The 109605-nt window shown below is 64.8% G+C and carries 145 protein-coding genes, 1 tRNA gene and 3 pseudogenes (1 of these 149 only partly in view); 16 read left to right on the top strand and 133 right to left on the bottom strand.

The features are described 5' to 3' along the window. The 3 genes in view from H7J86_RS24875 to H7J86_RS24865 are tightly spaced (at most 3 nt apart) and all read right to left on the bottom strand, a layout consistent with a single transcriptional unit that may run on beyond the window. Positions 1–2078 carry the 5' portion of a xanthine dehydrogenase family protein molybdopterin-binding subunit gene (locus tag H7J86_RS24875; RefSeq protein WP_267294207.1) on the bottom strand. Its footprint begins 118 nt before the window's first position, so 2078 of the gene's 2196 nt are visible here — the first part of the coding sequence; it begins with the start codon at positions 2076–2078; the stop codon falls past the left edge of the window. After that, positions 2075–3052, bottom strand: coding sequence for an FAD binding domain-containing protein (locus H7J86_RS24870; RefSeq protein WP_267294205.1), 978 nt, complete (start codon positions 3050–3052; stop codon positions 2075–2077). The genes H7J86_RS24875 and H7J86_RS24870 overlap by 4 nt, the downstream gene beginning before the upstream one ends. Before the next feature lie 3 nt (positions 3053–3055). Beyond that, entirely contained in the window at positions 3056–3679 is a 624-nt protein-coding gene (locus H7J86_RS24865) for a (2Fe-2S)-binding protein (protein WP_267294203.1), read from the bottom strand. 386 nt (positions 3680–4065) lie between these two features. Between H7J86_RS24865 and H7J86_RS24860 the strand changes: the two genes are divergently transcribed. From H7J86_RS24860 to H7J86_RS24850, 3 genes are all read left to right on the top strand, one after another. Further along, the gene (locus H7J86_RS24860; protein ID WP_267294201.1) at positions 4066–6075 is read left to right on the top strand and encodes a GAF domain-containing sensor histidine kinase; all 2010 of its coding nucleotides are present in this window, start codon (positions 4066–4068) and stop codon (positions 6073–6075) included. Next, a complete protein-coding gene (locus tag H7J86_RS24855) occupies positions 6072–6743 on the top strand; it encodes a response regulator (RefSeq protein ID WP_267294199.1) in 672 nt (223 codons plus the stop codon). The genes H7J86_RS24860 and H7J86_RS24855 overlap by 4 nt, the downstream gene beginning before the upstream one ends. Positions 6744–7103: 360 nt before the next feature. Further along, a complete protein-coding gene (locus H7J86_RS24850; RefSeq protein ID WP_267294197.1) occupies positions 7104–8234 on the top strand; it encodes an alpha/beta hydrolase in 1131 nt (376 codons plus the stop codon). Positions 8235–8396: 162 nt separating this feature from the next. Here the strand turns inward: H7J86_RS24850 and H7J86_RS24845 are convergent, their stop codons facing one another. The 6 genes and pseudogenes from H7J86_RS24845 to H7J86_RS24820 all read right to left on the bottom strand — a co-directional run bounded on the left by H7J86_RS24845 (position 8397) and on the right by H7J86_RS24820 (position 14576). Continuing rightward, positions 8397–8753 (bottom strand): cyclophilin-like fold protein, encoded by a 357-nt coding sequence (locus H7J86_RS24845; RefSeq protein ID WP_267294195.1) that lies wholly within the window; start codon positions 8751–8753, stop codon positions 8397–8399. 791 nt (positions 8754–9544) lie between these two features. Next, the gene (locus H7J86_RS24840) at positions 9545–10030 is read right to left on the bottom strand and encodes a (R)-mandelonitrile lyase (protein ID WP_267294193.1); all 486 of its coding nucleotides are present in this window, start codon (positions 10028–10030) and stop codon (positions 9545–9547) included. A gap of 461 nt (positions 10031–10491) precedes the next feature. After that, a complete protein-coding gene (locus H7J86_RS24835) occupies positions 10492–13341 on the bottom strand; it encodes an MMPL/RND family transporter (protein WP_267294191.1) in 2850 nt (949 codons plus the stop codon). Further along, a complete protein-coding gene (locus H7J86_RS24830) occupies positions 13338–13787 on the bottom strand; it encodes an MmpS family transport accessory protein (RefSeq protein ID WP_267294189.1) in 450 nt (149 codons plus the stop codon). Before H7J86_RS24830 ends, H7J86_RS24835 begins: the two co-directional genes overlap by 4 nt. Before the next feature lie 86 nt (positions 13788–13873). After that, a pseudogene (locus H7J86_RS24825) lies at positions 13874–14208 on the bottom strand (DUF5078 domain-containing protein). Positions 14209–14222: 14 nt separating this feature from the next. Continuing rightward, a complete protein-coding gene (locus H7J86_RS24820) occupies positions 14223–14576 on the bottom strand; it encodes a DUF732 domain-containing protein (RefSeq protein ID WP_443677662.1) in 354 nt (117 codons plus the stop codon). A gap of 549 nt (positions 14577–15125) precedes the next feature. On the opposite strand from H7J86_RS24820, the gene H7J86_RS24815 reads away from it, so the two are divergent. The 3 genes and pseudogenes from H7J86_RS24815 (at position 15126) to H7J86_RS24800 (ending at position 18373) form a co-directional block, all read left to right on the top strand. Beyond that, on the top strand, positions 15126–15602 hold the full coding sequence (locus H7J86_RS24815; protein ID WP_267294450.1) for a winged helix-turn-helix transcriptional regulator: 477 nt from the start codon (positions 15126–15128) through the stop codon (positions 15600–15602). 133 nt (positions 15603–15735) lie between these two features. Further along, positions 15736–16432: pseudogene (locus H7J86_RS24810) on the top strand (transposase family protein); the annotation flags it as partial. A gap of 708 nt (positions 16433–17140) precedes the next feature. Further along, a complete protein-coding gene (locus H7J86_RS24800) occupies positions 17141–18373 on the top strand; it encodes an MFS transporter (protein WP_267294185.1) in 1233 nt (410 codons plus the stop codon). A 661-nt stretch (positions 18374–19034) separates the two neighbouring features. Here the strand turns inward: H7J86_RS24800 and H7J86_RS24795 are convergent. The 4 genes from H7J86_RS24795 to H7J86_RS24780 form a co-directional block, all read right to left on the bottom strand. After that, entirely contained in the window at positions 19035–19340 is a 306-nt protein-coding gene (locus H7J86_RS24795) for a hypothetical protein (RefSeq protein WP_267294183.1), read from the bottom strand. An 868-nt stretch (positions 19341–20208) separates the two neighbouring features. Further along, positions 20209–21231: a zinc-dependent alcohol dehydrogenase family protein gene (locus H7J86_RS24790; protein WP_267294181.1), complete on the bottom strand. Its 1023-nt coding sequence runs from the start codon at positions 21229–21231 to the stop codon at positions 20209–20211. A gap of 9 nt (positions 21232–21240) precedes the next feature. Then, positions 21241–21708 (bottom strand): cyclophilin-like fold protein, encoded by a 468-nt coding sequence (locus tag H7J86_RS24785; protein ID WP_267294179.1) that lies wholly within the window; start codon positions 21706–21708, stop codon positions 21241–21243. Then, the gene (locus H7J86_RS24780; protein ID WP_267294177.1) at positions 21708–22601 is read right to left on the bottom strand and encodes a helix-turn-helix transcriptional regulator; all 894 of its coding nucleotides are present in this window, start codon (positions 22599–22601) and stop codon (positions 21708–21710) included. The genes H7J86_RS24785 and H7J86_RS24780 overlap by 1 nt, the downstream gene beginning before the upstream one ends. Before the next feature lie 100 nt (positions 22602–22701). Between H7J86_RS24780 and H7J86_RS24775 the strand changes: the two genes are divergently transcribed. The 3 genes from H7J86_RS24775 to H7J86_RS24765 all read left to right on the top strand — a co-directional run bounded on the left by H7J86_RS24775 (position 22702) and on the right by H7J86_RS24765 (position 24733). After that, positions 22702–22971, top strand: coding sequence for a hypothetical protein (locus H7J86_RS24775; protein ID WP_267294175.1), 270 nt, complete (start codon positions 22702–22704; stop codon positions 22969–22971). A gap of 244 nt (positions 22972–23215) precedes the next feature. Continuing rightward, positions 23216–24211 carry an integrase core domain-containing protein gene (locus H7J86_RS24770; protein WP_267294173.1) on the top strand — a complete coding sequence of 332 codons (996 nt, stop codon included), beginning with the start codon at positions 23216–23218 and terminating at the stop codon, positions 24209–24211. 225 nt (positions 24212–24436) lie between these two features. Continuing rightward, a complete protein-coding gene (locus H7J86_RS24765) occupies positions 24437–24733 on the top strand; it encodes a zinc ribbon domain-containing protein (protein ID WP_267294171.1) in 297 nt (98 codons plus the stop codon). Between the two features lie 3 nt (positions 24734–24736). Here the strand turns inward: H7J86_RS24765 and H7J86_RS24760 are convergent, their stop codons facing one another. The 44 genes from H7J86_RS24760 to H7J86_RS24540 all read right to left on the bottom strand — a co-directional run bounded on the left by H7J86_RS24760 (position 24737) and on the right by H7J86_RS24540 (position 62107). Next, the gene (locus tag H7J86_RS24760) at positions 24737–24973 is read right to left on the bottom strand and encodes a hypothetical protein (RefSeq protein ID WP_267294169.1); all 237 of its coding nucleotides are present in this window, start codon (positions 24971–24973) and stop codon (positions 24737–24739) included. Further along, complete coding sequence (locus tag H7J86_RS24755; RefSeq protein ID WP_267294168.1) at positions 24973–25161, bottom strand: hypothetical protein; 189 nt, start codon at positions 25159–25161, stop codon at positions 24973–24975. Before H7J86_RS24755 ends, H7J86_RS24760 begins: the two co-directional genes overlap by 1 nt. 97 nt (positions 25162–25258) lie before the next feature. Further along, positions 25259–25702: a putative phage holin gene (locus tag H7J86_RS24750; RefSeq protein ID WP_267294167.1), complete on the bottom strand. Its 444-nt coding sequence runs from the start codon at positions 25700–25702 to the stop codon at positions 25259–25261. Beyond that, complete coding sequence (locus H7J86_RS24745) at positions 25695–25940, bottom strand: DUF7620 family protein (RefSeq protein WP_267294165.1); 246 nt, start codon at positions 25938–25940, stop codon at positions 25695–25697. Before H7J86_RS24745 ends, H7J86_RS24750 begins: the two co-directional genes overlap by 8 nt. Next, the gene (locus H7J86_RS24740; RefSeq protein WP_267294163.1) at positions 25937–26185 is read right to left on the bottom strand and encodes a hypothetical protein; all 249 of its coding nucleotides are present in this window, start codon (positions 26183–26185) and stop codon (positions 25937–25939) included. The genes H7J86_RS24745 and H7J86_RS24740 overlap by 4 nt, the downstream gene beginning before the upstream one ends. A 59-nt stretch (positions 26186–26244) precedes the next feature. Further along, on the bottom strand, positions 26245–26622 hold the full coding sequence (locus H7J86_RS24735; protein WP_267294161.1) for a phage holin: 378 nt from the start codon (positions 26620–26622) through the stop codon (positions 26245–26247). Between the two features lie 35 nt (positions 26623–26657). Then, entirely contained in the window at positions 26658–27965 is a 1308-nt protein-coding gene (locus H7J86_RS24730) for a peptidoglycan-binding protein (protein WP_267294159.1), read from the bottom strand. Beyond that, positions 27965–28192, bottom strand: coding sequence for a hypothetical protein (locus H7J86_RS24725; protein ID WP_267294157.1), 228 nt, complete (start codon positions 28190–28192; stop codon positions 27965–27967). The genes H7J86_RS24730 and H7J86_RS24725 overlap by 1 nt, the downstream gene beginning before the upstream one ends. Then, positions 28192–29460, bottom strand: coding sequence for a peptidoglycan recognition protein family protein (locus H7J86_RS33640; RefSeq protein ID WP_372517328.1), 1269 nt, complete (start codon positions 29458–29460; stop codon positions 28192–28194). The genes H7J86_RS24725 and H7J86_RS33640 overlap by 1 nt, the downstream gene beginning before the upstream one ends. A gap of 218 nt (positions 29461–29678) precedes the next feature. Beyond that, complete coding sequence (locus H7J86_RS24710) at positions 29679–31295, bottom strand: hypothetical protein (RefSeq protein WP_267294155.1); 1617 nt, start codon at positions 31293–31295, stop codon at positions 29679–29681. After that, positions 31292–32593: a hypothetical protein gene (locus H7J86_RS24705; protein WP_267294154.1), complete on the bottom strand. Its 1302-nt coding sequence runs from the start codon at positions 32591–32593 to the stop codon at positions 31292–31294. The genes H7J86_RS24710 and H7J86_RS24705 overlap by 4 nt, the downstream gene beginning before the upstream one ends. Positions 32594–32605: 12 nt before the next feature. Next, entirely contained in the window at positions 32606–33280 is a 675-nt protein-coding gene (locus H7J86_RS24700) for a hypothetical protein (RefSeq protein ID WP_267294152.1), read from the bottom strand. Then, entirely contained in the window at positions 33277–34497 is a 1221-nt protein-coding gene (locus H7J86_RS24695; RefSeq protein ID WP_267294150.1) for a hypothetical protein, read from the bottom strand. Before H7J86_RS24695 ends, H7J86_RS24700 begins: the two co-directional genes overlap by 4 nt. Positions 34498–34511: 14 nt before the next feature. Further along, positions 34512–34886, bottom strand: coding sequence for a hypothetical protein (locus tag H7J86_RS24690; RefSeq protein ID WP_267294148.1), 375 nt, complete (start codon positions 34884–34886; stop codon positions 34512–34514). Further along, positions 34883–35320: a hypothetical protein gene (locus tag H7J86_RS24685; RefSeq protein WP_267294146.1), complete on the bottom strand. Its 438-nt coding sequence runs from the start codon at positions 35318–35320 to the stop codon at positions 34883–34885. The genes H7J86_RS24690 and H7J86_RS24685 overlap by 4 nt, the downstream gene beginning before the upstream one ends. Before the next feature lie 9 nt (positions 35321–35329). Next, complete coding sequence (locus tag H7J86_RS24680; protein ID WP_267294144.1) at positions 35330–36211, bottom strand: hypothetical protein; 882 nt, start codon at positions 36209–36211, stop codon at positions 35330–35332. 67 nt (positions 36212–36278) lie between these two features. Further along, entirely contained in the window at positions 36279–38315 is a 2037-nt protein-coding gene (locus H7J86_RS24675; protein ID WP_267294142.1) for a hypothetical protein, read from the bottom strand. Next, positions 38312–39142 carry a type 2 periplasmic-binding domain-containing protein gene (locus H7J86_RS24670; RefSeq protein WP_267294140.1) on the bottom strand — a complete coding sequence of 277 codons (831 nt, stop codon included), beginning with the start codon at positions 39140–39142 and terminating at the stop codon, positions 38312–38314. Before H7J86_RS24670 ends, H7J86_RS24675 begins: the two co-directional genes overlap by 4 nt. A gap of 12 nt (positions 39143–39154) precedes the next feature. After that, positions 39155–40840: a Gp37-like protein gene (locus tag H7J86_RS24665; protein WP_372517333.1), complete on the bottom strand. Its 1686-nt coding sequence runs from the start codon at positions 40838–40840 to the stop codon at positions 39155–39157. A 91-nt stretch (positions 40841–40931) separates the two neighbouring features. Further along, a complete protein-coding gene (locus H7J86_RS24660) occupies positions 40932–43355 on the bottom strand; it encodes a DUF7257 domain-containing protein (protein WP_267294136.1) in 2424 nt (807 codons plus the stop codon). A gap of 7 nt (positions 43356–43362) precedes the next feature. Continuing rightward, complete coding sequence (locus H7J86_RS24655; protein WP_267294134.1) at positions 43363–46833, bottom strand: hypothetical protein; 3471 nt, start codon at positions 46831–46833, stop codon at positions 43363–43365. Next, complete coding sequence (locus H7J86_RS24650) at positions 46833–47294, bottom strand: HNH endonuclease (protein WP_267294132.1); 462 nt, start codon at positions 47292–47294, stop codon at positions 46833–46835. Before H7J86_RS24650 ends, H7J86_RS24655 begins: the two co-directional genes overlap by 1 nt. Positions 47295–47435: 141 nt before the next feature. After that, complete coding sequence (locus tag H7J86_RS24645) at positions 47436–47768, bottom strand: hypothetical protein (protein WP_267294130.1); 333 nt, start codon at positions 47766–47768, stop codon at positions 47436–47438. Positions 47769–47817: 49 nt separating this feature from the next. Then, positions 47818–48354, bottom strand: a complete 537-nt coding sequence (locus H7J86_RS24640) for a hypothetical protein (RefSeq protein ID WP_267294128.1) — start codon at positions 48352–48354, stop codon at positions 47818–47820. An 88-nt stretch (positions 48355–48442) separates the two neighbouring features. Then, on the bottom strand, positions 48443–49501 hold the full coding sequence (locus H7J86_RS24635; RefSeq protein WP_267294127.1) for a hypothetical protein: 1059 nt from the start codon (positions 49499–49501) through the stop codon (positions 48443–48445). A gap of 103 nt (positions 49502–49604) precedes the next feature. After that, positions 49605–50054 (bottom strand): hypothetical protein, encoded by a 450-nt coding sequence (locus H7J86_RS24630; RefSeq protein ID WP_267294125.1) that lies wholly within the window; start codon positions 50052–50054, stop codon positions 49605–49607. Then, positions 50051–50356, bottom strand: a complete 306-nt coding sequence (locus tag H7J86_RS24625; protein WP_267294123.1) for an HK97 gp10 family phage protein — start codon at positions 50354–50356, stop codon at positions 50051–50053. The genes H7J86_RS24630 and H7J86_RS24625 overlap by 4 nt, the downstream gene beginning before the upstream one ends. Positions 50357–50411: 55 nt before the next feature. Then, entirely contained in the window at positions 50412–50705 is a 294-nt protein-coding gene (locus H7J86_RS24620) for a hypothetical protein (RefSeq protein WP_267294121.1), read from the bottom strand. Beyond that, positions 50706–51062 (bottom strand): hypothetical protein, encoded by a 357-nt coding sequence (locus tag H7J86_RS24615; protein ID WP_267294119.1) that lies wholly within the window; start codon positions 51060–51062, stop codon positions 50706–50708. It abuts the gene before it with no gap. Then, positions 51059–51310 carry an MFS transporter gene (locus H7J86_RS24610; RefSeq protein WP_267294117.1) on the bottom strand — a complete coding sequence of 84 codons (252 nt, stop codon included), beginning with the start codon at positions 51308–51310 and terminating at the stop codon, positions 51059–51061. Before H7J86_RS24610 ends, H7J86_RS24615 begins: the two co-directional genes overlap by 4 nt. 11 nt (positions 51311–51321) lie before the next feature. Continuing rightward, on the bottom strand, positions 51322–51714 hold the full coding sequence (locus H7J86_RS24605; protein ID WP_267294115.1) for a hypothetical protein: 393 nt from the start codon (positions 51712–51714) through the stop codon (positions 51322–51324). Positions 51715–51730: 16 nt separating this feature from the next. Then, a complete protein-coding gene (locus H7J86_RS24600) occupies positions 51731–52282 on the bottom strand; it encodes a hypothetical protein (RefSeq protein ID WP_267294113.1) in 552 nt (183 codons plus the stop codon). A gap of 22 nt (positions 52283–52304) precedes the next feature. After that, complete coding sequence (locus H7J86_RS24595; RefSeq protein ID WP_267294111.1) at positions 52305–52718, bottom strand: hypothetical protein; 414 nt, start codon at positions 52716–52718, stop codon at positions 52305–52307. Beyond that, complete coding sequence (locus tag H7J86_RS24590) at positions 52718–53113, bottom strand: hypothetical protein (protein ID WP_267294109.1); 396 nt, start codon at positions 53111–53113, stop codon at positions 52718–52720. The genes H7J86_RS24595 and H7J86_RS24590 overlap by 1 nt, the downstream gene beginning before the upstream one ends. Before the next feature lie 2 nt (positions 53114–53115). Beyond that, positions 53116–53835: an HNH endonuclease gene (locus H7J86_RS24585; RefSeq protein WP_267294107.1), complete on the bottom strand. Its 720-nt coding sequence runs from the start codon at positions 53833–53835 to the stop codon at positions 53116–53118. A 113-nt stretch (positions 53836–53948) separates the two neighbouring features. Then, positions 53949–55424 (bottom strand): phage major capsid protein, encoded by a 1476-nt coding sequence (locus H7J86_RS24580; protein WP_267294105.1) that lies wholly within the window; start codon positions 55422–55424, stop codon positions 53949–53951. A gap of 14 nt (positions 55425–55438) precedes the next feature. Next, positions 55439–56479: an HK97 family phage prohead protease gene (locus H7J86_RS24575; RefSeq protein ID WP_267294103.1), complete on the bottom strand. Its 1041-nt coding sequence runs from the start codon at positions 56477–56479 to the stop codon at positions 55439–55441. Next, positions 56476–58002, bottom strand: coding sequence for a phage portal protein (locus H7J86_RS24570; protein WP_267294100.1), 1527 nt, complete (start codon positions 58000–58002; stop codon positions 56476–56478). Before H7J86_RS24570 ends, H7J86_RS24575 begins: the two co-directional genes overlap by 4 nt. Continuing rightward, positions 57999–58202: a hypothetical protein gene (locus H7J86_RS24565; RefSeq protein WP_267294098.1), complete on the bottom strand. Its 204-nt coding sequence runs from the start codon at positions 58200–58202 to the stop codon at positions 57999–58001. The genes H7J86_RS24570 and H7J86_RS24565 overlap by 4 nt, the downstream gene beginning before the upstream one ends. Then, the gene (locus H7J86_RS24560; protein WP_267294096.1) at positions 58199–59848 is read right to left on the bottom strand and encodes a terminase large subunit domain-containing protein; all 1650 of its coding nucleotides are present in this window, start codon (positions 59846–59848) and stop codon (positions 58199–58201) included. The genes H7J86_RS24565 and H7J86_RS24560 overlap by 4 nt, the downstream gene beginning before the upstream one ends. 2 nt (positions 59849–59850) lie before the next feature. Continuing rightward, positions 59851–60309, bottom strand: a complete 459-nt coding sequence (locus H7J86_RS24555; RefSeq protein WP_267294094.1) for a hypothetical protein — start codon at positions 60307–60309, stop codon at positions 59851–59853. A gap of 362 nt (positions 60310–60671) precedes the next feature. Then, the gene (locus H7J86_RS24550) at positions 60672–61400 is read right to left on the bottom strand and encodes an ATP-binding protein (RefSeq protein ID WP_267294092.1); all 729 of its coding nucleotides are present in this window, start codon (positions 61398–61400) and stop codon (positions 60672–60674) included. A gap of 6 nt (positions 61401–61406) precedes the next feature. After that, positions 61407–61781 carry a hypothetical protein gene (locus tag H7J86_RS24545; protein WP_267294089.1) on the bottom strand — a complete coding sequence of 125 codons (375 nt, stop codon included), beginning with the start codon at positions 61779–61781 and terminating at the stop codon, positions 61407–61409. A gap of 56 nt (positions 61782–61837) precedes the next feature. Beyond that, positions 61838–62107: an Acb2/Tad1 domain-containing protein gene (locus H7J86_RS24540; protein ID WP_267294087.1), complete on the bottom strand. Its 270-nt coding sequence runs from the start codon at positions 62105–62107 to the stop codon at positions 61838–61840. A 437-nt stretch (positions 62108–62544) separates the two neighbouring features. Here H7J86_RS24540 and H7J86_RS24535 point away from each other — a divergent pair, with 437 nt between their 5' ends. Together H7J86_RS24535 and H7J86_RS33440 are read left to right on the top strand one after the other, a co-directional pair. After that, positions 62545–62793 carry a toxin HicA gene (locus H7J86_RS24535; RefSeq protein WP_267294085.1) on the top strand — a complete coding sequence of 83 codons (249 nt, stop codon included), beginning with the start codon at positions 62545–62547 and terminating at the stop codon, positions 62791–62793. Further along, the gene (locus H7J86_RS33440; protein WP_308204866.1) at positions 62793–63362 is read left to right on the top strand and encodes a type II toxin-antitoxin system HicB family antitoxin; all 570 of its coding nucleotides are present in this window, start codon (positions 62793–62795) and stop codon (positions 63360–63362) included. Before H7J86_RS24535 ends, H7J86_RS33440 begins: the two co-directional genes overlap by 1 nt. A 506-nt stretch (positions 63363–63868) precedes the next feature. Here H7J86_RS33440 and H7J86_RS24525 read toward each other — a convergent pair. The 69 genes from H7J86_RS24525 to H7J86_RS24185 all read right to left on the bottom strand — a co-directional run bounded on the left by H7J86_RS24525 (position 63869) and on the right by H7J86_RS24185 (position 100095). Continuing rightward, entirely contained in the window at positions 63869–64135 is a 267-nt protein-coding gene (locus H7J86_RS24525) for a hypothetical protein (protein WP_267294083.1), read from the bottom strand. A gap of 244 nt (positions 64136–64379) precedes the next feature. Beyond that, on the bottom strand, positions 64380–64556 hold the full coding sequence (locus H7J86_RS24520; protein ID WP_267294081.1) for a hypothetical protein: 177 nt from the start codon (positions 64554–64556) through the stop codon (positions 64380–64382). A gap of 5 nt (positions 64557–64561) precedes the next feature. Then, positions 64562–64768 (bottom strand): hypothetical protein, encoded by a 207-nt coding sequence (locus tag H7J86_RS24515; protein ID WP_267294079.1) that lies wholly within the window; start codon positions 64766–64768, stop codon positions 64562–64564. A gap of 2 nt (positions 64769–64770) precedes the next feature. Next, entirely contained in the window at positions 64771–65046 is a 276-nt protein-coding gene (locus H7J86_RS24510; protein WP_267294077.1) for a hypothetical protein, read from the bottom strand. A 56-nt stretch (positions 65047–65102) separates the two neighbouring features. Next, a complete protein-coding gene (locus H7J86_RS24505) occupies positions 65103–65435 on the bottom strand; it encodes an ABC transporter permease (RefSeq protein ID WP_267294075.1) in 333 nt (110 codons plus the stop codon). Positions 65436–65488: 53 nt separating this feature from the next. Further along, positions 65489–65704, bottom strand: coding sequence for a hypothetical protein (locus tag H7J86_RS24500; protein WP_267294073.1), 216 nt, complete (start codon positions 65702–65704; stop codon positions 65489–65491). Further along, positions 65704–65919, bottom strand: coding sequence for a hypothetical protein (locus tag H7J86_RS24495; protein WP_267294071.1), 216 nt, complete (start codon positions 65917–65919; stop codon positions 65704–65706). The genes H7J86_RS24500 and H7J86_RS24495 overlap by 1 nt, the downstream gene beginning before the upstream one ends. A 2-nt stretch (positions 65920–65921) precedes the next feature. Then, complete coding sequence (locus H7J86_RS24490; RefSeq protein WP_267294070.1) at positions 65922–67601, bottom strand: TROVE domain-containing protein; 1680 nt, start codon at positions 67599–67601, stop codon at positions 65922–65924. Between the two features lie 1002 nt (positions 67602–68603). After that, positions 68604–68792, bottom strand: a complete 189-nt coding sequence (locus tag H7J86_RS24485; RefSeq protein WP_267294068.1) for a hypothetical protein — start codon at positions 68790–68792, stop codon at positions 68604–68606. After that, complete coding sequence (locus tag H7J86_RS24480) at positions 68789–69037, bottom strand: hypothetical protein (protein WP_267294066.1); 249 nt, start codon at positions 69035–69037, stop codon at positions 68789–68791. The genes H7J86_RS24485 and H7J86_RS24480 overlap by 4 nt, the downstream gene beginning before the upstream one ends. After that, positions 69037–69396 carry a hypothetical protein gene (locus H7J86_RS24475; RefSeq protein WP_267294064.1) on the bottom strand — a complete coding sequence of 120 codons (360 nt, stop codon included), beginning with the start codon at positions 69394–69396 and terminating at the stop codon, positions 69037–69039. The genes H7J86_RS24480 and H7J86_RS24475 overlap by 1 nt, the downstream gene beginning before the upstream one ends. A 10-nt stretch (positions 69397–69406) precedes the next feature. Then, complete coding sequence (locus H7J86_RS33435; RefSeq protein ID WP_267294062.1) at positions 69407–69802, bottom strand: helix-turn-helix transcriptional regulator; 396 nt, start codon at positions 69800–69802, stop codon at positions 69407–69409. A 4-nt stretch (positions 69803–69806) separates the two neighbouring features. Next, positions 69807–70025, bottom strand: coding sequence for a hypothetical protein (locus H7J86_RS24465; RefSeq protein WP_267294060.1), 219 nt, complete (start codon positions 70023–70025; stop codon positions 69807–69809). A 3-nt stretch (positions 70026–70028) separates the two neighbouring features. Beyond that, complete coding sequence (locus H7J86_RS24460; RefSeq protein WP_267294058.1) at positions 70029–70580, bottom strand: hypothetical protein; 552 nt, start codon at positions 70578–70580, stop codon at positions 70029–70031. Then, positions 70577–71842 (bottom strand): hypothetical protein, encoded by a 1266-nt coding sequence (locus H7J86_RS24455; RefSeq protein ID WP_267294056.1) that lies wholly within the window; start codon positions 71840–71842, stop codon positions 70577–70579. The genes H7J86_RS24460 and H7J86_RS24455 overlap by 4 nt, the downstream gene beginning before the upstream one ends. Then, positions 71839–72165: a hypothetical protein gene (locus H7J86_RS24450; RefSeq protein WP_267294054.1), complete on the bottom strand. Its 327-nt coding sequence runs from the start codon at positions 72163–72165 to the stop codon at positions 71839–71841. Before H7J86_RS24450 ends, H7J86_RS24455 begins: the two co-directional genes overlap by 4 nt. Beyond that, on the bottom strand, positions 72162–72680 hold the full coding sequence (locus H7J86_RS24445) for a hypothetical protein (RefSeq protein WP_267294052.1): 519 nt from the start codon (positions 72678–72680) through the stop codon (positions 72162–72164). The genes H7J86_RS24450 and H7J86_RS24445 overlap by 4 nt, the downstream gene beginning before the upstream one ends. Continuing rightward, positions 72677–73093, bottom strand: coding sequence for a hypothetical protein (locus H7J86_RS24440; RefSeq protein ID WP_267294050.1), 417 nt, complete (start codon positions 73091–73093; stop codon positions 72677–72679). Before H7J86_RS24440 ends, H7J86_RS24445 begins: the two co-directional genes overlap by 4 nt. After that, the gene (locus H7J86_RS24435) at positions 73090–73554 is read right to left on the bottom strand and encodes a hypothetical protein (protein ID WP_267294048.1); all 465 of its coding nucleotides are present in this window, start codon (positions 73552–73554) and stop codon (positions 73090–73092) included. The genes H7J86_RS24440 and H7J86_RS24435 overlap by 4 nt, the downstream gene beginning before the upstream one ends. A 182-nt stretch (positions 73555–73736) precedes the next feature. Then, positions 73737–74327 carry a Clp protease N-terminal domain-containing protein gene (locus H7J86_RS33745; RefSeq protein WP_504928627.1) on the bottom strand — a complete coding sequence of 197 codons (591 nt, stop codon included), beginning with the start codon at positions 74325–74327 and terminating at the stop codon, positions 73737–73739. Then, complete coding sequence (locus tag H7J86_RS24425; protein ID WP_267294046.1) at positions 74320–74715, bottom strand: hypothetical protein; 396 nt, start codon at positions 74713–74715, stop codon at positions 74320–74322. The genes H7J86_RS33745 and H7J86_RS24425 overlap by 8 nt, the downstream gene beginning before the upstream one ends. Further along, a complete protein-coding gene (locus H7J86_RS24420; RefSeq protein WP_267294044.1) occupies positions 74708–74989 on the bottom strand; it encodes a hypothetical protein in 282 nt (93 codons plus the stop codon). The genes H7J86_RS24425 and H7J86_RS24420 overlap by 8 nt, the downstream gene beginning before the upstream one ends. Further along, a complete protein-coding gene (locus tag H7J86_RS24415) occupies positions 74986–75306 on the bottom strand; it encodes a hypothetical protein (RefSeq protein WP_267294042.1) in 321 nt (106 codons plus the stop codon). The genes H7J86_RS24420 and H7J86_RS24415 overlap by 4 nt, the downstream gene beginning before the upstream one ends. Beyond that, entirely contained in the window at positions 75303–75881 is a 579-nt protein-coding gene (locus H7J86_RS24410) for a hypothetical protein (protein WP_267294040.1), read from the bottom strand. Before H7J86_RS24410 ends, H7J86_RS24415 begins: the two co-directional genes overlap by 4 nt. 59 nt (positions 75882–75940) lie before the next feature. Further along, entirely contained in the window at positions 75941–76147 is a 207-nt protein-coding gene (locus H7J86_RS24405) for a hypothetical protein (protein WP_267294038.1), read from the bottom strand. 76 nt (positions 76148–76223) lie between these two features. Further along, a complete protein-coding gene (locus tag H7J86_RS24400; protein ID WP_267294036.1) occupies positions 76224–76496 on the bottom strand; it encodes a hypothetical protein in 273 nt (90 codons plus the stop codon). Continuing rightward, a complete protein-coding gene (locus H7J86_RS24395; protein WP_267294034.1) occupies positions 76493–76765 on the bottom strand; it encodes a hypothetical protein in 273 nt (90 codons plus the stop codon). The genes H7J86_RS24400 and H7J86_RS24395 overlap by 4 nt, the downstream gene beginning before the upstream one ends. Then, on the bottom strand, positions 76749–77384 hold the full coding sequence (locus tag H7J86_RS24390; protein WP_267294032.1) for a hypothetical protein: 636 nt from the start codon (positions 77382–77384) through the stop codon (positions 76749–76751). Before H7J86_RS24390 ends, H7J86_RS24395 begins: the two co-directional genes overlap by 17 nt. Beyond that, on the bottom strand, positions 77381–77593 hold the full coding sequence (locus tag H7J86_RS24385) for a hypothetical protein (protein WP_267294030.1): 213 nt from the start codon (positions 77591–77593) through the stop codon (positions 77381–77383). The genes H7J86_RS24390 and H7J86_RS24385 overlap by 4 nt, the downstream gene beginning before the upstream one ends. 36 nt (positions 77594–77629) lie before the next feature. Further along, entirely contained in the window at positions 77630–77791 is a 162-nt protein-coding gene (locus H7J86_RS24380; RefSeq protein WP_267294028.1) for a hypothetical protein, read from the bottom strand. 34 nt (positions 77792–77825) lie between these two features. Further along, the gene (locus tag H7J86_RS24375; protein ID WP_267294026.1) at positions 77826–78155 is read right to left on the bottom strand and encodes a hypothetical protein; all 330 of its coding nucleotides are present in this window, start codon (positions 78153–78155) and stop codon (positions 77826–77828) included. Between the two features lie 59 nt (positions 78156–78214). Continuing rightward, positions 78215–78514, bottom strand: a complete 300-nt coding sequence (locus H7J86_RS24370; RefSeq protein ID WP_267294024.1) for a hypothetical protein — start codon at positions 78512–78514, stop codon at positions 78215–78217. A 778-nt stretch (positions 78515–79292) separates the two neighbouring features. Beyond that, on the bottom strand, positions 79293–79787 hold the full coding sequence (locus tag H7J86_RS24365; protein WP_267294022.1) for an ASCH domain-containing protein: 495 nt from the start codon (positions 79785–79787) through the stop codon (positions 79293–79295). Continuing rightward, the gene (locus tag H7J86_RS24360) at positions 79775–80089 is read right to left on the bottom strand and encodes a hypothetical protein (RefSeq protein ID WP_267294021.1); all 315 of its coding nucleotides are present in this window, start codon (positions 80087–80089) and stop codon (positions 79775–79777) included. Before H7J86_RS24360 ends, H7J86_RS24365 begins: the two co-directional genes overlap by 13 nt. Beyond that, positions 80086–80433 carry a hypothetical protein gene (locus H7J86_RS24355; RefSeq protein ID WP_267294019.1) on the bottom strand — a complete coding sequence of 116 codons (348 nt, stop codon included), beginning with the start codon at positions 80431–80433 and terminating at the stop codon, positions 80086–80088. The genes H7J86_RS24360 and H7J86_RS24355 overlap by 4 nt, the downstream gene beginning before the upstream one ends. A gap of 118 nt (positions 80434–80551) precedes the next feature. Further along, positions 80552–80911, bottom strand: coding sequence for a DUF4326 domain-containing protein (locus tag H7J86_RS24350; protein WP_267294017.1), 360 nt, complete (start codon positions 80909–80911; stop codon positions 80552–80554). Continuing rightward, complete coding sequence (locus H7J86_RS24345) at positions 80904–81128, bottom strand: hypothetical protein (protein ID WP_267294015.1); 225 nt, start codon at positions 81126–81128, stop codon at positions 80904–80906. The genes H7J86_RS24350 and H7J86_RS24345 overlap by 8 nt, the downstream gene beginning before the upstream one ends. After that, the gene (locus H7J86_RS24340) at positions 81121–81372 is read right to left on the bottom strand and encodes a hypothetical protein (RefSeq protein WP_267294013.1); all 252 of its coding nucleotides are present in this window, start codon (positions 81370–81372) and stop codon (positions 81121–81123) included. The genes H7J86_RS24345 and H7J86_RS24340 overlap by 8 nt, the downstream gene beginning before the upstream one ends. Positions 81373–81781: 409 nt before the next feature. Next, on the bottom strand, positions 81782–82840 hold the full coding sequence (locus tag H7J86_RS24335; RefSeq protein ID WP_267294011.1) for a phage Gp37/Gp68 family protein: 1059 nt from the start codon (positions 82838–82840) through the stop codon (positions 81782–81784). Continuing rightward, on the bottom strand, positions 82833–83420 hold the full coding sequence (locus tag H7J86_RS24330) for a 3'-5' exoribonuclease domain-containing protein (RefSeq protein WP_267294009.1): 588 nt from the start codon (positions 83418–83420) through the stop codon (positions 82833–82835). Before H7J86_RS24330 ends, H7J86_RS24335 begins: the two co-directional genes overlap by 8 nt. 1 nt (position 83421) lies before the next feature. Further along, complete coding sequence (locus H7J86_RS24325; RefSeq protein ID WP_267294007.1) at positions 83422–84408, bottom strand: hypothetical protein; 987 nt, start codon at positions 84406–84408, stop codon at positions 83422–83424. A gap of 54 nt (positions 84409–84462) precedes the next feature. Then, on the bottom strand, positions 84463–85011 hold the full coding sequence (locus H7J86_RS24320) for a DNA N-6-adenine-methyltransferase (protein WP_267294005.1): 549 nt from the start codon (positions 85009–85011) through the stop codon (positions 84463–84465). Then, the gene (locus H7J86_RS24315; RefSeq protein ID WP_267294003.1) at positions 85008–85859 is read right to left on the bottom strand and encodes a DNA adenine methylase; all 852 of its coding nucleotides are present in this window, start codon (positions 85857–85859) and stop codon (positions 85008–85010) included. Before H7J86_RS24315 ends, H7J86_RS24320 begins: the two co-directional genes overlap by 4 nt. Beyond that, positions 85856–87757, bottom strand: a complete 1902-nt coding sequence (locus tag H7J86_RS24310) for a DNA cytosine methyltransferase (RefSeq protein ID WP_267294001.1) — start codon at positions 87755–87757, stop codon at positions 85856–85858. The genes H7J86_RS24315 and H7J86_RS24310 overlap by 4 nt, the downstream gene beginning before the upstream one ends. Beyond that, positions 87754–88071, bottom strand: a complete 318-nt coding sequence (locus tag H7J86_RS24305; RefSeq protein WP_267293999.1) for a DUF7352 domain-containing protein — start codon at positions 88069–88071, stop codon at positions 87754–87756. The genes H7J86_RS24310 and H7J86_RS24305 overlap by 4 nt, the downstream gene beginning before the upstream one ends. After that, complete coding sequence (locus tag H7J86_RS24300; protein ID WP_267293997.1) at positions 88071–88364, bottom strand: hypothetical protein; 294 nt, start codon at positions 88362–88364, stop codon at positions 88071–88073. Before H7J86_RS24300 ends, H7J86_RS24305 begins: the two co-directional genes overlap by 1 nt. Then, positions 88364–88846 (bottom strand): hypothetical protein, encoded by a 483-nt coding sequence (locus H7J86_RS24295; protein WP_267293995.1) that lies wholly within the window; start codon positions 88844–88846, stop codon positions 88364–88366. Before H7J86_RS24295 ends, H7J86_RS24300 begins: the two co-directional genes overlap by 1 nt. Before the next feature lie 3 nt (positions 88847–88849). Further along, entirely contained in the window at positions 88850–89155 is a 306-nt protein-coding gene (locus tag H7J86_RS24290; RefSeq protein WP_267293993.1) for a hypothetical protein, read from the bottom strand. After that, positions 89152–89502, bottom strand: a complete 351-nt coding sequence (locus tag H7J86_RS24285; protein ID WP_267293991.1) for a DUF7736 domain-containing protein — start codon at positions 89500–89502, stop codon at positions 89152–89154. Before H7J86_RS24285 ends, H7J86_RS24290 begins: the two co-directional genes overlap by 4 nt. Continuing rightward, positions 89499–90392: a DUF2303 family protein gene (locus tag H7J86_RS24280; protein ID WP_267293989.1), complete on the bottom strand. Its 894-nt coding sequence runs from the start codon at positions 90390–90392 to the stop codon at positions 89499–89501. The genes H7J86_RS24285 and H7J86_RS24280 overlap by 4 nt, the downstream gene beginning before the upstream one ends. A 305-nt stretch (positions 90393–90697) precedes the next feature. Continuing rightward, positions 90698–91057, bottom strand: coding sequence for a YfdP family phage-associated protein (locus H7J86_RS24275; RefSeq protein WP_267293987.1), 360 nt, complete (start codon positions 91055–91057; stop codon positions 90698–90700). A gap of 68 nt (positions 91058–91125) precedes the next feature. Beyond that, complete coding sequence (locus H7J86_RS24270; protein ID WP_267293985.1) at positions 91126–91389, bottom strand: hypothetical protein; 264 nt, start codon at positions 91387–91389, stop codon at positions 91126–91128. 35 nt (positions 91390–91424) lie between these two features. After that, positions 91425–91811 (bottom strand): beta-sandwich lipoprotein, encoded by a 387-nt coding sequence (locus H7J86_RS24265; RefSeq protein ID WP_443677663.1) that lies wholly within the window; start codon positions 91809–91811, stop codon positions 91425–91427. A gap of 7 nt (positions 91812–91818) precedes the next feature. Then, the gene (locus tag H7J86_RS24260) at positions 91819–92850 is read right to left on the bottom strand and encodes a hypothetical protein (RefSeq protein WP_267293981.1); all 1032 of its coding nucleotides are present in this window, start codon (positions 92848–92850) and stop codon (positions 91819–91821) included. Further along, on the bottom strand, positions 92847–93728 hold the full coding sequence (locus tag H7J86_RS24255) for a PD-(D/E)XK nuclease-like domain-containing protein (RefSeq protein WP_267293979.1): 882 nt from the start codon (positions 93726–93728) through the stop codon (positions 92847–92849). Before H7J86_RS24255 ends, H7J86_RS24260 begins: the two co-directional genes overlap by 4 nt. Beyond that, the gene (locus H7J86_RS24250; protein ID WP_267293978.1) at positions 93725–94081 is read right to left on the bottom strand and encodes a hypothetical protein; all 357 of its coding nucleotides are present in this window, start codon (positions 94079–94081) and stop codon (positions 93725–93727) included. Before H7J86_RS24250 ends, H7J86_RS24255 begins: the two co-directional genes overlap by 4 nt. A 167-nt stretch (positions 94082–94248) precedes the next feature. Then, positions 94249–94536 carry a hypothetical protein gene (locus H7J86_RS24245; RefSeq protein WP_267293977.1) on the bottom strand — a complete coding sequence of 96 codons (288 nt, stop codon included), beginning with the start codon at positions 94534–94536 and terminating at the stop codon, positions 94249–94251. Then, positions 94533–95261 carry a hypothetical protein gene (locus H7J86_RS24240; RefSeq protein ID WP_267293975.1) on the bottom strand — a complete coding sequence of 243 codons (729 nt, stop codon included), beginning with the start codon at positions 95259–95261 and terminating at the stop codon, positions 94533–94535. Before H7J86_RS24240 ends, H7J86_RS24245 begins: the two co-directional genes overlap by 4 nt. A gap of 56 nt (positions 95262–95317) precedes the next feature. Further along, positions 95318–95479 (bottom strand): hypothetical protein, encoded by a 162-nt coding sequence (locus tag H7J86_RS24235; protein WP_267293973.1) that lies wholly within the window; start codon positions 95477–95479, stop codon positions 95318–95320. Further along, on the bottom strand, positions 95476–96072 hold the full coding sequence (locus tag H7J86_RS24230) for an exonuclease domain-containing protein (RefSeq protein ID WP_267293971.1): 597 nt from the start codon (positions 96070–96072) through the stop codon (positions 95476–95478). Before H7J86_RS24230 ends, H7J86_RS24235 begins: the two co-directional genes overlap by 4 nt. After that, positions 96069–96566: a hypothetical protein gene (locus H7J86_RS24225; protein ID WP_267293969.1), complete on the bottom strand. Its 498-nt coding sequence runs from the start codon at positions 96564–96566 to the stop codon at positions 96069–96071. The genes H7J86_RS24230 and H7J86_RS24225 overlap by 4 nt, the downstream gene beginning before the upstream one ends. A gap of 3 nt (positions 96567–96569) precedes the next feature. Beyond that, a complete protein-coding gene (locus tag H7J86_RS24220) occupies positions 96570–96860 on the bottom strand; it encodes a hypothetical protein (protein WP_267293967.1) in 291 nt (96 codons plus the stop codon). A gap of 165 nt (positions 96861–97025) precedes the next feature. After that, positions 97026–97250 (bottom strand): hypothetical protein, encoded by a 225-nt coding sequence (locus H7J86_RS24215; RefSeq protein ID WP_267293965.1) that lies wholly within the window; start codon positions 97248–97250, stop codon positions 97026–97028. Between the two features lie 122 nt (positions 97251–97372). After that, on the bottom strand, positions 97373–97579 hold the full coding sequence (locus H7J86_RS24210; RefSeq protein WP_267293963.1) for a hypothetical protein: 207 nt from the start codon (positions 97577–97579) through the stop codon (positions 97373–97375). A gap of 69 nt (positions 97580–97648) precedes the next feature. Further along, positions 97649–97918 (bottom strand): hypothetical protein, encoded by a 270-nt coding sequence (locus H7J86_RS24205; RefSeq protein ID WP_267293961.1) that lies wholly within the window; start codon positions 97916–97918, stop codon positions 97649–97651. Continuing rightward, complete coding sequence (locus H7J86_RS24200; protein WP_267293959.1) at positions 97915–98043, bottom strand: hypothetical protein; 129 nt, start codon at positions 98041–98043, stop codon at positions 97915–97917. Before H7J86_RS24200 ends, H7J86_RS24205 begins: the two co-directional genes overlap by 4 nt. Beyond that, complete coding sequence (locus H7J86_RS24195) at positions 98040–98897, bottom strand: phage antirepressor KilAC domain-containing protein (protein WP_267293957.1); 858 nt, start codon at positions 98895–98897, stop codon at positions 98040–98042. The genes H7J86_RS24200 and H7J86_RS24195 overlap by 4 nt, the downstream gene beginning before the upstream one ends. Beyond that, positions 98894–99400, bottom strand: a complete 507-nt coding sequence (locus H7J86_RS24190; RefSeq protein ID WP_267293955.1) for a hypothetical protein — start codon at positions 99398–99400, stop codon at positions 98894–98896. Before H7J86_RS24190 ends, H7J86_RS24195 begins: the two co-directional genes overlap by 4 nt. A gap of 365 nt (positions 99401–99765) precedes the next feature. Further along, positions 99766–100095 (bottom strand): hypothetical protein, encoded by a 330-nt coding sequence (locus tag H7J86_RS24185; protein ID WP_267293953.1) that lies wholly within the window; start codon positions 100093–100095, stop codon positions 99766–99768. 183 nt (positions 100096–100278) lie between these two features. Here H7J86_RS24185 and H7J86_RS24180 point away from each other — a divergent pair, with 183 nt between their 5' ends. Beyond that, a complete protein-coding gene (locus H7J86_RS24180) occupies positions 100279–101091 on the top strand; it encodes a hypothetical protein (protein WP_267293951.1) in 813 nt (270 codons plus the stop codon). Positions 101092–101651: 560 nt separating this feature from the next. Here H7J86_RS24180 and H7J86_RS24175 read toward each other — a convergent pair. The 6 genes from H7J86_RS24175 to H7J86_RS24150 form a co-directional block, all read right to left on the bottom strand. Next, entirely contained in the window at positions 101652–102794 is a 1143-nt protein-coding gene (locus H7J86_RS24175; protein WP_267293949.1) for a tyrosine-type recombinase/integrase, read from the bottom strand. 66 nt (positions 102795–102860) lie between these two features. Next, positions 102861–102936 (bottom strand) — tRNA-Ala (locus H7J86_RS24170). 62 nt (positions 102937–102998) lie between these two features. Then, the gene (sepX, locus tag H7J86_RS24165; RefSeq protein ID WP_267293947.1) at positions 102999–104096 is read right to left on the bottom strand and encodes a divisome protein SepX/GlpR; all 1098 of its coding nucleotides are present in this window, start codon (positions 104094–104096) and stop codon (positions 102999–103001) included. Positions 104097–104304: 208 nt separating this feature from the next. Further along, positions 104305–104958, bottom strand: coding sequence for a GNAT family N-acetyltransferase (locus tag H7J86_RS24160; RefSeq protein ID WP_090362268.1), 654 nt, complete (start codon positions 104956–104958; stop codon positions 104305–104307). 6 nt (positions 104959–104964) lie between these two features. Continuing rightward, on the bottom strand, positions 104965–106218 hold the full coding sequence (gene glp / locus H7J86_RS24155) for a molybdotransferase-like divisome protein Glp (RefSeq protein ID WP_090362265.1): 1254 nt from the start codon (positions 106216–106218) through the stop codon (positions 104965–104967). 39 nt (positions 106219–106257) lie between these two features. Then, positions 106258–107169, bottom strand: a complete 912-nt coding sequence (locus tag H7J86_RS24150; protein ID WP_090362263.1) for a UTP--glucose-1-phosphate uridylyltransferase — start codon at positions 107167–107169, stop codon at positions 106258–106260. Positions 107170–107222: 53 nt separating this feature from the next. On the opposite strand from H7J86_RS24150, the gene H7J86_RS24145 reads away from it, so the two are divergent. The 4 genes and pseudogenes from H7J86_RS24145 (at position 107223) to mscL (ending at position 109485) form a co-directional block, all read left to right on the top strand. Continuing rightward, the gene (locus H7J86_RS24145; RefSeq protein WP_267293945.1) at positions 107223–107813 is read left to right on the top strand and encodes a 5-formyltetrahydrofolate cyclo-ligase; all 591 of its coding nucleotides are present in this window, start codon (positions 107223–107225) and stop codon (positions 107811–107813) included. 73 nt (positions 107814–107886) lie between these two features. Further along, complete coding sequence (locus H7J86_RS24140) at positions 107887–108237, top strand: FmdB family zinc ribbon protein (RefSeq protein WP_187096819.1); 351 nt, start codon at positions 107887–107889, stop codon at positions 108235–108237. Between the two features lie 61 nt (positions 108238–108298). Further along, a complete protein-coding gene (locus H7J86_RS24135; protein ID WP_267293943.1) occupies positions 108299–108958 on the top strand; it encodes an SAF domain-containing protein in 660 nt (219 codons plus the stop codon). A gap of 72 nt (positions 108959–109030) precedes the next feature. Continuing rightward, positions 109031–109485, top strand: a pseudogene (gene mscL, locus H7J86_RS24130) (large-conductance mechanosensitive channel protein MscL). Here mscL and H7J86_RS24125 read toward each other — a convergent pair. Next, the coding region (locus H7J86_RS24125) for an MspA family porin (protein ID WP_201029508.1) at positions 109482–109605 on the bottom strand (124 nt) is incomplete at its 5' end. The pseudogene mscL and the gene H7J86_RS24125 overlap by 4 nt on opposite strands.

Here is a 109605-nt window from a genome sequence, read left to right as displayed (position 1 = left end):
ACGCCGATGGAGCTGGACTCCAAGTCATTTCCGCCGCTGAGATACATGGCGCGCAAATCCCTGATATCGGCGTTCACCGGCACCAGGTAGTCGGCGAGGTTCGCGTTGACAATGCGTCCGTCGCGAGGATCGGTGACAGTGTGTTCCAGCAGAGCGCCGCCGATGCCTCCGGTCATTCCCCCAATTGCCTGGCTGTTGGCGAGTTTGGGGTTAACGATGCGCCCCGCGTCGTACACCCCCAGCATTCGGCGCACGCGCACTGTGCCTAGGCGTGCATCAACGGCCACTTCAGCGAACACCGCTCCGTATGAATACATGGAAAACTGAGTTTGTTCACCCGGGGTGAAGGAACCGATCATCTCTAGGTGCGAGCGGTTGTGGCGGGAGAGCAACTGCTGGTATGTCTCCCCTCGCACGTAGTCGCTGCGCAGTTGCAACCGTCCGTCGCGGACCAGCACGTCGGCGGCTCGGGTACCGTACAACGGTGAGCGAGAGTCATTGATGGCTAGGGCGATTGCCTGTTTGCGAACCATGTCGCATCCTGTCTGAACCGCAGAGCCGACGCAGCCCATGGTCATCGAGCCGCCGTGAGGGGGCGTTGGCGGCATGTTCGAATCGCCGAGTTCGAACACGACTCTGCTCATTGGCAGGCCGAGTGCGTCGGCGGCGATTTGGGACATGGAGGTGTAGGTGCCCGGTCCCATGTCGCTAGTGGCGCACTGCACCAGCGCGGAGCCGTCGGCGTTGATTCGCGCATAGGCCTTAGCGGTCACCCGAGCAGGACCGTAGATCGCCGCGGCCATCCCTGTGCCGATGAGCAAATCGCCATCGGTAGTGGAACGTGGCTGGGGGTTGCGACGCGGCCATCCGAATTCTCGAGCGCCGGTGCTGTAGCACTCACGCAACCTTCGAGTGGAGAAAGGTAATCCGGTCGACTGGTCGTTGCCGGGCTCATTTCGCAACCGCAGCTCGATCGGGTCCATTCCCAATTCGTAGGCGAGCTCGTCCATGGCCGACTCGACAACCATGACTGCGGTTGCCATTCCGGGACCGCGCATCCAGATCGGTGTATTGACGTCTAGCGGCACGGTGGAGTAAGACTGCGCGACGTTGGGCACGCTGTAGAGCATTTGTCCCGGCGCCAGCACCTCCTCGGTGAAAGTCTCGTAACTGGATGTCTCACCACGAATCTCGTGCGTCATCGCGGTGAGTCGTCCGTCGCGGTTACTTCCCAGTGCCACCTGGTAGGTGTACGCGGGCCGGTAACCGGTACCGAAATACAGCTGCCGCCGCGACAGCACTAACTTTACGGGGCGGCCCATCTCACGAGCGGCAAGCGCAGCTACGGTGACATGCGGCCAAGCTCGCAGCCCACTACCGAATGCGCCACCTACGAACGGAGAGAGGACGTGCACCTGCTCTTGTTTGATGCCGAACACCGAAGCGAGTTCCTGCTGAGTACCACCCACCACCCACTGCGTTTTGTCCCACAACGTCAGTCGGTCACCCTCCCAGCGTGCGATCGTGGCGTGCGGCTCCATGGGGTTGTGGTGATTACGGGCGGTGCGATAGGTCATTTCTAGGCGCACCGGGGCGGTACCGAGCGCAGAATCGGCGTCACCTCGGGTGTAGACAGTTGGTGCGTCGGCCTCCGCGGCCGCGAGATCAGTTGACGGTGGCTGTGATTCGTAGGAAATCGCAACAAGACGCGCCCCGTGTTGGGCTGCCTCCAGGCTGTCGGCCACGACAACGGCTACCGGCTGCCCGAAGAACAGCACCCGGTCATCCTGGAAGACCTTCAGCCGGGTACCGGGCGGGTTGTTGGATCCCTCGTTGTCCCTGTAGGCCAACCGGGGCGCGTTGGTATGGCTGAACACTTGCAGCACACCGCGATGTGCGAGGGCCTCAGCGGTGTCGACGGCGGTGATGCGACCGCGCCCCACAGTACTGTCCACCATCACTGCGTATGCAACGCCTTCGACGGCCTGGTCTGCGGCGTAGGTAGCTCCGCCCGTCACTTTGAGCCGTCCGTCAACTCGCGAGTGTGGGGTCCCGACGGCGATCTGTGGTTGTGTCATAAGAGGCCCGCAACAGTGGTGAGCTGCCGTTCAACAGTCCGCCTGAGCAGGTCAACCTTGAAACCATTCCCGCTCAGTGGATTTACGCCGTCAGCGGCCAGCGCGGCCGCAGAACTCCACAATTCGGGGCCGACTCTGCGGCCGGCTACCGCACGTTCCACGGCTGGCAGCCGCCACGGCACGGTACCAACACCGCCGACCGCCACACGGGCGCTTCTCACAATGTCACCCGCGATATCCAGTGCAACCGCCGCCGAGCACAAGGCAAATTCATAGGACTGACGGTCTCGAACCTTCAAGTAACCGGAACGGCGAGTGCCTGGGCTCACGGGAACGTCCACCGCGACGATGAGTTGACCGGTTCCCAGGTTGTGCTCCTGTTCGGGAGTCTTGCCCGGCAGACGATAGAATTCCGCCAACGGGATCGTGTGGTCCCCGCCGCTATCTCGCAGTACGACAGCGGCATCGAGGGCAACCAGTGCCACCGCGAGGTCGGAGGGATGAGTGGCGACGCATTGATCGCTCGTCCCCAGGATGGCCGACATACGGTTGTACCCGTCGATCGCTGCGCAGCCCGATCCGGGCTCGCGGCGATTGCAGGTGGCAGATACGTCTCGAAAGTACGGGCAACGGGGCCTCTGCATCAGGTTTCCGCCGATGGAAGCCATATTGCGCAGCTGGGCCGATGCGCTGAGTTCCAGCGCCTGGCTGATCACCGGAAACTGTCGCCTTACTTCCTGGTGCGCCGCCAGGTCCGACATGCGTACCAGCGAACCCACCCGCAGCCTTGTCGAGTCGATCTCGATATCGCGGTAGGGCAGGCGGTTGATGTCGACCACGGACACAGGGCGCTCGACGGTCTCGCGCATCAAGTCCACCAGCGTCGTGCCGCCTGCAATGTAGCGCGCACCCGACCGACCGGCTTCCAACGCTGCTGATTCGTCTGCTGCTCGACTGAACTCAAAAGGAAACACGTTTCACGCTCCACTCGGTGCGGTGCGGGCCACCGCGGCCACGATGTTGGCGTAGGCACCACACCGGCAGATGTTGCCGCTCATCCACTCTCGAATCTCCTCGGGGGAGGACGTGTGTCCCTCCCGAATGCAGCCGATGCCGGACATGATCTGCCCGGGCGTGCAGAAGCCACATTGGAAGGCGTCTTCGTCGATGAAAGCCTGCTGCAGTGGATGCAGTGTGCCGTCGCGGGCCACGCCCTCGATGGTGGACACGTCCGCACCGTCTACCATCACCGCCAATGTGAGGCAGGACACCACGCGCTGGCCGTCGACTAGCACGGTACAGGCGCCGCACGCCCCCTGATCACAACCCTTCTTCGTGCCTGTCAAGCCAACGCGCTCCCGTAACGTGTCGAGCAGCGACGTACGGTTGTCGACAGTGAGCTCGTGCTCCGCGCCGTTGATGTTCAGCCGTACTGTCGACTCGTCCTTTCCGAGGCGAGTCTCTTGGTCATCACTACAACCTTGTAGCAGTGGGAGCGCGATCACCACGCCGCCGGCGGTGACCGTCGCACCGACAAAGGTCCGGCGCCTGATGTGACCAGGCGACCCGGTGTCCTGCGAGACTGCTTGCTGCTCAGACATTGGGTATCCTCACTACTTTTGAGTGTTGGCATTCGAACGCCGCCGATGGCACGTCGGCGAACTGGGGCGCAGCGACAGCCTCGGTACTGTGGGCAAGGATTGCGGTGCGACCCGTTCACGTCATTGCGGGTGAAGGTCGACCGACCCCGAGGTTGGGTAAGGATGGTCCGCCTCGACAACACTCTCGTACTCGGGATCCAGTCGTCATGGGTGCAGGCACCCATGACGCTCGGGAAGATCTCCCGGGCACGGGTGGGCAAGATTCCCAGCCTGGATCGAGACTGTGTACCCGTGACGCGGGGAACAAAGTGGTTCATGCTGGGAATATGACGTTGGGACGACACGCCACGGGGACCGCCTGTGCAGTCGCAGGGGTTGCAGCTGCCATGGCTGCCGCCGCAGTGGTGCTGCACTGGATGAACCGGGCCGTCGACACCCGGGGACTAAACACGGAGCTGTGGACGGCGACGGTCCTTCAAACGCTTACGTGGGCCGCGGCGGGTGCCTTGATCGTGACCAAAAGGCCGAACAACCCGTTCGGCTGGCTCTTCTGCGGCGCGAGCCTGGCTGCGGCCGTCACCACCCTAGGCAATGAGTACGCGGTCCACGCCCTCTTAGTCCAGAATTCCAGGGTGCCCGGCGGGGAGTGGGTTCTGTGGCTGGCTAACTGGTCCTGGGTGCTCTACCTCGGCATCATCCCGGCAGTGCTTTTGCTCTTCCCCGATGGCAAGCTACTGTCCCGACGCTGGGCCCCGGCGCTCGCTCTGGCCGTGGTCGCCACATCGGCGCTGTTGGTCACCCAGATACTGCGCCCGGGCACCATGGTGGAGTCAGGCAGCCTGGCCACCGTCAACAACCTCGTCGGAATTCAACGCTCACAGGCAGCACTGGATAGCGTCGGACTCGCGGCTAGGACACTGCTGGATGTGGCCATTGCGGTCGGTGTACTCAGCCTGCTGCTACGTTTCCGCCGGGCGCGCGGAGACGAACGCCTCCAGCTCAAGTGGCTCGCATCGGTGGCGGTGTTTCTGCCCGTCACCTTGCTGCTCACCTACGTGGCGCCGGGTGTCCCAAGCACATTGGCATTCAAGCTTCACGTAGCGCTGCTCATCGGCACCATCACCGTGGCCGTCCTTAAGTACCGGTTGTACGACATCGACGTCATCCTCAACCGCTCCCTGGTCTACGCGACGTTGACCGTGCTCGTCCTCGGTATCTACGTCGCAGTGGTCGCCGCGGCGGGAGCGGTACTGCAGGCCCAAGCGGGCCTCGTGCCTTCACTCATCGCGACTGGTGTGGTCGCGGCAGCATTCAGCCCGTTGCGGGATCGCCTGCAATCAGGAGTCAACAGGCTGCTCTACGGCGGGCGTGACGAACCCTACGAGGTACTTTCCCGCCTCGGGCAGCGGCTGGAATCCACGCTCGCTGTCGACGAAGTGCTGCCCGGGCTCGTCGAAACCGTCGCCCAAACGTTCAAGCTCCCCTACGCCGCAGTCGCTGTACCCGGCCCAGGCTCCCCCGGCGATGACGCCGAATTCGGCGCCATGAAGACCGTCGCGTCCTATGGACAAGAGGCACCGGTCGTGCTGCGCCTTCCGTTGCAATACCAGGGCGCCCCGGTCGGCGTGCTTGAGCTCGCTGCCCGCAGCGGCGACGAGGGATTCACGCCGGCCGATCGGCGGCTGCTCACCGACATCGCCCGGCAAGCCGGAGTCGCCACACACGCCGTTGCTCTCACCGCAGCCCTGCAGGCTTCCCGTGAGCGTCTGGTCGCGGCTCGCGAAGAGGAACGGCGCCGGCTCCGCCGCGATCTGCACGACGGTCTCGGGCCGACGTTGACCGCGGTCGCCCTACAAATCGATGCCACTCGAAACATGCTGCGAAGCGACCCGGCTGCAGCGGACGAATTACTGAAAGAACTGCGTGCAGAGGTGAAGTCGTCCATCGATGGCATCCGGCGCTTGGTGTATGACTTGCGGCCCCCCGCCCTGGACGAGCTCGGATTGGTGCGCGCCCTGCGCGAGCAAGCCGCGGGCTTCGTGCGCGCCGGTAACGGCCGCCTCGACGGACTGCACGTCACCGTCGAGGCTCCCGGCGGCCTGCCTTCACTGCCGGCCGCCGTCGAAGTCGCCGCTTACCGTATCGGCGCCGAAGCAGTCACCAACGTGGCCCGGCACGCCAAGGCCAGTCATTGCGAACTCCGCCTCACCGTCAATGGAGCGCTGGAGGTGCAGGTGACCGACGACGGCATCGGAGCGGGCGCCAGCTGGCGGCCGGGAGTGGGGCTCGCCTCGATGCGGGAACGGGCCGCCGAACTAGGCGGCACGCTGTCCGTCGAACCCAGCGCCAGCAACGGAACCCGCGTACTCGCCAAACTTCCATTGCGAACCCGATGAGCGCCGACGACGCTTCCCCGCCGCCACTTCGGGTAGTCATCGCCGACGATCACCCCCTGGTCCGCAGCGGTCTGCGCACCGTACTTTCCTCGGCGGCTGGCATCGAAGTCGTCGCCGAAGCCAGCACCGGTGCCGAGGCAATCACTGCGGCATTGTCACTGACACCCGACGTCATCGTCATGGACCTGCAGATGCCCGACACCGACGGCATCGAAGCCACCCGTCAGATCGTGGCGGCCAACCCCAATGTTGCCGTCCTGGTGCTCACGATGTTCGAGGACGACACCTCGGTGTTCTCGGCCATGCGGGCGGGCGCGCTGGGCTACCTGCTCAAGGGCGCCGAGCAGGAAGAGATCATCCGAGCAATTCAAGCAGCCGCCCACGGCGAAGCCATCTTCGGGCCCGCCATTGCGCACCGCCTCATCGACTTCTTTACGAACCCCCACGTGCCCGCCGCAGCGGCCTTTCCCGACCTCACCGAACGCGAGCGCGAGGTACTCGAACTCATCGCCGCAGGTAAGCCGAACGGGGCGATCAGCAGAGCACTGTTCATCTCCCCCAAGACCGTCGCCAACCACGTCTCGAACATCTTCGCCAAGCTTCACGTGGCCGACCGATCCGAAGCCATCGTGCGGGCTCGCGAGGCAGGGCTCGGCGAACGTAGTTAAGCGAGTGCGCGTCTCACCTCTACCCCACGGCCATTGCGCGCTGCCTCCTCACCGCAGTCATCCATATCCACGCTCAGAGGAATCCTGACGTTCGCAGCTCGATCTGCACGTGAAATAAAGTCCCACAACACTTCCTGTTGTCATGGAGATCAGCCTCCGCGCCACCGGCCAACCAGCATGGGAGAGATTCCCGGTCCATTTGGGAACCTGCACCCATGACGCCGGGAACCGAAACTCGCATGCTAGTGAGCACGGGCTTGTAACGAGCGCCCGCAAGGTCAGCGCCAGTCAACAGCTTCACCCTTTCCTGAACACCCTCAGGTCGAAGACTTCGGATCACGCCAAAAGGAGATCAACACCATGACCATGACCACCACGACGCCCGGACAGAGACGCAGCCGCCTGAAGAAGATGGCTGGCGGCGCCGCCGTTCTCGGCATACTGGCCACTGCAGGCTGTGCTCCCGCGGAACGAAGCAACGCGACTCCTTCTCCCTCATCGACTCAACCGACGACCAGTCTGGCGCCCGGGGACACGTCCCGGGGCGCGGACAACTTCTTCACCAGCGACCAGGTAACCGTGCAGAAGGTGACGTTCAAGAACCAGTACCAGATGAACGTGACCGGAAACTTGTTCGTTCCCAATAATCTGGACCGCAATATGAAGAGCGCGGCAATGGTCGTCGGCCACCCCATGGGCGCAGTCAAGGAGCAGAGCGCAAACCTCTACGCCTCCAAGCTAGCCGAACGGGGTTTCGTCACAATGTCGTTGGATCTGTCGTTCTGGGGTGAGAGCGAAGGACAGCCGCGTAACATGGTGGCGCCCGAGGTCTATGCCGAAGACTTCAGCGCTGCGGTCGATTACCTGAGGACCCAGAAATTCGTCGATACTGAACGCATTGGTGCACTCGGCATCTGCGGCAGCGGGAGCTTCGTCATCAGCGCTGCCAAGATCGACCCCCGAATCAAAGCCGTAGCCACGGTGAGCATGTACGACATGGGTGCTGCGTTCCGCAACGGCCTGCGCCACTCGGTCACCCCCGAACAACGGCAACAGTTGATCGCCCAAGCCGCCCAGCAGCGTGACGTCGAGTTCGCGGGCGGAGAACCGGAATACATCGGCGGCACTCCTTTCGAGCTCACCGACCAATCGACCACGATCGACCGCGAGTTCTACGACTTCTACCGCACCGCCCGCGGCAACAGCCCCGCCACAAGCACCCAGCCCCTGTTGAGCAGCGTGGGCAAGTTCATGAACTTCTATCCCTTCGCCGACATCGAGACAATCTCTCCGCGACCGATGCTGTTCATCACCGGTGACCAGGCGCACTCCCGTGAATTCAGCGAAGCCGCCTACCAACTCGCCGCCGAACCTAAGCGACTGGTCATCATCCCTGGAGCCGGCCACGTCGATCTCTACGACCGGGTTGATCTCATCCCCTTCGACACACTCACCACGTTCTTCCAGGACAATCTTGGCGCCCACCAATGAGTCCGGCTAGACGTCTCGACTGTGCCGCAGCCTGACCTGACGGGAGGCGGCCCTCAGTCGCCTCGCGCGACTGAGGGCCGGCCGACCTTGGCCTGACGACGTAGACCGCAGCGTGCCGACATCCAGGACTCCGCGCTCCAAGTGCCGCCCAACCATGGGTGGTCAGGCGCGCTCCAGCGTCACTTCGAAGCCGTCAGGTTGCTGCCGAATGAGATCGGCACCTTCGCTTGAGAATTGGCCTATCCGGACGATGCCGTTCCAATAGCCCACGTCACCGTAGTACAAGACCAGGTCCCCAGACGGCGCGTAGTAGCCGATGTCTGTGGGCGAGGGGTCGTCACCTTCGGGGACGCCGTCCATGGTCAACGGTAGCGGTAGCTTCGCGATCTTCTCCACCTGATTCAAATCCCGAAACGACAGCGTCAGTGGCAGCTGCCCGGCCAACTCTCGAGCAGTGGCGTTGTCGAAAAGCCGTGCGGAAACCGGTTGTCCATTGATGACGATTCGGATGCTCGGCATGGTGTTCTCCTGGGTAACTGGGTGATTGGCCTCGACGGATTGCGGGGCAACAGGCGACGAGTGCGCCGTAACCGAGGAGGATTCGACTGCTAGAGACGTACTCGCACATCCAGCCGCGGCAAGATGTAGTGCGAAAAGGGCCGTCGGAAAAAAGCCGAACATGCTTCCGGGACGCGTTGTGGATGCCATGTCGAACCCGGCCTTTCGTCGAGTGTTAAGCGATCATGCCGGCACATGCCGCGCGTACCTGGTGTCCGTCGACCCACACATACTTGCATCGCCCGGAATCGGTAGGACACAGAGCGCCGGCCTGCCTATGCCCAATGAACCCGGTGCGTTATGTCCTCATCACCCAACAGCCTTTCACACCGTTAGGCCAGGCACTGCCGGTACACCCCCGAACGTCGTCCACACCGACCCGTTTGCCTTGGGGCTAGCGAACATCCGGAGCCGACGAGCGAACCGCAATCATCACAGCTTCCGGCGGACTTGTCGACACACGGGCCGATCCGGGGCCAAGACGATTCACGTGATATCAAGGGCCCCAAGACATCTGCAGTACTCGCGGGCGAATGGGCAGCAATCCGCCCAGCACGACTTGCGGGTCGCCCCTTAGGCGTCGACGCGATGTCGACGTGACGGATCTGAATGGGCCGCACACCCCGGCGAGGATGAACGAACGGCCGGGCAAGGCCGGTTTTGCCGCCCTCCAGCACGTTGACGGTGCCCACAGCTACTGGCAGAGGGTGAAGGTGTTGCCGGAAGCGAAACCGGACGCTATTCACATGCGTTCAGCCGAAGTACTGATCATCCGTGACGTGTTCCATCCAGTCGACGGGGCTTCCGGCGACGTAAGCCTGAATGGCGATGTGACTCATCGTGATATCCTCCGCAGCACCGTGCCAGTGTTTCACGCCGGGCCTCGTCCAGATCACGTCTCCAGGGTTGATCTGCTGCTTGGGACCACCCCACTCCTGCACCCAGCCGGTACCTGAGGTCACCACCAGAGTCTGCCCGGCCGGGTGTGTGTGCCACGCAGTGCGGGCGCAGGGAGCGAACGTCACCTCGGCCGCACCGAAGGTGCGAACACCATCGGGGTTAAACATCGCCTTGATGTTGACGTGACCGGTAAATGTTTCGACAGAGCCCGCTACGGCAGGACGCGAATCATCGGGGGAAATCACGACGCCAGGGTCGGCGGCCGCAGGGCCGGTCTTGTATAGGCCCGTCCTCATCAGAGCTGCGGCTACTGCTGCCAGCGACATCACTTGCTTCATGTCCAAAAGACTCCTATTCGCGGTGTAGGCGTCGAGCCTGACTCACGGCGCTGCCTCCGCGCCAGTGTGTGAGAGTGTTTGAGTACTGGTAGTACGCCTCTTTGCGTCCAGGCTTCTTGGAGGCATTGGATCCTGTGTGGCCTTCTCCAGAGCTGAGCTAGATCGCAGCAGTGTCATACGGGTCTGCTACGCAAGTAGGTGACACCTTGACCTGCCGGTTGGGTCCAGATTCGGTGACCGGGTGACGACCTGTACGAAGGCTCACTGTCAATCCACGCCCCGGTCAGTTGCGCGACGCTGAGATGAAGGCCGACCAGCCGACAGTAGGCGAGGCGCTGGAGTCGGAGCGCTCGACGGTCCTCAAGATCGTGAGGGCTACTTGCGCGGCAATCCGGCCGTAGGGACGAAAGTACTAGACAGCTTTGCTTGGTGGCAGCGAGACGCGAGAACCCGTATCTCACTTACGCACCAGCTGTTTCAGGTACGGTGACCACCCGCGTACGCACAGGCAACACCTTCATCGGCCACCAGAACCATCTGCCGAGCAATGCGGCGATTGAGGGTGTCAGGAGTGAGCGGACGATGAATGTGTCGAAGAGCAGCCCCAGGCCGATAGTAGTGCCGATCTGGCCAATCGACGTAAGGTCGCTAGTGACCATCGCCATCATGGTGAAGGCGAACACCAGCCCTGCTGAGGTGACTACGCCGCCAGTGGCACCCATGGCGCGGATCAAGCCGGTGTTGAGTCCGGCGCTGATTTCTTCTTTGAATCGCGACACGACGAGTAGGTTGTAGTCCGATCCCACGGCAAGCAGGACGATGACGGCCACGGCTATGACGAGCCATTGCAGCTCGATCCCAAATATGTACTGCCACACCAGTACTGACATACCGAAGGATGCAGCGAGGGATAGAACGACGGTGCCGACGATCACGATCGATGCGACAAGTACGCGTGTGATGATCAGCATCACGATGAAAACGAGAATGATGGCGGCGCTGGCAGCTATAAGTAGATCGTAGTGCGCTCCCTGCTGGATGTCGCGGTAGGTGGCGGCGGTGCCGCCCAGCGAGAACGTTGCCCCAGCTAGCGGTGTTCCCTTCACCGCTTCTTTGGCCGCTTGCAGTTCCGGATCGACGTGGGAAATGCCTTCGGTGGTGGCGGGGTCCACGTCATGGGTGATGACGAAGCGTGCGGCATGGCCGTCCGGTGAGACCATCAATGCCAGTCCCCGCTTGAAGTCAGGGCTGGTGAACACCTCCGGGGGCAGGTAGAACATATCGTCGTTCTTCGAGTCGTCGAATGCTTGGCCCATCACCGAAGCGGTGTCGGTCGAGCGTTCCAGTTGGGTGAGCAGCCCCGCAAAGGTGCTGTGCAAAGTGAGGATGAGGTCTCGGATATTGGTCGTGATGGCGATCAGCGGCGGGATCTGGGCGGCGATCTGCGGTGCCACGGCGTCGATCCTGCCGAAGTTTTCAGCGAGACTCTTCGTGTTGTCGGCCAGGTGATCCATTTGGTCCAGCCCGTCGAATACCGACCGCATCGCCCAGCACACGGGTATGTCGGCGCAGTGGGGCTCCCAGTAGAAGTAGTTGCGAAGTGGCCGGAAGAAATCGTCGAAGTCGGCGATGTGATCCCGCAGATTTGCCGTCGTTTCTTGCATATCTTGCGTCGAGCCGAGCGACGCATGGGTGGCGTCCGAGAGTTGGACGGTCAGACCGTGCATGCGCTGCAGGATCGCAATCATCTCGGTGAGACGATCGCTCATCGTGAGCACATCATCGAGGCGCGAGCCGATGAACTGCAACATCTCTCGGCTCGCGACGCCTTGCGTGCTCATTTGAAAAGGGACGGATCCGTGTTCAATCGGCGATCCCAGCGGGCGGGTGATGCTTTGCACGCGGGCGATACCTGGTACTCGAAAGATGCTCTTGGCGACTTTTTCTAGCACGAGCATGTCGCGCGGGTTGCGCAAGTCGTGATCGGCATCGAGCATCAGAATGTCCGGCTTCATCCGGGCAGAGGTGAAGTGCTGCTCGGCCGCGGTTTGGGCTGCCACCGAACTGATGTCGGAAGGCAGGTAATCACGGTCGTTGTAGCTGGTGCGGTATCCGATCAACGCGACGATGCCGACCAGAGAGATCGCCGTGGCCACGACGAAGACTGGTCCGGGCCACCGAACAATGATGGTCCCCATGCGCCGCCATCTGCGTGTTTGGAGGCGTCGTTTGGGATCGAGTAAGCGAAATCTGATGCTGAGCGCCAATACCGCGGGCGCGAACGTCAATGCCATGACAAGCACGACCAGCAGTCCCAGCGCACTCGGGATGGCCAAGCTGTTGAAATAGTTGAGTCGGGTGAAGTGCAGGCACAGCAATGCGCCGACGATGGTCAGCCCTGAGCCCAGAATCACGTGCCACACACCCTCGAAGGCCGTGTAGTACGCAGCGTCGCGATCCTCGCCACCGTTGCGTGCCTCGTGGTAGCGCCCGAGCAGGAAGATGAAGTAGTCGGTCCCTGCTGCGATGGCCAGTGAGGTCAAGACGCTGACCGCGAACACCGAGAGCCCGTACACGTGAAAGTGACCTAAGACAGCGACCAAACCTCGCCCGGTGCTCATCTCCACGAGCACCACCAGCAGGCCGATGACGGTGGCGGCGATCGATCGGTACACGATAAGCAACATCACGGCGATGACCACGACGGTGACAACGGTGATCTGCTTCATCGATCGGTCCGCGGCTTCGTCCGCGTCGGTCACGAGCGCTGCCTGCCCCGTGACGTGAACCCGCACTCCGGGCGGTGGACTGGACTTGGCAACGATGTCTCGGACCGCCTGGACTGATCGTTCCCCCTGGGTAGAGCCTTGATCTCCTACCAGATTGAGCTGCACGTAGGCGGCTTTGCCGTCCTCACTCTGAGAGCCGGCTGCGCTGACCCGCTCTCCCCAGAAGTTCAGGACGTGTTCGACGTGGGCGTGGTCGTCGTCGAGGATCTTGACCAGTCCGTCGTAGAAGCGGCGTGCGTCGTCGCCGAGCGGGTTGTCGCTCTCGAGGACGACCATAAGGACGCTGTCAGAGCTGTACTCACCGAAACGTTCACCGATGCGCTTCATGGCGATGACTGACGGCGCGTCCTGCGGCGACAGCGATACCGCGTTCTGTTTACCCACTTCCTCAAGCTGGGGTACGAGCAGACTGACTGCTGCTGCCGCGCCCAGCCATAGCACGATGATCGGGACCGAGAGGGCCTTGATAAGTCGCGGTATCAGCGGCCGAGGGTTCCGGGCGGCGTCGTGCTCGCGGCTCATGCGGCCTTCACCAGGCAGTAGGCCATGACGTCAGTGCCGTGCGCAGTAACTTCGTCGCGAACCGCGCCGTTGACCGTGATCCGGCAGCCCAGTGAATCGCTGTCGCCTTGAACGACGAGAGTGGCGTAGGCACTCGGGGCGGTGGTGGTGAAGGTATGTGACCAGGGAAGTTCATCAAACTGCGCCTCTTGGGACACGTTGTACTCGTCGATATAGCTGACCCTGCCGGTCGCACTGGCCGGACCGAAAACTTGGTAGGACAAGGTCTTGGGGAGGGTCGCGACGATGTTGTCGGTCTTGTTCGCTGAGCCGGACTGTCGGTCGGATCCGAAGACACCGTGGAACTGCCAGATCATCGATCCTCCCACCAGGATCACGATGATAATGACCATCGGGATCCAGGCCTTCGCCACCGCTTTCGCGCCCAGCTGCATTGGTTTCGGCAAAGCCGTTGCCCACCTTTCATTCTTGGTCCCGCCAGTCTCGGCGGATAAGTGACTGCTACTGCTGCGCAGCGGCTTTCAGTGCCCCACTAGTGCCAGTCCCAGACGGACATGTCGTTGGGCGGGTAGTTCTGGCAGATGTCGGTGGTGTGGGCGGCGACGCCTTTGTTGTTGAAGAACAGTTTGGCCCAGTTGGGCCAGCGCCAGGACATTAGTCGATCATGTAGCGCTCGTAGTAGACGGGTTCGACGTCGCGGGCGGCGGCCATGATCTGTTCGGCGGTGCAGGGGGTGCGCAGGATGCGGTTGGGGATGGGGTAGTCGTCGGTGGCATCTGCTGATGCGATGCCGGAGGTGGCGATGCCTGTGGCGAGGGCGCCGACGAGGGCTGCGGTGGCGGCGGCCAGGCGAAGTGTGGTGTGCATGGTGGTGTTCCTTCCTAGTGCTGGGCGGCCGCGACCTGGTCGAGGATGACGCGTTGGTCGGGGCAGTAGNAGTTCAGTGCCGAGCCCAGGAACTGCCAGTTCTGCTCGGTGGTGTTGTGGCGGTCGAGGTTGGCGCCGATGAACTTGGCTGAGTCGAAGGCGTTGTGGTCGACGTTGTTGTAGAGGCGTTTGCAGACCAGTTTGCCGATCCAGGCGTTGTAGTCCTTCTGCCCGTAGATGCCGTAGGTGTGCAACTCGTGGGCGAAGTTGGTGTCGGGATCGCGGTCATACGCCGGGTCCGCGTAACCAGGCGCTGCGAAACCCAGCCACGTAGTGGCCATAACGAATGTTGCTGCCGCCAAACGCATTAAAGCCGTCGTCACCGTAGCGCCTCGAAAGCCTGGCGTCGGCACCGAGCGATGGAATCAATGACCGCGTAACCAGCCGGACCGTTTTGGTGATCCGGCGGTGGATTGCCGCACAGAAGCGGTCCATGCAGGTTCGCCCGCCCAACACCACGAGGATCATTTACTTCCTTTGGTGTTACCACGGAACGCTCACCTCCGATTCGTACGCAGCGCACCGCCGGGGTGAAGGACCTCGGCGGCGCAGTGCGGCTTCAGCATGCGGTCGCAACATTGGCTTTTCCCAGTTCTTTTCGGCATCAGAGTCATCCGGGGCCGGCGTGAAGTCGCTCACCGCTGTCGGCGCCTCATCCGCTTTCATCCATGTCGAACTTCCACTGCAGTCCTTCATGCGGGTCGAGGGAGGCGGCGAGCTTGTCGTGGATCCCGTCCAGCACTCACCGGACAAGGCTGATCGATTGCCTGACACCCCCCTGAGTAACTACAACATTAGGCAGACTCAATCACACCTTTCTGAATAACGCAAACGTTAGTTACACTGGGCGGATGGTGATGACGTTTGAGGACCAGCTCGCCGATCGCGATCGGTGGCGTGCTGAGCATTGTTCGGTGGCTATGGTGCTCGCGTTGCTCAGCACCAAGACCACCTTCCTCGTGCTGCGGGAGTGCTTCTACGGCACCAGCCGCTTCGAGGACTTCGTCGAGCGAATTGGCACGTCAGCACCGGCTATCTCTCGCGCCCTCAAACAGTTGGAGTCTGCGCACTGCCTGACCAGGGCCCCCTATCGAGAGCCTGGCGCTCGGCCTCGCGATGAGTACCGGCTCACCTCCACAGGTGAAGACCTTCTGCCCGTCGTGCTCGCAATCGCACAATGGGGTGACGCTCATCTTCAAAATGGCTCTGCCCCATTGATGTTCGTGGAAGCATGCAGCGGTCTACCAGTCCGCGTCTGTGTGACCGCGGACGCTGACGTGGCAGAGACGCAGTCCAGCGACATCGAGATACGAGGGCGCTTCACGCTAGACTAAGCAGCCGATATACCGGCAGTGTCCGACGTCCGACGCGGGCACAGCGGAACGCGCCACCGACACATCGGCGGGGACCCCAGTTTGGTTGGCTCCTTGATCGGTGAGGACTGTCCTTGCTGGAGGGATCAGTCTGGTGCCGAAACCGTTTCCCGCCGAGTTCCGAGCCGATGTCCTCGCTGTGGCCCGCAAGGGTGAAGCGCGGTTGCGCCAGATCGCGAAGGACTTCGGCATCTCGGAGGCGTGCCTGCATCGCCGGCTCAAGATCGCCGACCGTGAGGACGGCGCCGGGCGGCCCGCGTCTTCGGCAGCCGCTGACGATGTAGCGGCGGAGCTGCGAGAAGCGCACAAGCGGATCAACTACTCGAGCGGGAAGCTGAGGTGATGCGACGGGCGGTGGGCTACCTGCCTCGGGACGCCAACCCAAAATGATGCACCCGCTGGTCCTTGACCTTGCCCCGACGAGATGCCCGGCACGATGACCTGTCGGGTTCTGAGATTCTCCACCCAGGCGTTCTGCAAATGACGCAAAGCAATCCTGTCTCAGCGTGATTAGGGCGATGTACCTGATCAATGCCGCCCGCTACATCCATGTCGATGACCCCACCTTCGGCTACCGATTCATCGCCGAAGAACGCCCGGGCGCGAAATCACCGACGGCGAGAACCACGTCGAACGGTAGTGCTCCCAGGAGCGCATCTGGTCGATCTTCGCCAAGAAACGGGGACTGAACCGACCCTCCGGGCCGCCGGTCCATGACGACCTCGTGCAGTCAGTTCAGCGCCCAGGCGGCCAACCAGCTCTGGCTGGCCGAGATCACCGAGCACCGCACCGCTTGGATGCCAGCAGTCGTCGCAACGGTTGGGATCAAGGGGCGTCTAGTGAAGCAGATAGGCGTTCGGCTGATGTGTCCCAATTGAGTGTCTTGCGGGGTCTGCTATTGAGCTCGTCGACGACGGCTGCTAGTTCATGAGCGCCGTGTTAGGTCGGACCCGCACGGGAAGCACTGGCGCAGTGGGCCATTAGCGTCTTCGCGGCTGCCGCGCTGCCAGGGCGCTCCGGGTCTGCGAAGTAGACCGCCATGTCGGTGGCCACACTGAACGCGCTGTGTTCGGCCATCTTTGCGCCTTGGTACCAGGTCAGAGTTTCTCGCAACGATTCGGGTAGGCGCCCCGCTGTGGCGATCAGACTGTCGCCGTTGTCGTCAACGCGCCGTCGGCAGGCTCACTCCGACAGGAGTTCGAACTGCTCTACACACCAGTCGCAATCGCAGCCTGAAGCTCACACCCGGCGATCCACCAACCCAAGAGCGCCGGCCATGCTCGCCGATTCCCCTGGCTCAGTGATCGAGTCACCGGACCCACCGTGGGTAGGCGCAGACAGCAGGGGTGTTCCGCCAGTACATGTATCAAGAGGCACTCCCACCTGTCGTTCGCAGGGGGTCGAATGGTTTCGACAGCCACCGCGGTGCGGCGAATCCACCGTGACGGCTCCAACACGGTCCGCCACACGCCCGCCGCTCTACCACTACCCGAGGTCCCATGAGTAACTCCAGCGCGCCGACGACGACTACACCCGGTCGAGTCGATACCGACAGCCTGCCGACCGCCGCACTCCTGGTCATGGCGCTGATGGGATTCGTTCTCATTGCTTCCGAAACCATGCCGGCCGGGTTGCTTCCGCAGATCGCCACAGGCTTGAACACATCGGAAGGCACCGCAGGGCAACTCGTCAGCGCGTACGCGTTAGGCACGGTGATCGCTGCCATTCCGGCCACCGCCGCCACGCGCGAGTCCAAACGCAAACCCCTTGCCGTGTTCGGCGTGCTTGGCATTCTGGTCGCCAATGTGATCACTGCGGTGTCTCCGGAGATGCTGCTGTCCCTCGGAGTGCGACTGTTCGCCGGCGCGTGCTCGGGCCTTTTGTGGGGCATCCTCGCTGGCTACGCCCGCCGCATCAGCCCGCCAGAGCACGCTGGGCGCGCGCTGGCCATCGCCTCGATCGGCGTGCCGGCAGGCTTGGCCTTCGGTACGCCCCTGGGATCGTGGATCGGGTCGATGTTGGGTTGGCGGTACTCCTTCGTGGCGCTATCGGTCGTCGCGCTGGTCACGCTGCTCCTGACTGTGGCCTTCGTACCAGACGCGCCTGGTCAACGGGCCTTGTCACGCATGCCCGTGATCAAGGTGTTTGCCCTGCCTGGTGTAGCGCTCATCCTTGTGGTGATCTTCGCGTGGATGTTGGCGCACAACATCTTTTACACCTACATCGCTACGTATCTGAGATTCGCCGACGTCGGACTGTCGACCCAGGTGGCCCTAGTAATCTTCGGACTTGCCGCGATTGTCGGGGTTTGGGCAACCGGTTTGCTGATCGACCGAGCTCTGAGGATTCTGATCCTGACCAGCATCGCATCATTCGTCGCAGCTGGGGTCATCTTCGTGTTGGCACACCAATCGTTGGTCGCCGTCGTGGCTGGCATCGTGCTCTGGGGTGTGGCCTTCGGCGGCGCGGCCACGCAGCTTCAGACAGCAATGGCACACTCGAGTGGCGAGAACGCCGACGTCGCAAACTCCCTTCTTGGAGTGGCATTCAACGTTGCCATCTTTGGCGGGGGTGTTGCCGGCGCATTCCTGATCAATTTCGACCGTGGTCTCGGATTGCCGTCCGTGATGATCGCCCTCGCCCTCGTCGCCTTCAGCGTCGCGTTCGCTGCTCGCCGTTCGGCCTTTCCGTCCCGCCGTACACTGGGCCAGATCACCTCCAAAGCGACTTGATCACGAAGCAAATGGGGAACCCGACCCTATAGCTCCCGGCACGTTGAGGCGGCGGAGCGCACGACAGAAGTACGTGCAGGGATGTTCGGCCGCAATGCCTTCACCAAGATCAACTAGCCACCTCAGCTCGTTCATGGCTAAACCCAAACGCACGCTAGCGCGTCATGAACAGAAATGTGGCCGTTGTATGTGGCTCCGCATACGGGCTACCGCCAACTCCCGTCACATCGATCGCGGCGGTGGCGGATTGGTCGTACCCGCCAACGCAGGTTCGGATTGACGCCAGCCATGGCAGCGAATACTGCTTCGGAGGTACCTGGCCGAGGCGAGAGAAGGCGATGTAGATCACCCCTTTGGCTAGCGCATCGCTGTCGAAAGCGTTTCGACCACTGGATCATCGTTCGAACGTCCATTTAGAAGACCGAGCGCCGCCACATCGCCACCCGCGACCGCGAAGGTCCGTCGCCGAATGCGCCAGACGTCTGGCGCATTCGGGAGCAGTGCAGCGGTGCCCTTTGGGCTCAATGGTTGATCCCCTACCTCGGCCGGACCACATCAACTGATGGAACCACCGCAGCGCCAACTTGGGCATTCGCCGGTGAGGGGCTTACTTCGCAGGACGCCCCTCACCGACGTGTTAATCCTGGAAGACCTGACCGAATCAGCACGCGAGGTCGACATACACAGTCTTGGAGATAACAGCCGTGGTGAGGCTGTCACCGGGGAACCCGCTGTCAGTGCGAGTGACGTAATGTCCAGGTCGAATCGCGCCGACCGTGCACTCCGGCAGCGGCGCGGTACCTACACGATTGACGATTACGTCAAAGCCGTTGGCTTTGAGCCCGTTGATCGTCGTGGTGACGTTCGAGGGCCCGGTCGGCACGGCTGCTACCGCTGGGCCGGTCGATCCCCACGCACCCATTGCGAAGGCGCTTGCGACGATCGTGGTGGTGAGTACATTGCTCATGTCGTTTCCGCTCCTACTAGTTGAACTGCATCGATTTGACATGAAAAAGCATGGCGCGCAGGCTGTCCGGCTGTCACGGGTACTAGCACCCGACTCTTTAGGCAGTCATTCGCGAATCATCTGGGCGCAGATTCCCGATCAACTCGGGAAAGTGCACTCACGCCATCGGGAACCTGTTCATTCCATCCTGGTGGCATGAACCTGGATCAGGCTTCCGCACCAACACAAACGTCCCGTGGATCAAATCTTGGTCTCACACGCCGAGCGCCAGCGGGGTGAAAATGACTGACGATGTCAGAAACACTCGACGCCCGCGAATCCTCGTCGTGAAGGCCACCATGTTGGGTTTCTTCCAAAGAAGTCGCAGACGACGCTGTAAAGAAGATCTCGACGTCGCGCGGCACGAAGCCACGAGAGTTCCAGCCAGGCCGCCAGAGCATCTGGCACCGCGTCAGATGCGTTAACACCCGGTCGTACTGCGACATCCCAAGGCAGTACGCGAGCGCGCGCAGGACGGCCCGACTATGCGCGAGTTTGGCCGCGTTCGCATGAATGTCCATCCGCGCCCCGGGGCACGGATGGGCTACTGTGGCCTCCCCACGTGCCGACAATGTCACTTCTCAACGGAATCTGGAGAAGCAGCAGAAGACGTTCGCGGCGTAGCCATCTGCTGGTGCGGTCGGCCGTCGAGCACCCAAGGGTGGCGCTGGCGCAGCCCACCGAGAAGCTGACACGCGTAGCGCTCTTAGAACGAGCCGAAGGGACAGCAAAGGACTGCTCTCGTACGGCGCCCGCCCAGAGACAACCTCGGGCTGCTGTTCCCAACTTGACCGAATTCGTGGGCAACTGAACCCGCGCTGCTGGCGACCTATGTCGACAACAGCACCTTGACGGCACGGCGTTCGTCCATCGCGCGGTAGCCTTCAGCCGCGTCCTGAAGGGGCAGCGTCAGGTCGAACACCTTGCCGGGATCGATGGTGCGGGTCAGGATCAGGTCGATCAGCTCCGGCAGGAAGCGCCGCACCGGTGCTGGCCCGCCGTGCAGGTGCACCGCGGAGAAGAAGAGTTCCTCTCCTCGCAGTTCGACACCGTGCGAGACACCGACGTAGCCCATATGACCGCCCGGCCGAGTGGCGCGGATGGCCTGCATCATCGACTCCTGGGTCCCCACCGCCTCGATGACACTGTGCGCACCCAGACCACGGGTGAGTTCTTTGATGGCCGTCACCCCGGCATCGCCACGTTCCGTCACGATGTCGGTAGCACCGAACTCGGTGGCCAATCGTTGCCGGTCGGCATGCCTGCTCATCGCGATGATCCGTTCGGCTCCAAGCTGTTTGGCCGCCAGGATTCCGAGCAGACCGACAGCGCCGTCGCCGACAACCGCGACCGTCTTGCCCGGGCCTGCCTCAGCGGCGACCGCGGCGAACCAGCCGGTCCCCAGCACGTCGGAGGCCGCCAGTAGGCTCGGTACGAGATCGGCCGACGGCAGTTCCGGCGTCGCGACGAGCGTGCCGTCGGCCAACGGTATGCGTGCGTATTGCGCCTGGGTCCCGATCCTGCCCATCAGCACCGCATGCTCACAACGGCTCTGGTATCCGGCTCGGCAGATCTCGCAGGTGTTGTCGGAGGCGAAAAACGAGCCGACCACGAATTGCCCCGGCTTTATGGTGGTGACCGCACTACCGACCGCTTCGACCACGCCGACGTACTCGTGTCCCATCGGCGTCGCCCCGTTGACGTCTTCGATTCCGCGATATGGCCACAGGTCACTGCCACAAATACAGGCGGCGGACACCCTGATAATCGCGTCGGTCGATTCTTGGATCTGGGGGTCCGGCCGGTTCTCGACCTGAATGTCGCGGGGGCCGTGCAAAACTGCACCGAGCATGACAAGCTCCTAGCTATTGGCGGGGTTGGAATAGCCGACCGTTACAGCGACGCCGTCTCGTTGGCCTGCGATGAGCGCCAACTGATTTGGGTCGAAACCGCCGATACGCACGATGCCCGCCCAGTAGCCGACGTCACCGTAGTACAGGACCAGTTCCTGGGTTGGGGCGTAATAGCCGATGTCGGCAATCTCGGGATCGGCACCGGGTGGCACCCCGTCGGTGGTCAGGGCGCGGGGTAGCGGGGCGATCTTCTCGACGTTGTTGAGGTCACGGAATGTCAGCTCCAGTGGCAGTTGTGCGGCCAGATCGCGCGCGGTCGGGTTGTCGGCCAGGTGTGCGGATACCCGCTGTCCCGCAACGACGATCTCGATACGCGTGGTTGTTTCCGCCGACGCCGGGCTCGGGTCTTCCGCAGCGGCACAAGCGGTGGCGATGACCAGCGGCGCGAGTACACAAGCCCAACGGTGAAGCCGCATCAGGAATCCAGCGGGGTGACGGTGATGTCATCGCGCAGTGCGATAGCACCGGCCCAGGAGGCCAGCAGATCGAGGGCGTGCGCTGTAGGGGACGCGGGCTCGGCGACGTAGATGGTCATGGTCAGGCCCCGATCGGAGATCATGTCCACGCTCTCGTAGGCCAGCTCGAGATCGCCCACAACCGTGTGGTGGAAGTACTTGACTCCCGCCCCGTGCAGGCGCACGTCGTGCGCGCTCCAGCGTCGGCGAAACGCCGCACTACGGGTCGATAACTCGCCGACAAGGTCGTGCAGGGATTTGTCATACGGGTCGCGCCCAGCCTCGGTGCGCAGGATGGCCACGCAGGTGTCCGCGGCGGTATCCCAGTCCGGGTAAAACCGGTGAGAATCGTTGTTGAGAAAGGTATATCTGGCGAAATTCGGTACGTCGCCCGACTCGCTGTCGTACAGCGACGAGTGCATGGCCCGGCCCAGATGGTTCGTCGCCAGCAGGTCCATCCGCGAGTTGCGGATGAGAGCCGGCGGGTTGATCCCGTCCAACACCCATTGGAGCGCGGGTCGCGGCGTCCATCGGGAACCGGAGCGCCGGCGCGGGCGCATCCCTGCGCTGGTCCCGTCGGCAGCTTGGGCGAGATGGAACAGGTGGGTGCGTTCGGCGTCATCGAGATGCAAGGCGCGGGCCAGCGCATCCAGCACCGAGGCCGACACCCCGCCGAGCGAGCCGCGTTCGAGTTTGGCGTAATACTCAACGCTGACACCCGCGAGTGCGGCCACCTCGCCGCGACGCAGTCCGGGCACCCTGCGGTTACCGGTCATGGGCACACCCGCCTGCTGCGGCGTGACCTTGGCTCGTCGCGAAGTCAGAAACTCGCGGACCTCAGCTCGATTGTCCACCCATACGACGGTACGACCGTAGGCGCCGGTGTGGGATGCCCTATCGGTACACGTCTCAACAGTGCCCCCGGAGAATCTGGTCGCCCGGTTGCGTGGGTAGATGCGTAGCACCGCCGTCGCCGGCGTCGCCAAATCCATCCTCAGAAGATCACCCGTGTCTGATCAGACCAAGCTTGCCGGCGCGCACAGATGGGCCGGTGTCGGTATGAATTCGCTCGTCATACGTGCACTTCACCGCTGTCGGTCACAACCGGCCGGCTGTCCCGTCGCTCTGTATGAGAGCGAAAAGCCGGCCACGCCGCGCGGTGCCCCCGATATCTACGTCGAGCACTTCAGCGCCGCCCTCGACTACCTGCGCAGCCAGTTTTAGACGAGTGGAGCTAAGGGTGTGTGAGTTCACGACATAGGTGACAGGTGAGTCCCGTCATGGGTGACACCTGGAATCACCGTCGATGAGTCGCGTCATGGGCGACAGTCGTGGTTCATGTCGAAAGCCCGAGTGGTCGTGTTGGAAGTCGTCAGCGGAAACCTCACCGTCACCGCCGCAGCGCACGCCTACGGACTGTCCCGACAGCAACCCTCACACCATCACCGACGAGGTCATCACCGCAATCGTGCTGCTCCGGGAAAAACTCACCGACGCGGGCCTTGACGCCGGCCCAGTGACACTACAAGCTCACCTCGCTCAGCAAGGCCTGACGGTCCCCTCCACCTCCACCATCCGCCGCATCCTGCACCACCACGGCCTGATCACCCCTCAACCACGCAAACGACCAAAAAGCTCCTACATCCGCTTCGCCGCTGAACAACCCAACGAGTGCTGGCAATCAGACTTCACCCACTGGTCACTCGCCGACAGCTCCGACGTCGAAGTCCTCAACTGGCTCGACGACCACTCCCGATACCTGCTGTACTGCACCGCCTACCGGCGCGTCACCGGACCCGACGTCGTGGCCACCTTCACCGACACCGCACAACGCCACGGCCTCCCGGCATCTACCCTCACCGACAACGGAACCGTCTACGCCAACCGATTCACCAACGGCCACAACGACTTCGAACGCCCACTCGCCACCTTCGGCATCACCCAGAAAAACGGGCATCCCGGCCACCCTCAAACCCAAGGAAAGATCGAACGATTCCACCAAACCCTCAAACGCTGGCTCAAAGCACGCCCACGGCCCACCACCATCGCCGACATGCAGCGACTCCTCGACGAATTCACCGTCATCTACAACACCGAACGCACCCACCGCGCCCTGCCACCGGCCACCACACCCGCGCAGGCCTACCACGCCCGCCCCAAAGCCACACCCACCAACAACCCCAGCCAACACTTCCGCATCCGCCACGACACCGTCGACCAATTCGGCAAACTCACCCTGCGCTACGGCCGCCGCATCCACCACCTCGGCATCGGCAAGAACCACGCCAGCACCCCCGTGCTCATCGTCGTCACCAACACCACCGTGACCGTCCTGAGCAAAACCACTCACCAACTCATCGCCAGCCACACCGTCGACCCCAACCGCAACTGCTGGCGCAACCAACAGAAAAACCCCGGCCGATGGCCGGGGTTTTCCGTAACCGATGACGAGACTCAGGTGTAACCCATGTCTCGACTCATCACACGAGTGGAGCTAAGGGGAATCGAACCTGTTTATGACCGCAAATGACCTGCATAAACACTCATTGAAGCACTTTGACTGAACCCGAGTCACACGGAAAAACAGCCCGAAACTTTGACGCTGTCAATCCAAAGGAAGGACTCACCCAGCCCCACGTTCCGCTGTAACCGCACAAACCCTCGGCGGCGGCCCTCTAAAATCCCGACCATGCCGGAGCCTGTTAATCGCGGGATCGTGTCCGCCCTATCAATCATCGCTATTGGGTCGTTCTACGCGTTCTGGGGAATTGTCCTGTTCATCATGTACAGCGTTGGCTGGTGGAAGGTCGCTCTGATCCCCACAGTGATATTGGCGCTGTTCGCCATCGGGATCTACAACAAGGTAGTGACGCAGAAGGGAGCGGTGCCGTCTGTGCGCGCATGCCCAGACTGCGCTGAAATCGTCCAGGCCGCCGCGAGGGTGTGCAAACACTGCGGCTACCGCTTCTCCCCTACGGACGCCTAGATGCTAGCGGCTGTCGATCCCGGCCCGTGGCGTGCACCCCTCGGCCAGCGGGGGCCCGTAGGTCGTAGCCTCACAACCTTCGATGCGGCACCACCAGGTCATGTGCCGGGTGCCGCACTGGCAGGCGGTGGAGCCGACCAGCACCCGATTCGGGCCCAGTAGGTGACCGTTGCGGCAGTGCGTCGGCGCTTCGATGACCCAGCCGCCGCGGCGGCCCGGGACCAGGTCGCCGACAGCCATCAGGACGACAGTGCCTCGACCGCAACGCCCATCTGAGCGGCGTACTTCCCGGCGTCTTCGCGCTCATCATCGGTGAACGCCCGATACCCGTTCCAATTGCCTGGGGTGCGCACCAGCAGGGTGATCTCGTCGAGCGCGGGTGATTGGCCGCGAGGCCGCTGACGGACGACGTGATCAGGCTCAGACACCCCGACACCATAGCGGTGACCAACGACAAATTGCCCCCGGCCGAAGCCGGGGGCAATTTCTTGAGCGATAGCGCGCGGGGTTACGCGCCGGCCCGCATCAAACGATGTCGCCGAACCTCACCGTCGGACCGTCGATCTCGTCGTCCATCTCCGCAGCTCTGCGGCGATCGTTCTGCTGCGCAAGCCACAACGCCACCAGCATCGGGACGTACACCAGCGCGGTGGCCGCGTAGATCACGAACCGGATCATCTGCCGAAACGGATAGTCCTCGTCGATCCACACCGCCACCGCGGCCTGATTCAGGAACGCCGACATCGCGACGCATTTGATCAGGTAGATCGGGCCAATGCGGTTGGTTCGCCACTTGGATCGGAATCCGTACAGCAGAGTGAAGATGCTGACCAACAGCGCCGCGATGCCCAGGCATACGTTCGCTGCCAGCTCGTAATTGATGTCGAGCCAGATGTCGGACATGATCGTGCCAGGGATCAGCAGAGCCAGGATGACGAACGCAATGCGCAATAGGCGCCAGTTATTCACGCGCATGTCCTCTTCCCCAGGTCTCCGCGAGCATCTCGGTAAACCCATTCAGATCGAGTTGGTGACGAAGCGATTTCGTTGAGGCAGTCGACTTTTCGGCCTGCTTCTGCACCGCCTCCAGCTTCGCGCCGGCCGCGGCGTTCTCCAGCTCGGCCTCCACCGCACGCCGCTCGGCCGAAGACGCTCGGAGACGGGCATCGGCGATGTCGCGACGGGCCCGGTTCCACGGCCACATCATGTCGTCTGCCGTTCGTGCAACACCGTCAGCAGCCGGGTGGCGACGTCCTCAACGGCGTTCTTATCGGAGATCGTCCTGGCCTGGATGGCAATGGTCTCGTCGAGCTTCTCGCCACGCGACGTCAGTGCATCGATCGTCTTGTCGCGGGCGGCGATCTCCCGATCTCGGCCGCCTACGACCTCGCGGTGGTGGATGCCAAGCACGATCCAACCGCGTTGCAGTGACCACAGCAGCAAGAGAGCCATCAGGATGACGAGGCCGACGACACCAATTCCGTTCCAGGTCTGAGGATTCCAGATCCCTGTCACCGTGTCGGGGACGCGTCGAAGGACGGTCCTTGCGCACCTCCGGGCGTGGGCGTGTGGGTCACCGCGACACCGGTCCCGATCGCCGCCAGCAGGATGTTCGCGATCGGACTGACCTGCAGGGTGGTGAAGATGTTCAATCCGACAATCAGGGTCTGACCGGCGGTGATCAAGCTGTACAACCAGGTGCGGATGCCGCTGGCCGAGTTGAAGATCGACAGTGCGGGCGGCAGGACAGCGGTGATGAACGTGGCGATCTGTTCAGCCTCGCTGTTGCCCAGCCAGTCATAGGAGACAAGGGCAGCCAGTACAGCGGTGGCGACTACCTGGATCCACTGCCGTGCTGCCGGCCAGTCCCGAAGGATCAGTGTGTTCATGATCGAACCTTCCACTCAGAGTTGACAGTTCAGAACTACGGGTAGAGCAGTCGGATCTCGTCGCAGCCGACCTGGATACCGCTGCGGTTGCCCATCTCCGGTTTGGGCACCCAGTACTCGCCGTGGGCTTGCAGGCCGGGCAACGCGGCGACCAGGGCGACGAGGTCGTCCAGGTGAGTGAGCACGCCCATCGGCTCCAGCAGTGCGGTGAGCTCGGCGTCGACAGCGGTGTGGAACGACGTCTCCTGGGCCTGACCGAACAGCCTGGTGAACGCCGGAATCAAGTTCAGCCCGGCGATGCCGGCGACCAGCACCGGGGCCAGCGGGGTGAACAGTTGTCCGACGATGCCGAAGTACTTGGCGATGATCGGCACCGCGAGGTTGAGGACGTGCACAAAGTACGGCAGCTCGGTCTCGGCGTGGATGATCTCGCCGTAGAACGGCGGCCGGATCCCATCGGAATCGGGTACACAGGCGTAGAAGTCGCCCGGGTTGGTGATCGACACCGTGACCTTGAGCAGCCACAGCGGCCGGCGCTTGCGAGAGATGCCCCAGCCCTTCGGGTTCCAACCCGGCTGGCCCGACATCTGGCCCGGCTGACGCGACGGGTTGCCGAACTGAATCACGCGCCGGATCGCGTCTCGGATGTCGGCGTACTTGCCGCGAGTGGTGGTCTCGCCCGTCTTCGGGATGACGAACCCGCCGTCGCCGAACAGGATCTCCAGAGCGTCCTCGAGGCCGTCCGCGCTCTGCGAATAGGCGGAGAAGATCAGGTGCAGGTCAGTCGCCGCAATAGCTTGCGCCGGTGCGCTTCCCGCGGCGATGAGCTGCATTGCCCGTTGTACGTCGGGGTTGTTGTCGAGAAGCCATTCCAGTGACTTGTACTGGTCATAGGTCACCTCGACGTAGCTGGCCTTGGCGTCGCCGCCGAGCAGCCCGAGGTATCCGCCCTTGATGAACTTCACCGGCTGGTGGCGGATGCGGTAGACCTTCTCCGCCCAGACACCGACCTCAAAGCTGGGTCCGACGTTGGCGTCCGCGCCGGAGCCGGGGCAGGTGTAGATCCAGTGCCCGGGCCGCCACTGAGAGGTGGCGGGGAACGCTATTCCCTTGACGATGTAGTTGAACTCGTCTTCGCTGATCTGTCCGGTGACGGGACGGTTGGTGCGGGTTTGCCAGGCCGTGGCGAAGGCCTGCTCGCCGCGGCCGAAGTAGCCGTCGGCCTTGAGCGGTGTCTGGCCGTCGATCTCGAAGGCGTAGCTGGCGTACCGGCGCGCCGCGGCCCGGGAGAGGTCGGTGACGAGCTGGCCGGTGGATCCGAGCTTGAGCGGGAATGTGGGCATCAGCGTTCTTCCATCCGTGGGGGCTGGTCGGCCGTCGACGAGCCCCAGTTCGGTGAGGCCGTTGCGGTTTCGGGTGGCAGTGGTTTGCCTTCGCGGCCGAGCCGGTGCGCCTCTTCCAGCTCGCGGCGCCGGGCTTGGACGATGCAGCAGCGCGGGTCAGCGGGCCCGAACGCGCAGTTGCACGCATGCCCGCCGGCGGGTGCCGGCTGCGAGTTGAGCGCCGACATCACGCGACCTTCTTGAGCTTGAGCGCGGCGGCGGTCTGGGGGCCGACGATGCCGTCGACGACCAGCCCGGAACGGCGCTGGAACTCGCGGACGGCGGCGTCGGTGAGCGGGCCGAAGTCGCCGTCGATCGGCAGGTGCCCGGCGTACGAGGCGAACGCGTTCTTGAGGCGGCGTTGCAGCTCGGATACCTGCGGTCCGGTGCTGCCGATGTACAGCAGGCCGGCGAAGTACTGGCTGGTGCCCGGGTTCACGGGGGTGCCCCCGCCTGGGCCGACCGGGGTGGGGTCGACTGGGGTGGGCGTGGCGCCGGCCAGGAAGGCCTTCACGCGGCGGATGAGCTCGTCCCATGGGAAGTTGGGGCCCGGGTCGTGGTGGCCACCACCCCAGGCGCCGAAGTCCATGTGCCCGCAGATACCGTCTCGGCCCCAAGGGATTCCGTTGCCGCCGATGTACTCAGCGGGGATGTTGTACTTCTGGCACCACCAGGCGATGACCTTCGCGGCCGCGGTGAGCTCAGCGTCTTCGTTCTTGCCGTCGGAGGCGTCGGTTTCGAGCCACTTGCCGCGCGACCACGCCGAGTAGCTGCCGGCCAGGCAGATGTGGAACGCGTACTTGTTGGCGCCGGCCGCCGACCACGGAGCGTCGACTTCGGCCACGACCTTGAGGGTTTCGCGCTCGTCGTTGACGACGTGGTAGCTGACCTCGTTGGCCTTGACCGCCAGGTACGCGGCGAGATCCCGCGCGGTGCGGCCACCTTCCTGGGTGTGCACAGCGATCCACCGCGGCGTCCCGGCGCCACGGGGGTGGTAGAAGCTCGGCGACCAGACAGCGCCGGTGAACGGGTCAGTGAGCGTCACAGAAGTACCTCCGGGCATGGGGATCGGCGCGGATTGCCGTGTGTGGACGTGGTCGGTGTGGTTGGCGTAGTCAGAGCCGAAGTAGGCGGTCGTGGTGACGTCGCGGCCGCCGGCGACGCCTGTTCGGCGGCCGGTGGTCGGGTTCTGCCAGATGACCTGCTCGAGTGCCGATTTGACGGTCAGCAGGTAGTCAGCGAACCGCTGCATGTTGTCGACGGGGCCCGTCCAGTCGATTCCGCGGTTCTGATGATCCGGGTTCCGGGCGTAACCAGCCTCGATGCGGTCGGTTTCCTGGTGGCCCGGGTAGGTGGACGCCTGAAGACCGAACGCCGCGGCGAGTTGATACACCCAGGCGGGAAAGCCTTTGGCGCCGTAGTTGATGCGCGCCCCGGTGGGGAGTCCGTAGCCCATTGGACCTGCTTTCAGAGACGACCGATAGCCCGCATGCCTGGCGCACACGGGTGTTCGGTGGAGCTGGGTTAGAAGCTGACTTCGTGTCGGCCGTCGAGGATTTCGGCGGCGATCAGGAACGTGGCCACGGCGAGTAGCTCTCCGAGGGCAGCAGCACAGACGACGAGCGCGATTGCACGCACCATGAACAGGCCTCCAGGTTGAGGGCTTGCGGGGATTCAGACCAGGCCGTTGACGCGGCTGATATGCACCGGTCGATCGGCGAATTCGTCCATGATCTTCGATCCGAGATAGATCGTTCCGGGTAGATCAGGGTGGATGCTGTCAACGGTGGACAGCAGCCTGGCTTGCTGCGAGTTCGTCGGGACTCCGCGGGTTCCGCCGGCAGAGGCCAAGGCCGGTCCCATACCTGTCCACCAACGGCTTTCGGCGTCAGGTCCGTACATGTTGACGAACTTGACCCACTCGCGCTCTCGCGCGGCCCGGCGCTGCGCCTTGGTGTAGACGTCGCCGCTGGCACCGTCACGCGGCGCACCGACGCTACCCACACCGGTGTTGTTGTTGAACAGGCCGTCATCGAACGGTTCGACGCCGAAGTGGACGACCTGGCAGTAGGGATCGACGCTGTGCACCCAGTCCCAGCAATCAGCCACGCGCGCGTACATCTGGGCGTCGGTGATGTTGACGAGCAGTGAATCGTCGTTCCAGGTTCCCAGTACACCGAGGGCGAGCGGGCGGGTGCCGAGCGGGCCGCCGAAGAACTCGCCGACGTAGTTCTGAAACGCCGGCTTGCCGATGCCTTGGATGGCAGTGTTGGCGTCGGTCATCCATCCCCGGCGCGACGAGAACCCGGCCTCGGACCCCGAGAGATATCGGGAGAGTCCTGTCACCGTCACGTTTCCGACAGGGAAAACGGACGTCGTGTTGGAAGCGACAGTGTCGTCAGTGACGTAACCGGCGCCGTTGGTATGCCAGCCGGTTGAGCCCTGACCAAACGGGATGATCGGAATCGTCGATAGCATCCACATCTGGCGGTAGATGGTCCCGAGGTAGAACTGGTTCACGTTGTCGGTGCACAGCGCCTGTGAGGACTCGCCGTATGAGTCGGTCTCCATGCCGATCGGAGCCTGGTACGGAGATGGCCGGATGATTGATGTTGTGTCCGTGCGGATCCCGGTGAACCCGCAAGTTCCAAACCGGAGCTTGATCTTGGTCTCTGACTGCCAGTTGTTGAAGACCACGTTGTGGAATGTGTGGTACCCGCTCGTGCTCGTCACGAGCATCGGCGTCGTTTGGGCCGCGTAGTACTCGCCGTCGACCTCGATGAACATTTCGATGTTGCCGGCGAAGTTGGGTGACGTGTTGTTGCCACCGAGATTCATGTGCACGTTCGAGAACGCGATACCGGTGAACAGGAACTCGAACTCGGTGATGTGCGGGAATATCTCGTCGCTCAACCCGGCGCCCGGCGCGCTGAATCTCCGCGGGGTCGCGCAGTTGCACACACCGCCGTAGGTCTGTGGCCCGGTCAGCGTTGGCCGGATATGCCTGATCCATTTCTGCCCAAGAATATTGAACGGATACGGATTGCTGGCGTCGTAGCTGCCACCACCCCCGCCCGAGACCGATCCGTCGAGGCGTCTCAGTTCGGTCTGGGCGCCGGTCGTGTTGGTGGCCCAGTCACCCCAGCGGTACTCCTTGGCGGTGCGCCCGCCTGAGGTGAAGTTGAGTGCGGTCGAGCTGATCTCGTTGGTGGCGAGTATCCCGGATGGGATCAAGCCGCGCACCGGCTTGTATTGGTCGCCGAGCAGGACGTAGTCGGAGAATTTGCTCACCGGATGCGCCTCGCCCGCAGTGTGTCGACGATCTGCTTACCGGACTCAACTGCCAGGTATCCGGCAAGCCAACGGTTTCCGTTGATGTCGGGGTTCTGCCCGTCCGCACCGATGAGCATCGCCTGCTGTGAGGTGGTTGGGCTGCCGAGGCTGCCGGCGCCAGTGAAAGCTGGGGCGGTAGGGCCGAACAGATTGAGGTACGCCGCGTTCTCGACGTCTGCGATCGCGGATGCCTGCTCGCGGCGGTTGAAGTCGTTCGAGCTGTCGGCCGTGGGCGGGCCGGTGACCGTACCTGCAGCGCCGCCGCCGTTGAAGGGTGGGGGCGACACGTGGAAGATGAACACGCGCGTGTCTTTGCTGCGGATCCACGCGTAGCAGTCATCTGCGCGGGTGGCCATGGGGCCGTTGCTGGCGCCGTTCGCGCCGGACCGTCCTCCGTCGTCGAGCGTGCCCAACAGGATGTAGAACAGTGGTTTCTCCTGGAAGTCCTGCTCCAGGATGGCCTTTCGGCTTGCTGAGAAAAATCTGGTGCTGCCGTCGGCAGCGGCCGTGTCGTCGGTGACCGTGGCGCTGCCGTTGTAGAAGAATCCCGAGGGCATCCCTCGAGGCGCGGTGACGATGCCGGTCCGCTCGAAGTACAGGTCGGCGACTCCCGCGGTCAGATACGACGTTCCCGACGACTGCTTCAGCCCGGCGGCGTCGGCCCATTTCGGGCCGTCGAGAATGGCGAACGGCCGGTCGGGTGACTTCTTGACGATTGAGCTCTGCTCGGTCCTGATACCGATCAGCGTGGCGCCTCCCAGGTGCACGCGGACTCTGCCGTGGAAGGCGGCCGCGAACGTCAGTGGTAGGTAGACGACGCCGGTCGTCGATCCTGTCACGGGCGCCGCGGTGGCCTTGTGCATCTTGCCGAAGTACTCGACGTAGACCTGGCAGTCGTAGTAGGCGCCGCCGACCATCATGATGTCGAGGTTCCCGCCGGTGTGCAGGAACTCGAACGCGGTGACGTGGTTGATCGGTGTTCCACCGGATGTTCGGGGTGTGGCGACGTTACGGCAGCCGTTGCTCGGTGTGCTGTCCACGCCCTGCCAGCGCTGGCCCTGGGTGTTGAATTGCCCTGAGTTCCAGAGGATCGTGGCCAGGTTGGTGTAGGTCTGCGAGGTGGATGAGAATGCGCCGACAGTCACCACACCCGACGGGATGACTCCGCGCACCGGGTCGAAGCGCTGACTTGCGCGGGTGCGCTCCCACAGTGCAGTCGGCAGTTCCCAGCCGTCTTCTTTCGCAACGATGGGCATCAGTCGGTCCTCCTACGCGGCCGCAAACGAAAGGGCTGCAACGCCGCGGCTGGGTGCTTGGCCGGCGGCGTACTGGTGACGGAATGCGACAGCGGGTTTCACGCCCGGCAGGTCAATGAGATTTGCGCTGTCAGTCCAGGTGAAGGCCGCGATGTCCGTGCCGCCGTTCTTCTTCACGGTCCACGTCCAGCACCCCGCCGTGACACTTCCGTAGGTGCCGGTGATGGTGATCGTGTCGCCCGCAGTCGCGACCTGAGTGCTGGTCTTGGGCTGAGTTTCAACGCCGCCCGACCAATAGCACAGCGCCGCAGTGGAACTCTGTGAGTTGATGCGGACGTAGATTCCCTTGGTGCCGTCAGCCGAGAAGATGCCTGGACCTACACCGCGGTTGTTCGCTACGACGCTGAGCGCCCCGACTGTGACGGTGACGGTGACACTCGTTGTGACGGACATCGTGTCGGGTAGAACGAGGATGCTGTTGTAGCCGCCGTTCGTCGTGCTGGAGTTGCCCTCCTGCAACGTATTTGAGACCGTTTGGGCGTTTCCTGCGCCGACTGTCTGGGCGACGTTCAGGGAGCCTGCTGGCACGGAAGGGAACGACGGGTAGCTGCCCGAGCCGACGGGGCTCGACGTGACCCGAGACGCGACAATGGCCGCTACGCGTCGGACCATCGCACCGACGCTCACGTCGTGATGTCTCCGGTGATCAACCAGACGTCGGTGGACTGTTGCCAGAGGATGAACGACGAATTCTGAAGCCGGGACTTCGTTGCGTTGCCAGCCGACTTGAACGTGATCGCGGCGTTGCCCTTCGTCACGGTGATCTGCCCCGCACCGTCGGCCAGGTACTCGAACGGAATGCCCAGCGGCAGCGGTGTCACTGAGTTCAGCGGAACTGTGAGCGTGGCCGCGGTGGCCGGCCGCATCGAATTGACCTTGCCCGCGTGCGCGGCGGCCATCGTGAGCGCGGTGGAAGTGCCCAGGTCGTTGTTCGCCGTGGCCGACTGTGCGGCCACGGCCGCGGCGATCTGGGCGTCGATGTAGTCCTTGGTTGCCTTCTCGCTCAGGACATTGGTGTCCAACGCGGGCGTGGACATCGCGATTTTGAAGCCAAGATTTGCCGCGTGGTTGATCGCATCGAAATACGGGATCGTGTTGGCCACGGCCGAAATGCCCTGCAGCGCCTCCAGCACGACACCGAGGTCGATGTCGTCGCCGCTGGCGGGGAACCACACGTCGCTGGGTTGATAGCCGGGAGGACGGTCATCCGGTGCGTCGCCGCCGATCCAGAAGATCGGGAAGCTCACCGCCGGCCGTGACGGCCACGCAGTCGTCGTGGTGTTGAATTTCACCGGTGGGGCGCCACCCAGAGACGCGCTCAGCCCAGCGATCAGGTCCTCGAGCTTCTTGAGCGTGTTCCCGGCGCTCGTCGCCCCGCCGACCAGCGCTGCTGTCGCAGTGGCGATGTCGGACTCGTCCGCTTTTGTGCCGATCAGGGTGGTGAGTGCAGAGATGGCACTTTGATCGGCCTGAATCTGAGCGACCAGCTCGATCCACGTGTCCAGCTCTGGCGGCGCGGCACCGATCAGAGCGGCGATCTTCGCCAGGACGAACGCCTTCGTCGCGCGCTGCGTCGCGATCTTGTTCGACGAGTTGCCCGCCAGCGTGGGGTCATCGTCCAGGGCGAGCAGGTGCACGACTTCCTCGTCGGCCGCGGCTTCGATGGCGGCGCGCGCCTGCTCGGGAGTGTCAGACTCGAGAACATCGCGCCCGGTGTCACCGACCTCGGCGATCGCGCCGATATCGGCCAGCGCCTGCGTGGCAACGTTGATTGCCGTGGCGATGGCGTTCAGGTCGGCGGGGCGAACCTTCTCGCCGTTCACCCACGTGTTCTTGAGAGCCATGCGCTACTGCCCCTCTATCGGACGATGCGGGTGATGGGCACCGAGGTGTCTTCGCTGGTCTGCGGCTCGGGTTCGGGCTCCGCTGCGGGTTCCTGGGCCGGGGTGTCGTCCTGGAGGAAGTCGACCGGCTGGGATGGGTCGTAAATGTCCAAGCCCGCGGCGCCGTTGAAGACGCGCAGCTCGCCGTCGAGCACCAGCCACTGGCCCAGGGCGGCGTTCACGGAGTTCTTCCCGCTGCAGGACAGGCAGATGCTCCACTTGGAGGAGTCGATGGTGCCGTCCCAGCCGTAGTCCCGTTTGAGCTCGGTGACGGCGGTGAGGAGGTCCTGCGGTTCGATCAGCGGCCAGCTGGGCAGGTCCTCGACCGCTTTGCGGGTGACGGGGATCATGCGAGCGCCACCGCGCCGATGCCGGCCGGGTCGAACGACCCGACGAAGGACGCTGCCACCGAGCTGATCGGGCCGCCGAAGTCGTAGTAGCCCACCAGTGGCCGGTTCGCGTCGGTGGCCGGGGTGGCATCGTAGAGCACCGCAAAGTAGGCGTTCGAGATCGTCGACGCCGGCCATGCCACATCCACGCCGTCGAACGAGAGCACGTTGCCCCCGGCGTCGTACGAGATGGTCATCGAGGTGACCACCGCCCCGCCGGCGGTGTATCCCGGGCCCACGATCTCGTCGGTTACCGACGACTTATACCGATGGACATCCTGGTTCGGCACGTACAGCTGCCCGCAGAGCATCAGCTTGAACGTGTCGCCGGTCATGTTGATCTCTTTGGCCATCAGGCTGCGGAAGTACCCCTGATAGAAATGCGCTGTCGCCACTCGTACCTCCTAGAAAACCCAGATGATTCGTACGTATGCGAGGCCGCCGTTACCGCCCTTGCCGGAGCCGTTGCCGTTGGTCGTGGTGTGGCCCGATGAACCACCGCCGCCACCTGAGCCGTAGCCGCGTCCATCGGCACCGTGCTGGCGCGAAGTCGTGGAAGACATGTTGCCGCCGCCCGCACCCCCGCCTGGTTGTCCAGCGATGGCGGCAGCCGGTTGGGTTGCATCCGCCGCAGCCGACGCACCGAGTCCGCCAGCGCCGTTCGGCGTCGAACCTCCATTGCCGCCGGCCGACGCTGAGGATCCGCCGGACGGCTGGCCGCCACCCCCACCGCCACCTGCGGCGCCGCCCCACGCACGGGCGCCACCGGCTGCTACCGCCGGCGAATCTGACGCAGGGCTGCTCTCTGCGCCCAGGAAGCCGTTTCCACCGCTGCTACCAAGCCGGTCTCCGTGCATGGTGCTGTTGACACCACCGAGACCCGAACTACCCGTTCCCCCTTGGCCGCCGGCACCGCCAGAGGCTCGCAGGGTAAAAGAGCCCGATGTGAAGACGGCGTCCCCGCCCGCGGTGCCGGGGTTCGCATCGCCAGCGGATGAGAGCGCGGCACCACCGACTCCGCGCGCGCCGACTCCGACGGTGTATTTCGGGCCGAGAATCGCCGCGTCGACGAATCTGTCGATGGTGGCATTACCGCCGGCGCCGCCACCACCTCCGTACTTGTTGGTGTTGGCGCCCGAATATCGACCGCTTCCACCACCGCCGCCAGCACCGATGAGGGTGACGTAGCAGCCCTTCACACCTAATGGGACGTCGATGTCGGTGACGCCGCCGGTGTTTGTGTTGTATTCGACCACGGTGAATTGGCGATTGATCGCGTGTGCCACGTCGTTCGCGTCCGTGTGGGAGAAGACTTCGCCTGCAGCCCAATTCTCTTTCAGCGCCATGGCATTCCTATCCGAGCTCGAATCCGAAGGCGTACGGGAACTCCGTGTTGTCGGAGACGTTGATGGCGGCCATCGAGGCGGCCGCTTCCATCCGCGGGAGGTCGATCACTGCGCCGGCGGAGATCGCGAGGTCGGCCATGCCCGCGGTGGCTTCCATCCGTGGCAGCGACACGGTGGCGGCGGCACTGAGGGCAAGGTCCCGCATTGCGGCGGTGGCTTCCATGCGCGGCAGGAAGACCATGGCCGGGACGGCAACATACCAGTCGCGAAGCTCCCAATCATCCACTGTCCCAGCCGGTTCGCCCGCCGCACATTCGATGCGCGCCCCGCCGAACCTGTAATCCTCGCCGTGCGCGACCGCTGACCCCACCGAGGTCCACTGCAGCCCGACAGTCGCCCCGTTGAGTAGGGCCACGTATTTGTCGGCGGCGGCGTCGTAGTACAGGGACCACTTGCCGGTACCGCCGGTGGCCAACGAGGCACGCTCGGTGAGCAAATCGATCGGTCCGGAGTAGATCTTGGCGGATGTCCCGTTGACGCCGAGGTACACGACCTGGCTGAAGTCGCGAGCGCAGTGCAGCAACAACCCAACCCGCACAGTAGAATTGGGGTTGACGTACAGGTTCGCCTCAACCTTGTTGACGTCGCGCGTGCATCGCCGGATGTACAGGGCGGACTGGTCACCGTCCAGAGTGCCGGTGTACCCCAGCGCCTCCTCGTAGACATCGATCAAGGCGGCAGTGGAAGACTGCCGCACCCACTGCCCGCTAATCGCGATGTACTTGAACGAATCTGAGAACAGCTTGTCGACGTCGGGCATGAACTTCGCCGCGAGCATGAACCAGCACAGGGTGTTCCCATTTGCCCGGGCTGTCGTGGCCTGCGCCGCGGTGTACGACGTTTGGGAGGTCAGCGTCGACCCGACGGTCTTGAACCCGTCGTCGGGGGCGGAATCGATGCGTTCCATTCCGAGTACGCGGACCGTGGTCGCCACTGTCGAGGAGTTGCGGATCCGGAGAACGAAGGTTTCCCCAGCTTGCACGATCAGCCGAGAGGGCAGGGTGAACTCGAAGAACCTTGTTGCCGTAGTGATTGACGACGAAAACTCTTGGGCGGCAATGCGTACCAGTGAGCCGTCAGAGTTGATTCTGAGGAGTTCCAGGTAGACGTTGTTGAGCGTCCCTGCGTCTTTCCACACCACGGCGCCGAAGGTGTCGTGCACGGTGGTGTTGGTGATCGTCAGGTATGAGCCGCGCGATTCGTGCTGGTTCACTGACCAGCCGGCGGGCGCGGCAACCGCCGAATTCGAGGACCCGACGGTGTGGGTGTGAGCGGTGCCAGCAGATGCGTCATCGGTTGTCCCGAAGACGTACATGTGGTTGTTCAGGACTTCGTCATAGGTGACGTCAGCGATCGGGTACCGGCATCTCGATTTCGGATTCCGGTAGTCCGACACGATCGCTGAGATCGTGAACGCCTGCTGGTCGGCCTTCTGCTGCTTGACGGCCTTCTGCATGTCGGCGATGAACCCGCCGATGATCGGGATGCCCTTCAGCCCGGAGAGGATCGCGTCGATTACCTGCTGCACGAAGGACTTCGCGGCCTTGATGCCCAGGTCGAGGACGTTCAGTGCACCGTTGAGGCCCGAGACGAGCGCCTGGGGAATCGATCCGATCACCGCAGCGGTGTTGTGCAGCAGGTCGCTCGACAGTTTCGACAGGGTGATGGCGGTGCCCTTGATGGCGTCGCCGACGTCCTCGATGACCTCGCCGCCGACGCGGCTGATCAACCGCCCGATCTTGTTGAATGCGTCGAACGCGGCCCCGGCCAGCTCTTGCGCCCAGTCGAAGAGCTGATCGAACGCCGCCACTCCGTTGACGAAGACACCGCGGACGGCCTGCACAACCCGGCGCAGAAACTGCTCGATGAGCTCGGCGCCAAACGACAGCATCTGCTGCGGGGAGAACGCCCGGGTGAACTGATCCTGATCCTGTTCGTGGACTGGGGCCGACGGTATCGCCGTGACCCAGTCGGGCGTGCTCACAGCGGCAGAACCTCAGCCCAAACGCGCGTAGTGCTGGCCGTGGAGGTGAAGGTGGTCGTTCCGGCCTGGCGCTCCAGCCGGATCCATACCGTCCCCTCGGCGTTCGCGGGGAGCTGGTCATAGTCATCGGCCAGGCCTGCCGCCTTACCGGACCAGAGCGTGAGTCGTTCGGTCTGTGCGATACCCGGGCAGCGGCCGATGATGTTGCCGCCGGTCTCACCGTTGAGACGGGCGATCAGATCGACCCGGACGTCTGCGCCTTCACCGGTGACGACGGTGCCGCCGTGGGCAATGACCCGGCGGGCGTAGGGCCGCGCCGGGATAGCGATCTGCCCGATCGTGTAGCTGACGTTGCCCGAGGGGGTGTTCCGGACCGAGCCCGGGAAGAACGCCTCAGGGATCTTGACTGCCGTGAGCTCGAACCCATCGCCGTCGGTGTTGATCACCAGCGTCTGCCCGGGCGTCCCTCCGCCGAAGTCTGCGGGGTCCAGGATGGTGTTTCCGTCATCGCCGGGTTTTCCCGCACGAGTATCGGCCACCAGCTGGTACTGCCCCGACTCGGTGGCCGTCGGGGGGCGGACCGTGATGAACGAGGCCGTCAAGGGCGACGGGTCATCCCAGGCCTTCTCGTTCCAGACGACCGGGTTGACCAGCTCCGCAGGAGATCCGGGGTCACCCTTCTCGATCGCCGAGAATCCATCACCAACCCCGCCGTCTTCACGGAGCATGATCACCGCAGCCCCAGTCGATGGGTCGACCGGGATCAGGAAGTCGCCCTGAGCTTGATAGTGGGGAACACCATTCCACTGCACGATGGGCCACGCCATAGTGGTTGCCTCCTAGCCTGATTGGGGCGCGAGCGTCACGACGTTGATCGCCTCGAACGCAGCGGTGATGAATCGTTGGTGCTTCGCCAGGGGTGCCTCGTCTCGACGGCCGTCGCCGAGCTGCACCATCACGACCCGTTCGTCAGGGCTGATGCGCCACATGACGTTTTCGATGTAGTCGGTGATCATCCGGGAACGGGACATGTACACGATCGACATGAGGCCGCCGCGGAAGATGTCGCGCCCCAACGCATATTGGTCGCCGTTGCGGAAGACGACCTGGGCGGTGGTGTAGCCCTGCGAGTCGAACAGCGCGTTGATGAAGTCGAACATGGTGGTCACGGAGTACGGCGCAGATGCTGTGGCATGGAACCGCTCGACCGCGGGGTGGTAGGGGCCGACCTCGTCGCGCCGGCCGTAGTGCTGCACGAGCTGGAACGCGAGGAACGAATTATTGAGGAAGCCCGAAAGCAGGTCCGAGGGGATGCCGGTGAATCCGACGACAATCATGATGGAGTCGATCAGCCAGGCAAACGCGGCATTCATCAAGTCGTTCAACCACTTTGGTGAACGGCCGCCGATAATGTGTTGCCAACCCTCAGGCGTGTAATCGGTGATCTTCGCCGAAATGATGCTGGAGTCCTCGCCGGGATCCGGCGCCACGACGTAGGCGTACGGCTGTTCGAAATCGACGCCCAGCTTCGGGCTGTAGAAGCGGCCCGGCATGCCGGGAATCTGGCGGGCTATCGGTGCGAAGATCCCGCCCAGCGAACCACCGAGGTCGATGACTGTGCGCAGAACCGAGTCCAGAACAGTCTTCGTGGGACCAGTGATCTGGCTTCGGTCATAGGTTTTGAACACATACGTCGGATCGGTGAGGTTCGCATACCGGTCTGGTTGCGGGTCGCCCGGCAACCACAAGTCCATGGCGGTGTCGACACCGTACGGACGGGTGACGTCCTTGATTACCGCGCCGCAGGTTTCCATCCGGACGGTGCGTGCCAGCATCGGCGATCCGTCGAGGAACGGATTGGTGCGTGACACGAATGTCGGTGTGCGCAGGATCTTCCCGAATGTCGCCGGTGACAGCCCGTAGCGCTTGAGGCCCTGCAGCATCGTGCCGAACCACGTCCGCACGTCCGCGTTCAGGGACAGTCCGTTGTTGATGAACTCCAGCCAGCCTGACTGGATACGGAAGCTGGTCTCGGCGACCATGTTCTCGATCGCGGTCCGCATGGCCCAGATGAAGACGGCGTGCGAAAACGGCTGGGCCTGAATGGGGAGCCACCACGACGGCCAGATCACGTAGTAGTTCAGGATGTCCCAGATGCCGCGCATCTCAACGGTTCCTGTCCAGTCGCCCTCCTTGTACTCGTAGGAGTGGCTCTTGGTGTAGAACGCGTACCGCAGACCGGATGTCTCGACGATGACCCCGACCATGGTTTTGCGGCAGTCCATAAACAGCGGCACCATCGGTGAGCTGCCCTTGAGTACGATCCGGCCGGTGGGGGCGTCGTTACGCGGGTCGGTGCCCGACGCCTCCATCAGGTCCGACCCGATCGAACCCATCGGCGACCAAAGCTTGTCGCACACGGTGAACCGGAAGTCGACATCGACCTTCGACTTCGCCTCGGTGAGCGCTCTTGCCACGCGGGCGATCTCGTTCGGGTTGCCCGTCTGCAGGGCCTTCTCCCACAGCGCCTGCTGTCGGGCTTCCTCGTACGTCGTCACCAGCGCGCCTTCAGATCCCCGTACCGCGAAGCTCGGTACGGGGTGAAAGTGGCTGCCATTACAGCGGGTAACGCCGTTTCGGTGTGCCGCAGGCGATGATCGACGAGTCGGCGTTACCGTCGTCGATCGCAACCTTCACGTAGTACGGCTTGGCCTTGTTACCTGGCGACTTCGGCGGAATCGCCGAGTTATCGGAGAACCGGCCGTCGAGGTACTTGTAGAGATTGCCCTGAGGTGTCTTGATGCCGAAGTTGTTGAGGACCTGATTCGACAATGCTGAGCGGCCGGTGAAGAACGATACGAGTCGCTTGATTGCGACCTGGAAACCCGAGAGCGCCTGCGGTGACGGCGGCACGACCGTAAGGTCCTGAACCAGCGTGGTGTTCGAGCGTGGGTCGGTGCGCAGGAACACGATCTGGTTCTCCAGCAGCGGACCGAACTGCACGAAGTCCGTTGATCCGGGCCCGTCGTAGATCTTGAACATGCCCGGCCCAAACAGGGTGTAGTCGTCATACATGGGCTGGTCGCCGATGTTGACGCGCTCCAGGAACCCTTCCTGCGACACCGTTGAGTTGTCCCCGGCCCACACCCCGCCGATGAATCCCGGGGTTGCCTGGGTGATGAGCGCACCGCCGGCCTGCATGCCGAACCCGACACCACGGAACGCCGCGCCCAGCGCAGATCCTGTACCGACCTCCTTGTGCGACAACACCGTGACGCCGTTGCGGACCACCTTGAACAGCCGTGGGTTGCCCTCATATCCGGCGATCAGAATCCACTTATCCTTGGGCAGCGGCGGGACCAGGAAGACCTGCGTCTTCATCACCGTCTGGACGAAGTTGTTGAAGCGCGACAGCTTCATGATGTTGTTCTCGAGTCGCAGACGAATCCCGTTGCCATTCCACGATCCGTCGGGATTGAATCCCATGCGCGCCCACAGATCGTTGCCCGCCCCGGACGGGAACGACCATTCCTGCATCCGCACGAACCGCATGCCGACGACCTGGTTGTCGGTGGCCGTCACGAACGTCGCACCGGTCGCCGGATTGCGGTACGGGCCGTTCACCACTTCCTGGGTGTCGGTCCCGGCGTTATCAATCCAGACCGCGGCCGAGCCGTTGGCTTTGACGTAGGCGTCGTTGACACCGGAGTACCGCAGCGGCCAGTTCTCGCCCAGCCCGGTCGTGGTGGTGAAGTCGAAGTCCTCGATCTGCTGGAACAGCATGACGCCTTCGACCAACGACGTGGTCCAGACGGAGCGCACGCGGGCCGGCGTGGCTTGGGTGATGAGCGCACCGCCGGCCTGCATCCCGAACCCGACGTTGCGGTAGTCAGCACCCTTACGGGAATTCGTCCCGGTCTCGGTGACCGACAGCACGGTGTGCTCGCCGGAGCCGTTGGTGCGCCGCAGCGAGAACGTGCGGCCCTCGCACCACAGGGTCCACCGCTCGTTGACGATCGGCGGCCACAGCTCGAACTCCTGCTTCAGAACCGTCTCGACGTAGTCCCGGAAGACGGAGATCTTGACGTAGCCCCAGCCGACCCGGGCACGGATCCCGTTGCCGTCCCAGGTGCCATCGTGCTTCTTGCCCATCCGGGCCCAGATGTCATTTGCGGCGCCCTTGCCGGGCGAGTACTCCGGGGTGTTGTCGAATACCACGTGCACCGCGAAGTCGTCGGTGCTGGTCTCGTAGTTCCGGAACGGGCCGGCGACGACGCGGCGCGTCCCGGTGAGGAAGAACCGGTCCGGGTCGTCGGACCACTTCGCCATGCCGCCGTGGGTGTAGGCGTACCCCTCACCGCTGCCGGTGTAGTACTGCGGCCACAACGGGCCCAGATCGTCTTCGTAGTCGACGTCGAATTCCTCGGCCATGGTGGCGTAGGCGAAGCCGAACGAGGACGTGTGGTCGTAGGTCCGCCAGAGCGCATCGTCGGCCTGCAGGCGTAGTGACAACGGCTGCCCGTTGTGCACGACGTCCAACGCATCCGAGGGTGCGCCCTGGTACCAGCGCACGTTAGACCACCAGTAGCCGTTCGCCTTGTCGAAGAATCCGAGCTCGGACTGCTCTTTGGCGTCGATCGACGCAATGAGGTCACGCACCACCTTCGACTTGCTCGCCCACCCCTTGCCGACGCACTCGACGACCATCTCGACCTCGCACGGGTCATACAAGGCATCGATGTGCGTGACACCGTCCTGTGTCGCACCCTTCTGCTGAATGTGCTTCCACGGCGGGATCAGACCCTTGAGCGTCTTCAGCTCGGCAGCCTCCGGGGCCGTCGGATCGTTGTATGGAGGCGCCAGACCACCCAACAGCTGCCAAGTGACACTGCCGTCGTAAGCCTTCAGTTGCATCAGGGGCCGGCGACCCGTGGCCAGCATCCACCAACCAGCAGCAGTGATTTTCGTTGCGGGGTAACGGATGCCGTCGGGCTGGTAGGTGCCCCCGAGATCAAACGGCAGGTTCCACGGCAGCGTCACAGATGCCTCACATTCCCGGAGCCGCGCCCTGCGTGCGCATGTGGTAGTCCCAGTCGCGGGCGATGCCAGCTCCGGAGCGATCGGCGCCGGCGTTGATCGTCGTCTGGTAGGTGTTTCCTCCAGCCCCGCCTGCAGCAGGGTCGACCGGCGACTGATCCGGCTTGCCCGCCATCGCCGCGGCAGACTGGCCAGCCGTATTCGGCAGCGCCATTCCCGCTCCCGCAATGCCGCCAGCGATCTTGGTGAACCAACTCGAATTCGCCAGCTGCGACCCGCCCGTCGGCAGGAGAGTCTCCATCAGGCCGCTGACGCCGATACCCGCTGCCTGAGAACCGAATTCGATCGCGCGGTTGATCAGCTTCATACCGGTCTGGGCCGCCTGACCAGCGCCGGGGGCCATCATGTCCAGCGCCATGCCACCGGCCTGCATCGCCATACCGATCGCACCGTCACCGGAGATACCGACGCCGCCACCACCAGAACCGTTGACCGGCGGAAGACCACCGAGCGGGGTGCCCGCTGCGGCGCCGACACCGGGCCCCATCGGGTTCGCGCCGAGAACCGGGCCCTGGCCACCCCCGCCGGGCAGGATTGTCGACGGGATACCGGGGGTGCCCCAGCCGGGCGAGCCGGGGTTGTTCAGCCCAGGGTTCGTATTCGCGGGTCCGTAGATGTCCGCCGGTGTGACGGTCGTCGGGGAGGCAGACGCGGCGGGGCCGGCGGTCGGACCCAGCGGGAAGTAGTACTGCTTCTGGAACTGCCGGTCCAGCGCGCCGGCCGCGGATCCGCCGTACTGGGCGCCGCCCCCAGTACCGCCGCCGCCTTCGAAGTTCACCCCGTTGGGCAGAGTGGCTGCCATGTGCGCGCCGGGGCCGTACGGGGTCACTCCGACGTTTAGCGCCCCCGGCTGGAAGCCGGGCAGGGCCCCAACCTTCGCGGCCTCGGCGTCGCTGCCGAAGTTGGCGGTCGTGAACAGGCGCCCGGGTGTGGTCTGTCCGCTGCGCAGCATCTCGACGAGGTCCGAGATCGACCCAGAGCAGTCCGCGAGACCGTTGACGAGATCCGAAGCCGGCGCGTAGGCCGTCTTCCCGGAGGCTGACTGAGCGAGCGCCATCATCGACGCGACGTTCGGGTTGCCGACAGCCGCGGGCCCCATCGCAGACGCCGCGTAACCGTAGACGCTCTGCTGCGGCAGCCCGGTGTACTGCGGGCCGAACGCGCCCTGGGCCCCGAGGATGCCCAGCGCACCGTAGCCGCCCTGCGAGGGGTTCATCGCAGAGATGGCGCCGAGCTGTCCGAGGAGCGGTGCGGCGGCCAGGTTGGCTACGAACTTGAACAGGTTCTCGGCCAGACCGGGCAGGCCCTTGGAGAGGCCGAAGTCCTGGTCGAGCTTGGCGCCGATATCGCCGAGCTGGTCGGCCATTCCGTTGAGCTGCTTGATGCCCTTCTGCGTGGCCGTCTGCCGGGCCTCGTTGAGCCGCATCTCAGCTTCGTGGCGGTCCTGCTCGGCCCGGGCGACGTCGTTGCGCGCATCCTGAATATCGTTGGCAGTAGCTGCGTTCGATGCCTCCAGCTGATTGAGCCGGGCCTTCTTCTCCTCCACCTTGAACTGCGCGTCATACAGCGAGTTCTCGGCGGATGCCAGCGCCGCGGTGGGTGCTGTGCTTAGCGGTGGGCTGTACGGCAGTACAGGCGCGTCGGGCAGCTTCGGACCCCCAGCACCGCCGCCGGTGTCGGTGGAGAAGAACCCGCCGCCGCGCTGCCCGCTCTTCCCGTAGCCGGGCCACCACATGCCCGGTTCCGCGGGCTGCGTCAACGTGAATGGCGCACCGGGTCCGACGAGTCGCCGGCCGGTAGGGCCGTGTGGGCCGTTCCCGCCGCCGGGGACCACCGCGTTCGGGTCCCAGGTGTTCGGCTGCGGCTTGGACGGGTCGAATCTACTGCCAGGGAGGTACGGCCGGCCCTGGTCGTCGTATTTGACCTCTGGCAGTCCGACCTCGGTGGAATCCTTGACGTCGGACTGCAGCCCGACGCCCATTGCACCGCCCCACTTGGTGAGGAATGTCAGCCACGTGGGCACCGAGACCTTCGCCAGCGCCGCAGTGATCCCGGTTGCGCCCGTCGTAGCCGCAGCCGGAAGGCCCACTCCCAGAAGAGTGCTGATCGTCTGAAGTGACGTGGTCAGCGCGGCGACGCCCTGGATGGTCTTCCATGCTCCGAAGGCTCCGACGACACCCCACACAAGTCCGGGGTGTTCGCGCAGTAAGCCCGAGATATCTTCCAGCGCATCCACCAAGACCGGTAGTACTTCCTTGGCTACGGGTGCCAGCGACCCGACTGCCTTACCGAGCCCGACGATCAACGAGCCGACCTCTTTGAGCGCGTCCAAGCCTTCAGAGATCCACTGCTTGAGTTCGCCAGATTGCTTGGCCTCGTTGATGAACGAGCTGAACTGAAAGGCTGCGTCGGTCGCTGCGCGGGCCAGGTCAGGCAGGAAGTCCGACCCCACGCTCATGATGTCAGCCATCGCCTGGGTGAACGGCGCGGCTGCGGGCGCCAGCGCATCGAACGCCTTCGAGATATTCGTGGTGATGTTGGTGATCGCAGCCTGGCCCGGACCGGACATCAGCTGGTCGGTGATGCCCATGAACATCTCGTTGAACGATGACGACAACTGGGTCGTCATCTTCTCAATCGTCGGCATCAGAGTCCGCGAGAGTTCTTGCAGCTGACCAGAAACGCCATCAAACAGCGCATCCTGGGAGGCGTTCTTCAACCGGTCGAACGCCGGCAGTAGGGATTGCACTGACAGCGCCGCTTGCTGCGCATTCGGCGACAGAGATCGCAGTGCTTCCGAGAACTTCTCGGGATCCCGCAACGACGACATGGCGTCACCGAATCCAAGCGTCGCGATCTTGAGCGTCCCGAATGCCCCGGCCGCGGCCATCGCTGCACCGGGAAGTAGGGCCAGGGAGCCAGCAGCAGTGACCGCGGCACCCGAAACCACCGCCAGAGCCGGCACCGCAGCGCCGATCGCCAGCGACGCCGTTCCCTTACCCATCAGGCTCAGCGAGGTGTTGAGCGTGGACATCCGTGAGATGTTGTTGCTGTCGTCCTCGTGTGCGCGCATCGCTGCCCGGACCGCAGCCGCCTCAGCGCGTTTGGCCTTGGCCAAAGCCTCCGACCGTTCAATCTTCTGGCGATCGGTGGCGTCTGACTTCTTCTGGACTTCGTCGTAGCGGGCCTGCTCAACCCTCACTCGACTGACGGCGTCGGCGACCTTATCGACCGCCTTCTCCATGCGCTGCGCGGACTGCTGAACCCGCGGCACCGACCGTTCGATGCCGCCGGCCAGCTTCTCCCCGAACGCCCGCCCCGACCGGTCCGCTGCCCGGTCGAAGGTGTCCTCGACCTTGTCGGCATCACGACGCACACCACGCTCGTCGAGGCGGGTGAAGATGTCCAAATGGATTGCCACTAGCAGGCCTTACGGTCCATGTCGCTGTGGGTGAATAGTTCAAGACGCTTATCCCGAACAGCCTCCGCAGCCAGTTCGGCCGTCTCGAAGTAGCCCAAGTAGACGTCGCGACCGTGGTGCCGAAGCCGCGCGCGCCACTTGCCATTTCTGTACAGATCCACCCCACGGATACCGCTGGCGCCGTGGGCGCCTTGGCGGTTCTCCTTGTTCTGCTTCGAGGTAACCAACCTCAGGTGATGCGGATTCACGCAAGCGGTGACGAAGCAACGATGATCCACTTCCATCCCCGCAGGAATCGATCCGTACTCGAACTCGTAAGCGATGCGGTGCGCATGAGTCGGGCTACCAGGAATCGCTTGCGCGAGTGTGTGATAGACGCCGTACCCCTTTTCTTGGGTACCGCCCATCCACGGCCAGCAACCGTCCTCTCCCGCCGACTTGTCGACCAGCTCGTCGAACATGTCTCGGTATCCAGCGTCGGTCGTGCCGAACCTGCGTAGGAGCCCGTGGTGATGCCGACACAGACCGTTGGGATCGCCCTTCCGGGAGTAGAAAGCGCGATTGCATTGCCCGATGGAGCAGCTGTCTGATTCGGCCAACGTCTACACCGCCTCTCCCGGGAACAAGATCACGCCATCGCCGGCCTCGATGGCCTTGCGATCCGCGATGATTTGGTTGATTCGACTGACAGGCAGGAAGAACTGCTCGCCGTATTCGTCGGTGTCCGCGTTGGGGAATTTCGCCGAGCGGAACAGCGCCGCGATGTTCGCCGACTGGGCGAGCATCTTCTTCCACTCCGGTCGCTCGCCGTCGCGTATCGCTGCAGCGACGGCTCCATCCTCCGGAGCGAATTCGATTGTGATAGTGCGCGTCTCTGCCTCGTGATCCTCTTCGGTGGTTACCCCGAACAGCTCCAGAAGCTCAAATGACGACATCGCGCCGGAATGCCATTCCGCAATCCGGCGGTTGAAGAACCTTTGTAGGTCAGACGCTATCCGGCGTGGGAACAGCCGCCAGAACGCTTGCGCTTCCCACACTTTTGTCGTCCGCATCAGCCCGCTTCACCAGGCCGCTACGGAGGTCCTTGAGCAGCTGCACGAGCTCGCCCGGGGATCCGCCCGCGTCTTCGAACTCTTGGTACTTGTCACCCAGGACGATCTGGCAGACCTGAATCTCGTACGGCGGATCGACCAGGTGGGTGATCCCGTCCTCGCCGGTCTCCTGGTACGGCTCGATGTAGTCACCGCGAACCACATGAGCGCCGGTGTAACTTTCGATCTTCGTGCCGTCAGGCTGCTGGGTGAACACCCGACGCTCGGGCTGTTCAGTGTCCGGCCAGCGGTCGCACTGGTTCATCCGATGGTGCAGCTTGTGGTATGCGGTGAGCTGCTTTGCGTTGAAGAACAACGGATTCCGCACCGTGAACGTGACGTTCTCTTCGGTGGTGATGGTGGCGGACCGAGCGAACGAATTGTTCGCGTCCGCCTGGTCCTGGGCGTTCTTGTCCTGGTCCTCGGCCATGCTGCTTGTCCTCGACTACCCCTCGGCTGATGGTGGAAGCCTCCGGCGGGCGGTAGCCGAGGAACACCCGCCCGCCGGAGACGATCAACTAGGGCTGCGTCACCGAGTTCGACACGGCCGACACCGCGGTGTCACCTTCGGCGTCGGTCACGGTCACCTGCAGGAACGAGGTGGTTGCCGTGGTCAGCCCGGTCAGACCCAGGGTGACGATGTCGTCGGCGACGCCGGTGGTGCCCACCGTCACGCTGGACGGCGACGTCATGTTGGCGTTGGCCGACTTCTGCACCGCGTACGTGAACGGCGAGACACCGCCGATGGGCTTCTCGAACTCCAACTCGGCGGTGGTGGCGGTGAGCGGCGAGCCCACCGGAGCCGGGGGCACGAACGACAGCCCCGGGGTGTCGTACTCGTCCCACGCCGCGCCTGAGACCCACATGCACGAGATCAGCGGCTGACCCTTGGTACCAATGAAGTTCGGGTCGATGAGACGCGTGAACGACAACTCGCCGGAGGTCGGGTCCGTCTTGCTGCCCGAGAACTTCCCCTGGTTCGACCGGACCACTCGGGACAGACCGAACGCCGTCCGCTCGATCAGACCCGCGGCCTTGTCCTCGTGGATGAGGATGAACTGCCGCTCGATGAAGTCGATCTCGTCGTTCTCCTCGACCACGTACGTCTTGCCCGCCTTCGACGGGTGCAGGATGTTGGCCAGAGGCAGGTTGTTGTGCAGCCGGTGCATCACGCGGTTGTTCTCGAAACCGGTGAAGGTGACCTTCTTCTCTCGCGAGGTCATGTCGACGCGGGCCGGGTCGATGGACTGCAGGATCTCCAGCGCGTCCATCTTGGTGTCGTGCTCCTGCACGAAACCGTCGGGGCTGGCGCAGCCGATCTTGTGGAAACCCAGGTTCGGGACCGGGTTGTACACCTGCTTGCCGTTGGGCAAGGTGAGCACGGCGAGCAGGTCGTCGCGCCACTGCCCGTCCTCGGCCATCGGCGACACAAAGTCGCCGCCGGGGCTGATGTTGGTGGCCAGGCCGTGGTAGTCACGGGCGAGCAGCGACCACTTGCCGCCACGACGGACACGCAGGGCGTTGAAGCGCGCCAGCGCCGAGTCGATGAGACTGACGCCGGTAGCCGGTTGAGCCATGTTGCTTCCCTTTCGGATGGTGAACCGGAGTGGTTCCGGCGTTTTTGCGGCAGCGCGCCGCGCACCCCGCCCAGGCCGGGAAGGGTGAGATTGGTTGTTTCAGTTACCGTTTGACGTAGGAGAGGCCGACCGAGTACTTGGCCAACTTCCCGATGATCAGGTCGTTGTCGAACTTGATCCAATGCGGTGACTCGAATACCGACACGTAGTCGAAGTTCACGATGCGCCCGCTCTGCAGGACGATGTCTTCCTGGTTGATGGCCAGGTTGAGCATCCACGCGTGGGTGTCCGCGCAGTCGTCTATGGCCTGGTCTTCGCCCTCGGACTTGAGGCACATCGTGCGCACGTCGACGAGCTGGTCAGAGAATCCGTACTCCGCGACCTCGCTGCCAGTGATGTTGCGCACCAGCACCATCGGCAGAGGATCGCCGGAGGACGGGTTGGGGCCCATCGGTTCGCCCGGGCGGCGAGTGATCGCGGTGGTCCGCAAAGCCTGCAGGTATGCGGTCAGTGCCTCTTCGACGTCGTCCGGGGCCTCGTCAGCTGCGCTCACACATCCCCCTCGACGCCGTTGTCCATGGTGCCGCCGTGACGGTGAGCGACCTTCCCGAACGGCGCGAACGCCGGCGTCGGGGTGTCCGGGCCGAACGGAGACTTTGAATCCGGATTGTCGGGCCCGGTGCCATCTTCGATGAAGTGGAAATACCAGAGCCGGGTCCCCACCCACCAGTGGGGAAGCCCTTTGCGATCCTTGCGCTTCTCCACATGGATCGACGCCGCGGCTTCCGCTGTCCGCTTGGGGGTTTCGGCGCGCACCTCGTCGCGGATCTTCTCGGCGAATTCCTTCGATTGCACTCGGACTTCCCCAGCCGCGCGGACTTTCGCCTCAATCTCCGCGGCGATCTCGCGGCTACTTGTCGACATCGCCTTCCGGCTTGCCGCTGGTGCCCGCCGGCTTCTGCGCACCGCCACCGGTGCCGCCGGCGTGCGTCTTCGCCGGCGACTTGTCTTCGGTCTTCGGATCGGGATCCGGCGCCGGGTCGAACCCCATCACGTCGTCATCGTCGTCGACGACCTCCACCGCGTCGCCCAGCTCGGCGGCGGTCGCCTCATCGAGCTCCACCACCGCACCGGGCTCCGTGTGGTGCACACCCTTACCGTCCTGGGTGAACGCGCATTCCTTCACGATCGTGTACTGGGCCATTTAGGTCACCTGCCTTATCGAGAGAATCGTTACCTTGAACGGGTTTCCGTCCATGTCTACAAAAACCTGCGGGCCCGCAACCACTTTGAAGGCCTTCTCATCGACCAGGAGTTCGCCGTCGACCTTCAATTCGGTTACCGCGGCCACGGGCGGCGCGGTGGTCTTCCACACCTGGGTCGACGTGTCGAGGTCGTATTCGGCCGTCTCTTTGACGCTCAGCGGCCGGTGGCGACAGCCAGGCACATCAACCGGGGACGGCGTCTGCTGGAGGGTTCCTACTCGGCCGCGAGTGCCGGTGTTCACTCGGGAGACCACCGTGACGACCTGGCCACCGAACGACTCCAGCGGAGCGGTCAACTCGACGCCACATCCAATGCCCAGCCGCCCTGCCGGGTGGTAACGGTGATCGTCACGTCACCGACTTCCTTGCCCATCAGCATCGGCTGCAGCGAAAGAGCCAGTGCCTGAATGGCGCACACCGCCCACGGCTGAAACTGACCGTTGGCGCCCCTCTGCAACGACGCCTTGAGTTCCTCGATGCCGGGGAGCTCACCGCGCCGCGGGTTGACGTCGGCATCCATCACCGTTGCGCCGTCGACGATCATCCGGAAGTGGCTCATTCGCCGACGCCCGCCGCTGCGAGGGCACTGCGCGGAACAACCACGTGATCGGTGTTGCCGACCGTCAGCGACAGCACCGCCGGCTCATGCAGGGCACCAGGATGGACGTGGATGATGCGGACTCCCTCGGGGGGCGCCGCGGCCGCCTGCCGGAGCTGAGCAGCCTCACCCTTCGCGATGAGGTCGAAGTTGGTCTCGATGAGATGCGTGATCGCCTCGGCCGCGACAGTCGCCGCGGAACCGATGAAATCCCGGGCCTGCTCATCACTCATCCCGGTGTCCCGGAACCCCGGCATCGGAATGAAATGGGCCGCCGTTCTCTCGTCGCCGGGGTGCGGCAGCCCGGTCTTGAATGCTTCGGCAATGAGTTCCACAGCCTGACGGTTCATCAGGGGTCTCCTTGAATCAGGTGAAAATGATGCGGCGGTAGGAATCCAGCCACGACGTGTCGAGGGCTTCCTCGACGTCACGGTCAGACCAGTTGTATTCGACGTCATCGACGCGCTTCTTCGTCAACTTGCCACCGGAACCCCGCGCCTGCGTTGATATTCCAACGCTCAGCGCGACGGCATCGACACACTTGAGCACCGCGAGGTCGAAATCGGGGGCGGTCTCGTGGCCGTGGGTCATCGTGACGGTGATCGCGCCATACTCGCCGGTCCAACAGCCGCGGGACCGCTTACGCACGAGCCCCATGGACTTCGACACCCGGCACTGGTTGGCCACGTCAACGGTGACGCCGTCTTCAACGATCGCGAGGTCAATAACCTTGCGTGTCGGCAGGGCCAGCACACGCCCGCCCGGGCCGTCCAGCTCCAGCACCTCGTCGTCGACGACGGGCGTGACGTGCCACCCGCAGTAGTTGCGGGCGGCACGCAGAGCCGCTTCGAACAGTCGCTGCACTTCGGGATCCGACGCCTGGAGCCGACCCTTGGTGTAGGTCTCGACGTCGGCCACGCTCAGTGCAGCCATCAGGCAGTTACGCCCGGGCCGGCGGGGTGGTGGAGCCTGCGGCCAGCAGCGCGAGGGCCGAGAACACGCCGCCGGTGGTGACTGTCGCCGAGGTGACCTTGAGGCGAACGTAGCGCTGCTGTTGGACGATGTAGCCGAGCTGGGCGACGCTGTCGCTCTTCGTGTTGTCGAAGACGACGGGACCGCCTTGCACACGGTCGGCCGGGACATCGGTCCAGTCGGTGCCGTTGTCGGAGTGCTGAAGTCGGACGGTGTGCGTGCCATCGGTGACGGTTCCTGCGGTCACAACGAACAACGCAGTCCGGAAGTTGTTCTTGAACACTCCCAGGTCGATCGTGGCACCGTTGGCGGTGGCGTTGGCGGCCAGAGCTCCGGATGCCAGCGCGAGGCGCGGTAGGACTTGGTTGTAGAGGGTTCGCATCAGTTCTTTCCTTCCTGGCCCCGGGGCCGACGGGGACCGGTACGGCGCGCGGCCGCGTCTTCGTTCCCCGCCTGATTTGTGGACTCTGTATGGGCCGCGGCAGCGACGGCGGTCTGGTGTTCTTCCTCGGCCAGCAGCCAGGCCTGGACGTCTTCCTCGTAGCGCTTCTCGGCCGCCAACCAAGCCTCAGCGTCGCCGCCGGGCAGTTGCGGGGTGCGCCGTTCGCCCGGCGCGGCTGTCGCCGTCTCCGTATGGGCGAACCCGAACGGGATGTCTTCCACCTTCGCGAAGTGCGGACGGTGGGTCTTCAAGATCGGGTCCTCGTCCGCGACCAGTACTCCGCCTGGATAGATCCTCCGGTCGAACTCGAATGCATTGATGCAGCGGTAGCTCATCGTCACGCTTCTTTCCCGCCCTCAAGGGCGAACAGGTACGGCCTGCCATTTAGCGCGGCCGTGACGTATTCGGGGTAGGCGTCGACGACGAATTGGACGAGGTCTTCAACGCGTTGGCCAGCGAGCTGGGGCTTCACCCACAGTTCGAGGTTGGCGATCCGGTTATCGCTCCGAATCCCGTTCTTGTGGTGCACATTTTCGAATGAAGCGAGCGGCCGACCCAAGTGTTGCTGCATCACGTAGCGGTGCTCCAAGATGCGCCGCCCGTCGGGCAGGGTGACTGTCCGATAACCGCGGGTCTTGCTTCCACTGCCGTTCCTGGCTTTCCGGCGCTCCGGCTCTCCGGGGTCACCATCGGCCATCACCCGGAGGTAGTGCATGTTGCAATACCCGCGGGACAGCCGCGGCTCGTCGCATCCTTCTACACGGCAGACGCGCAATAGGTGATCGGCTGGACCAGCCGAGCCTGTCTGCAGAAAACGTCTCCGATGCATCCGGCACATGCCGTCAGCTCGGGCTTCTTTGTCGCAGTCAGCGATTTCACAGACCGTATTGGCGCCGTTTCTCCGCCGCGCAGATATGGGCTGGTAAGTCTCGCGCTCGCGCCGGTTAATGCGGTCGATCTTGCATTTCGGTGAACAAACGATCGCTATCCGGCCGCGGCCAATCGTTTGCTGAAATGGCGATTTGCATTCGGAACACACCAGGTTTCTGACAGCCATTGTGGCACTCAGTTCCTTCCAGAGATGCGGGTGCCCCCAGACCTCTGGGAATCTGGGGGCACCCTTTCCACCGTGATCAGCGGCGGACGTATTCTGTTGTGTTACAGCTGCTCTCAGGTCACATTGAGAGCGCGGAAAGCCGAGTCATTCACGCTATCTGCGCCAACTCGGATCCACGCGTGCCAACCGGCCTTGCCAACCGGGCGGCCGTTGGGACCGAAGAGCTGGGGGATGTAACTGAGTGTGGTGCCCAAACGATCGGCCACGACGTAGTTCTGGAAGTCGCCGTAGGCGAGGACGATGTTGTCCTGGCCCGCGTTGATGACTCCGTCCATGGCTTCGGCGACGTAGTCGGGGCGCCCGAGCAGTTCCCGCTTGCGGCCTTCGGCCAGCTGACCCCACAGCGACGCGCCGCCGTTGGTGTCGAACTGGCGCATCTTGGCGTAGATGCCGCGGTGAGCCAGCCAGGACGCATTGAACGCGTAGCGCTGCGGCAGGGCTGCGTCCAGGTTGTGCACGTCGCCGACGGCGAACGTGTCGGTAGTCGTCGACGGCACGACCGAGGCGGTGCCGGTGAGGGCGGTGATGATGCCGGTCGGCTGACCGCTGCCCGAGCCGGTGACGAACGCGATGGACTCCTTGACCTCCTTCTCGAAGGCGATCATCTTCGAGATTTCGTCGGCCAGGCCGGGAGCGTCCATCTGCAGCTCATGCGAGAACGGCACGAAGATCTGCAGCTTGTGGATCGGGATCTCGGGCTGATCCAGGGTCGGAGCGTCGTCGGAGACCTCTTCGCCCTCACCGTCCCACGAGCCGGTCACGCCGGCCGTAGAGATGCCCTTCCAGACGTCGCCGGTGGCCTGCACCACCCGGGCGATCTGCCGGACCTCGTTGAACGATCCGTTGGCGGTGATGATGATCGTCGGATCCAGCTGCATGGGAACCATGAAGCCGCCCTGGTTGTCCGTCAGGCCCATCGCGCGGGTGTAGGCCTCGCGCTCTTCGTCATTCAGCACCGCGGTGTTGCCGCGGGACCGGACGAGCTTGATGAACGCCTTCGAGTACGCCGGCGACGTAGTGGCCAGCACCAGTCGGGCGACCGGGGTGAGCTCGTCGGCGTCGCGCTCGATGTAGCGGGTGCAGACCTCGCGGACCTTGTCGTCGGCGAACTCCATCCGCTCCACAGCACCCTTGGCACGGGCCCGCAGCTCGGACGCGGCGCTGTCGCCGTAGCCCATGCGCATCTCGGAGATGTCCCACGGGTCGCGGTACTTGCCGACGAGCTCCGGTGCACCGAAGCGCTTCTGGTCGACGATGTCGATGTCGCCGTTGGGTCGGCCGTCGATGCGGGCCGCCTCGTCCGTCGGCGTGGAGGTAGCCACGCCGACGCCGGACGCGGCGCGGATCTCGGACAGCGCGGCGTCGTGCTCGAGGTCCAGGCGGTGCTGGTGCACCTCACGGAACTCGGTGAGCAGCGGCTGAACTGCGGCCATGTCCTCGGGGGTCTTGTCCTTCTTGTTCTTCAGACGCTCCAGTTCATCCTGGATGTCCTTCTCGCGGTTGACAGCTTCCTTGTGGGTGAGCTTCATGCTCGTTCGTCCTTTCAGACGCTCATGGGTGGGGGTGTCGCTTCGCGCGTGTTCTTGACGAGGTCGAAGGCGCCTTGGAACAGTCGCTCGACGGCGGCGGCCCGGGCGGCATCGACGGGGTCATCGATTTGCGCGGATGTTGCATCGGATGAATCGGATTCGTGCTCTCCGGCCGAATTGGTCTCGGTGGATCGCGGCGAATCTTCTGCGTGCTCTCCGGCCGAATCGCTGTCGGTGGAAGGCGGCGCATCGGTGTCCTCATCCGAGTGCTCGACGGCCCCACCATCGGAGGTGTCGCGCGGCTCTTCATCGGACGAATCCCCCGAAGGGGCTGGGGTCAGCGCGCGCAGCGCGGACTCCACGAGCAGCAACTTGCGTTGCTCCTCAGGCTTATTGAGCCGGTCCAGATTCAGGTGGACCGTTCCATCGGAAGCGGTGAGCTTCGCGCGCACCGCAGCTGAGGTGTTGTCGTAGGCCGGCCACACGACGGGGCCTACCTCCGCGACACGGACTTCCTTGAGTACCCGCAGCAGTGGGGTCCGCTCCGGCTGCTCGCCGTAGTACAGGATCCGCTTGACGTCGTCGGGCTTGACCGCCTTACCGTCCTTGTCCCGCCATTCGTCGCGAACGACGCTGAACCGGAAGCTCATTCCGTCGATAGCACCGGAGGCGATGGCCTCGCGAATCAAGTCGATGATGATGTGCTCGCCCAGCCGGGCCTGGACGTACAGACCGCGGTCATCCTCGTGGATGTCCTCGATCATGCCGATCGGGATCGACCCGATGAGTGGGTGGTGGCCGTGGTCGAACTGGAACTTCGGGGTGCGCTCACGAAGCGACTTACGGAAGGCGCCGGGCGCGATCTGCTCGTCGAAATCGCCCTCCCACGAGTTGATTCGGGTTGGCGAGTTGAATACCGCGCCGTAGCCGACGAACGTGCGTCCGTCGCTTTCGTCGCCGTCGTCATCGGCTGCACGCAGGAAGGTGAAATCGACCGACCGGACGAGATCCTCTCGCGGCAGGTCCTTGGGCTTAGTCAGTTGGGCAGTTGTCACGATTCCTCCTCGGACGTGCCGCTTGCTTCGATTGCGGGCTGCTGGACGGGTGAGATCAGTTCGAGAATTCGGCGCACTTGGTCGAGAACGACCGGCGCGCTTCGGCCCTGATCCGACCCGGACTGTTGACTGTTCGTCCCACCCTCGCCGGGCAGCTGCAGCTGGACGGAGTAGCGGCCGCTGTGCACGAGCAGCCGGTTGTCGTTGGCCTCGACGGCCTTGATCACCGAGTCGGGTTCGAAGCCCGCAGTGATGTAGGAGTTGATGGTCGACGCCTTGATCGCGGCTATCGCGGCGGCGTCCTTCTCGTCCTCACGCAGGAACGGGACGTCGCTGGAGTCATACCAGAGGCGTGTGCTGTCGCTGGGCACTGGGACGACGCGTTCCATCGTGCCGGATGCGTTCTGCCACAACGGATGGATGGTGCCATCGGCGAATCGACGGCGCGCCTGCGAGTAGTTCGAGTAGGTACTGGATTCCAGGCCCTTGCTCAGGCCTGCGATTACCGGGGGCACACCGGCGGCGGCGGCGACCCGGACCTCACCGCCACCGCGTACGTTGCTGAAGTCGATCTCTTTGAGATTCGCGCCGACGATGCTCACTTCAGCGCCCGGGTAAAGCTGCAGCGTCTTTCCCGCGTTGGCCGGGCCGGCGTGCTTGTCTTCGAACTCTTCGACCCACGCCTTGACGGCTTCCAGCGTCGCGCCCTTGACGCCCTGCACTCCGGCGAAGTGGCTGATCACCAGGTTCGGTGTCGCAGCGTTGTCCATGTACTTTGTCTGGTGGTTGGTCATTGACTGATCTGCTTGAATTTCTCGCAGAATCGGTGTCAGCCATGACATTCCAGCAGCGACATCGGAAAGCGGGTCAGGGATCGGGGCGAAGTGCGCTACCTCGTCAACTGTGAACGCAACGGGCTCGATCTTGCTGTCGGACTGGTGCCAGCCGCCCTCGTTGTACAGGTAGCCGATCTTCACCCAGCCGACCTGGCCCGCACCGCGATTGAGATCTGTGGGCCGGCCGGTGTTGTTCATGTACCGCCGCTGCCCGACGATCCGCACCCAGTCTGGACGCAACCGCACGAGCTCGTCGCCCTGGCGCACCCAGTAGGAGTTGCCGGCGAGGTCTGCGTCCTGGATCAGGCGGGACAGCAGATCCTGCGTGGTGCCGCCGCTCCATGGGCGCTCCAGCAGCCGCAGATCACGATTGCCGAAGGTGTCCGAAGGCGATCCGTTGAGCATCTGTTGCCACTGGAATCGCATGCCGGAGAACACGAGTTGGCGGGCCAGCATGCAGGAGAACACGACTCCGTTGGCCTGGTAAGCGCCTCGGGTGAGGCCCTCGAAATTATTGGCTGGCCGCTCGGTGGCCTTGCCATCGGACAGCGTCTCTTTGTATCCGGAGCCGGGATTGCCGAATCCGCCGTACATGAATGAGTTCAGCTGCGCTGCATAGTCTTCGAGTGTGAGCGTCGCAGCGCGCTGCGGGCTCACACCGAGCTTGAGTCGAGCCAGCAGGTTCACTGCTGGCTACGAGCTTCCCGCGGACGCAGCCGCTGCGCTACCGGCTGTCCAGCCGCCGGGTCCCAGAGCGTCCACGTGGCGGCCAGCACCAGAACACCGCCGACGAGCAGGCCCCACCCAGCACCGAACTGCACGATTACGCCAGCGATGATCGCGGCGAGCGCGGCAATCCCAAGGGGTCGAGCTTGTTTCGTCGTCACGACATGAATCCCCAAACTTCCGTTTCCTGTGGTTGTTCGTGGAGAAGACCCCACGTCAGCCCGATCAGTGCCTGCAGCGGATACACATCGGTCGGGGACCGGATCGGATCCAGGACCCACGCGCCTTTGGACAGGAACTTCACGTGCGCTGACGTTGCGGCGGCGTCCAACCCTGGGTGGGCGAGGTGATGCAGTTTGCGTTTCTCTGGGTTGTCCTCGTCGCGGTCGAGCAGGTCGAAGACATCGCTGCAGCCGACATGCTCATCGGCACCGCCCCACGGGATCACCCGCAGGTCAGCCGATTTGCCGTCTGGCAAGGTGGCGCCCTCGATGGCGTCGATCAGCGAGGTGGCCGGTGCACCGCTGGACTGTATGACCACCGCGGAGAACGTGTCCCGGTTCTCCACCAGCCACGGCACGACCCAGTCGACGCCGGCGCGGTCGGCCTTGATGCCGGCGACCACGTCGCCGTCCTCGGTGAACCCGCCGCGCGCAATGAACGCGCGTGACCGGGACATATTCACCGCCACCGACACCATCAGCAGGCTGTCCTCCGATGGCCGCTGATCGTTGGCCAGCGAGTCGGACCAGGCGCCGTCCGGGAAGGGGCCGGCGTCGGCCATGGCCACCCAGCGGCACAGGACCTCAATTTCGAACTGAACCGGTGGGTTGGCGCGCAGCGCCGCGGCGATCGCGCGGTCGGTGACGCACTCCGGGACGATGTCGGTGTGGTTCATCGACGGGTTGGCCTGCGCCCACGCGTTCGGGTCGGTGCGCTTCGCCGTCGGCGCGGCTGACCATTCGAAGAACCCGAGGACCTCGTCGTCGTCGCCGAGTTCGGAGAGGTATTCCTCCATCTCGGCGTCGAGGGCGTCCAGGACCTCGGCGTCGTCGTCGCCGTCCGGCCAGCCCAGCGCCCGGTGCGCCTGGGCCCGCAGGAACCGCAGTACCACGCTCAGCGCGTCACCGGCGTTGGAGAACGCCCAGGCCTGGCCACGCGGCCGGGCGTTCATGGCGTTCGTAACCGCCGACCATGCATCCCAGGACTGATGCTCCCGCAGCTCGTCGAGCAGGATCAGATCCCCGGAGAAGCCACGACCACCGCGGCGGGTTGCCGACGCGACCCGGTATTCGCGGAACCACGGCGTCTCTTCGGTCTTGGCCAGCCGCATGAATTTCGGGTGGCCCTGGTCGATCTTCTCGATCAGGTCGGCCAGTTCCTCGTCGTCCTGGGCCATCTCGACGGCTTCACCCCAGGCCGCTTCTGACCGGGCGAGATCCTGTGCGGTGCCGATCACCATCGGTGAGTCCTGGTCGTAGAGGTGCCATAGCGCGAGCACCGTCATGACCAGGGTTTTTCCGTTCTGTCGGCCGACGAGCACGACGATGAACCGGAACCGGTACGAGAAGATCCCGTCGGGGCCGACCGGGGCGGTCAGCTCCAGCGCGTGGATCAGCAGCCATTTCTGCCAGGGGAACAGCCGCAGTCCCAGGATCAGCTCGGCGAAAGCGATCGCTGCGTAGCCGTTGGTGGTCCGGCCGATGCCGTACTCGTCGCCGGCCACCAACGGCTGCAGCGGCTTGGTGTGTATGCGCGGGGTCTCGCTCCCGCGCAGCTGCGGACGCTCAGCGGTGGCGGTCGGCAACGTCAGCCTGTCGCCGACTCCGGTCGCGTCATCCGACGCACCGAGGCCAACTTGCCGGTCTTCTTATCCGCGCCCTTGCGGAGCCGGTCGATCAGCTCCGTGAGTTGGCGACTGGCCTGGACCTGCGCCGTGGCTGGAGTCTTCTGGTTGTCCATCAGCCCGGCGAGGTAGTAGGCCATCTCCGCTTCACCGCCGCGCGCGTCGACCGTCGACAGCTCAGCGAGCTGCTTCCGGATGGCCGTCTCAACCGGCCCGTACTCGGTGACTGGACTGTGCTGCGGCGCCTGCTGCTGTGTCGTACCACGGAGAACAGCAACCTTTGAAGGCTTGGTTTCGGCGGGCGACTTCTGCGCGGCTCTGCGCGACTTCCGGTCAGTCTGGTAGTCGCGTTCTGCCTGTTTGCAGAGGTCGCAGCGGCAGCCGGAGTTGTATCGGCTGCGAGTGCCATGCTCAGCAGCCATACCTCCCACCTTCCGCTACAGCAAACAATAACGATGGGCTAGCAAACCCCGTTCGCCCAGCAAACGGTCTGCACATGTGTCACACACGGGTTTCCGCGAAAATCGACGGGCAGGCACGGGTCGCCCCCTGGGCCAGCCGTCGCGATCCTGACCCACCCCCCCACCCTGGCAAATCCTTGTCAGCAAACATGGTGACGTTTGTGCAGGTCAGTGGCATGATTGGCGACCGATCGGTTGTCGTGGCTACGTCAGTCGATGGTGCAACGTCAGTGCAGGTCAGGCGGTCGGCGCATAGCGATGCGGGCCGACTCGGCGTGCCAGCAAACTCGGCGACCAGGCCAGCAAACAATGCGCGTCCGCGGCTACCAGGCGGGCTGAACCCATTGACCCTGATCAGGTGCAGTTTTCGCACCGCGGGAGCCGTTGCACTTCGAGTGCGAGGGGCGCAGGTTCGACTTCATGTAGGCGAGGTCAGGACGGGTGGCCACGGGTTGGTAGTGATCAGCTTCGAAGGCGGGCGGGGTGCGGGCCGGCGCTTCGTAGTCGATCGCTTGGTTGCAGAGGTGGCAGTGCCGGCCATACGTGCCATCGGGGTTGCGATGGCGTTGGCACTCATCCTTGAACTCGCTGGCCAGCACCTTCCAGGCGTGGCTGCTGCGGATCTTGCGGGCCACGTCGCGCTGGGTGCCGGTGTTCTCCCGGTACCAGCGCTTGACCGCTGCCTGCATCTGGTGCGGGCGCTCGGCCTTGGCGCGGGCCAGGACGGTGTCCATGCCGGGGTCAATGGTGATGATCTCGGCGCCGTGCTGCTCGTACTTGGCCAGGGTGTCGGCGCTCGGTGTGGAGTGGATGACGTACACGTCGCATGCGCCCGAGACGCCGAGTGCTGTGTCGATGGCTGCCTGGCGGGCTGCGCGGGTGACTGCCTTGACGTGGACGGGGTGGTCGTGGCCGACGATGCCGTCGGTGCTGGGAGTGAGCACCGATGCGAGGGCGTCGAAGTCGATGGTGATGTCGCCGGACTGGGCGTGGTTCCGGACCCAGGTGGACTTACCGCTCGCGGGTGGGCCGGTGACGACGTACAGGGCCACGACCGGTCAGGGCAGTGGCGGGTGCTCGGGTCGGCCGAGGCCGGGTGAGCCGTTGAACGCTTCGAGCGCGCCGGCCGCGGCGATGCCAGCCTGCTGGCCGGCGAAGGAGATGCTGCGGTCAGCAGGCGGTGGGACTAGGCCGCCGCAGTCGGCGCACGTGTCGGCTGTCTCAGGTCCTCGGCCCCAGCGGGTCGGTCCGTGCTCGCAGGTGCACCCGTCCGCGATGGTGTCGATCTCGGGGTGCGCCTGCTTGAAGTGCGCGATGACCTTGTCGACGGCGTCGCTGCTGAGCTTGGCCGTTACCGGGATGCTGAGACCCTTCGCGGGTACCTGGCGCTGGGGAAGTACGTCAGGGCCACCGACGGTGAGGTCGACAGTCACGGGAATGGTGTTGCCGCAATGTGGATGTGGGCACTTGACGTGCACGGTGGCGGGCATCAGCTGCGGGTCGGTGCGCTGGCGGCCTGTGCCGGCGCGGTGGCCTCGGGGGCGGGGCGGACGATGGCGCCGATGGTGGCGGCCAGCGCGTCTTCCAGGTGGTGCACGGCGATCGCCTGCTCGCGCGGCGCATGGTCGGTGACCTCGCTGACGAATCCTGCCAGCGCCTTGAACTTGCCGCGGACGTGGTCGAGTAGGGCGCGCACGGCGTCGTCGGACGGCGTGTGCAGGTCGAACCGGCGGTCGATCTCTTCCGGGGTGATTCCCATGGGGGTCTCCTTTTGGTGTCGGGCTTCTCGCCACGCTGACCCGTGCAGCTCCGCCCTCTCCGAAGGAGTCGGGTCATGGGTGATGTGCGGGTGCCGGGGAGTCCGCACGCGGGCTTACCCAGTGGGTTACCGATCAAAATGCTGGGCTTGACGCGGGCCCGCGCGGCGAGAAGGTGGGGGCGACCTACCTGGCGTCGGGGAAGTACGTCAGGGCTGTGCCCGAATAGCGAAAGCCCCGGCGAACGAGTCTCGCGGGGCTTCTGGGCACAGCTGTGCCTGCCGTATTTCTAACACGTCAGATCACGCTGGTCAGGGATGTGGGGCCGGTGTGTGTGTCGGTGTGTCGCACACAGGGTGTGGTGTGCGCACACCACCATTGGTAGCGTGGGTGCCATCATTGTCTAGCGCGATGCTATCGCAGGTGCTATCATTTACTCATGGCCAGTGTGGAGAAGATCGAAGCCAAGATGCGCGAGAGCGTCACCAACGTGGCGTTCAGCGACCTGGTCAAGGTCTGCACTCACTACTTCGGCGAACCACGCCAGAAGGGCACCAGCCATGCCGTGTACCGCACACCGTGGGCCGGAGACCCGCGCGTGAACATCCAGAACGACCACGGCAAGGCCAAGGCCTACCAGGTCCGCCAGGTCCTCACCGCCATCGACAAGCTGAAGGGAGCCAAGTGATGTCGAACCACTACACCTACCGGGCCGAATGGTCGCCCGAGGACGGCGAGTACGTCGGCCTCGTCGCCGAATTCCCCAGCCTCTCGTGGCTGGCCGCCACCGCGGCCGAAGCCGTGGCCGGCGCCTCCGAACTGGTCGACGGCATCCTCGCTGACATGGACGAATCGGGCGAAACCCCGCCGGAGCCCTTCACCGAGCGCCGGTACAGCGGCAACCTGTCGTTCCGCACCAGCCCGGCACAACACCGCGCACTCGCCATTGAGGCCGCCGAGCAGAACGTCTCGGTCAACCAGCTGCTCGTCTACAAGTCCGCGGTCCGGGCGCAGCTGGCCGAGCGGACGAAGGAAGCGATCGCGCACCTTCCGAGCGCGGACTGGCTGTCGGACCTGAGCAGCAAGATCTCAGGACAGTTCGAACCCGACGTAGTGGCGAAGTCGCACATGATCGTGGTCGTGAATCCGACCGGCGGAGATCTGCACAACGTCCGGATCGACCCTGGTGCGGTAGCGCTCGACGGAGATGGCTTCGCGTCCTACACCATCGACGGAGACCTGCACTCGCGCAGCTAGGTTGGGCTCGCTGGGCGGTCTTCAGGATCGACCCAGCGGGCGACCGGCTGGCCGTTCTCCACCGTCACATTGACCACCCGGGCCGCGTAGCCATCCGCACGGAACATTTGCATGCCGCTCATGTCATGCGGGACAGAGCTTTGACGGCACGGGCGCAGCGGGCACAAAACATGCCCCCGTAGATCGGTAGGTCCCACCCCGCCGCGCGGGCGGCAGCACCCAGCTCCTCGACACTCAACGCGCCGTCAAACTCGCTGGTCGTCTCACATACCTCGCAGGTAGCCAACCACACGAGTCGCGCGCTCATCTGGGGCCGCCGATGAGCCGGTCAGCGACTGTGGAGGGTATGCCGGCCAGGATTGCCACCACGTCCGCGACAAACTCAACTGCCTGACGAGCGTGCCGCCGCCCAGATGGCCAGCGGGGTGCCCGGTCAACGATCGGCTCCAGCGTGTGGGGATCCACGCGGACGCCGTCCAGCTCTGCCCAGGTGATCTCGTGCCCGTTCACTGCGGCACCGCCAACGATGGCCAGGACAGGAGATAGTTCAGGAATTCCCGCATCTCCAGACGCTGGATCTTGCGGCGACTCACCTGGGACCACACCTGGCTCCACCGATAGTCCCCGATGTCGATGACCGCGCCGAGCTCGGTGTGCGGCCCGTAGAGCAGGAAGTCGTCAGGGTGCATGTCGCTGGTGGCGCTGTCGTACACGGTGTCCGTCCAGTCGCCGCCGAGGGCGTACAGGCGGGTGCGGCGTGCTGGGTGGGTCACCACTGCTCACTCCGACGGGTATGGCGCCACAGGGGCGGAAGCTCGACACCAGCCAATTCCGCCTTCACCTGGAACGCGTCGTCGCGGCTGAGTGGTCGAGCGTCGAACCAACCGCCGAGCAGGTCACTGAGCAAGTCACCCCAGGAATTCCATTGCTTACGGCAGTCCAGGCAGGCGAACCACCGCCAGCAGCCGCTGGAGTGGGCGACCGCGTCGTGCCGGCGCAGCCTGCAGACGAGGTACCTCACTTCGGTGGGCCGTTCTGGGCGACGTGCTGGCGGAGCTCGTCCAGCGCGGCCTGGGCGGCGTCGAAGTCCCCGCCGTCGGCGACCAGCACGATGCGGTGGGACTTCGCGTACATGCAGGCGGTCGCCCGGTCCACGCGGGCACGGACCACCTTGCCGCGTTCGATGCTCAGCATGTCAATCACTCGTCCCACTCGGTGAGGCGCAGCAGCAACTCAGTCGCGCCGTCTTCGACGCCCCTGCCGACGGCATAGGACAGGCCAGCGAGATACCCGAGCCGCACTGCCCACTTCTCGTCGTCGGTCAGGTCGTCCGATTCGACGACGTCCGTGATGAACTGGCGGAGCTCGTCGGGGGTGTTGGGCTGCCTTCTGAGCAGGTCATCCATGTTCATCGCCAGCGCCGCAATCGGGCGAGGAACCGACGCCACCAGCGGGGGTTGGCCGGAGTGGTCAGTTCGGTGACCCTCTGCATCATGGCCATGGCGCGCGGAAGCGGGTCGCGACCAACGATGACGCGTTCTTCACCGGTTGCCTTGTCGCGCTGGACGTCGGTGACGTAGTCGGTCAGGGTTCGGCCGTCCGGCATGACGACGGTCATCAGCATGCCCTCTTCGAGGCCGCATGTGGTGGCGGCTTCGTGCTCGGACCGCCGGTGTTCGACCATGTCGGCCAGGCTGGAGGCTATGAATTCACATGTCCAGCAAGGCAATTCGTAGGTACTCATGCGCACACGTGCTTTCCGGGCATGAAGCTGCTGCGGCACAGGTGGCACCAGTCGGCCAGCATGACGTCGCACGTCGCGCCACCGTCCGGTGGGCACCGGTGCTTGTCGACCACCGCGTACCGCTGGCCGCAGGTACCGCACTGGTACGGCACACGTTGGACCAGGAAGCCCACATGCGGGTTGGTAACCGGCGGTGCGATGAGCTTGCGGGAGGTCTCGATGCCGAGGACCTCGTAGCGGATGTTGCCGATCCGGACGTGGTCACCGATCGCGATGGGCGTGCCCGGGATCTGGCTGGCATCGATGACGGCGACTCGGCCGAAACCCACTATGGTGTGCCAGCTTTCGGCGCGAAGGTTCGGGATCGTGCGGTCACATCCCATCAGCGTTCCGCTCCCTGTGGGTTGATGATTTTGGCGATCAGCTCGGGCGAACACCCGACGGCGGCGGCCAGCGTCTTGTGCGTCCACGAGGACCGCTCGGTGTCCCACAGCTGCCGCACCAGGCGGTTGCGTTGGTCCCGGTGCTGCGCGCCGACCCGGGAGGCATCAGCCGACTTTCGGTGATGCTCCCGGGCCTGCTGCGCGCGTGAATCCATCAGATGACGTCCTCGTGCTCGAACACCGCGACGAGCACCTTGGCCGCTTCCGCTGCGGCGTCAGGGGCCATGTTCGGAAGTGGGGTGCCGCGGTCGAGCGCATCGCCGGTGTATTCGCCGGTCAGCACGTCCACGATGATGTCGATGACTTTGTCGGCGAAGGTGTTCGGGCAACGGCAGCAGTAGTCGTGCTCTTCGTGGTCGCAGCACCCCACGGTCAGATGTCGCCGCGGGAGAACGCCGAGATCAAGTTCGGCACCGCGCTGTCGAAGCCGGCGACGTCCAGGGACAGCGGATCCCTCGGGTCGGCCACCGAGTACCGGGTGGCGGTCATCGCGACCGCGACCAGCCGTGCGTTCGGGTTGACGCGCTCGCGATACCGGCGCAGCGCCTGGTGGACGTGGATCGGTCCGGACCACGATTCGTTGTCGGTCAGGATGATCACCGTGTCGAATACCCGGTTGTGCTGCATGGCCCACGTGAACGGCAAAGCGCAGTCGGTCCGGCCCATGGGCTGCTCGCCGACGTAGCGGCACACGTCATCGAGGCGGCGCCGCGGGCTGATGTCCAGCTCGGTGATGGTGTTCTCAGCGATATAGACCTCGCGTCCTCCCCATCGGCTGCTCCGCACCTCGTGCTTGCCGGTGAATCCGACGATGGTGTGGTCGGGCTCCGACGCCGCGGTGGCCATCGCGATCGCGGCAGAGGCCTCCCGGGCGTTCAGCGGCATACCGGAGATAGCCGCCGACATCGACCCGGACACGTCCAGGGCCAGCAGGGTGCGCTTGCCGGCCGGTTCGATCGCCCCATACGAGGCGTAGAACGCGGCGTCGAGCGCGTCGCTGATCTTCGGTGCCGGCGTCCAGGTGCCGTCGCCGCGGGCCGAGCGTCCGGAGGCGTAGGTGCGCAGCGCGACGAGCACGTTGATCGGGTGCACGCGCCCGCGCTTGAGCAGGTCCGGGTTGGCCAGCTGGTCGGCGATCAGCTGGCCGGGTGCACCGGAGGCCAGGCCGAGTCGGGTCAGGCGGGGCAGCTGGCGCATCAGCGCGGTCTGCGGGATGCCGTGCGCGAGTAGTGCTTCCCACACCGCAGCGTGGCCCAGTGCGGCGTCGGGGAGCATCTCCCACGACAGACCGTTGCCGCGGCCGATGATCTCCACCCACGCCGCGTCGGTGGTGGCGGCCTGGGCGTCCTGGAAGTCGGTCACGATAGCCAGGTCAACGGGCACCGGGGTGTCCGGGGATGCTTCGCCGCCGCGGAACGGGATGTCGGCCAGGCCATTGCCGGCGGCCCAGTTCAGCGCGACGCGGCGCGCCGGGTCGGTGACACCGGTGGGCTTGGCCAGGCGCAGCAGGTCACGGTGGGTCCATCCCTCGCGCTGCCGGTACTTGACCAGCTGATAGGCCAGCGCCTTGACGGGCCGGTCGATGTACCAGTCGGCGACGCCGCGCTTGAGTGCCGGGCCCCAGCCGCGGAACTGCTCGACGTAGCGGGCGAACAGGAACAGGTGGGTGCCGGTGCGGGCGACGTGCGGGAGCGCTGCGAGTGCTCGGCGCCGGCCTTCGACGTCGTCGGCCGCGGCGGCGATCGCCAGCGCGAACAGGGCGGGGTTCTGCTTGGGTGCGCGGCCGTTGACGGAGACCTCGAGGATGCGGCGGACCAGCTCGACAGGATTGGTCGCGGCGGCGCGCAGGATCACCTCGGCGTTGTCCTTGGTCAGCTCACCGGCGCCGGTGTAGTAGGTGCCGCCGTCGGTGCCGAGGGTGAGGAATCGGTGAACGCGGGCCCAGTCATCTACGGGGAACACGAATCCGCCAGCGGCGTTCTTGACCTGCCGCGGGTCGGCCTGCTCGGTCTGTGCGGTGTGCCGCTTGTCGATGGTGGTGAGAATGTCCACGGCGTTCTCCTTCGGTTGGGGGGTGCGGGCGTGTTTGCTTCGACCGGGATTTTCATCCTGAATGAGAACCGACCGAAATCCGGCTCGCACCATAGGGTTTTCGTGGGCGGTGTGGGCGTGTTGTGGAGACCGGCGTTGCGTCCGCGCCTGGAGGTTGCGGACGACGGGACTCGAACCCGCAATGCCAATTAGTAACCGATCAACTCCGGCTCACACCGGTTGCGCTACTTGAGTAGGACCAGCAGGATCATCACGACGGTGAGTCCGAACCAGGTCCAGAACTGCCATCCCTCGATGACGAAAGTCACCGTCTGTTGCATGCTCAGTCCTCTGTGTGGGGGTTGACGATGCGGGCGTGATGTCGTGAGATCCGTGGTCGGTGCGACCACCACGAGGGTGTGCATTAGGCCGCTCTGCCACCCACCCTGTGCGGGCGGGGCGGGATTTGAACCCGCGGTCGCTGGTGAACCGAGTCTCGTCCGGCTCGCATAGTCTTCTGTAATTGTTTGTGGCTCAAGCGGTGTGGGCGTGTTGATCGCGACCGGAGTTACTAAGCAGGTAACCGAACGCTTCCGGCTCACACCGGTAATTCTGTTGTGCCGTAGGCGATGTGGGCGTGTTGTGCGGACCGGGTGTTAGTGCTCTACCAACTGAGCTACCGCCGTTTTTGGCACGGCGGACGGGACTCGAACCCGCGACCTCTCCATTAAAAGTGGTAACCGATCTGCGTCCGGCTCACATCTCCGTGGACGTGAAACCGACTGTAATTCGTTACAGGGCGGTGCGCCAATGGTTTTCAGAACAAACATCATCGCTATCATGTTCGAACAGTCAGCAGCAGTCAGCCGCGGCGCTGCCCATAGAACCCCGCGTACGGCTCCAGCCGATCCGGCAACACCGCAACATCATGATCATTATCCGGACGACCGTCGTCCGGCTCGTAGATACTGCACCCACACCGGCAAGTCCCACCATGCATCGGGCAACCGCACACGCACGGAGTCAAGGGACGTCCTCCCAGCCAGGCGGCTTCGGCAGCGAATCCCACAGCGCACGCGCCGAGCTGTCCTCCGGCAGCGAATCGTAGAACTCCCGGAACATCTCCCGTTGCGCCTCAACGAGAAACGCAGGGGTCTCCACCCGCGACCCCAAGACCACCCATCGGCTGCCGTCGTCGAACGAATTCGTCACGACGCCACCACCATCGACTCGGCGATGCGGCGACACCGATACTCGATTTCACCGAGGTGCTTCCAGTACTCCAGCGTGTCGACCACCGCCCTGATGTCACGGGTGGACAAGTCGTCTGTCGAGTCGATGGTCCGCCAGGTGACGTACGAGCAGACAGCCAGGCGGTGGTTGCGCTTATCGACCTTGCCCTCACGTAACAGCGCGAAGGCCCGTCGCACCAACGCCGCGGGTGCGTCCGGAGCCATCAGGCCGTCATCGCTCCGACGACTGCCCCCGCGACAGCCGCGATGATGACGGCGAGCACGCAGAGCACGGCGACCTGGCCGTGGGTCAGCCGTCGGCGCTTGATGACGGCGTCTACCCGGATGCCGGCGGCGTTGGGCAGCGCGGGCACACCCAGGGCGAAGCCGGCAACGATGCGTTCCTCCCAATCGGCCTTCGGACGCACCTCGTCCCAGCGACGCCGCGCCTTGTCGACTCTTGCGGTCTGGGCGATGATCCGCGCCTCCGGTGCGTCGGCCGTGATCAGGTCCTGCAGCTTCGTTTCCTCGTAGCGGTATGCGTTGTAGGCGCAGCCGGCGCAATCGTCGACGATCTCGGACATAGCGATCTCCTTATTGTGGTTGGGTTTTCGATGCTCTGAGTTGACGTAGGCGTGCCCGGTAGGTTTTCACTTCGCCCCACCGGTAGCGGGTGAGTTCGCCGCGTTTCTTCATGCGTTTGAATTGGCCGCGACGCACCCATTGGTCGACCGTCGAACGGGCCACACCGCACTCGCGGGCGATCTCTTCGGCGGTCAACCATTCGTCGTCGCCGCGGACGGCGAGGGTGGGCATGGGCCAGGTGATCGATCCGTTCATGAACAGGCGATCGAGGTCGGCCAGTGCGGTGGCGATGTCGTCGATCTCCCCGGCCGCGGCACGGGCGAGCAGCCGCCGGTACGCGGTGCCGACGAACCGGTCCTCGTCCTGTTGGGTCCAGCCGGGTGGGCGGATGAACGCGTCGGACACCGGGTCAGCAGTCGCCGTGGTGGAAGCAGAAGCAGGCACCGCAGTACGGGGCTGAGTCGTCGGGTGGGGTGGACCGGTCGAGATGCTCGGCGCAGCCGACGTGCACCAGCACGCTGGCTTCGTCGTGCCCGGGGACGTGGACGTACTTGACCTCGTCGCCGGGGCGGATGTCGTCGCCGTTATGGCAGCGGCCGGCAAAGCGGGCCGCGAAGGCTTGGGCCATGAACTACCGTCCCGCTAAAGGCCGGTCGATCACCGTGTAAGGCCCTGCCACGCCGCCAGATAAAGCACACGCGGCGTCTAGGGCGTGTCGGACGCGGTCGGCTGGGGCGATGTCGTACCGGTCGGTGGTGTGCAGCGAGCCGAGCGCGATGTCGTTGCCGCACCCGCACGCTGAGTACCCCTGCGCTGCACGGCCTACCTGGAAGTCGCTATGCACCTGGAACAGTCGGCCACCGACGCCAACGAGGAACGTGCCACCTTCCTCGCGTGTGTTCTCGATCTTGGCGTATCCGCCGTCCTTGAGAGTGGTGCGCACGGCGTCGACAAACGTGGTCACCATGAACCGGTCGAGGTCGTCGATGTCAGGTTCTGGGACGGTGAGCCTGTACCGCAGCAGCTGACCCATGCGGAACGAGCTCGTGAATCCCATGACGTACGGGCCGTTGGTGAACACCTTCTCGTCGGCGCGGATGGTCTTGGACCATCCCGACAGTCCAGCCGAGTCGCCGCCGATGATCACACCACCCGGGTACTCGATACCAACTATGCATGTCATCGCTTGGCGCTCCGTTCTCTGCGGCGGGCAGTGGGTTTGGTGTCTGTCGCGGTGCTGGTCGAGTAGGCGACGCCGGTCGGGAGCGGTTTCGCTACACCTTCGCGGGCCTCTTCGGCGGCGGCCGCGACGGTGTCTCCCAGTTGCTTCTGTTTGGCCTGCTTCTTCTCGTGCTCGCGGACACCGATCTGTCGTTGTTCGGGTAGTGGGTGTGGCCAGGCCGGATCTCCAGCGGTGAGCACGGTGGCGCATTGGTCTGCGACGCTGCGCAGGATGTTGGCCAGTTCGTCGACTTTGCCGTCGGCGATGATGGCGGCGACGGTTTCGTCGTTGAGGTCGTCGAGGAGTGAGGTTCGCTTCCGGAGCATGTCGAGTCGCCAATATGCTTCGGCAAGTAGGTATTTGAGCATTTGGTCCTCGTCTCTGGATTGGACTTCGTCCACGGTGCATCGGATCAGGAAACCGTGTTCGTCTTCGGTGTAACGGGCGCCGCAGGTGGTGCAGTCGATGTCCCAGCAGCCGTTGTCTCGGCCGAGGGTTTCGGCGCCGCAGCGGTGGCATGGGGCTTCGGACTTGTTGCGTAGGTAGCCCAGGCCGAGTTGGAGGTTGACGAGGCGGTGCACGCTGACCAACTCGCGGGCGATGTCCAGGCCGGAGAGTTCGATGAGTTCGCGGGGTTGGCCGAGTGGGTGCTTGTCGGCTTCGTCGTCGCTGTCCGGTAGCGGCATCCACACCTGGCACCACTGGGGTTCCGCTTCGACGAGGACGTCGAGGACGGGCAGTAGGGTGTTCGCGCCCCACGCGACCGTGAAAGCATCCGACGGGGTGGTGTGGCGTTTCCCGTTGACCGCCAGATAGCCCTTGGCAGTGCGCTCGTCCGGCGGCGAATCCGATCGGGACCGTGCCGCGCCGGTCATCCCCAGCGCTGACTCCACGGTGGACGTGGCACGGTCCACAGCATCGACGAGTCGGTGCAACAACGATTCGGTTGCGACGTTGATCGGGATGCCGGGGTCGCGGGTGCCGTGGACCCGTTGCCGGGCGATGGCGCCGCGCTCGCCGATCGCATCCGATAGCCGGCGCCAATCGTTCGCCGCGGCGCGCACCGTCTTCGTGAGCCGCCACAGGCAGCCCTCGCAGATGAGGCCGTCGGCGATCAGGGCTGGCTGGGGGTTGTTGTCCCGGTCCCGCAGGTCAGGGTTCGAACAACCTGGGCCCCACGCGCACCGGTGCGCCTCGGCCAGTGTGGGGAATTCCGCGTTCACTGGCTGGCTTCTGCGGCGTCGGCAGCGCGGTAGAGAAGCGACCGCACAGCGCGACGCACGTTCGATCCGCTGAGGAAGTCGACCCGACTGGGTGTCTCCATACGGTCGGCCACCTGGCGGAAGAACTTCGCATCGGTGTCGTGCGGGCCCTTGTGCGCGACGATGGGCAGTTCGATGATCCCGAACCCTGCTTCACGGAGTGCGGCCAGTTGGCGCGCAGCGAAGTGGTGAGCCACCTGGCCGCGCTTTTCGTCATCGTCCTCGTAGCCGTGCTCGTCCAGCTCTGAGTGCATCGCAGCGGCGAGCACTTCCGCCGCGGTCATCGGGCACCGGCCGGGGTGCGGACTTCGTCGATGTCCAGGCGGACGCGGTTGCGGTAGGAGATCTCAACCTCGTCGCCCTCGTCGACCCACTGTGTGATGCCTTGTTCCTCGAATTCACGTTGCCGCCGTATCGGCCCTTCAACACCAGCGCGGAGCGCAGCCAGCAGTTCCGCGCATGCTTCGTCGGGCATCGTCAGGTCCCAGCTTTGACCGATCAGATTGCACGGCCCGCGGACACCGTCCTCGATGTCGACGATCGTGTACACGACCTCGCCCTTCGGCTTGAAATCCGCTTGGCGCGTGAGGATTGCGAATCGCTCATCTGCGCAGCGAACGTCCCACCATCGGCGGCCGTCGCGGGCCAGCCGCACCTTCGCGCCGACCGGCGGTAGCGCTGGGTCGAATCCGCAGCGGTGCGGGCACAGCGGGGTCCCGGTGCCGTCGGTCTTCTTGACGTGGCCGTGCTCGCACACGGTGCCGTCCCGTTGGCCGGCGCGGCGTTCTGCTCGGTTCACTGGTATGTCTCCTGTCTCCATGAGGTTTCGCAGGTGATGCAGGTGCGCACCACCCACTGATCGGTGTCGGTCAGTCCGGTTGGGATGTCGACGTGGTGGCCGGCGTCGGTGCCGCAGGCCGGGCACGCGGGGTGGCTGAAGAACACCAGCAGCAGGTCGGCGGACCAGCCGTACCAGGCGCACGGTGTCTGGCTCTGGACGACGGCGGTCATGACCAACATCAGTGGGCGCATGCTGTCGGGCAGAGTGAGCCGGTCGCCGGTGTAGACCTCGTCCGGTAGACCCCACGACGGAAGATCGAGTGGCCCGTGGAACGCGATCGCGGGGAGCTTCCACGTGCAGTCGTTGCGCTCGAGGGTGACCACGTAGCCGGACTCGAGCCTGGTCCGGATCTCGGTGGCGCTGATCCTCATCGTTCGGCCCATTCCTGGCCGCACGCGGCGCACTGGCGGATCACCGTGGCCTCGGCGGGGTCCTTGCCTGGCTTCGGTTCCCGGATGCCGTGCGTGCTGATTTCAGAGCAGTTCCGGCACTCGCACAGCGCGATGAAGTCCCGGGCCGGCCAGAAGTCGACCGGCCGCGAGACGGCCGCACGCTGCCGGCGGGCGTGTAGGAGCTGCCAAGTCCGCCACCACACCATCAGCCCGTTCCCAATCAGTGCGGGAGGCGTGTACCAACCCCACGTCCCAGTGGCCAGCCCGTATACCGCGTACACGAACAAGCTGGCGTGGACAACCAGCAGCAGAGCCGCGCCCACCCTCGGCGCTATCGCATTCTGGGGCAGCTCGAACGTTTCGGTGACCAGCTGCCGCAAGCTGGGTCGCGCGGGCTGGCATTCGACCTCGGTGGGACCCGACTGCGGTGCGAGCGACATGACGTTCACGGCATCGATCGACCAAGCGGCGACGCTGCCGTTCGATGCGCTAATCGTGATGTTGCCGCCGGACTGGATACCCACGGATCCGCGGCCGACCTTCTGCGTCTGACCAACAACCACCGCACCGCAGCCCCGAGCTGACTGTGGCGGGGGTTCCGACAATGGTCCAACCTCCATGGTCAAGCCTTCAGGCTGATGTCGTAGCGGTGCAGCAGATCTCGCGCCCAGTCACCGTGTGTCATACCGCTTCCGGCGACTCGGGCGAGGTCCGCGGTCAGCGATTGGAGCAACCGTGCGCGTTCGGTCGCCAGGTCGCCACGGGCGGGTGGGCCGTACCGGGCCAGCGCTTCGATGGCGAGTTGGCGGACCCCGGCCGGTGTCAGACCGAGGTCTGTGAGGATCTGGACGCCCACGCTCTCCTCGATGTAAGTGACTAATGCGAGCAGTAGGTGTTCTGTCCCGATGTAGTTGTGGCCCAATCGAAGCGCTTCGCGCAACGAGTTCTCCAGCAGCTTCTTGGCGCGTGGAGTGAAGGGGATATGACCCGACACGGGTGCTGCGCCGCTGCCGACGATCTCGTAGATCTTGGCGCGGACGATGTCGGCGCTGAGGTCCAGCGAGTGCAGCACTGTCGCCGCGACGCCCTCACCTTCGGCGAGTAAACCCAGCAGGACGTGCTCGGTGCCGACGTAGTTGTGGTTCATCTTCCGGGCCTCTTCCTGGCACAGGACAATGACCCGGCGGGAGCGGTCGGTGAAGCGTTCAAACATGGCGGTGGTCTCCTTCGATTTCGTCGAGCTCCTCGCGTAGTGCGGGCCGGATCCATTCGAGGACAGGTCTTCTCGGGGTGTCTTCACCGTCGTCTTCTGCCACGGTGACGGTGAACCGGTCGCCGTCCTGTGTGAGGTTGACGAGGTTGCCGGCGCGGATCAGCCAGCTGGTCGACGCCAGGATGGTGTCGGTGTCGACATCGACGAGTGAGATTCGGTCGCGGCGGACGCGTACGACGATGGGGCCGTACGGCAGCCGCGCGGTGGTGTCCGGTCCCGGGTCGGAAGGTGTGCGGCTGCGCTGGTGGACAGCCACGAGCAACGCGGCCGCGATGATGCACCCGGCGGCCACCAGCGCGTAGAACAGCACCGCGGCGGCGTCAGGCATCGGTCGCACCTACTGCCGGGACCAGGCGGTCGTCGACGATCACGAGCGCGACCGCGATGTCCTCAAGGTCGACCCACGATTCGATCTGAATCCCGTTGTCCAGAGCCAGAGAGTACGGGCACTGTCGCAGGTCTACCCCGGAGTCTTTGCACTCGCGCGAGTGCAGGATGTACACCTGCTCTTCGGCCGAGACGGCGCGGCCGTAGTGCTTGGTGTCGTGGCGTTTGATGCCGACGATCTGTTCGATCTGGTCGGCGGGGACGAGGTCGGTCATCGGGACCTCACCACAGGCGGGGCCGGCTTCGGTGCGGGCGCGGGCTTGGGTGCCTGAACAGTGGCGCGCGGACCGGGCGCGGTGCCGCCGCGGGTGGCCGGCGCCGGGGTCCAGCCTGGCGGCCGGTTCCGGTACGTCGGCTTGTAGCTCGGCGCGCCTGGCTGGACGGTCTGCGCGGGCACGTATCCCGGCGACCCGTAGCTGCCGATAGCCGGGATGATGTAGGGCACCAGCACGGCGTCGTCGTCGGTCAGGTCGTCGCACCCAGTGAGCAGCGCAGCGGCGGTCAGCAGAACCGCGGCGATCGCGCGCATCACTTCGTGCCTTCGGCGGCGATCAGGTCGGCCAGCGCCTGGGCGCGCTCACCCTGCTTGGCGTAGATGTCCGGGTGCCGTTGAGCTTCTGCTGCGTAGTAGGCGATGGACCGCTGCACCTCGGCACGCTCAACGTCGGTGAGCAGCGGCCAGCACTGGGGCAGCGCGACGTCGGCGTCACCATAGATGACGCCGGCCGCGACTTCGGAGCCCACCCGGGTGACTGACATATCCGCGCGGCGGTCGTAAAAGGCTGCCTTGTAGAAGATCCCGACGCGGCGGATGCCGCGCTCGTCGACGATGTGGGACCACATCGCGTGGTCGGACCCTTCACGCTTCCATCCGGCCGGCAGGGTCGCGGTGACGAACAGGTCGTCGCCGGGGACTGGATCGCCCTTGACGAAGCCGAGGGCTTCGAATTCAGGCCAGTCAGCCTCGGCGGGGAGCTTGTCGGAGTTGACGAGCTGGCGCTGCCCTTCGGCTTCCATGCCGGTGATGTAGGCGTCTGTGCCGAGCACGACGCTGCCAGCGAAGTGGTCGGTCGCGGGTTGCGCTGAGGTGTTGGTGATGTCGGGCATGACGAATCTCCTTCTGTTGTGGTGGTGTGACATTCGGTTGAAACGGTTTCGGTTGAATGTCAGGTCGGAATGTCTGGGATTCCTCCGCAGGATGGGCAGGTTCCGAACTTGATGAACTCATCGCAGGCGGTGCACTTGTACGCCAGCGGGATGTAGCCCGGCCGAAGGGTGACGACGACCGGCTGTCCCTTGAGGTCGACGCCGTAGAGGGTTCGGCTGCCGTCGGGGTTTTCGTCGACCTGTTCGACGGTGAGTGTGGTGCTCACATGTACCACCGCAACGGATTCCAGCCGAATTCGGCGCAGGTCAGCCCGACGACGACCGCGGTGACGACGGCGATCATCACCCGTGGTCCTTCTGCGCGGCCTCTACGAACGGGCGGAAAGCTTCGGCTGCGCGCTCTACTGAGGCGGAGAATCGCTCGATTGCGTCACCCATATCGCGGAAGCTGGCGTTCAACCCCGACCACGGGTTGGCGCGGCGGCGGTGCTCCACCCCGTTCTCGTCGAACGTGGACACCATGATCGTCGGGTTGGTGGCCAGTTCGCGTTGGGCCTCGGCGATGATCTCGGCGAGTGGCCGGGTGGCGGCGCGGGGACGGCGGGTGAATCTCATTGGCGGTTCTCCTTGGCTCTCTTGGCTTCTTCGAGTTCTGCGAGGGCGCGGGCTTTGCCTTCGCGGGCGGCGCGGGCGAACTGTGAGGGGTCCTGGTGGAGGCAGACCTGGGTGCCGGCGTAGCCGTCGGGACCGCAGCGGTTGCAGGCGGCGATCGCGTCGGGGTCTAAATGAGGCGGCCGACCCGATGTTGGTTTCGGGCCGGCCGCTTCGGCTGCTTGCTGCGCGCTCACGCGCTCGTCCGCGTACGGGTCATAGGGGTCGCGCACCGCCGCCCCCAATGGATCGCCAGTCGTGGACGCGGCGCCAGGTCAGTCCGGATCCCGGGGTGGATACCTGGCGCACGAACAGGACCCGGGCGGGGTGGACGACGCCGCGCTTGATGTGTTCGGTCTGGTCGGCGTTCACGCCGAGCGCGTAGCCCGAGACGTACACCGCGTACCAGTCGTGTGCCGGGTCACCGCCCTCGGCGACGTTCAGGCGGGGGGTGGGCACCCACCCGCCGCAGTCGCAGCCTGGGGTGGCGCACACAGCGCCACGGCGGCCGTGCGTGACGGTGTCACCGGTGCGGTAGTGGCCCATCCGGCCGGCCACCATGGGGCACACCTTCGCGGCGTACACGGCGCACTCAGGGTGCAGGGGTGGCTCGTCGAACTCCAGCGCGGCGAGCTGATTCGGGCCACCGAACAACACGATCGGCGGGACGACCTGCTTACCACACAGCTGGCAGCGGCTCTCGCGCCAGCAGCGCTGCACCTTGGCGTCGTGCTGAGAGCGGAAGTCAACGCCGCCGTCGGCGAGCTGCACGTTGGCCCACGGCACGACGAACCCCGCGCCGGTGGTGGGCCGGGCGGCGCACGTCGCCGGGATCCCCACAGGCTGGCTCACGGCGCAGCCACGATGGCGAAACTGCCCGGGTCGTGATCCCGTTGGTCGTAGTGATACGGGGCCTTGATCGTGGTTTCCAGCTCCTTATCCGGGTCAACTCCCAACGACGTCGCCTGGTCGATGAACGACTGCAGCTGGGTGAGGGTCACCGTGCCGCCACCCTGAATTGCCAAGGTGATCGACGGGAGTATCTGAACGATCTGTGCCATGAGTTTCTCCTTTGTGGGACAACAGAAATGGGGGTCTTATGCCAAGCTGTCGAGGACTGCCGACAGGTGTTCGGCGTGCTCGCGGTCCGCCGCATCGCGCGGTGACCCATCGAAGTGATGACGCGGGCCACGCCAGCCGCAACCGCACAGAGCCTGCTGACCGCCGACCCAGTAGTCGGGATGGAAGCGGTGGCCCATGATGGCCTCCACCTGACCATTCCGATGGACCACGTCAGAGCCACAACCGCGTCACAGGAAACGCGTCTTCTGGAATCAATGAGTCGGTGGGGCTGACCAGCTTGAAGTGCACGCCATCGTGGTTGTAGGCGTAGAGATGATCGACGCGATGATCGTTGGGGATCGCCATGTCCGGGTCGATTTCTCCAGCGTGGACCGCCCAGCGGTTGATCTCTTCGATGAACTCACCGGCGTCGCGGTGGCCGTATCCCCAGAACGTGTCGCCCGACTCGTCCTCGATGATCGAGAATGTGACTTGATTGCCGTCGCTGTCGACGTCCTGCGTGATGAAGTGGTGTTCGTAGTTTGCTTCCGGTGCGGTCATGGGTTTGCTCCTCTGGTTCGTTGATTGCCGATAACTAGGCGTTGAGTTGGTGATCCAGGTCAGGACGCTGGTTGCCAGTCGCCCACCAGACGGCGCTGCAAAGAGCCTTCGCACTCCGCCTGCTTTCGAGCCAGCGACTCAGGTACCGGGCCGAGCCAGCCGGTCGTGCGCCACTCCTCGGTGAGTCCGAGAGCGTCGACGACCGCCGCAGCCACTGACCGGTACCTGGCCCGGTCCGCCTCGGTCAGGCGCGGATAGAGGGACCGCGGGCAGTCGGGCCACAGCGCGTGATGCACGATCTCCCCGAGTCTGTCGACGTCGGCCATCGCACGCTCAGATGCAACGGAGCGATCAGGCATCGGGGTACTCGTTTCTGCGCGCGCGGTCGGTGGTTGCGTTGGTGGTCCGGTAGGTCAACGGTTGAACTCGATTAGTTGCGGTAGAGACACGTCCGTCTTGCACGTAGTGCATGACGGGTTTTGTTGTCCTGTAAAGGTTGTCCTGTGTTGCACCCACGGGGGTGCAAGGTAAGTTGCACGGCTGCGGTGCAAGGTGGGGCCGGTTATGTTGCACCCCTAGTCGTGCATGACGGAGGTCACAATGACGGTCCAACATGCACGGTTTCGGTGCATGTTTGGAGTCCGTACCTTGCACCGATACCGTGCATGATGCTCGCCCGGATGTTGCACGGAAACCGTGCATGATGGCGGTCATTCTGGACCCGCCTTGGGCGGCAACTGGATCGGCGAAGACCACTGAAACATCTCCCCATCCGTGAACCGCCGGCCTCCCGCGCACACCACATACGCACACCGCCGAGCAACCATCTGCCCATCCCGTACGTACTGCCTGACGATCAACCGGTGATCCTTGACCGCGCGGTCGATCGCGCGGGAAGCCCGTTCCCGGTTCTGGCCCCACCCGAAGTGCTCAGACAGATGCGCGGCCGACGTCTCCCACACCCGTTTTCCCGAGTCGACTGGGGTAGCCCACGACACCAAAAACGCCATCAGGACGAACCCATCTGACCCGAGTGCCTTGTCGTGCGCACCTGACCGGATGAGGTCATCAGAGAGCCAGGTGACACCCGTGCGCTGCACCTCACCGATGAGGTGTATTGGGTTGCGCCTACCCACGTCATAGCCGCCCAGTTCTCGTGGAGGAGTCACGCGGGACCGCCGCCTGCATCTGTCTCATATGAGCGACCTGCGGGGTCCACAGGCCCAGCGCGCCCCGGCACGGGATCGGCTCGGCGAGATACCTCGGGTTCTCCAGCACCAGGTGCACGGTCTGGCGCGGGTGGCGCTCGCCCGGTTCGGCGTACGAGATCCCAGGTTCGCCCCACGGCGCGCAGCACCCGCACGCCCGGTGGACGTCGACCAGGTCGACGACGCCGATGAAGGCGCCCATCGGGAATGCCCACCGCGGCAGCTTGCCGCCGTTCCACTGCGGAACGAGCTCCTGGAACGCCTTACGCAGCACGGTGCTGTTCTCACCCTTGTCGGACCACAACTGGCCCGCGTGGATGGCCACAGGGCCCCGATACTCCCATCTCTGGGAGCGGTTCTCGATCGTCTTGCCGGCGTGGATGATTGCCGACGCCCACGGCTGCTGCACAGTCAGAGCGCGCATGACACACCTCCTTCGTTGATGCGGGTGAACATGTCCTCGAGATCAGTCAGGGTGCGGGCCAGCTGCTCTGCCGCAGCGGGCCCGGGCAGACCGGGGAACACGCGACCCGTCTCGCGGTGCTGCACCGTCCACCCCTGCGGGGTTTCGAACACGTCCCAGGTGAGGTGCGCCGGGGCGAACCCGAGGCACCCGCACGCGGCTGAACCCGCACAGATCCGGGACAGGCCGACGACCTGGTCGCGGTGGCCGGCCCGCGGGTGGCCGCAGTGACGGCACACGTCCTGCTTGCCGCGGAACGTCATGACAGGCACCCCCAGGACGCGCAGCCCGGTGAGCACGCGTGCGGGTCGCGGCCACAGTCTCGGCCCCGGGATTCGACAGCTTCGGCGGCGAGCGCGGCATCGCGGGCCGCGTGCGCGCCGAGCAAGACGCGGCACAGGTAGCAGCCAGCGCCAGCGCAGGCTGTGCGGCTCAGCTCGCCGGTGTGGACCAGCGGGGTGATCAGCTCGTCGACTGTCAGTTCCGGGTCTTCCCGAACCACGGAGCCGTCGAACCGGACTTGGGCTGCGCTGCTCCCGACGGTGCGGCGGCGCCACCACCGGCGGTTCTCGTAGACCACTGCGTACTCGCGTTTCTCAGCGCGCATGCACGCGTCGTTGCGTGGATCGCCGTGCACCTCGTCGCACGCCGAGCAGGGGTTGCAGACCGGGCAGATCACGCAGGCATTGCAAGGCGGGGCGATATGGCAGCGGCATTCGTGACAGTCAGGCATTGGCCAGCTCCAGCAGCACGTCGCCGTGGCATGGCGAGTAGGTCGGGCACCAGCAGACGAGGTCGTGTCCACGGAGCGCCGCGAGTTGCTCGGCGGTCGGCGTCTGCGTTCCCGTGCTGTAACCGACATCGAGGTTGACCCAGTTTCGGTACAGGCTCGCCGCTGTTTCGGCGTCGGGGATATTGACTGGGGTCCAGCAGCCGAGCCGCAGGAAGTGGGTCAGGCCACCGACGTGGAAGGGGTTGCCGTACGGGGTGCCTCGGCCGACGAACCGGGCCTTCTTGCCGCACCCGCACCCGCACAACGGGGTACGCCAGCCCTTCGTGCGCCTGCGTTGAATCCGCTCAGGCATCGTCGTCTGTCCAGTCGAAGAACGCGATGACCAGTCGGAACGCCCCGCCGACCACGACGAACAGCCCGAGGCCTTGCAGCAGTGGGATCCATAGCGGCGTCCCCGCCATCGCCGCTCCGACCAAGCTGCTGGCCATGGCGATAAGACACGCGATGGCGATCAGCACCAACGCCCTCCGGTGCGCCCGGGCGAGCAGCCACGCGCGGACGCTACTCATCGTCGGGCATTTCGCAGTTGGTGATCGTCATCGCGTCATAGGCGCGGCGATGCAGCGCGGCGTGGTCGGAACTCGGAAAGTGCTCCCGGCCAGTGGTTCTCGCCCAGTGATCGGCCTCGTCAGCGCGCAACAGCTCCGCGCCCTGCAACCGCATACGGACACCGACGACACGCGCAGGCAGGCGGCCAGCATCCGCGACCGGGCCGGCCTTCGACTCGTCAAACACGACAACATAGACATCCATCAGTCCGGCCACCTTCCGATGTAGAGATCGGGCCCTCGGTTGTCATCCCAGTGGGCCCGGAACATCTCCCACGTCCAACCTCGGCCGTCGTAGGCAAGATGCAGAAACCGCCGGGTCGGGGATCCTTTGTCACGCTTCGTGCTTGCCGCCCAAGTGGATCCGGCGCATGCGTTACTCACCCCGTAACCGCCGCGGGCCATGGAATCCACCCAGCCGCGCGGGGCGAGGATGAGGTGACCGACTTCGCCGCGATCGGGCCTGGCGGCCGGGTACTCGATCTCACCCCAGGTCGACACGACATCGTGGCGGCAGTCTCCAGGGCGGTCACCGATGGGATAGGGAGTGCCGCAGAGGCATTCCCCCCGAACGACAACCCGCAGTTCAATACTCTCCGCAACTGCTGTAGGCATCAGACTGTCACCGCCGCGGGGAACTCGTCCCAGGTCCGCCCGTCCAACTCGCGGCCGGCGGCCTTTTTCCCGACCCGGCGCATGCCCTGCGAGCCTGGTGGTGTCGTCAGGTCACGCTCGGACGAAGTGGGCGAGTGTCCGAGTGCCATGAAGTTCTCCACCCAGTCACCGTTGTCGTCTTGGTACAGGCCACCGGTGAATGCGTGGGTGGCACCGTCAGGACCGTGCCACGGTGCGGGAGCCCATTCGCCATGCTGTTTGAAGAAGAACGGGATACCGATCTTGGTGCACTGATCACGAAGGCCGCGGGCCCAGTTCGGGTGCATGGGCCGGGCGCGCGGGCCCGATTCACCGCCGACGATGACCCAGTCGGGCAAGACCCGATCGGGGCAGTAGCCAACGCAGAATCCGCCTGGGAAGTCATGCGTCGGGCAGTGAGAGTGCAGGTGGCTCAGTTTGATTGGGCCAAGCATCGGCTCGGCGGAGATGAACCGCACGGCGGCCGGAGTCTCCATCAGCGTGGGGATCCGGATGTCGGCCCACCGCTGATTTTCTGCGCTCACCCCGAGGTGAACGTTGGGCACCGGCCACTTTCGGTACTGGCTGAGGTGCGCGCCAGCCTGGCCGCGGCCGACCCCGCCGAACGAGAACACCATCTCCTGGAAGTCCGGTGACGACAGCAGTGACCGCATCCGGGCGTGACGTTTCGTCAGCACCATGAACGTGTGCTTGGGGTTGCTTTTCATCACCTTCCACACGTGGGCGATGAACACATCGGGGATGTCGTCGTGGAACAGGTCCGACATCGAATTCACGAACACCCGTTGCGGTTTCCGCCACTTGAAGGGATCGCCCAGTACGCCGGAGTGATGAGTCGCCGCGAACCCAGGGCCCGACGTGCGCGGGTCGCCGTCGCGCTGGTACTTGCGGTGGCCCATGCCCTTCAGCCGCTTCGCCATCGTCAGCGCGTAGCAGTGATCGCAGCCGGCCGATACGCGGTCGCAGCCCGTGGTGGGGTTCCAGACGCGGGTGGCCCACTCGATCGCGGTGTCAGCCACGGGACGCCGCCGGCATGATGTGGTTGGCGAGCATGGCCATGTTCCACCGGGCATCGGCCAGCGCATCGTGAGCGTTGGCCGGCTGGGGTTCCACCGCGGAGCGGATACCGAGACGGTCCATCTCCTGTTTGATGTCGTGGCTGTACATCGGCATGAAACGGGGGTGGTCGACCATCGCACCCCACAGCTGACACAGGGCGACGTGGTCATAGGCGCCGTAGTAGGCCCACAGCTCGGGCCAGTCTTCTTCGCTTACGGTCTCGTCGCGGTCGATCAGATCGCCGACGATGAAGTCTCGGACCTCGTTGGCGATCACCCACTTCGGCTTGACACATGCCGCAGAGCGATCCAGGTGCGTGATTCTGCGGGCGTGATTGGGGTCGGTCCAGTCCTTCTTTGTGGTGGGTAGGTGTCGTACCACGTTGTCCCACAACCAATCCGAAAAGCAGGCCCTGGCGAAATCACAGTCGGCGTTGACCGCGTAGTACTCGCGGCCGTCGTCCGCGACAATCCCAATCGAAATCAGATCGATGGTCTTGCCGTCCTCGATGAACTCTGTGTCGTAGCAGTAGACGGTCATGTCACGCCGTAACCGGTCGACCGGGGGTGTGGACGGCGGCGAGTCCGCTGCCGACCGACGGGCGGGCCAGCTCGGGGTGCCGGGCCATCCAGTCCTGGACGTACCAGAGTTGGCCGCAGCCACCGCCTATGTCGTCCTGGCCGGCGGGGTCAAACATCCGCGTGCTGTATCCCGATTCGAGCATCAGGGTCATGAAGTCCGAAGCCAGTTGGCGTTGCCGCTCGTTGGCCGCGGCGATCGACTCATCGCGTTCACAGATCACGCTGATCGTGGCCTGCCAGATCCCCGGGGTGAACAGCGCGACCAGGCGGGCCACGTCCTCCGGGGTGTTGTTCCGTTCGTGCACGCAGTAGTTGAAGAACGGCTGCCGGCCGGTCGCTTCGAACCACAGCTCGCCCTCGCGGGCGATCTCGGCCAGGGACAGCTTGGCCTTGAACGGCACCAACAAGTTTCGTGCCGCGTCGGTCGATTCGTGCACGGAGAACTGCAGGCCCACGGTGGGGACTTCTTGGCTGAGCAGCCGCAGCGGCGCGTAGTTGACGCGCGGCGCCGACGTGGAGATCAGCAGCGCCGCCCGCGGGTACAGCTCGTGAAGCTGCCGGATCGCCGGGAACAGGTGCGTCGGGTTGAGCAGCGGTTCGCCCATCGACATGAACATGATCTGCATCCGGTCCACCTGGGCTGCGTCGATGGCCTGCGAATCGAGCAGGTGCGAGGGCTGAGCGACTATCTCCGCGGTGGTGAGGTTGCGCACGAAGTTGTCGCCGGCGCCGCAGAACCTGCAGCCGACCGGGCACCCGGACTGGGTTGAGCAGCAGATCACCGTGCGGTCGTTGTACGTCGGGTACTTGTACAGCACCGACTCCGCGACCGCGGTCCCCGTGGTGAACACGAACTTCTTGACGTTCGTGTCCGACGAATCGATTTCCTTGATGTCCGGCCAGATCTCGTGATCGGTGTAGGTGCTGACGACAGGTGCAACGGACATGATTGATCTCCTTTTGTGGGGTGGGGTGATGCAGGTGCGGCGGCTATGTCGGGGTTATGCGTTGAACAGGTCCGGCTCGGCAGTCAGGGATCGATCGGTAATCCCCCAGGTGAGTAGGCAGCAGCCGAACGGCGGGCGGCTGCCGCTGGTGGACACTTCGTTACGTCGAAGGAACCTCAGCCGGCCGGGCAGGAAGTACACCCACAGCGGCGAGTCCGCGCGGTCTCGGTAGGGCTCCACCATCTGCTGCCACCAGAGCTGCTCAGTTCTGTTGGCGGGCAGCAGCATCGCAATGCCATCGGTGTTTTCGTACTCGGTCCACGCCTTCTCAACCCACGGCGCGATGTTCGAGTACGGCGGGTTACACCACACCCGTTCGCCGGCCCAGGACTGTCGAAGTCCGTCGTCGTCGTAGGTGAAGAACCGTGCGCACTTCGTGTTGTAGCTCGCCGCGGCAACGTCGAGCGTGAACGGGCCCAGCGCCTCGTCGAACCGGCCGAAGTCCTGCAGTGTCGTTGCCCGGTCGTCTGCGGCTTCGTCCGGGCCGCCGCGCGCCGCGATCTGTTGCGGGTGGTTCTGCGCCTGGAAACCAACGAGACTCATGATCGGTGCTCGTTGTCGAAGAGCGAGTGCTGCATGGAGATTGGCCGGTTTGACCAGATGACCTCGGTCCGCGCCTGGTTTTCACCGTTTCCCTGTCCAGTCATGTGCGGAATGTCGAGGCGGTGCCATCCGGCTAACGCGGTCTCGTAGAGCTCGGACGGATAGGCGGACAACACCACCGCGGCGCGGCATGCCATCAGCGCCCAGAGCAGCTCGACATGATCTGCGTGGTCGGGCATATCGACGCGGTAGCCGTTGCCGCCGCCCGGCGCGGAGCGGGTCTCACCGAGGTACGGCGGATCGACGTAGAGACAGCACTTAGGGTGTGCACCGTACTTCTCGATGATCTCCAGAGCAGGCCGGCATTCGAGGCTCACGTGGTGCAGTCGCTGGGCAGCGGCCGCCATGCGGTCGACGTACGCGGTTAGGTATCCGGGCATTCCGGTCGAGTTGCCGCCCGGGTTGACGTAGTACCGCCACCCCGTGGAACGCAGCAGGGTGCCGCCGCGACCGGCTGCGATCTGGATCCAGATCAAGCGGGCGCGCTCGAGGTCGGACAGCCCTTCGAGGTCGGCATCCCGGGCCTCCAAGTACTCAGCCCGCGAGTGCGGCGTCAGCGCGCATGCGCGGGCCAGCTGCTCTGGTTGGTCACGGAGTACTCGCCAGAACGTCATCAGCAGACCGTCGAGGTCGTTGGCGGTCTCCATGCGGCTCGGCTTCTTCGCCAGCAGCACCGCGAGCGACCCGGCAAAGGGCTCGATGTAGTGCTCATGAGCGGGGAGCAGCTCAACGATTCGGTCAGCTAGACGCGTCTTCCCGCCGTAGTAAGCGAACGGTGGTGCGGTCATGACGCCAGCTCTCGGTGCAGGGCGGCGCGGAGGCGCGCACCGATCCACGTTCCGACCGCGGGCGATACGGCGTTGCCGTAGCCGTCCACCTGCAACCGGTCGCTGCCCCAGACGATGAAAGTGCCCTTGTAGTCGGCGAAGTCGACGTCGAATCCGCATCCGCGGCCGATCTCGTGGCCGGCCATCATCCGGAAGTAGCAGTCCTCGAGCTTGAGGTCGGCCAGCATGGCGTGCCACTGAGCCGTCAGCAACCCAGTGGTTGGGTGCGCGGTGACGGTGCCCAGCGGATCCGTGACCGGGTGCGGGGCCGGGAACTGGTCTGGCTGGCTGCCGTGCTGCTTGAACCAGCCGGAGAACAGCAGACCCTGCGTCACCGCGGCGCCGACCACGGTGCCGAGCGGTCGGTCGATCGGGTAGGCCCGGTACTTCGCCTCGTCGATCGAACCGTTGCACTGCACCCGGCCCGCCGCGGTGAGCAGTCCGGGGATCTGCTCGGCGGTGAATGTTGGCATCGCCTCGCCGTGTGTGGTCGGCACGGTGTTCTTCCGGAACGGGATGACCCCGCTGGACAGCAGACCGAGTGTTTCGGAGCCGCCCTGTGTCGGCAGGCCTTCGTCGGCGCCGCGCGGTGCTCCCTGGAAGTTGTCGACGGCCAACGCCACGGGCGGGGTGATAACCCCGGTGGTGTTCGTTGCGGTCTGCGCCCACAGTGGTTCACTCAACTCGCGGCTACGGCAGTCAGATCCGGGCCGCTCGTAGGTGTTCCCGGCCGCGGCCATGATCGCGCCCGTGGACAGGATCGCCGTCTCCTGCTGGCTGGTCTGGGTCGCCATCGGCTGCCACGGGTGCTTTTCGGTCCCGTGCACCGCCTTGGCCGGCATGAGGACCGCGGGGAACTCAGCGAACCGCTGGCGGCAGCGCTCAGCGCGGGCCATCGTCGCGGCGGCCAGCGGCTTCTTGCGATCGCCGATACGGGTTCCCAGGTCGCGTAGGTCCAGTGCCGCCAGCGATGGCGTCACCGGCGGCGATACCGCGCCGCGGCAGGACGGGCAGCGGTACTCGTACTGGACGCCATAGCGGACCTGGCCAGTCGGGGGCACGCCGGTCTTCCACGTCCACACCGCCTCGACTACGCGATCGCACAACGAGCACCAGGCCGGGGGCCGGTGGTCCAGGTCGGGCGCCGGGATGCGCCGATCCCAGAACGCGATGTACAGGCGGTCGCGCGACTGCGGCACACCGAAGAACATCGAATTCAGGTACAGGACACGGTATTTGTAGCCGAGTAGGTCGAACTGCTTGAGCCACCACCGGTACGTCGTGCCGTCGCCGACCTTCTTCTTGCCCGGGATCTGAGGGCCCCAGGACTGCAGCTCGGTGGTGCACTCGACGAGGATCAACCGCGGGTGGTGCTGGGCGGCGTAGTGCAGCACGCAGTTCGCGGTCGCGCGGTCGCGCTCGGACCGGGTGACGTTCTCGTCGAACTCCGGATCTTCCAGATCAAACAGCGAAAGCCCCTGGGCGTAGGCCTTCTTCGTGTTGGCCTGGGAATGGTTTACGCACGACACACCGGCGGCCAGCAGGTCAGCAGGCGGGAGGTCCCGGGCCGAGTGGTAGTCCGATGCCTCACGGTCGACCAGATCGGCGATCCAATGCTCTGCCTCCGGGTGGTTGGCCTCGTGCACCTCGACCTTGTAGCGGTTGTGGTTGGCCGCCATGATCGTGGTGAACCCGGCATCCTTAATGCCCTTGGTCAGCCCACCGAATCCGGAGAACAGATCGACCGCGACGAGGTCGTCGTGGGCGAAGCGCCGGCGGCGTGTTGCGGGCCGGTGCTCGGCAGTGCGCGGCGTGGCTGCGGTCTTGGGGCCGGGCCCCAGTTTGAACGCGTTGGTCACCCTGGGACCTCGTCGCTGTCAAGGGGTCCGACGTAGATGTGCCAGACCAATCCCGATGGGGTAACCACGGTGTTGATGAAGGTCCAGGCGTAGCGGGTCCAGTGATCCCAGGGGGTGGGGTGGCCGGTGCCGAAGATGTAGAGGGCCCGCGGCACTGGCGGGATCCGTCCACCGGCATCCGATTCGAACCACAGATCAATGACGTCCGACCGGCCATCACGCGTGGCTGCAGCGCTGATCACCGGGCCCGTCGTTAGGCCGGCCAACTCCTGGTAGTCCTCAACGGGGACCTGAACGCGATGGATGCTGCCCATCAGTCGAGACCCGTTTCGGCCGGCGCAAGGCGGACGAGCGATGCGAGCTCGTTGAGTTGCTGAGCGAGCCGCTCGCGGCGCTCGGGGGTCTTCGGCAACCATAACGTCACGGCGCTGCGGTCGTCGTCCTGCGGTGGATGATGCAGCCTCGGTGAGCTGTGCAGCAGAAGCCGCACGGCGCTGTAGGTGACGCCCGTGTTGGAGAGCTGGGTGATCAGCTCAGTGGCCGGCTCGTCGCTGCTGTCGTCGCCGTCCCCGAGAAGCAATTCCTGGCTGTAGATGTTGACGCGCATCAGCTCAGCGCCCCGAGCCACGCAAGCAGGTCGTCTTCTGTCGGCGCGAGGTAGTCGACCATCTTGTACATCAGCTCGGGCGTGACCGGGTCTTCGCCTGCGAGCAGCACGGCGGTCCGTCTTCCAGCGCCGACCGCCCAGCCGAGCTCGAGGTGTGCTGACCGGCCGCACGGAAGGACGAGCACGAAGATATCGGCAGCGAACATGGCGGCGAAGTCACTGCTGAAACCCTCGACCGACCGTGGGTGCTCGAGAGCCTGCAGATAATCGGGGATGGGGCAGGCGTCGTTGTTGCGCTGCAGTCCGACCTCGCTCCAGTGAAACCCCGTCTTGTCGGGCGGGTTCTTGAAGTCGTATGTGTCGAATCCTTCGGCGCGCAACCTGTGAACCACGGTCTGCTGCAGGTTGTTTCGCCACGATGACGCGACGTAGATGCGGCCGCGAGAGAGGTCGGGCCGGTCGCCTTCGCTGGGATTGCTCATCTTTCATTCTCCTTGAGGTGAAGTGACATCCACGCCGAGAAGCTGGCCCCATAGGACGGGCGGGATGTCGAATTGGTTGGCGGTGAAGGTGATTCGGCGGAGGATGTCAACCTCGTGGCCGACGAGGGCGAGATGGCGCGAGGCGAACGCTTTCGCCCCGGGTAGGTCGCCGACCTTGAACGCCCATTCCAAGCGGCGATCGCAGCCGTAGCCCTCGTCGCGGGTGGTGGGACATTCAGGGCACTGGACGACCCACTCACCCGGGCCGGTGTCCTCGTCGTACGGGAAGCTGAGGACCTGTTCGGTCATCCGGCCGCCGTGACGTCGTAGGCGCCGCCGGGCAGCGCTGACACCTGCAGTGAGTCGCCGCGTGCGGCGCTGATCTTGGCGACCCAGCGGGCCAGCTTGTGGACGTTCTCGGACTGCGCCGCGGTGGGTTGCAGGGCTTCCAGCCACGGGTACTGGTCGACCAGATACTTGCGGCACACGTCGACCGCGCGGGGGATCTGGTTGAGGAACACCGGGCGGCCGGTCATGTGGCCCAGCAGGTCCTGGACGACAGCCAGCCCTTGGCTGTCGCACAGACCCGCGATGCCGCCGGTGCTCACGTAGAGCACCGACGGCATCGGGAAGCTGCGCCGTGTGGGAGTGGTCACCCGCGGTCTCGGTGCGCCAGCACCGGGATGTTGGTCTTGTCGACGATCGCGTTGACCATCTCGGCCCATGCCTGGCGCAGCAGCTGCTGGGTGGGCTTGAGCTTGATGGCCAACTTCAGCTCACCACCGGCCACGTGCAGTCGGAACCACGCCTCGACCTCGTAGGTACCCAGCCACTGCGGCGGCAGCGATTCCCCTTCGACCGGGGCGCCGACGTGGCCCTCCCACGGCCGCAGCCGCAGCGTGATGGTCTTCGGGACCTCCAGCTTGCGGGTGGACGTGCCAGCGGTGGCCGTCGTCTCCTGCGTGTAGGTGAGTTCCTGGTCGCTGGTCGACCGTTCGATCTTCGATTCGAACTTGCCGGACTGCGATGCGCGGATGCTGTTGATGATCTCCAGCAGGTCTGCCTGGTCCGGGCTGGACACGGTGTGCAGCAGTTCCTCGACGAGGTCACCGAAGTCGTACTGGTTGAACCACTTCCCGGACACCTGGTGCCAGCGGACCCAGTCCGGATCGTCGACCAGCTGGAGCACGAGGCGGTCGTCGCGCCAGCCGGCGTCGTCGGTGTCGTGGTCGTTGTAGACCGCCGCGAGCTTGCCCTTGGTGTAGTCACCCCACAGCGTGGAGACACCGATGGCCAGGGGCCGGCGGTCCAGCTCGTCGAGGAATGACAGCGTCTCGGACACCGTGCGGGTGCCCTTCGCGCGGCGCGGGGTCTCCAGGTGCTGCTCGTCGTCGATCGTCTTGAGGTCCAGGCCGCCGGTGGCGGTGGTGGCGGCGACGTGGGTCAGGCCGTCAATGTTGGTGCCGACGACGGCGATCTGCTGTGGTTCGCCGTGCAGAAGCACCTCGTCCGGCTCGATGTCGTTGGCGGAGAGCGTGTGGGTCATGGGTCAGTTGTTCCCTTCTTCTTCGGTTACGTTCCAGGGCTTGGTGATCAGTGCGACGCCACGGAGGCGGCGGCGGGCCCGACGCATCCCGTTGTCGCGGCGGGAGCGGCGGTTGTACCTCGGGTGCTCGATGTCGAGCGGGTTGACACCCGGCCGCGGCCGGGTGTGGCCACCACGTATGGGCTCAGACGGCGGACTGTGGCGACGTCGCCCCGACGCTCCGGACTGTTCTCCGGAGTTCGTTTGATGACTGTGTGCCGGACATCGCGGAAACGAGTCGCTGGACCGAGATCGGCGACCATGGGTCAGCTATTCCCTTCGGCGGTGGACGATTTCGTGGGCGTCCCGCCGTACTCCATCGTGAGTTGGTCGGGGTCGTTGCGGTGCAGTCCGCCGTCGTCGTCGGTGAACCAGATCGAGTCCCGCTTCTCCTCGGGGATGGTGGCAGTCACCTTGTCGCCGAGCTGCACGACGCGGTTGTTGTTCTTGATCGGGGAGATCTCGAACTTCACCGTGACGGAGGCTTTCCGGCCGGTGAGCTTGACCGCCTCGACTGCTTCTTTCAGCAGTTTCGATGCGGCGTCGTGTGCTCGGCCCTTCGAATGGCCGAGCAGCACGGTGGCGAATTCCGTTGCGTCATTGTCTTTGTGGTTGGTCTCGGCCATTGCGGGTGCTTCCTCTCAGGTGGGTGTTGCTGTGGTGCTCGCCGCTGATTGGCGAGACGTGTTGGGGGCTACCTGGCGACCGGCGTTCGGCCGCGGGGACCGCCGGCCTTTGTAACCGTGGGGCGGGCAGCGGTCACCGCGTGTACCAGTTCAGGGGCGTCGAAGACGTAGTCCAGCACCTCGCCTTGGGTGTTGAGTCCCTTGAGGTTGACGCGCTCACAGGCGTGCTCGTAGAAGTAGACAGCGGTGGCTGTGCCTTCGAATCCTGTTGCGGTGTCGCGGTACTTCTCGCCGAGCACTATGTCGGTTCTGAATGTCGTTCCCTTGGGCATGGTCAGTTCTCCTTAGTCGCTATGGGTTTCGTCGGTCAGCGGAGTTGGACGTCGGGCAAGATCGCCTGCGGTTTGAAGTTGACCTGGTAGAAGTCGGTGCTGACGTTGGCCGCGTCGACCTGCTCAACGAAGTAGGAGACGTTGTCGGACAGGCCGAGGAAGTGCTTCTTGAACTGTCCGTCGCCGAGCTTGCAGGTGACGTCGAGCTTCTTCTGTCCGGTATCGGGCGATATGGAGCACCGGCCCTGGATTTCGAGCAGGTACTTGTCGGTGATGCCGTTGAAGAACACGATCCGCCGCGGCACTTCGAAGTTGTCGGCTGCCTTCGACAGGTTGTCCGATGCCACGTTCGCGTCCGACGAGCACGCGGCTAGTCCGAAGACCGCGAGTGCGAATCCAGTTGCGGCAATGAGCTTCTTGATCACGGTGCTACTTCTCCTTGGTTGATGTGAATTCGGCGAGGATGCGTTTTGCTTCGTCGGTCGTGAGGTCCTCGAGCTTGTGGATCTCATGACCGACGACGGTCCCGACGTATTGCAGGGTGTCGGGGTGACTGGGGACGGTCAGGTTTCGGTGGGCGGCCAGTAGCCGCTTCACGTCGGCGAGTTGCCGTCGGGTGATAGGTGCCGGGTCCGCGGAGTCGGCGGTAGGGCTTGATGCCGGTGCGATCTCGTCTGCGATGGCGGAGGACTTCGCCGTGGGTGTGAACAGTTCGTCGCTGCGCACTTCTCCGCGGCGGATCGAGTTCGCCAGCACGGTGAGCTGGGCGAGATCGGCTGGCGTCCAGGTATTGCGGTCGTGTTCGAGGCGAGCTTCCAGTTGCGCTTCGGTGACACCGAGGCTGTCGAATGCCCCCACCATCGCCGCGATGCGCAGGTGCAGAGGTGTGCCGTCGCCGGCCTCCAACGTCAGTCGGCAGATGTTCTGCGCCTTCTCCACGAACCAGCGCGGCAGGATGGAGAAGATCACCTCGCGCACCGCGCGGGCGCCCACGTTCTGGTTGGACAGGTAGATGTCCTGCAGGTCGGTCAGCTCGACGCGCAGTGCGCCCTCAGTGCGCTGGTGCGGGTTGAGGAACACGCGGCTGCTGCGCGAGTTCTTCTGCACGTCCCAGGCGAACGCCAGGACCTCCGACACGCCGTGCTGGTCGTCGCGGTCCAGTTCCTTGACGCCGTAGTCGAGGTTGCCCCAGATGCGGGCGAGCTCGCGCGCCAGGTGCACGCTCGGCCGGAATGTCCGGTCGACCTGGTAGAAGGCCTGCTCGGCCATTTCAGGGCGGCGGCACACCGACTCCATCTCGCGTTCGGCGGCGACGTCGTCGCGGGGGTTGCTCTGGCTGACGATCACGGCCGCCTGCATTTCGGCGATCGCGCGCGACTGCTGGGGAGTACTGGCCTGGGCAGTGCGTGCGCGGCCGAAGGTGGCCGGGTCGCGGCGGACGATCTGGCTGGCGGCGGTCATGAGGCGATCTGTTCCTGTTCACGGTGGATGGCCCACGAGGGGTGGCGGATGGTGTGGATGCCGGGCGGGTAGCCGGGCCACTCGTTCGACTGGTGGCATTGCGCCCACAGGTTTATGGCCTTGCGGTTCAGCGCGTGGCCGCGGTTGACGTCGCTGGGCCGCGATTCGTGGACGGTGACTTCGTAGGGGAATTCCTTCTCCTGCGCGATGAACACGAACAGCGGGTCGTCGCAGAGTCCACAAGCGACCGCGCCGGCGCGGTACCAGGCGTCCTGTTGGTGGTATCCGTACTCGGACACCGACTTCCAGAAGGCTCGCGGCTCAGCGTTCTTCGTCGTCTTGTAGTCGACGATGATGAGCCGACTGCGGCCCGGATGCATCCAGTCCATGCGCAGCCGTAGCCGCGCCCCGGTAGTGGGGTCGGTCCAGTATCCGGATACCTCGGCCTCGCCCACCGAGAGCAGGTCGGCGGCGTAGTCGTTGTCCCAAACGGCCGCGGCCATTCCCTCCGCGGTCGCGTAGTCGCTGATGCTGATCGGGACGGCGCCGCGGGTCCGGGCGTCAGCTTCGGCGGCCTGCCACATCGCGGTGGACCGGGGGTTCTTGGCCGGCTCACCGTCCCGAGTGAGTCCATGGACCGCCGGGTCCAGCACCGCGACGTCGGATCCCTTGCCGAGGATCAGCTTGTGTACGACATGGCCAACATCCCACTCGCGCTTCTCAACTCGCTGAGCGAGCCGAAACTTCCGGGGGCTTGTCTTCAGGAGTTGGCGGGCGCCGCTGGAGGACAAGCTGTCCGGGTCGCTGTGGTAAATCTCCTCCGGCAGATCCGGGTAGATGCCGTCCTCGACGGGCACCTTCAACAGCGCTGCGGTCATCGGGCGTTGACACCTGCTTTCGCAATGAGTTCGTCGGTGAGCACCAGTTCCAGACCGGACGGCAGCCGGACCGGGCGGGCAGTGGACTCGCCCTCCCACAGAGTCAGGCCGACCTGGTGAGCCCAGGTGGGATGCACCGTGACGTGGTGGTGAATCTCCCGGCAGATGTGGAAGATGTTGGCCGGGTGCCACTTTCCGCCCTGGCCAGCGTTGCGTCGGTGATGCATGTCGGTGGCCGGGTGGTCACCGTGCCACTCGCACACACCCATCGATCGCCCAGACTTGATGGCGTCGCGGGTCAGCGTCTCGTTCCACGCGAACCCGTCCGCCGACATGGGCTGGCTGGTCGTCACGCAGCGCCCCGCAGCTTGGGGTCGACCGCGATTGGGTAGCACAGCCAGAAACTGCGCCTTGCCATCGGGCACCGGTTGCCGGCCTTATCCGGGTGGATGTGCACCTGGAACGACACGGGCGTGGCGGTGACCGGCTGCCAGCAGACGGGGCAGCGGCGGGTGTCCATTTAGCGGACGCGTTCCCAAACGGTGACGCTGGAGCCACCGCGGTACTTGTCGTATTCGATGATGACGGGGAAGGCGCCGGCGGGCACAGCGGTCTTGCGGGCCGCGGCCAAGGCAACTGACCGTTCGCGGTAGGCCTGGCCGGAGTCGGACAGGATGCGATGCTGGTAACGCAGCCGCCACCGGAAGCCGTCGGCCGCGGTGTAGACCTTGACGATGCGGGCGCCCCGGGGCAGCTTCGCGGTACCGAATTCGATCGTCTGTCCGGGTTGGATGGTGGTTGCGGTCATGATGCTTCTTTCATTCGGAGTAGTTGTCGGTGAACAGATTTCGTTTTGAGACCGAGATGGTCCGCGATAGCGGTGGGATCGGTGATCCCCGACTCGTGTAGCTCTGCGATGCGTTCGAGGAACGTGGCGCGGCGGGTTGACCCGGTGTCGGGTGTGGCGGCGGGATCGTCGAGGGTGTCTTCATCCCATGCGAGCGCCGGGGACCAGCCGCGGCGCTCGGCGCGTGCCTTCGCGCGGCGCTTCGCGTAGCCGTCCGGTGGGACCTCCAGCTGCATCGCGCGGAATGCGACGTCGATGACCAGGGCGACCCGCGCGAACACCACGCGCTGCTTTCCGAGCGCGATGTGCGAGATCTGCTGGTGGTTCAGGCCGGTTCGGTCAGCGACACTCTGGTTGGAGTGGCCGAGTGCTGTCAGCGCCCGCAGGCGCCGGACAGTGCCGGTCGCGTCGACGAACGCGTGCCCAGCCGCCACCAGGTGAGGCGACGTGGGTACCGGGACGGCGAGCAGCTTCACCGCGGTGCTGGCGAACACCCGGGTTCGCTTCTGGAACACGATGCCCTGGATGGTGCGGTCCGGAACGCCGGACAGCTTCGACAGCTGGTAGAACCCCAAGCCAAGACCGCGCAGCGTCGCGATGTGCTCACGGACAGGCTCGATGGCCGAGGCGCCGCCACGGAACTGCCCGGCCGCTGCGCGGTCCGCGCGGAACGCGTCGTAGTGCACTCGACACAGGCCGCGGCAATGGACCTGCCGGTCGCACCGCCGGCGCGAACAGGACGTCACGCGACCACCAACGGGACCGCAGGCTGGTGCGCGGTGCGCCCGGAGTGCATCCACGCGTCGACGAGCGCGAATGCCTTCAGCATGCGACCACGGCCCGACCAACCGCAGCTGCACATCGCCTGCCTGCGGACGACCATGACGGTCGGCATCGCGTTCACCGGGCCACCTCAGCCCGGGTCTGCGCGTGAGCATGCGCGCGGCGCAGGCATTCCGCCGCGGCCCGGGCGTCGGCCAGCGCGGTGTGCTCACTCTCCGGCGAGGTGTCGACCGAGAGCAGCTGGCACGCCTGGGCCAACGAAGGCACATCACCGGGGTCCAGGCCGAGCGCCCCGGCGACGTACGACTCGACGGCGGGCAGCCGGTAGTGCCACGACTCCGGGACCACTGGCGGCCGCTCACATTCTGGGACGGTCTGATAGATCGCCCGGCCGTAACCGACGGTCAGCATGGTCGCGTCGAACCGTGGGTTTGCGCCGCCAAGACGCTGCTTGGCCAGGGTGTCGAACAGCTGCTGGTACTGCCGGCAGGTTTCGGCAGGAGACAACGCCTGCTTGGCCAGGCCGCGCCTGTGATAGCCGTTCAGACACAGGGCTTCTGGATCAGCAGACTCCAGGTCCTCAGGTGACAGGTAGGGGATGAACCAAGCGATGATCTCGCCAGTGCGGTAGTTCATCACCGCGACCTCAACGGGAACGTGAATGTCGGCGTCGAGCCCTGTTGTCTCGGTATCGCAGATGAACAACTCGGTCATGAGAATTGCCCTTTCTCGTTTCGGCGCGTGCCTGCGTAGGCTGCTGCTCGCCGGTTTTTCGACTGCTGAGATGCCGTTGCCCAGCGGCAGTTTTCGGGCGAGTACGGTCCGTCGTTGTCGATACGGTCGATGCTGTGACCGGCCGGGCGCTCACCCATGTCCGCGACGAAGTTCCAGAAGTCGGCTCGCCAGCGCTCGCAGACTGTGATTCCGCGGCCGCCGTAGCGCGCGTAGGCGTGATGGGTTGCGCGGTTGCAACGACCGAGCATGTCGTAGTAGACGTCGATCAGCGGATGAGTGCTCTTCCCGCCGCGGTAGTTCGGGTTGGATGCAGCGTCGTACGACCGCCGGCTGGCAACTGCTTTCCGGATCGTCTCAGCGTCAGGGCCGGTGTTTCGGCGGCCGTTCGCACGATTCGCACAAACCCGGCCGCAGAACCGCCGCCCTGGTAGGCGACCGGCACCACACTCCTCGCACAGACCGCTGTCAGCCACAGGTCACCACCGACCCATGCAGTCGACAAACGCGAATGCGTTCTGCTTGATGATGATTCGGCCACCGATCTGCACTTCGCACGCCAGGCCGACATCCACGCGGGACGCCAGCCGCACACCGAAGTACTGGCCCGGAGCGGACTGGTAGCTGATGGTGTCCGCGCCGGCAGGGTGGCAATCGACGGTGTGCGCGATCGACATTCCGCCGTTCGCGGCGTCGGGCTCACCGAGGTCGATGCAGTCAGCGCCCGACCAGGCGATGAACACCGTCACCGGGACCGTGTTGTTGTCCACGGAGGCGCGGGTGGCCGGCGGATGCAGAACGGGGCGGCGACGGCCGCGCCGACAACAGCGCAGGCAGCGAGCCGCGCAACGAGACGATCCATGAGGTTCTCCTTGGGTACGACCTGTAGGCGTCCCGGTCGAAACCGGAACGCCTACAGGCAAAGTGGTGTGCTTCTACGTCAGGTGATGGTGGGCAGGTCTACGTACTCGTGCGGCGGCCTTCTCGCCGGTGGGGTCGGCGTAGGCGATGACGCGATGCCACTCCGGGTGCGCCATGGCGGCCCGGACAGCAGCTGGAGGCAACGCCGCCTCGCTGGTCAGGAACTCATGAAACGAGCGACCCCGACCCAGGGCGCGGTCGAACCGTGCGACTATCCGCGCCACCTTCGACGGGGACATCGGAACACCCGAGTCAGCGAGCGCGCGGTGCGCAGCGTTGATCGCGGCGTCTCGGCGCTTCGCCCTATCGGTGTCCCAACTACCACCGACGCGTTGTGTGGCCGTCCGGCCGGGTGGGCTCATCAGTAGCCGCCGAACGCGAAATAGATTGCGGCACCGAAGAGGAACGGCGCGGCGACGACCGCGGCCATGGCCAGACTGGAACCGATACGCGTCAGGATCGGGTACCGGCTGGGGCGGACGGTGACGTCGAACGGCCACGCCGACTGCCGCCACGGATCAGCAGAAAATGCCGGGGTCTCGCCGGGGCATACAATGTTGGTGCTCACCTCAGAACTCGCTTTCTGTTGTGGGTAGAGGTCCCGGGTTCGTTGTCAGGCGTCCGGGGCCTCTTTCTTTCACTGACCGCCGGTCGGCGGGAAACACTTCGGGCAGCCCTCACCGGGGCGGACGATCGTCACCAGGCCGTGCGCGACGCAGCCGGCGATCGTCCACGGCGGGCAGTCACGGCGACGCAGGTCAGCGAGCTGGCCCGGCTCCAGCACCTCGCAGCCCTCCTCGAACCGGGCCAGAGAATTGGCTTGACTGACCGCGGAGGACGGACACAGGGTGGCGATCGCGGCATCGCCCGCGACGGCAGCAGCGCGCAGAATCTTGCCGACGGTCATGCGCGCCACCACTCGTCGCGCCGCCAGTCCACCGCGACGCCGACCCGGCGGGTGAGCCACCCGACGAACGCCAGAGCGGCACCAAGTGCGAGCGGCAGACCGAAGGTGTTGATGGCCACGGTCATGACACGTTCACCAGCGAGAGTTGGCCGGTCGCGCCCAACTGGCGCCGCAGCTCAGCGAGACCTTTGGGAGTGATCAGGATCGCCGGGTCGCCAACGCGCCGTTCACCGGACTTCTCATGGATGTACTTGCCACCGGGCCGCATCTTGATTCGACCGAGGTCGACCTGGTCCTGGTAGGCCTTCCACACGTTGTGGCGGCCACGGAAAACCCAGTCGAGCTCGTGCATGAATTCGTACAGGCGGTTCCGGCCGATCTCGATGTTCGGATCGCGCGACAAGATCTTCGCGGCGTCAGCCACCTCGAAGTCGGCGCCCAGCTCGTGCAGACGGTTCCACGCGACAGCGGACGGCTCTAACTCAGCGGCGCGCGCCTCCGCCACTTCTGCGCGTTCCTCAGCCTCAACGACCCATTGAGCGAGTTCTTTCTTGGAAGGCAATGCCGTTGGGTGCGCGGGGTACCGGGAGTAGGAACCGGTTTTACGAATCGCCGGCAGAACCTCGGCCGTGACCCAGCGGCGGAACTTGCGCGCATCCGGCTTGTCCGAGCGGATGATGACCTCGTAGAGGCCGGACTCATCTACAGCAGTGACGCTGCGGACCTGGCCTCCGGACCTGATATCCGCCTGGCGGACACCAGCTCCTGAGTCTCGAAGACGGGCCGCGACATTGCCGGCATTGGCGATATCCAGCGCGCGGCAGATGTCCGCCAAAACGAACCACGGGTCGTCCGCATCGGTGAGTACGCGCACGATGTGGTCACCAAATGCGAACGACATAAAGCAGTCGTCGCTCGGGTGACGCTCCAGTGCGGCGAAGGTGCCGGACACGCCGCCGGGATCAGGGATGCCGGTCATTCGACGACGACCGGAGGCTGATACACCGGGTATCCCTGGTGTGTGACGGGTGTCCAGGCTGGGACTTCGCGGCGGACCAGCTGCGCGGAGCGGAGGTGCTCGTCGTGCGGGACCAAGCCACAAGACTTGACGCGGAAGTACTCGTGCTTGGCTTCCGTGAAGTCGGTCCATGTCGGCACGAATTCACCGCGGTAGTCGTCGTAGCCGGTGTGAAAGGTGCCGTCATCAGCGAACTGGATGGCGTACTCGAAGGCGTACCCGGGCGAGGGCCGTTCGGCATTGTCGCTGGCCGGCCACGCGGAGTCTATGGAGTAGCTGCCGTCACCGCAGAAGAGGCTGTTCGTGCCCTTGTGGGTCCAGATTCCGTTGCTGGACCAGATGATCTGCCCGCAGGTTTCGCACGTGGGGAGGCCGAGGAATTCCTCGGGCTCGAACCCGAGGTCGGCACCGTCCTCTGCGAGGGTTATCTGGAGGTCGATATCCAGATCCGACATGGCGCTCATGCGGAGGCACTCCGCAGTCGTCGTGCACCGCGGACTGTCAATCCGGCAGCGACGAAGCTCGGATCCGATGTGCGCTCCGGTTGAACCGGTTTCGCCGGGCGAGACGCCGTCAGGAACTCGTCACGGTCAGCATCGGTCATCACCCAATTGCGGTGATACCGGCCGATCATCCGGCCCGGGATACGGCCGGACTTAATCCCATCAGCCAGCCACCGAACAGATGGCGCCAAACCCTCGTCTACAATCGACTGCAACGGATGCACGGCAGCGCTCAAATTGAGCCTTGATCTACCATTAGTCCCAGACATTCCGATCCTTTCTCGGTTGTCGGTGGCCCTCACCCCTGGCCGGGTGGGGGCTTCTTTTTACGCCGTTCGCTTTTCGCTTGGCGAAGCACCAATCACCTTGACCGCAAAAAGAGACCCTGGTGGCGCACCAAGAGCTTTCTCGATGGCGCGCGCAGTCTCTGGTCGGCAAGTATTGCGGGCCGACTTCTTCTTTGACCGGAGGAAGGCCACGGTGGACTCCGAGCATTTGATGCCGTACCCCTCCTCTCGAAGGATCTCCGACGCCGCCTCCGCGAGTGACGAGTTGCTATGCCGCTTGAAGTCGACGAACTGCCGGAATGCCTCCTTGGATATGAGCTGCACCCAAAGCCTCCCCGGATCGATAGCCGCCTGCTGGAGCATGTTCACCGTAACCCCTTCCCGATCGCTTGGTCAAGCACCAAGCGATCGTAACCTCGAAGGGTTACATATCGCAAGTGATGCAGCGGCCCATACTGTGCATTTCAGGGAGTTGCACGGCTGTAGTTTGAAACCCCTGCGGTTACACTCCGCCTATTCGAACAAGCGCCAAGCGTGGGAGTGTCTGAAACCGTGAGCGCACTGAGCGACCTGCTGAACAGTCAGCCCGTTACCGCCCGACAAGCGGCCGACATGGCTGCAGAGAAAGGCATCGACCTCCGATACGGAACTCTCGCGGGGTACTGGGCCGGTAACCACGGACGACCGACTCGCGAATCACTCGCGAAGCTGGCCAAAGTGGTGCCGCAGCTGTCCGAGTCCAAATTGCAGGAAGCTGCGTGGGGCACGACTGCTCCACTCGGCCCCTACGAACCAACGAAGGAATCGGTGCATCTCACCGGTCCTCAGCGCCGCGCTCTCGACCGATTGATCAAGAGCATCGTTGAGGAACGAGGAGAATTCCATGCCGTACCTGTTGATCCGACCTCGCAATCGGATGCATCGGCTGAAGCGCCGGAAACCGAGGAGGCCCAGCTCTACATCGTCATCCGGTGTGAGCTATCGGAACCAGACAAACTGTTCCAGGGCGCGAGCATCGAGGCCGTAGACGACAACGACGCTCGCGATCAGCTGCATAGAAGCCTGGAACTGGCCGGTCTATCCATCGATCCTCGCAGCGACCATCAGATCACGATCACCCACCATGGTGAGCTAACTACGCTGATCGCAGTCGTCCGCGAAAATGCATCTGCAGCCCACGAGGAACACGTCATCGGCAGACTGCATCGCCGGGCCCACCAGCTAGCAACAGACTCAGTCTCGGAGCAGCTGAAGAATCGTGGCGGACGGCCTCTCTCGGACATCGAGGGATCGCAGGACCCGAGAGTGGACCGGCGCCCAGAGGGCGACAGTGGAGAGGATCTCTCTGGTGGTGAAGTCGTCTGACCGAAGGTGGCTGAGCATCTGTTCGAAGAGCCAGCGAACGTGCGAATCCAACCCATCGATACCTTCGTCGCCAAATATCTGTGCCATCGCGTCAGTGACCGTATGGTCAAATGCCCCCGGAGGACCATCGGATTGATTGCGTGCCACTGACATTGGTTCCTCCTGCTCGCGGCTCGACTCCGAACCGTGAGGAAACTGTAGGTGACCTGTGTGACAAATTCCCGTCGAATGACCAGGGCTGTAGCAAATAACATTCATGTAATCCACACCTGGAAACCAACGGTAGTTGCACATGCAAAGACCCGTGATGATCCCGTTACTTACCAGCCAATTCACTCGAGTTAGCGCTCATCGCTAAACAGCGGGGGGGGGGCTTCGTTGCCTGTACTTGTTTTTGACCCCAATCCCAGCGTGGCGTTCGCTACTCACCGATCGGCGCACGCCGCGCAAGCAGGTACGGCCGCAGTTGAGGGTTACCACCAGCAAAGTTTGCAGGCCTCGACGCTGGGAAACCCCACCGCGTCACCCGTGCAATTGACGCCATCCGACGATGGCGTAAGTCACGAATTCTCCGGGTCGCGCAACATTCCGGCCATAAAGTCGGCCGCCGCGCGGGAGCTGGTCCGGTCGACTTCGCCGTAGATGTCGACCGTCACCTGAATGCTCTCGTGACCCAGGTGGCGGGAAACGACCGCTGGCGGGATACCTCCGTTCAACATCCACGATGCACACGTGTGCCTCAGGTCGTGAGGTGTCGGTGCCGGATCGAGTCCAGCACGGGCAACAGCCTTATCCCAGACGTTGGCCCGGAAATTCGAATACCTAACCGGCCCACCCGCATTCCGCGCGCCGCGGCCAGAGTTTGTGAACAGCCACTCCCCTGAGTAGTCAAGTTGGTCGAGCACCGACGAATCCACGTTGATGATGCGGCGCGACCGCTTCGTCTTCGGCGGCCCAATCTCGTACCCCTTGGTGCTGGAGTACTTCCATGCCCGCCGGATCCGCACCGTGCCGGCCCGGCGATCGACATCGGTGGGCTTCAACGCTGAAGCCTCGCCCCAACGGCAGCCCGTCACGACGAGGAATTCCATCAGCGGTCGCCAGTACTCGGTGGTTGATTCGACCAGCAGTTCAAACTCGTCCCGAGACAGCATTCGCATCTCGTCATCGACGTCCGTCGCGGCGCGAGGTAGTCGGCGGCCGGCGGCGGGATTCGCGGGGATGTGCTTCGGGACGGCAGCGGACAGCGCACCACTGAGGAACCCGTGCTTGTTCGCGATGCTTTTAGGCGAGTTGCCCCTACCGCCGCGTCCGCCGGTGGATTCGAGATGCTTCACCCACAGCGCGACATCCTCCTCCGTCAGCGCGGCCAGGGGGATATCGGCGAGCATCGGTAGGTCGCGGCGGACGTAGCGGCGATAGTCGTCGATCGTTTTTTGCTCCACCCCGGTGAGGTGGTCGATGTGCCGCGTGAGCCACTGCCCCACCGTGAGGCCGGTGGGAGTGTCAGCGCGGCGCCGGCCTGGCTCGATGTTGTGGATCTCCAAAGCGCGTGTGGCGCCGACGTTGTTGACGAGGGTGCAGAACGCCTCGGCGGCCTTGCGGTCGTCGAAAGGGAGAGACGATTGGCGGCCATCGATGGTGAACAACGCGGCGTAGGTGAAGGTGCCGTCCTTGCGTGGACGGGCCCGAACGGATGCCATTCTGGGACCGTAGCATTTGACAAATACTTTGACACGACGATTGAGACGGTAAAACTGCTGGTCAAGTGGTGGAGCTAAGGGGAATCGAACCCCTGACCTTCTCGATGCGAACGAGACGCGCTACCAACTGCGCTATAGCCCCTTGTGCCGGTAGCACGTTACCAGGAACACCGGCGACGGCTGAAACCGGCCGCTAGCGAGCGATCATTGCCCCGCCGCGCGGGGCAGATCCCAGCTCCGGGCGGCTCTGGTGTACTCCAGATGCTCGAAGATCGGGTCCTCGTCGTCGATCTCCAGGACCGCCGCACCGGGACGGCGCAGCCGGGCCGGCACGACGTCGTACTCCTGGTCGGTGGTGTTCTCCACGCCCAACCGCGACCGCATCATCCGGTGCGCCCGCCGGCGGCGCAGCTGCTCCTCGATGCGGGTCTGGCGGCGCAGGTAGGCCAGATACAGCACGGTCACCGCGCCGACCGTGCCGCACAGCCACCACGCGCTCGGGCCGAGCAGGAACGGGAGCACCGCGGTCCCCACCAGGAGCACGGCCATGACTGACAGCACGCGCTTGCGGAAGGTGTACTTGCGGGCGCTGACCGCCTGGGCGGTCTTCGACTCGAAGCGGTTGCGGCGCGCCGCCGACAGGGAGTCGGCCCCGGTTTCGGCTTCCGCTTCCAGTCCCGACGTGTCGTCGATGTACTCGTAGTCGTCCTCGGCGCCGTCGGACAGATCGTCGGCCGAGTCGTCCTCGACGTCATCCTCAGCGGCCTCCTCAGCGGCCTCCGTGCCCTCAGCTGCCTCGGCGACGGATTCGTCCACCGTCTCGGCGGCCACCGGCTCAGCCACAGGCTCGGCGACGGAGTCACCGAAATCCAAGGGCAATTCCTCAGTTTCGGGCTCGTCTTTGCCGAACGACTTCCCGATCGGCAGGGCGCCGGAGTCCTCATCGACGATGTCCACGTCCAGATAGTCCGGCTCGGCAACTTCCGGCGTCGCCGCGGCCAGCACGACCGCGCGGCGCGCGGGCTGCTCGGCGCGGTCGTCTTCCAGGTCGTCCGCGTCGTCCAGGTCGCCGACGTACTCGTCCTCGGCCGGTTGCCATTCGGGGTCGCTGTGGTGCCCCCCGGCCGGGCGGCCGCGCCGCCGCAGGCGCGCGTTGCGGCCCGTGTTGAGCACCCGCGTCGCCAAGGCGACATCGCTGGTGCGGCGGACGGTGTCGCGTTTACTCACCAACATCGGCACCAGAACAAAGAGCCAGAGCACGACGAGGGAGATCCACAACAGAGATTGGGGGATGCTTGGCATGACGCCTTTCCTTTCCCCTTCAGGCTAGGTCTGTGACCAGCGCATCCGTCCGCGGCGCGCCGACACAATTACACACCTGTAATTCGCTGGATACAAGCACCATCAGTCACACGCGTCACATTTGCCACACAGCGCGTCGCCGAAGTCGACGAAATGTCGGATTTCACTCGCACTTCTCCGCCCGTGTGATCATTTGGGCGGACGTTGGTTAGGTCCAACTGGCCCGGCCGCTGCGGACCAGCTGGGCGGCCACCGAACCCTGCACCTCTTCGACGGTGATCGCCACCAGCAGATGGTCCCGCCATGCCCCGTCCACATCGAGATAGCGCCGCAACAGGCCCTCCTCACGGAAACCGGCCCTGGCCAGTACCGCGCGGCTGGGTGCGTTCTCCGGCCGCACCGTCGCCTCCACCCGGTGCAGCATCACCGGGCCGAAGGCGTGATCCAGCCCCAGCGCCAGGGCCGCCGTCGCCACCCCGGCGCCGGTGAACTCCTTGGCCACCCAGTACCCGATCCACGCCGAGCGCAGCGCGCCGTGCGTCACGTTGCCGATGGTGATCTGCCCGGCGAACTGCCCGTCGAGTTCGATGACATAGGGCAGCATGCGACCTTTGCGGGCCTCCCCGCGCAGTCCCGAACACACCGCAGGCCACGACGAAAGGGCATGGCGCACTTCCCAGCTCACCTCAGCACTGGGCTCCCACGGTTCCAGGTGAGCACGGTCGGACAGGCGCAGGCGGCTCCACTGGGCGCCGTCGCGCAGCCGGATGGGGCGCAGGCTCACCAGGCCGGCCCGCACCCGGATGGGCCCTACGGGTAGCGGCCATCCGGGATGGACAGCACTCGTACGCCAGCGGTTCACCCGGTGTCAGCCGCGCTGTGCGAGGAACGCAACGTCGACGACCTCACCGGTGCGGATCTGCTCGGCTTCGCTCGGCACGATCACCAGACAGTTCGCCTCGGCCAGGGTGGCCAACAGATGCGAGGACGCGCCCGGCGTGCCACCGAGGGCCTGCACCAGATACTCACCGGTGTCCTGATCCCGCATCAACTGCCCACGCAGGTACCCCTTGCGCCCGGCCACCGAACTGATCGGCGCCAAGGTCCTGGCCTGAATCACCCGGCGCATCGGCTGCCGCTTGCCCAGCGACATCCGGATCAGTGGACGCACCATCACCTCGAAGACCACCAGGGCGCTCACCGGATTGGCCGGCAGCAGGAACACCGGTACGCCGTCGCGCCCGAGTTGGCCGAAGCCCTGCACTGAACCGGGGTGCATGGCCACCCGCACCACTTCCATCTCCCCCAGCCCGGAGAGCACCGAGCGGACCGATTCCGCGGCCGCCCCGCCCACCGCACCGGCGATGACCACCACCTCGGACCTGCTGATCTGCCCCTCGACGACCTCGCGCAGCTCCCCCGGGTCGGCGCTGACGATCCCGACCCGATTCACCTCGGCACCGGCATCACGCCCGGCCGCGGCCAGGGCATAGGAGTTGACGTCGTAGACCTGCCCGTTGCCCGGCGTCCGCGACACGTCGACCAGTTCGCCGCCCACCGAGAGCACCGACATCCGGGGGCGCGGATGCACCAGCACCCGGTCGCGGCCGACCGCGGCCAGCAGACCCACCTGAGCGGCGCCGATGATCGTGCCCGCACGCACCGCCACATCACCCGGCTGGACATCGTCGCCGGTCCGGCGCACATAGGCACCCGAGCGCACCCCGCGCAGCACCCGCACCCGCGACTGGCCGCCGTCGGTCCAGCGCAGCGGCAACACCGCATCGGCCAAGGTCGGCATCGGCGCACCGGTCTGCACCCGGGCGGCTTGGCGCGGCTGCAACCTGCTCGGAGTCCGGGCACCGGCATCCACGTGCCCGACCACCGGGAGGCTCACCTCGCGGCTCACGCCGTCGTCGTCGGTACCGCCGACCGCGACCACATCGACGCTGCGGACGGCGTACCCGTCGATGGCAGCCTGATCGAAGCCCGGCAGGGGCCGCTCGGTGACCACCTCTTCGGCACACATCAGGCCCTGTGATTCGGCGATCGCCACCCGTACCGGCCGGGGCGCCACCGCAGCAGCCCCTACTCGAGCTTGCTGCTCCTCAACCGAACGCACGGCACGCCTTTCTCCTGTCCAGGACCGGCCGCGCAGTCGCTATTTCTCGACCAGGTCCAATCGCTCGACCAACCAGCGCCGCAGCTCCGGTCCGTAGTCGTCGCGTTCCAACGCAAAGTCAACCGCAGCCTTGAGGTACCCGCCGGGATTTCCCAAGTCGTGTCGGGACCCGCGGTGCACCACCACATGCACCGGATGACCCTCCTCGATCAACAACGCGATCGCATCGGTGAGCTGGATCTCGCCCCCGACACCGCGGTCGACCCGCCGCAGCGCGTCGAAGATGGCCCGGTCCAGAACATAGCGTCCGGCGGCGGCGAACAGCGACGGTGCGTCCTCGGCCTTGGGTTTCTCCACCATGCCCTTGACCCGCAGCACGTTCGGATTGGCCGCGTCGGGCACCACCTCGACGTCGAAGACACCGTAGGCGCTGATCTCGTCCTCGGGTACCTCGATGGCGCACAGCACCGAGCCACCGCGCTTGGCCCGCACCTTCGACATCGTCTCCAGCACCCCGGTCGGCAGCACCAGATCATCGGGCAGCAGCACCGCGATGGCGTCCTCGTCGGGCAGCAGCTTGTGCTCGACGCACCCGACGGCGTGGCCCAGCCCGAGCGGTTCGGCCTGCACCACCGACTCGACCTTGATCAAGGCCGGCGCACGACGGACCTTTTCCAGCATCACGTGCTTGCCGCGGGCTTCCAGCGTGCCCTCCAGGATCAGGTCCTCGACGAAATGCGCGACGACACCGTCCTTGCCCTCGGAGGTGATGATCACCAGTCGTTCGGCTCCGGCCTCGGCAGCTTCGGCGGCCACCAGCTCGATCCCCGGGGTGTCCACCACCGGCAGCAATTCTTTGGGAACCGTCTTGGTGGCCGGGAGGAAACGCGTCCCCAGACCAGCCGCGGGTACGACGGCCGTCCGCGGAATCTTGACCTGTGCCTGTGTCATCGTTGACACACTAATGCCCGCGCGATCGAAGGCGAAGGGATAGCGGCGCAATCGTGGCAATCCTGACAAAACCCGCGCTCCGGATGCGAATCCTCGCGGCTCGCCGCGCAGTAACCGCGCAGCAGAAGCGGGCCGAGTCCGCGGCTCTGCAAACTCATCTGATCTCCTACCTGTCGTCGCGCGCCCGGCCCGGCGACACGGTGTGCGGCTACGTACCGATGGGGGCGGAACCCGGTTCGGTGGGGATGCTCGACGCGCTCATCCACGCCGGAGTGCGGGTGCTGCTGCCGGTCGCCCGCAACGGAGAGCCGATGCAGTGGGGCGAGTACCTGCCCGGCCGGCTGGTCGCGGCGCCGTTCGGTCTGCGCGAACCGGCGCCGCCGTGGCGGGAACCCGAGGCGATCAGGACCGCGACGGTGGTGTTGGTGCCCGCGCTGGCGGTCGACCGGCGCGGGGCCCGACTCGGCCGCGGCGCGGGTTTCTACGATCGGGCGCTGCCGCTGGCCGATCCGCATGCTCAGCTGATCGCGGTGGTGCGCGATGAAGAACTGGTCGACGAGGTGCCCGCCGAACCCCATGACGTGCCGATGACGCACGCGCTCACCCCGGAGCGGGGCGTGGTGGCGCTGCCGAGCCGGGAATGACCTGACCCACATAGCGGTTCTAGCACTTGGACCGCTAGAGTGCTAGAAAGTTTTGACTGTCTCGGAGGTTTTCGTGCCTACCTATTCCTATGCGTGTACCGAATGCGACAACCGCTTCGATGCCGTACAGGCGTTCAGCGATGATGCGTTGACCACCTGCCCCAAGTGCTCCGGCCGCCTGCGCAAGCTGTTCGGCAAGGTCGGAGTGGTGTTCAAGGGCAGCGGTTTCTACCGCAACGACAGCCGCGATGCTTCGAAGTCGACGAGCGGCAGCACGACGTCGTCGGCCAAGAGCGACAGCTCGTCGACCTCGTCCTCGTCGGATTCGTCGAGCACGTCCTCGTCGGGGGCCGGCACCTCGTCATCGACATCGTCGAGCTCCAGCTCGGGCAGCTCGGCACCGGCTGCGGCCGCGTCCAGCTAGTTATCCACAGGCCCGCCGACGCGGGCTGTGCACGCCCTCATCGGCGGCCTAGCGTGGCCGTGTGGGGGAATCACTGAATCCTGCGCTGTGGACACGCGTACGTCAGGCCCTGCGCCCCGAGTGGACCCGGACCGTCGCTGCCCGTCGTATCGCGGCGGGTTTGCTCGTGGTCCTGGCGGCCATCGCGGCGCTGCGTCCCGACCCGGACACCGCGCGACGTCCGGTTCTCGTCGCGGCGCGCGATCTGGCGCCCGGCACCGCTCTCACCCCCGCCGACGTCCGGGTCGAGACCCGTTCGGCGGCAGCCGTCCCCGACGGCGCACAGACCGACGTCGCGGCCGTCCAGGACGCCACGCTGGCCGGCCCGGCGCGCCGGGGTGAGGTGCTCACCGATGTGCGTCTGCTCGGCTCGCGTCTGGCCGAGGCCACGGCGGGGCCGGACGCCCGCATCGTTTCGCTGCACCTGGCCGACGATGCGCTGGTCGATCTGATCCGGCCCGGTGATGTGGTCGACGTCCTGGCCGGTGACAGCACCTCGGCCGGGACGGAGAGCCGCCCCGAAGTGATCGCCACCGACGCCGTGGTGACCCTGGTGTCCCCGCGCGGCACGGGTCCGTCGGCCGGCGCCGACCGGGTGGTGCTGGTGACTTTGCCCCGGACAGCGGCCCACCAGGTGGCCGGGACGGCACTGACCAGGCAGATCACGGTCACCCTTCACTGAGGTCGTGATCGGCTCTGCTCGGTAATGTTTGCGTGGTTGATTACCTCATCGAACTGCTGGAAGGGTCCCCGCATGCTCAAAGGTTTCAAAGAGTTCCTGCTCCGCGGCAACATCATCGATCTGTCGGTGGCCGTCGTCATCGGCACCGCCTTCACCGCGCTGGTCACGAAGTTCACCGAAGGCATCATCACTCCGCTGATCAGCCGTATCGGCGCGGGTGATTCCGATTACGGCATCCTGCGCGTCAACATCGGCGGCGGGCAGACCATCGACTTCAACGTGCTGTTGTCGGCGATGATCAACTTCGTCCTCGTCGCGGGTGTCGTCTACTTCCTGATCGTGCTGCCCTACAGCAAGTTCCGTAAGGAGAAGGAAGAGGTCGCCGACGCCGAGGTGGTCTTGCTCACCGAGATCCGCGATCTGTTGGCCGGCCATCCGGAAGGCAATCCGCTCGACAAGGCGTAGAGACGAAATCAGCCCCCGGTCATGGACCGGGGGCTGATTTCGTTGGTTCGGCGAAGTGCTAGTTCATGTTCCAGGGCTCGCCGTAGGTGGTGACCGAGTCACCCTCCTTGGCGATCAGCCGAGCGAACGGACGCAGCAGCACACCACCGGCAGCACCGGTCACCGTGCCATGCGCATTCGAC

Origin of the sequence: Mycobacterium hackensackense (assembly GCF_025822555.1) — a bacterium.
GTDB lineage: Bacteria > Actinomycetota > Actinomycetes > Mycobacteriales > Mycobacteriaceae > Mycobacterium > Mycobacterium fluoranthenivorans.
The sequence above is the reverse complement of the archived record's forward strand: the minus strand, read 5'-3'. Positions and strand labels throughout refer to the sequence as shown.

Excerpts from the sequence above, each read along its gene's own strand:
- H7J86_RS24330 (WP_267294009.1), bottom strand. The coding sequence starts at position 83,420 with ATGACCGTCTACTGCTACGACACAGAGTTCATCGAGGACGGCAAGACC.
- H7J86_RS24380 (WP_267294028.1), bottom strand. The coding sequence starts at position 77,791 with ATGGGCCACCGCTTCCATCCCGACTACTGGGTCGGCGGTCAGCAGGCT.
- H7J86_RS24515 (WP_267294079.1), bottom strand. The coding sequence starts at position 64,768 with ATGGATGACCTGCTCAGAAGGCAGCCCAACACCCCCGACGAGCTCCGC.
- H7J86_RS24555 (WP_267294094.1), bottom strand. The coding sequence starts at position 60,309 with ATGGCTGCTGAGCATGGCACTCGCAGCCGATACAACTCCGGCTGCCGC.
- H7J86_RS24215 (WP_267293965.1), bottom strand. The coding sequence starts at position 97,250 with ATGTCCCCGTCGAAGGTGGCGCGGATAGTCGCACGGTTCGACCGCGCC.
- H7J86_RS24275 (WP_267293987.1), bottom strand. The coding sequence starts at position 91,057 with ATGGCCGAGACCAACCACAAAGACAATGACGCAACGGAATTCGCCACC.
- H7J86_RS24595 (WP_267294111.1), bottom strand. The coding sequence starts at position 52,718 with ATGCGAACCCTCTACAACCAAGTCCTACCGCGCCTCGCGCTGGCATCC.
- H7J86_RS24375 (WP_267294026.1), bottom strand. The coding sequence starts at position 78,155 with ATGACCGCACCGGAAGCAAACTACGAACACCACTTCATCACGCAGGAC.
- H7J86_RS24305 (WP_267293999.1), bottom strand. The coding sequence starts at position 88,071 with ATGGGCAGCATCCATCGCGTTCAGGTCCCCGTTGAGGACTACCAGGAG.
- H7J86_RS24670 (WP_267294140.1), bottom strand. The coding sequence starts at position 39,142 with ATGGCGTGGCCCATCGTGCAGTGGAATGGTGTTCCCCACTATCAAGCT.
- H7J86_RS24290 (WP_267293993.1), bottom strand. The coding sequence starts at position 89,155 with ATGACCGAACAGGTCCTCAGCTTCCCGTACGACGAGGACACCGGCCCG.
- H7J86_RS24385 (WP_267294030.1), bottom strand. The coding sequence starts at position 77,593 with ATGGCACAGATCGTTCAGATACTCCCGTCGATCACCTTGGCAATTCAG.
- H7J86_RS24695 (WP_267294150.1), bottom strand. The coding sequence starts at position 34,497 with ATGGCTCTCAAGAACACGTGGGTGAACGGCGAGAAGGTTCGCCCCGCC.
- H7J86_RS24775 (WP_267294175.1), top strand. The coding sequence starts at position 22,702 with ATGCGTAGCACCGCCGTCGCCGGCGTCGCCAAATCCATCCTCAGAAGA.
- H7J86_RS24340 (WP_267294013.1), bottom strand. The coding sequence starts at position 81,372 with ATGGATGTCTATGTTGTCGTGTTTGACGAGTCGAAGGCCGGCCCGGTC.
- H7J86_RS24500 (WP_267294073.1), bottom strand. The coding sequence starts at position 65,704 with ATGGATTCACGCGCGCAGCAGGCCCGGGAGCATCACCGAAAGTCGGCT.
- H7J86_RS24540 (WP_267294087.1), bottom strand. The coding sequence starts at position 62,107 with ATGGGAATCACCCCGGAAGAGATCGACCGCCGGTTCGACCTGCACACG.
- H7J86_RS24410 (WP_267294040.1), bottom strand. The coding sequence starts at position 75,881 with ATGCCCGACATCACCAACACCTCAGCGCAACCCGCGACCGACCACTTC.
- H7J86_RS24510 (WP_267294077.1), bottom strand. The coding sequence starts at position 65,046 with ATGGTCGAACACCGGCGGTCCGAGCACGAAGCCGCCACCACATGCGGC.
- H7J86_RS24350 (WP_267294017.1), bottom strand. The coding sequence starts at position 80,911 with ATGCCTGAGCGGATTCAACGCAGGCGCACGAAGGGCTGGCGTACCCCG.
- H7J86_RS24850 (WP_267294197.1), top strand. The coding sequence starts at position 7,104 with ATGACCATGACCACCACGACGCCCGGACAGAGACGCAGCCGCCTGAAG.
- H7J86_RS24610 (WP_267294117.1), bottom strand. The coding sequence starts at position 51,310 with ATGATCGTCGACGGCGCAACGGTGATGGATGCCGACGTCAACCCGCGG.
- H7J86_RS24205 (WP_267293961.1), bottom strand. The coding sequence starts at position 97,918 with ATGACCGTCGGCAAGATTCTGCGCGCTGCTGCCGTCGCGGGCGATGCC.
- H7J86_RS24295 (WP_267293995.1), bottom strand. The coding sequence starts at position 88,846 with ATGAGCAATCCCAGCGAAGGCGACCGGCCCGACCTCTCTCGCGGCCGC.
- H7J86_RS24150 (WP_090362263.1), bottom strand. The coding sequence starts at position 107,169 with ATGACACAGGCACAGGTCAAGATTCCGCGGACGGCCGTCGTACCCGCG.
- H7J86_RS24790 (WP_267294181.1), bottom strand. The coding sequence starts at position 21,231 with ATGCTCGGTGCAGTTTTGCACGGCCCCCGCGACATTCAGGTCGAGAAC.
- H7J86_RS24605 (WP_267294115.1), bottom strand. The coding sequence starts at position 51,714 with ATGAACCGTCAGGCTGTGGAACTCATTGCCGAAGCATTCAAGACCGGG.
- H7J86_RS24195 (WP_267293957.1), bottom strand. The coding sequence starts at position 98,897 with ATGACCGGCATCCCTGATCCCGGCGGCGTGTCCGGCACCTTCGCCGCA.
- H7J86_RS24200 (WP_267293959.1), bottom strand. The coding sequence starts at position 98,043 with ATGACCGTGGCCATCAACACCTTCGGTCTGCCGCTCGCACTTGGTGCC.
- H7J86_RS24475 (WP_267294064.1), bottom strand. The coding sequence starts at position 69,396 with ATGTCCGAGATCGTCGACGATTGCGCCGGCTGCGCCTACAACGCATAC.
- H7J86_RS24580 (WP_267294105.1), bottom strand. The coding sequence starts at position 55,424 with ATGAAGCTCACCCACAAGGAAGCTGTCAACCGCGAGAAGGACATCCAG.
- H7J86_RS24650 (WP_267294132.1), bottom strand. The coding sequence starts at position 47,294 with ATGTTCGACGAGCTGGTCGACAAGTCGGCGGGAGAGGACGGTTGCTGG.
- H7J86_RS24245 (WP_267293977.1), bottom strand. The coding sequence starts at position 94,536 with ATGACCGCAACCACCATCCAACCCGGACAGACGATCGAATTCGGTACC.
- H7J86_RS24735 (WP_267294161.1), bottom strand. The coding sequence starts at position 26,622 with ATGAACACACTGATCCTTCGGGACTGGCCGGCAGCACGGCAGTGGATC.
- H7J86_RS24585 (WP_267294107.1), bottom strand. The coding sequence starts at position 53,835 with ATGGCTGTCAGAAACCTGGTGTGTTCCGAATGCAAATCGCCATTTCAG.
- H7J86_RS24435 (WP_267294048.1), bottom strand. The coding sequence starts at position 73,554 with ATGTCGCTCGCACCGCAGTCGGGTCCCACCGAGGTCGAATGCCAGCCC.
- H7J86_RS24730 (WP_267294159.1), bottom strand. The coding sequence starts at position 27,965 with ATGCCCACATTCCCGCTCAAGCTCGGATCCACCGGCCAGCTCGTCACC.
- H7J86_RS24800 (WP_267294185.1), top strand. The coding sequence starts at position 17,141 with ATGAGTAACTCCAGCGCGCCGACGACGACTACACCCGGTCGAGTCGAT.
- H7J86_RS24175 (WP_267293949.1), bottom strand. The coding sequence starts at position 102,794 with ATGGCATCCGTTCGGGCCCGTCCACGCAAGGACGGCACCTTCACCTAC.
- H7J86_RS24840 (WP_267294193.1), bottom strand. The coding sequence starts at position 10,030 with ATGAAGCAAGTGATGTCGCTGGCAGCAGTAGCCGCAGCTCTGATGAGG.
- H7J86_RS33440 (WP_308204866.1), top strand. The coding sequence starts at position 62,793 with ATGTCGAACCACTACACCTACCGGGCCGAATGGTCGCCCGAGGACGGC.
- H7J86_RS24815 (WP_267294450.1), top strand. The coding sequence starts at position 15,126 with ATGACGTTTGAGGACCAGCTCGCCGATCGCGATCGGTGGCGTGCTGAG.
- H7J86_RS24420 (WP_267294044.1), bottom strand. The coding sequence starts at position 74,989 with ATGACCGACCTCGTCCCCGCCGACCAGATCGAACAGATCGTCGGCATC.
- H7J86_RS24450 (WP_267294054.1), bottom strand. The coding sequence starts at position 72,165 with ATGACCGCGGCGGAAGTGCTCGCCGCTGCGATGCACTCAGAGCTGGAC.
- H7J86_RS24400 (WP_267294036.1), bottom strand. The coding sequence starts at position 76,496 with ATGAGATTCACCCGCCGTCCCCGCGCCGCCACCCGGCCACTCGCCGAG.
- H7J86_RS24370 (WP_267294024.1), bottom strand. The coding sequence starts at position 78,514 with ATGCCTGATCGCTCCGTTGCATCTGAGCGTGCGATGGCCGACGTCGAC.
- H7J86_RS24705 (WP_267294154.1), bottom strand. The coding sequence starts at position 32,593 with ATGCCCATCGTTGCGAAAGAAGACGGCTGGGAACTGCCGACTGCACTG.
- H7J86_RS24795 (WP_267294183.1), bottom strand. The coding sequence starts at position 19,340 with ATGAGCAATGTACTCACCACCACGATCGTCGCAAGCGCCTTCGCAATG.
- H7J86_RS24355 (WP_267294019.1), bottom strand. The coding sequence starts at position 80,433 with ATGCGCGCTGAGAAACGCGAGTACGCAGTGGTCTACGAGAACCGCCGG.
- H7J86_RS24480 (WP_267294066.1), bottom strand. The coding sequence starts at position 69,037 with ATGGCTCCGGACGCACCCGCGGCGTTGGTGCGACGGGCCTTCGCGCTG.
- H7J86_RS24365 (WP_267294022.1), bottom strand. The coding sequence starts at position 79,787 with ATGCGCGCTCTGACTGTGCAGCAGCCGTGGGCGTCGGCAATCATCCAC.
- H7J86_RS24860 (WP_267294201.1), top strand. The coding sequence starts at position 4,066 with ATGGCTGCCGCCGCAGTGGTGCTGCACTGGATGAACCGGGCCGTCGAC.
- H7J86_RS24690 (WP_267294148.1), bottom strand. The coding sequence starts at position 34,886 with ATGATCCCCGTCACCCGCAAAGCGGTCGAGGACCTGCCCAGCTGGCCG.
- H7J86_RS24845 (WP_267294195.1), bottom strand. The coding sequence starts at position 8,753 with ATGCCGAGCATCCGAATCGTCATCAATGGACAACCGGTTTCCGCACGG.
- H7J86_RS24620 (WP_267294121.1), bottom strand. The coding sequence starts at position 50,705 with ATGGCCCAGTACACGATCGTGAAGGAATGCGCGTTCACCCAGGACGGT.
- H7J86_RS24345 (WP_267294015.1), bottom strand. The coding sequence starts at position 81,128 with ATGAGTAGCGTCCGCGCGTGGCTGCTCGCCCGGGCGCACCGGAGGGCG.
- H7J86_RS24740 (WP_267294163.1), bottom strand. The coding sequence starts at position 26,185 with ATGGCTCTCTTGCTGCTGTGGTCACTGCAACGCGGTTGGATCGTGCTT.
- H7J86_RS24440 (WP_267294050.1), bottom strand. The coding sequence starts at position 73,093 with ATGAGGATCAGCGCCACCGAGATCCGGACCAGGCTCGAGTCCGGCTAC.
- H7J86_RS24635 (WP_267294127.1), bottom strand. The coding sequence starts at position 49,501 with ATGGCTCAACCGGCTACCGGCGTCAGTCTCATCGACTCGGCGCTGGCG.
- H7J86_RS24760 (WP_267294169.1), bottom strand. The coding sequence starts at position 24,973 with ATGGCTGTCGGCGACCTGGTCCCGGGCCGCCGCGGCGGCTGGGTCATC.
- H7J86_RS33745 (WP_504928627.1), bottom strand. The coding sequence starts at position 74,327 with ATGTTTGAACGCTTCACCGACCGCTCCCGCCGGGTCATTGTCCTGTGC.
- H7J86_RS24300 (WP_267293997.1), bottom strand. The coding sequence starts at position 88,364 with ATGCGCGTCAACATCTACAGCCAGGAATTGCTTCTCGGGGACGGCGAC.
- H7J86_RS24325 (WP_267294007.1), bottom strand. The coding sequence starts at position 84,408 with ATGTCCGTTGCACCTGTCGTCAGCACCTACACCGATCACGAGATCTGG.
- H7J86_RS24460 (WP_267294058.1), bottom strand. The coding sequence starts at position 70,580 with ATGACATGCATAGTTGGTATCGAGTACCCGGGTGGTGTGATCATCGGC.
- H7J86_RS24640 (WP_267294128.1), bottom strand. The coding sequence starts at position 48,354 with ATGGCCGAGGACCAGGACAAGAACGCCCAGGACCAGGCGGACGCGAAC.
- H7J86_RS24725 (WP_267294157.1), bottom strand. The coding sequence starts at position 28,192 with ATGTCGGCGCTCAACTCGCAGCCGGCACCCGCCGGCGGGCATGCGTGC.
- H7J86_RS24535 (WP_267294085.1), top strand. The coding sequence starts at position 62,545 with ATGGCCAGTGTGGAGAAGATCGAAGCCAAGATGCGCGAGAGCGTCACC.
- H7J86_RS24645 (WP_267294130.1), bottom strand. The coding sequence starts at position 47,768 with ATGTCGTCATTTGAGCTTCTGGAGCTGTTCGGGGTAACCACCGAAGAG.
- H7J86_RS24465 (WP_267294060.1), bottom strand. The coding sequence starts at position 70,025 with ATGGCCCAAGCCTTCGCGGCCCGCTTTGCCGGCCGCTGCCATAACGGC.
- H7J86_RS24865 (WP_267294203.1), bottom strand. The coding sequence starts at position 3,679 with ATGTCTGAGCAGCAAGCAGTCTCGCAGGACACCGGGTCGCCTGGTCAC.
- H7J86_RS24320 (WP_267294005.1), bottom strand. The coding sequence starts at position 85,011 with ATGAGTCTCGTTGGTTTCCAGGCGCAGAACCACCCGCAACAGATCGCG.
- H7J86_RS24855 (WP_267294199.1), top strand. The coding sequence starts at position 6,072 with ATGAGCGCCGACGACGCTTCCCCGCCGCCACTTCGGGTAGTCATCGCC.
- H7J86_RS24360 (WP_267294021.1), bottom strand. The coding sequence starts at position 80,089 with ATGACGTTCCGCGGCAAGCAGGACGTGTGCCGTCACTGCGGCCACCCG.
- H7J86_RS24255 (WP_267293979.1), bottom strand. The coding sequence starts at position 93,728 with ATGACCGCAGCGCTGTTGAAGGTGCCCGTCGAGGACGGCATCTACCCG.
- H7J86_RS24230 (WP_267293971.1), bottom strand. The coding sequence starts at position 96,072 with ATGACCGAGTTGTTCATCTGCGATACCGAGACAACAGGGCTCGACGCC.
- H7J86_RS24315 (WP_267294003.1), bottom strand. The coding sequence starts at position 85,859 with ATGACCGCACCACCGTTCGCTTACTACGGCGGGAAGACGCGTCTAGCT.
- H7J86_RS24520 (WP_267294081.1), bottom strand. The coding sequence starts at position 64,556 with ATGCTGAGCATCGAACGCGGCAAGGTGGTCCGTGCCCGCGTGGACCGG.
- H7J86_RS24590 (WP_267294109.1), bottom strand. The coding sequence starts at position 53,113 with ATGAGCTACCGCTGCATCAATGCATTCGAGTTCGACCGGAGGATCTAT.
- sepX (WP_267293947.1), bottom strand. The coding sequence starts at position 104,096 with ATGCCAAGCATCCCCCAATCTCTGTTGTGGATCTCCCTCGTCGTGCTC.
- H7J86_RS33640 (WP_372517328.1), bottom strand. The coding sequence starts at position 29,460 with ATGGGCTACGGACTCCCCACCGGGGCGCGCATCAACTACGGCGCCAAA.
- H7J86_RS24765 (WP_267294171.1), top strand. The coding sequence starts at position 24,437 with ATGCCGGAGCCTGTTAATCGCGGGATCGTGTCCGCCCTATCAATCATC.
- H7J86_RS24835 (WP_267294191.1), bottom strand. The coding sequence starts at position 13,341 with ATGAGCCGCGAGCACGACGCCGCCCGGAACCCTCGGCCGCTGATACCG.
- H7J86_RS24280 (WP_267293989.1), bottom strand. The coding sequence starts at position 90,392 with ATGACCCACACGCTCTCCGCCAACGACATCGAGCCGGACGAGGTGCTT.
- H7J86_RS24270 (WP_267293985.1), bottom strand. The coding sequence starts at position 91,389 with ATGCCCAAGGGAACGACATTCAGAACCGACATAGTGCTCGGCGAGAAG.
- H7J86_RS24745 (WP_267294165.1), bottom strand. The coding sequence starts at position 25,940 with ATGATGTGGCCGTGGAACCGGGCCCGTCGCGACATCGCCGATGCCCGT.
- H7J86_RS24785 (WP_267294179.1), bottom strand. The coding sequence starts at position 21,708 with ATGCGGCTTCACCGTTGGGCTTGTGTACTCGCGCCGCTGGTCATCGCC.
- H7J86_RS24260 (WP_267293981.1), bottom strand. The coding sequence starts at position 92,850 with ATGACCGCCGCCAGCCAGATCGTCCGCCGCGACCCGGCCACCTTCGGC.
- H7J86_RS24190 (WP_267293955.1), bottom strand. The coding sequence starts at position 99,400 with ATGAGCGCCATGTCGGATCTGGATATCGACCTCCAGATAACCCTCGCA.
- H7J86_RS24425 (WP_267294046.1), bottom strand. The coding sequence starts at position 74,715 with ATGCCTGACGCCGCCGCGGTGCTGTTCTACGCGCTGGTGGCCGCCGGG.